This is a genomic window from Terribacillus sp. JSM ZJ617 (assembly GCF_044383785.1).
GTDB lineage: Bacteria > Bacillota > Bacilli > Bacillales > Amphibacillaceae > Terribacillus.
In genome coordinates this window covers 57,672-173,014 of the sequence record NZ_JBISEQ010000006.1, presented here as the reverse complement: position 1 = coordinate 173,014, position 115,343 = coordinate 57,672, and the positions used below count along the sequence as shown (strand labels likewise).

105 protein-coding genes and 12 pseudogenes (2 of these 117 cut by a window edge) are annotated in these 115,343 nt (G+C 36.8%); 88 read left to right on the top strand and 29 right to left on the bottom strand.

The window, feature by feature from the left end:
* The 13 genes from ACH6C1_RS17430 to ACH6C1_RS17370 all read left to right on the top strand — a co-directional run.
* Positions 1 to 623, top strand: partial view of a DEAD/DEAH box helicase family protein gene (locus ACH6C1_RS17430; RefSeq protein WP_374079344.1) — the 3' end only. The gene continues 1,960 nt to the left of window position 1, outside the view; the window shows 623 of its 2,583 coding nt (coding positions 1,961-2,583); the start codon falls outside the window, past its left edge; the stop codon is at positions 621 to 623.
* 574 nt (positions 624 to 1,197) lie between these two features.
* Positions 1,198 to 3,012, top strand: a complete 1,815-nt coding sequence (ltrA, locus tag ACH6C1_RS17425; protein WP_374079342.1) for a group II intron reverse transcriptase/maturase — start codon at positions 1,198 to 1,200, stop codon at positions 3,010 to 3,012.
* 245 nt (positions 3,013 to 3,257) lie between these two features.
* The gene (locus tag ACH6C1_RS17420; protein WP_374079340.1) at positions 3,258 to 3,833 is read left to right on the top strand and encodes a hypothetical protein; all 576 of its coding nucleotides are present in this window, start codon (positions 3,258 to 3,260) and stop codon (positions 3,831 to 3,833) included.
* An 85-nt stretch (positions 3,834 to 3,918) separates the two neighbouring features.
* A complete protein-coding gene (locus ACH6C1_RS17415) occupies positions 3,919 to 4,500 on the top strand; it encodes a hypothetical protein (RefSeq protein WP_374079337.1) in 582 nt (193 codons plus the stop codon).
* Positions 4,501 to 4,779: 279 nt separating this feature from the next.
* Positions 4,780 to 5,460, top strand: coding sequence for a hypothetical protein (locus tag ACH6C1_RS17410; protein ID WP_374079335.1), 681 nt, complete (start codon positions 4,780 to 4,782; stop codon positions 5,458 to 5,460).
* Positions 5,450 to 6,037 carry a hypothetical protein gene (locus ACH6C1_RS17405; protein ID WP_374079333.1) on the top strand — a complete coding sequence of 196 codons (588 nt, stop codon included), beginning with the start codon at positions 5,450 to 5,452 and terminating at the stop codon, positions 6,035 to 6,037. The genes ACH6C1_RS17410 and ACH6C1_RS17405 overlap by 11 nt, the downstream gene beginning before the upstream one ends.
* An 18-nt stretch (positions 6,038 to 6,055) precedes the next feature.
* Positions 6,056 to 6,646 (top strand): hypothetical protein, encoded by a 591-nt coding sequence (locus ACH6C1_RS17400; protein WP_374079332.1) that lies wholly within the window; start codon positions 6,056 to 6,058, stop codon positions 6,644 to 6,646.
* Positions 6,647 to 6,714: 68 nt separating this feature from the next.
* Positions 6,715 to 7,143, top strand: coding sequence for a hypothetical protein (locus ACH6C1_RS17395; RefSeq protein WP_374079329.1), 429 nt, complete (start codon positions 6,715 to 6,717; stop codon positions 7,141 to 7,143).
* 43 nt (positions 7,144 to 7,186) lie between these two features.
* Entirely contained in the window at positions 7,187 to 7,483 is a 297-nt protein-coding gene (locus ACH6C1_RS17390) for a DUF2325 domain-containing protein (protein WP_374079327.1), read from the top strand.
* Between the two features lie 12 nt (positions 7,484 to 7,495).
* On the top strand, positions 7,496 to 8,332 hold the full coding sequence (locus ACH6C1_RS17385) for a hypothetical protein (RefSeq protein WP_374079325.1): 837 nt from the start codon (positions 7,496 to 7,498) through the stop codon (positions 8,330 to 8,332).
* 59 nt (positions 8,333 to 8,391) lie between these two features.
* On the top strand, positions 8,392 to 9,042 hold the full coding sequence (locus tag ACH6C1_RS17380; protein ID WP_374079322.1) for a DnaB-like helicase N-terminal domain-containing protein: 651 nt from the start codon (positions 8,392 to 8,394) through the stop codon (positions 9,040 to 9,042).
* A gap of 76 nt (positions 9,043 to 9,118) precedes the next feature.
* Positions 9,119 to 9,523, top strand: a complete 405-nt coding sequence (locus ACH6C1_RS17375) for a hypothetical protein (protein ID WP_374079320.1) — start codon at positions 9,119 to 9,121, stop codon at positions 9,521 to 9,523.
* Between the two features lie 229 nt (positions 9,524 to 9,752).
* Entirely contained in the window at positions 9,753 to 10,142 is a 390-nt protein-coding gene (locus ACH6C1_RS17370) for a hypothetical protein (protein WP_374079318.1), read from the top strand.
* A 144-nt stretch (positions 10,143 to 10,286) separates the two neighbouring features.
* Here the strand turns inward: ACH6C1_RS17370 and ACH6C1_RS17365 are convergent, their stop codons facing one another.
* Together ACH6C1_RS17365 and ACH6C1_RS17360 are read right to left on the bottom strand one after the other, a co-directional pair.
* Complete coding sequence (locus tag ACH6C1_RS17365; protein WP_374079315.1) at positions 10,287 to 10,562, bottom strand: hypothetical protein; 276 nt, start codon at positions 10,560 to 10,562, stop codon at positions 10,287 to 10,289.
* A gap of 85 nt (positions 10,563 to 10,647) precedes the next feature.
* A complete protein-coding gene (locus ACH6C1_RS17360) occupies positions 10,648 to 11,133 on the bottom strand; it encodes a hypothetical protein (protein ID WP_374079313.1) in 486 nt (161 codons plus the stop codon).
* A 334-nt stretch (positions 11,134 to 11,467) separates the two neighbouring features.
* Here ACH6C1_RS17360 and ACH6C1_RS17355 point away from each other — a divergent pair, with 334 nt between their 5' ends.
* From ACH6C1_RS17355 to ACH6C1_RS17345, 3 genes are read left to right on the top strand one after another with little or no spacing between them, the layout of a single operon-like run.
* Positions 11,468 to 12,175: an oxidoreductase gene (locus ACH6C1_RS17355; RefSeq protein WP_374079311.1), complete on the top strand. Its 708-nt coding sequence runs from the start codon at positions 11,468 to 11,470 to the stop codon at positions 12,173 to 12,175.
* Positions 12,176 to 12,403, top strand: coding sequence for a hypothetical protein (locus ACH6C1_RS17350; protein WP_374079309.1), 228 nt, complete (start codon positions 12,176 to 12,178; stop codon positions 12,401 to 12,403).
* 11 nt (positions 12,404 to 12,414) lie between these two features.
* On the top strand, positions 12,415 to 12,681 hold the full coding sequence (locus tag ACH6C1_RS17345) for a hypothetical protein (RefSeq protein WP_374079306.1): 267 nt from the start codon (positions 12,415 to 12,417) through the stop codon (positions 12,679 to 12,681).
* Positions 12,682 to 13,650: 969 nt separating this feature from the next.
* On the opposite strand, the gene ACH6C1_RS17340 is transcribed toward ACH6C1_RS17345, so the two are convergent.
* Entirely contained in the window at positions 13,651 to 14,484 is an 834-nt protein-coding gene (locus ACH6C1_RS17340; protein WP_374079303.1) for a manganese catalase, read from the bottom strand.
* Between the two features lie 699 nt (positions 14,485 to 15,183).
* Here ACH6C1_RS17340 and ACH6C1_RS17335 point away from each other — a divergent pair.
* Positions 15,184 to 15,447, top strand: a complete 264-nt coding sequence (locus tag ACH6C1_RS17335) for a DUF2619 domain-containing protein (RefSeq protein WP_374079300.1) — start codon at positions 15,184 to 15,186, stop codon at positions 15,445 to 15,447.
* 787 nt (positions 15,448 to 16,234) lie between these two features.
* Positions 16,235 to 16,372: a hypothetical protein gene (locus tag ACH6C1_RS17330; RefSeq protein ID WP_374079297.1), complete on the top strand. Its 138-nt coding sequence runs from the start codon at positions 16,235 to 16,237 to the stop codon at positions 16,370 to 16,372.
* 54 nt (positions 16,373 to 16,426) lie between these two features.
* On the opposite strand, the gene ACH6C1_RS17325 is transcribed toward ACH6C1_RS17330, so the two are convergent.
* The 4 genes and pseudogenes from ACH6C1_RS17325 to ACH6C1_RS17310 form a co-directional block, all read right to left on the bottom strand.
* Positions 16,427 to 16,657: a YczF family membrane protein gene (locus ACH6C1_RS17325; RefSeq protein WP_374079295.1), complete on the bottom strand. Its 231-nt coding sequence runs from the start codon at positions 16,655 to 16,657 to the stop codon at positions 16,427 to 16,429.
* Between the two features lie 33 nt (positions 16,658 to 16,690).
* On the bottom strand, positions 16,691 to 17,791 hold the full coding sequence (locus ACH6C1_RS17320) for a GerAB/ArcD/ProY family transporter (RefSeq protein ID WP_374079293.1): 1,101 nt from the start codon (positions 17,789 to 17,791) through the stop codon (positions 16,691 to 16,693).
* Between the two features lie 26 nt (positions 17,792 to 17,817).
* Complete coding sequence (locus ACH6C1_RS17315) at positions 17,818 to 19,035, bottom strand: Ger(x)C family spore germination protein (protein WP_374079290.1); 1,218 nt, start codon at positions 19,033 to 19,035, stop codon at positions 17,818 to 17,820.
* A pseudogene (locus ACH6C1_RS17310) lies at positions 19,028 to 20,639 on the bottom strand (spore germination protein). The gene ACH6C1_RS17315 and the pseudogene ACH6C1_RS17310 overlap by 8 nt, the downstream one beginning before the upstream one ends.
* A gap of 211 nt (positions 20,640 to 20,850) precedes the next feature.
* Here ACH6C1_RS17310 and ACH6C1_RS17305 point away from each other — a divergent pair.
* Both ACH6C1_RS17305 and ACH6C1_RS19580 read left to right on the top strand, forming a co-directional pair.
* A complete protein-coding gene (locus ACH6C1_RS17305) occupies positions 20,851 to 21,219 on the top strand; it encodes a DUF4046 domain-containing protein (RefSeq protein WP_374079287.1) in 369 nt (122 codons plus the stop codon).
* Positions 21,213 to 21,629 carry a DUF4046 domain-containing protein gene (locus ACH6C1_RS19580; RefSeq protein WP_483887694.1) on the top strand — a complete coding sequence of 139 codons (417 nt, stop codon included), beginning with the start codon at positions 21,213 to 21,215 and terminating at the stop codon, positions 21,627 to 21,629. Before ACH6C1_RS17305 ends, ACH6C1_RS19580 begins: the two co-directional genes overlap by 7 nt.
* A 230-nt stretch (positions 21,630 to 21,859) precedes the next feature.
* Here the strand turns inward: ACH6C1_RS19580 and ACH6C1_RS17300 are convergent, their stop codons facing one another.
* Positions 21,860 to 22,759 (bottom strand): glycine betaine ABC transporter substrate-binding protein, encoded by a 900-nt coding sequence (locus ACH6C1_RS17300; protein WP_374079285.1) that lies wholly within the window; start codon positions 22,757 to 22,759, stop codon positions 21,860 to 21,862.
* Positions 22,760 to 22,778: 19 nt separating this feature from the next.
* Positions 22,779 to 23,060, bottom strand: coding sequence for an ABC transporter permease subunit (locus ACH6C1_RS17295; RefSeq protein ID WP_374079283.1), 282 nt, complete (start codon positions 23,058 to 23,060; stop codon positions 22,779 to 22,781).
* Between the two features lie 420 nt (positions 23,061 to 23,480).
* On the opposite strand from ACH6C1_RS17295, the gene folE reads away from it, so the two are divergent.
* The 16 genes from folE (at position 23,481) to ACH6C1_RS17215 (ending at position 39,478) form a co-directional block, all read left to right on the top strand.
* Complete coding sequence (gene folE, locus ACH6C1_RS17290; RefSeq protein ID WP_374079280.1) at positions 23,481 to 24,056, top strand: GTP cyclohydrolase I FolE; 576 nt, start codon at positions 23,481 to 23,483, stop codon at positions 24,054 to 24,056.
* A gap of 16 nt (positions 24,057 to 24,072) precedes the next feature.
* Positions 24,073 to 24,888 carry a 6-carboxytetrahydropterin synthase gene (locus ACH6C1_RS17285; protein ID WP_374079278.1) on the top strand — a complete coding sequence of 272 codons (816 nt, stop codon included), beginning with the start codon at positions 24,073 to 24,075 and terminating at the stop codon, positions 24,886 to 24,888.
* 4 nt (positions 24,889 to 24,892) lie between these two features.
* Complete coding sequence (locus ACH6C1_RS17280; protein ID WP_374079275.1) at positions 24,893 to 25,606, top strand: SDR family oxidoreductase; 714 nt, start codon at positions 24,893 to 24,895, stop codon at positions 25,604 to 25,606.
* 8 nt (positions 25,607 to 25,614) lie between these two features.
* The gene (locus ACH6C1_RS17275) at positions 25,615 to 26,538 is read left to right on the top strand and encodes an ATP-binding protein (RefSeq protein WP_374079274.1); all 924 of its coding nucleotides are present in this window, start codon (positions 25,615 to 25,617) and stop codon (positions 26,536 to 26,538) included.
* Positions 26,539 to 26,542: 4 nt separating this feature from the next.
* The gene (locus ACH6C1_RS17270; RefSeq protein WP_374079271.1) at positions 26,543 to 27,592 is read left to right on the top strand and encodes an alpha/beta hydrolase family protein; all 1,050 of its coding nucleotides are present in this window, start codon (positions 26,543 to 26,545) and stop codon (positions 27,590 to 27,592) included.
* 6 nt (positions 27,593 to 27,598) lie between these two features.
* A complete protein-coding gene (locus ACH6C1_RS17265; RefSeq protein ID WP_374079268.1) occupies positions 27,599 to 27,835 on the top strand; it encodes an acyl carrier protein in 237 nt (78 codons plus the stop codon).
* Positions 27,832 to 29,286 carry a class I adenylate-forming enzyme family protein gene (locus tag ACH6C1_RS17260; RefSeq protein WP_374079265.1) on the top strand — a complete coding sequence of 485 codons (1,455 nt, stop codon included), beginning with the start codon at positions 27,832 to 27,834 and terminating at the stop codon, positions 29,284 to 29,286. The genes ACH6C1_RS17265 and ACH6C1_RS17260 overlap by 4 nt, the downstream gene beginning before the upstream one ends.
* Positions 29,287 to 29,290: 4 nt before the next feature.
* A complete protein-coding gene (locus ACH6C1_RS17255; protein WP_374079263.1) occupies positions 29,291 to 30,889 on the top strand; it encodes a HAMP domain-containing protein in 1,599 nt (532 codons plus the stop codon).
* On the top strand, positions 30,886 to 31,212 hold the full coding sequence (locus tag ACH6C1_RS17250) for an STAS domain-containing protein (protein WP_374079261.1): 327 nt from the start codon (positions 30,886 to 30,888) through the stop codon (positions 31,210 to 31,212). The genes ACH6C1_RS17255 and ACH6C1_RS17250 overlap by 4 nt, the downstream gene beginning before the upstream one ends.
* A 1-nt stretch (position 31,213) precedes the next feature.
* Entirely contained in the window at positions 31,214 to 32,050 is an 837-nt protein-coding gene (locus ACH6C1_RS17245) for a PP2C family protein-serine/threonine phosphatase (protein ID WP_374079259.1), read from the top strand.
* A 15-nt stretch (positions 32,051 to 32,065) separates the two neighbouring features.
* Positions 32,066 to 34,126, top strand: coding sequence for a flagellar assembly protein A (locus tag ACH6C1_RS17240; protein ID WP_374079258.1), 2,061 nt, complete (start codon positions 32,066 to 32,068; stop codon positions 34,124 to 34,126).
* Between the two features lie 24 nt (positions 34,127 to 34,150).
* Entirely contained in the window at positions 34,151 to 34,462 is a 312-nt protein-coding gene (locus tag ACH6C1_RS17235; protein WP_374079255.1) for an STAS domain-containing protein, read from the top strand.
* 892 nt (positions 34,463 to 35,354) lie between these two features.
* A complete protein-coding gene (locus tag ACH6C1_RS17230) occupies positions 35,355 to 35,702 on the top strand; it encodes an ArsR/SmtB family transcription factor (RefSeq protein WP_374079253.1) in 348 nt (115 codons plus the stop codon).
* Between the two features lie 12 nt (positions 35,703 to 35,714).
* A complete protein-coding gene (locus ACH6C1_RS17225) occupies positions 35,715 to 37,013 on the top strand; it encodes an arsenic transporter (protein WP_374079251.1) in 1,299 nt (432 codons plus the stop codon).
* 16 nt (positions 37,014 to 37,029) lie between these two features.
* Positions 37,030 to 38,673: an FAD-dependent oxidoreductase gene (locus ACH6C1_RS17220; RefSeq protein WP_374079249.1), complete on the top strand. Its 1,644-nt coding sequence runs from the start codon at positions 37,030 to 37,032 to the stop codon at positions 38,671 to 38,673.
* Between the two features lie 232 nt (positions 38,674 to 38,905).
* Positions 38,906 to 39,478 carry a YdhK family protein gene (locus ACH6C1_RS17215; protein ID WP_374079246.1) on the top strand — a complete coding sequence of 191 codons (573 nt, stop codon included), beginning with the start codon at positions 38,906 to 38,908 and terminating at the stop codon, positions 39,476 to 39,478.
* Positions 39,479 to 39,555: 77 nt separating this feature from the next.
* On the opposite strand, the gene ACH6C1_RS17210 is transcribed toward ACH6C1_RS17215, so the two are convergent.
* Both ACH6C1_RS17210 and ACH6C1_RS17205 read right to left on the bottom strand, forming a co-directional pair.
* Positions 39,556 to 41,649 carry a heavy metal translocating P-type ATPase gene (locus tag ACH6C1_RS17210; RefSeq protein ID WP_374079405.1) on the bottom strand — a complete coding sequence of 698 codons (2,094 nt, stop codon included), beginning with the start codon at positions 41,647 to 41,649 and terminating at the stop codon, positions 39,556 to 39,558.
* Between the two features lie 28 nt (positions 41,650 to 41,677).
* Positions 41,678 to 42,046 (bottom strand): ArsR/SmtB family transcription factor, encoded by a 369-nt coding sequence (locus ACH6C1_RS17205; RefSeq protein ID WP_374079243.1) that lies wholly within the window; start codon positions 42,044 to 42,046, stop codon positions 41,678 to 41,680.
* A 191-nt stretch (positions 42,047 to 42,237) separates the two neighbouring features.
* Between ACH6C1_RS17205 and ACH6C1_RS17200 the strand changes: the two genes are divergently transcribed.
* The 3 genes and pseudogenes from ACH6C1_RS17200 to ACH6C1_RS17190 form a co-directional block, all read left to right on the top strand.
* Complete coding sequence (locus ACH6C1_RS17200; RefSeq protein ID WP_374079241.1) at positions 42,238 to 42,570, top strand: ArsR/SmtB family transcription factor; 333 nt, start codon at positions 42,238 to 42,240, stop codon at positions 42,568 to 42,570.
* A gap of 19 nt (positions 42,571 to 42,589) precedes the next feature.
* A complete protein-coding gene (locus tag ACH6C1_RS17195) occupies positions 42,590 to 43,858 on the top strand; it encodes an NAD(P)-binding domain-containing protein (RefSeq protein WP_374079239.1) in 1,269 nt (422 codons plus the stop codon).
* Between the two features lie 140 nt (positions 43,859 to 43,998).
* Positions 43,999 to 44,355 (top strand): annotated as a pseudogene (locus tag ACH6C1_RS17190) (rhodanese-like domain-containing protein); the annotation flags it as partial.
* Positions 44,356 to 45,053: 698 nt separating this feature from the next.
* Here ACH6C1_RS17190 and ACH6C1_RS17185 read toward each other — a convergent pair.
* Positions 45,054 to 45,956: a C39 family peptidase gene (locus ACH6C1_RS17185; protein ID WP_374079237.1), complete on the bottom strand. Its 903-nt coding sequence runs from the start codon at positions 45,954 to 45,956 to the stop codon at positions 45,054 to 45,056.
* A gap of 558 nt (positions 45,957 to 46,514) precedes the next feature.
* A complete protein-coding gene (locus ACH6C1_RS17180) occupies positions 46,515 to 46,844 on the bottom strand; it encodes a four-helix bundle copper-binding protein (RefSeq protein ID WP_374079234.1) in 330 nt (109 codons plus the stop codon).
* 233 nt (positions 46,845 to 47,077) lie between these two features.
* On the opposite strand from ACH6C1_RS17180, the gene ACH6C1_RS17175 reads away from it, so the two are divergent.
* The 4 genes from ACH6C1_RS17175 (at position 47,078) to ACH6C1_RS17160 (ending at position 51,606) form a co-directional block, all read left to right on the top strand.
* Complete coding sequence (locus tag ACH6C1_RS17175; protein ID WP_374079231.1) at positions 47,078 to 48,457, top strand: sensor histidine kinase; 1,380 nt, start codon at positions 47,078 to 47,080, stop codon at positions 48,455 to 48,457.
* Positions 48,454 to 49,131 carry a response regulator transcription factor gene (locus ACH6C1_RS17170; protein WP_374079228.1) on the top strand — a complete coding sequence of 226 codons (678 nt, stop codon included), beginning with the start codon at positions 48,454 to 48,456 and terminating at the stop codon, positions 49,129 to 49,131. The genes ACH6C1_RS17175 and ACH6C1_RS17170 overlap by 4 nt, the downstream gene beginning before the upstream one ends.
* Positions 49,132 to 49,249: 118 nt before the next feature.
* Complete coding sequence (locus ACH6C1_RS17165) at positions 49,250 to 49,831, top strand: YdhK family protein (RefSeq protein WP_374079226.1); 582 nt, start codon at positions 49,250 to 49,252, stop codon at positions 49,829 to 49,831.
* A gap of 257 nt (positions 49,832 to 50,088) precedes the next feature.
* Positions 50,089 to 51,606 carry a multicopper oxidase family protein gene (locus tag ACH6C1_RS17160; RefSeq protein WP_374079224.1) on the top strand — a complete coding sequence of 506 codons (1,518 nt, stop codon included), beginning with the start codon at positions 50,089 to 50,091 and terminating at the stop codon, positions 51,604 to 51,606.
* A 123-nt stretch (positions 51,607 to 51,729) separates the two neighbouring features.
* Here ACH6C1_RS17160 and ACH6C1_RS17155 read toward each other — a convergent pair whose 3' ends face one another.
* From ACH6C1_RS17155 to ACH6C1_RS17135, 5 genes are all read right to left on the bottom strand, one after another.
* Positions 51,730 to 52,365 (bottom strand): nitrite reductase, encoded by a 636-nt coding sequence (locus tag ACH6C1_RS17155; RefSeq protein WP_374079221.1) that lies wholly within the window; start codon positions 52,363 to 52,365, stop codon positions 51,730 to 51,732.
* A gap of 15 nt (positions 52,366 to 52,380) precedes the next feature.
* Entirely contained in the window at positions 52,381 to 52,560 is a 180-nt protein-coding gene (locus ACH6C1_RS17150) for a hypothetical protein (RefSeq protein ID WP_374079219.1), read from the bottom strand.
* A gap of 19 nt (positions 52,561 to 52,579) precedes the next feature.
* Positions 52,580 to 54,997: a heavy metal translocating P-type ATPase gene (locus tag ACH6C1_RS17145; RefSeq protein ID WP_374079217.1), complete on the bottom strand. Its 2,418-nt coding sequence runs from the start codon at positions 54,995 to 54,997 to the stop codon at positions 52,580 to 52,582.
* Between the two features lie 235 nt (positions 54,998 to 55,232).
* Positions 55,233 to 58,184 carry a Tn3 family transposase gene (locus tag ACH6C1_RS17140; protein WP_374079214.1) on the bottom strand — a complete coding sequence of 984 codons (2,952 nt, stop codon included), beginning with the start codon at positions 58,182 to 58,184 and terminating at the stop codon, positions 55,233 to 55,235.
* Positions 58,185 to 58,198: 14 nt separating this feature from the next.
* Positions 58,199 to 58,756, bottom strand: a complete 558-nt coding sequence (locus tag ACH6C1_RS17135; RefSeq protein WP_029343401.1) for a recombinase family protein — start codon at positions 58,754 to 58,756, stop codon at positions 58,199 to 58,201.
* A 432-nt stretch (positions 58,757 to 59,188) separates the two neighbouring features.
* Between ACH6C1_RS17135 and ACH6C1_RS17130 the strand changes: the two genes are divergently transcribed.
* From ACH6C1_RS17130 to ACH6C1_RS17080, 12 genes and pseudogenes are all read left to right on the top strand, one after another.
* On the top strand, positions 59,189 to 59,917 hold the full coding sequence (locus ACH6C1_RS17130; RefSeq protein WP_001073002.1) for an organomercurial lyase MerB3: 729 nt from the start codon (positions 59,189 to 59,191) through the stop codon (positions 59,915 to 59,917).
* 77 nt (positions 59,918 to 59,994) lie between these two features.
* Positions 59,995 to 60,393 carry a mercury resistance transcriptional regulator MerR1 gene (gene merR1, locus ACH6C1_RS17125; RefSeq protein ID WP_029343398.1) on the top strand — a complete coding sequence of 133 codons (399 nt, stop codon included), beginning with the start codon at positions 59,995 to 59,997 and terminating at the stop codon, positions 60,391 to 60,393.
* A complete protein-coding gene (merE, locus tag ACH6C1_RS17120) occupies positions 60,390 to 60,677 on the top strand; it encodes a mercury resistance MerE (RefSeq protein WP_254912385.1) in 288 nt (95 codons plus the stop codon). The genes merR1 and merE overlap by 4 nt, the downstream gene beginning before the upstream one ends.
* On the top strand, positions 60,674 to 60,970 hold the full coding sequence (merT, locus tag ACH6C1_RS17115; RefSeq protein WP_000660891.1) for a mercuric transport protein MerT: 297 nt from the start codon (positions 60,674 to 60,676) through the stop codon (positions 60,968 to 60,970). The genes merE and merT overlap by 4 nt, the downstream gene beginning before the upstream one ends.
* A 14-nt stretch (positions 60,971 to 60,984) precedes the next feature.
* Entirely contained in the window at positions 60,985 to 61,368 is a 384-nt protein-coding gene (merP, locus tag ACH6C1_RS17110; RefSeq protein WP_374079402.1) for a mercury resistance system substrate-binding protein MerP, read from the top strand.
* Between the two features lie 18 nt (positions 61,369 to 61,386).
* Positions 61,387 to 61,566 (top strand): annotated as a pseudogene (locus ACH6C1_RS19575) (heavy-metal-associated domain-containing protein); the annotation flags it as partial.
* Positions 61,567 to 61,623: 57 nt separating this feature from the next.
* Complete coding sequence (gene merA, locus ACH6C1_RS17105) at positions 61,624 to 63,282, top strand: mercury(II) reductase (RefSeq protein WP_029343397.1); 1,659 nt, start codon at positions 61,624 to 61,626, stop codon at positions 63,280 to 63,282.
* A 900-nt stretch (positions 63,283 to 64,182) separates the two neighbouring features.
* Entirely contained in the window at positions 64,183 to 64,572 is a 390-nt protein-coding gene (merR2, locus tag ACH6C1_RS17100; protein WP_000389892.1) for a mercury resistance transcriptional regulator MerR2, read from the top strand.
* Positions 64,569 to 65,198 carry an organomercurial lyase MerB2 gene (gene merB2 / locus ACH6C1_RS17095; RefSeq protein ID WP_000792368.1) on the top strand — a complete coding sequence of 210 codons (630 nt, stop codon included), beginning with the start codon at positions 64,569 to 64,571 and terminating at the stop codon, positions 65,196 to 65,198. Before merR2 ends, merB2 begins: the two co-directional genes overlap by 4 nt.
* 149 nt (positions 65,199 to 65,347) lie before the next feature.
* Positions 65,348 to 66,004: an organomercurial lyase MerB1 gene (locus tag ACH6C1_RS17090; RefSeq protein ID WP_000845541.1), complete on the top strand. Its 657-nt coding sequence runs from the start codon at positions 65,348 to 65,350 to the stop codon at positions 66,002 to 66,004.
* 326 nt (positions 66,005 to 66,330) lie between these two features.
* Positions 66,331 to 66,471 carry a hypothetical protein gene (locus ACH6C1_RS17085; RefSeq protein WP_162493026.1) on the top strand — a complete coding sequence of 47 codons (141 nt, stop codon included), beginning with the start codon at positions 66,331 to 66,333 and terminating at the stop codon, positions 66,469 to 66,471.
* A pseudogene (locus ACH6C1_RS17080) lies at positions 66,419 to 66,544 on the top strand (hypothetical protein); the annotation flags it as partial. The gene ACH6C1_RS17085 and the pseudogene ACH6C1_RS17080, both read left to right, overlap by 53 nt.
* A gap of 91 nt (positions 66,545 to 66,635) precedes the next feature.
* Here ACH6C1_RS17080 and ACH6C1_RS17075 read toward each other — a convergent pair.
* A pseudogene (locus tag ACH6C1_RS17075) lies at positions 66,636 to 66,803 on the bottom strand (copper ion binding protein); the annotation flags it as partial.
* 194 nt (positions 66,804 to 66,997) lie between these two features.
* Here ACH6C1_RS17075 and ACH6C1_RS17070 point away from each other — a divergent pair.
* Both ACH6C1_RS17070 and ACH6C1_RS17065 read left to right on the top strand, forming a co-directional pair.
* On the top strand, positions 66,998 to 69,169 hold the full coding sequence (locus tag ACH6C1_RS17070) for a heavy metal translocating P-type ATPase (protein WP_374079207.1): 2,172 nt from the start codon (positions 66,998 to 67,000) through the stop codon (positions 69,167 to 69,169).
* Positions 69,170 to 69,338: 169 nt separating this feature from the next.
* Positions 69,339 to 70,802, top strand: a complete 1,464-nt coding sequence (locus ACH6C1_RS17065) for a UDP-N-acetylmuramoyl-L-alanyl-D-glutamate--2,6-diaminopimelate ligase (RefSeq protein ID WP_374079205.1) — start codon at positions 69,339 to 69,341, stop codon at positions 70,800 to 70,802.
* Positions 70,803 to 70,888: 86 nt separating this feature from the next.
* Here the strand turns inward: ACH6C1_RS17065 and ACH6C1_RS17060 are convergent, their stop codons facing one another.
* The 3 genes from ACH6C1_RS17060 to ACH6C1_RS17050 form a co-directional block, all read right to left on the bottom strand.
* Positions 70,889 to 71,191, bottom strand: coding sequence for a metal-sensing transcriptional repressor (locus ACH6C1_RS17060; protein WP_374079203.1), 303 nt, complete (start codon positions 71,189 to 71,191; stop codon positions 70,889 to 70,891).
* 496 nt (positions 71,192 to 71,687) lie between these two features.
* Positions 71,688 to 72,197 (bottom strand): hypothetical protein, encoded by a 510-nt coding sequence (locus tag ACH6C1_RS17055; RefSeq protein WP_374079200.1) that lies wholly within the window; start codon positions 72,195 to 72,197, stop codon positions 71,688 to 71,690.
* A 225-nt stretch (positions 72,198 to 72,422) separates the two neighbouring features.
* Positions 72,423 to 72,872: a DUF305 domain-containing protein gene (locus tag ACH6C1_RS17050; protein WP_374079198.1), complete on the bottom strand. Its 450-nt coding sequence runs from the start codon at positions 72,870 to 72,872 to the stop codon at positions 72,423 to 72,425.
* Between the two features lie 466 nt (positions 72,873 to 73,338).
* On the opposite strand from ACH6C1_RS17050, the gene ACH6C1_RS17045 reads away from it, so the two are divergent.
* Both ACH6C1_RS17045 and ACH6C1_RS17040 read left to right on the top strand, forming a co-directional pair.
* Positions 73,339 to 73,947 carry a recombinase family protein gene (locus ACH6C1_RS17045; protein ID WP_374079195.1) on the top strand — a complete coding sequence of 203 codons (609 nt, stop codon included), beginning with the start codon at positions 73,339 to 73,341 and terminating at the stop codon, positions 73,945 to 73,947.
* A gap of 127 nt (positions 73,948 to 74,074) precedes the next feature.
* Positions 74,075 to 74,743: a competence protein CoiA family protein gene (locus ACH6C1_RS17040; protein ID WP_374079193.1), complete on the top strand. Its 669-nt coding sequence runs from the start codon at positions 74,075 to 74,077 to the stop codon at positions 74,741 to 74,743.
* Between the two features lie 167 nt (positions 74,744 to 74,910).
* On the opposite strand, the gene ACH6C1_RS17035 is transcribed toward ACH6C1_RS17040, so the two are convergent.
* From ACH6C1_RS17035 to ACH6C1_RS17025, 3 genes and pseudogenes are all read right to left on the bottom strand, one after another.
* A complete protein-coding gene (locus tag ACH6C1_RS17035; protein WP_483887693.1) occupies positions 74,911 to 75,375 on the bottom strand; it encodes a Pycsar system effector family protein in 465 nt (154 codons plus the stop codon).
* A gap of 298 nt (positions 75,376 to 75,673) precedes the next feature.
* The gene (locus ACH6C1_RS17030) at positions 75,674 to 75,916 is read right to left on the bottom strand and encodes a helix-turn-helix domain-containing protein (RefSeq protein ID WP_374079188.1); all 243 of its coding nucleotides are present in this window, start codon (positions 75,914 to 75,916) and stop codon (positions 75,674 to 75,676) included.
* 82 nt (positions 75,917 to 75,998) lie between these two features.
* Positions 75,999 to 76,127, bottom strand: a pseudogene (locus tag ACH6C1_RS17025) (Ada metal-binding domain-containing protein); the annotation flags it as partial.
* Between the two features lie 61 nt (positions 76,128 to 76,188).
* Between ACH6C1_RS17025 and cypC the strand changes: the two are divergent.
* From cypC to ACH6C1_RS16980, 9 genes and pseudogenes are all read left to right on the top strand, one after another.
* A pseudogene (gene cypC / locus ACH6C1_RS17020) lies at positions 76,189 to 77,358 on the top strand (CYP152 family fatty-acid peroxygenase CypC); the annotation flags it as partial.
* Positions 77,359 to 77,755: 397 nt separating this feature from the next.
* A complete protein-coding gene (locus ACH6C1_RS17015) occupies positions 77,756 to 78,121 on the top strand; it encodes an ArsR/SmtB family transcription factor (protein ID WP_374079186.1) in 366 nt (121 codons plus the stop codon).
* Complete coding sequence (locus ACH6C1_RS17010; RefSeq protein WP_374079184.1) at positions 78,108 to 80,279, top strand: heavy metal translocating P-type ATPase; 2,172 nt, start codon at positions 78,108 to 78,110, stop codon at positions 80,277 to 80,279. Before ACH6C1_RS17015 ends, ACH6C1_RS17010 begins: the two co-directional genes overlap by 14 nt.
* Positions 80,280 to 80,479: 200 nt before the next feature.
* Complete coding sequence (gene lpdA / locus ACH6C1_RS17005; protein WP_374079182.1) at positions 80,480 to 81,907, top strand: dihydrolipoyl dehydrogenase; 1,428 nt, start codon at positions 80,480 to 80,482, stop codon at positions 81,905 to 81,907.
* A 64-nt stretch (positions 81,908 to 81,971) separates the two neighbouring features.
* Entirely contained in the window at positions 81,972 to 82,724 is a 753-nt protein-coding gene (locus ACH6C1_RS17000; protein ID WP_374079180.1) for a ZIP family metal transporter, read from the top strand.
* Between the two features lie 99 nt (positions 82,725 to 82,823).
* The gene (locus ACH6C1_RS16995; RefSeq protein ID WP_374079178.1) at positions 82,824 to 83,483 is read left to right on the top strand and encodes a CadD family cadmium resistance transporter; all 660 of its coding nucleotides are present in this window, start codon (positions 82,824 to 82,826) and stop codon (positions 83,481 to 83,483) included.
* A gap of 399 nt (positions 83,484 to 83,882) precedes the next feature.
* Positions 83,883 to 84,205 (top strand): annotated as a pseudogene (locus tag ACH6C1_RS16990) (heavy metal translocating P-type ATPase); the annotation flags it as partial.
* 74 nt (positions 84,206 to 84,279) lie between these two features.
* On the top strand, positions 84,280 to 85,323 hold the full coding sequence (locus tag ACH6C1_RS16985) for a flavin-containing monooxygenase (protein ID WP_374079176.1): 1,044 nt from the start codon (positions 84,280 to 84,282) through the stop codon (positions 85,321 to 85,323).
* Between the two features lie 240 nt (positions 85,324 to 85,563).
* Positions 85,564 to 88,522: pseudogene (locus ACH6C1_RS16980) on the top strand (Tn3 family transposase).
* A gap of 84 nt (positions 88,523 to 88,606) precedes the next feature.
* Here the strand turns inward: ACH6C1_RS16980 and ACH6C1_RS16975 are convergent.
* Positions 88,607 to 89,658: pseudogene (locus ACH6C1_RS16975) on the bottom strand (flavin-containing monooxygenase).
* Between the two features lie 205 nt (positions 89,659 to 89,863).
* Here ACH6C1_RS16975 and ACH6C1_RS16970 point away from each other — a divergent pair.
* Positions 89,864 to 90,238, top strand: a complete 375-nt coding sequence (locus ACH6C1_RS16970) for an ArsR/SmtB family transcription factor (RefSeq protein WP_374079173.1) — start codon at positions 89,864 to 89,866, stop codon at positions 90,236 to 90,238.
* Positions 90,239 to 90,300: 62 nt separating this feature from the next.
* Positions 90,301 to 92,397: a heavy metal translocating P-type ATPase gene (locus ACH6C1_RS16965; protein ID WP_374079399.1), complete on the top strand. Its 2,097-nt coding sequence runs from the start codon at positions 90,301 to 90,303 to the stop codon at positions 92,395 to 92,397.
* 84 nt (positions 92,398 to 92,481) lie between these two features.
* Here the strand turns inward: ACH6C1_RS16965 and ACH6C1_RS16960 are convergent, their stop codons facing one another.
* Positions 92,482 to 92,886, bottom strand: coding sequence for a hypothetical protein (locus ACH6C1_RS16960; protein WP_374079171.1), 405 nt, complete (start codon positions 92,884 to 92,886; stop codon positions 92,482 to 92,484).
* A 354-nt stretch (positions 92,887 to 93,240) separates the two neighbouring features.
* Between ACH6C1_RS16960 and ACH6C1_RS16955 the strand changes: the two genes are divergently transcribed.
* The 14 genes and pseudogenes from ACH6C1_RS16955 to ACH6C1_RS16890 all read left to right on the top strand — a co-directional run.
* Positions 93,241 to 93,951, top strand: coding sequence for a YwmB family TATA-box binding protein (locus tag ACH6C1_RS16955; RefSeq protein WP_374079169.1), 711 nt, complete (start codon positions 93,241 to 93,243; stop codon positions 93,949 to 93,951).
* Positions 93,952 to 94,159: 208 nt separating this feature from the next.
* Positions 94,160 to 95,221: pseudogene (locus ACH6C1_RS16950) on the top strand (Nramp family divalent metal transporter).
* A 242-nt stretch (positions 95,222 to 95,463) separates the two neighbouring features.
* Positions 95,464 to 96,138 (top strand): DsbA family protein, encoded by a 675-nt coding sequence (locus ACH6C1_RS16945; RefSeq protein WP_374079167.1) that lies wholly within the window; start codon positions 95,464 to 95,466, stop codon positions 96,136 to 96,138.
* Positions 96,139 to 96,558, top strand: coding sequence for a disulfide oxidoreductase (locus tag ACH6C1_RS16940; RefSeq protein ID WP_374079164.1), 420 nt, complete (start codon positions 96,139 to 96,141; stop codon positions 96,556 to 96,558).
* Positions 96,559 to 96,666: 108 nt separating this feature from the next.
* The gene (locus ACH6C1_RS16935) at positions 96,667 to 97,581 is read left to right on the top strand and encodes a cation diffusion facilitator family transporter (RefSeq protein ID WP_374079162.1); all 915 of its coding nucleotides are present in this window, start codon (positions 96,667 to 96,669) and stop codon (positions 97,579 to 97,581) included.
* Positions 97,582 to 97,869: 288 nt separating this feature from the next.
* A complete protein-coding gene (locus tag ACH6C1_RS16930) occupies positions 97,870 to 99,228 on the top strand; it encodes a murein hydrolase activator EnvC family protein (protein WP_374079160.1) in 1,359 nt (452 codons plus the stop codon).
* 260 nt (positions 99,229 to 99,488) lie between these two features.
* A complete protein-coding gene (locus ACH6C1_RS16925; RefSeq protein ID WP_374079158.1) occupies positions 99,489 to 99,824 on the top strand; it encodes an ArsR/SmtB family transcription factor in 336 nt (111 codons plus the stop codon).
* A 17-nt stretch (positions 99,825 to 99,841) separates the two neighbouring features.
* Positions 99,842 to 100,795, top strand: a complete 954-nt coding sequence (locus ACH6C1_RS16920; RefSeq protein WP_374079155.1) for a cation diffusion facilitator family transporter — start codon at positions 99,842 to 99,844, stop codon at positions 100,793 to 100,795.
* Between the two features lie 637 nt (positions 100,796 to 101,432).
* The gene (locus ACH6C1_RS16915) at positions 101,433 to 102,785 is read left to right on the top strand and encodes a cytochrome ubiquinol oxidase subunit I (RefSeq protein WP_374079153.1); all 1,353 of its coding nucleotides are present in this window, start codon (positions 101,433 to 101,435) and stop codon (positions 102,783 to 102,785) included.
* A gap of 2 nt (positions 102,786 to 102,787) precedes the next feature.
* Positions 102,788 to 103,801 carry a cytochrome d ubiquinol oxidase subunit II gene (locus ACH6C1_RS16910; protein WP_374079150.1) on the top strand — a complete coding sequence of 338 codons (1,014 nt, stop codon included), beginning with the start codon at positions 102,788 to 102,790 and terminating at the stop codon, positions 103,799 to 103,801.
* Between the two features lie 38 nt (positions 103,802 to 103,839).
* Positions 103,840 to 105,573, top strand: coding sequence for a thiol reductant ABC exporter subunit CydD (cydD, locus tag ACH6C1_RS16905; RefSeq protein WP_374079148.1), 1,734 nt, complete (start codon positions 103,840 to 103,842; stop codon positions 105,571 to 105,573).
* Positions 105,570 to 107,285, top strand: a complete 1,716-nt coding sequence (cydC, locus tag ACH6C1_RS16900; protein WP_374079145.1) for a thiol reductant ABC exporter subunit CydC — start codon at positions 105,570 to 105,572, stop codon at positions 107,283 to 107,285. Before cydD ends, cydC begins: the two co-directional genes overlap by 4 nt.
* 175 nt (positions 107,286 to 107,460) lie before the next feature.
* A complete protein-coding gene (locus ACH6C1_RS16895) occupies positions 107,461 to 107,634 on the top strand; it encodes a hypothetical protein (RefSeq protein ID WP_374079143.1) in 174 nt (57 codons plus the stop codon).
* Between the two features lie 94 nt (positions 107,635 to 107,728).
* Positions 107,729 to 108,241: pseudogene (locus tag ACH6C1_RS16890) on the top strand (rhodanese-like domain-containing protein); the annotation flags it as partial.
* 67 nt (positions 108,242 to 108,308) lie between these two features.
* Here the strand turns inward: ACH6C1_RS16890 and ACH6C1_RS16885 are convergent.
* Positions 108,309 to 108,878: a bifunctional transcriptional activator/DNA repair enzyme AdaA gene (locus ACH6C1_RS16885; RefSeq protein WP_374079141.1), complete on the bottom strand. Its 570-nt coding sequence runs from the start codon at positions 108,876 to 108,878 to the stop codon at positions 108,309 to 108,311.
* A 112-nt stretch (positions 108,879 to 108,990) separates the two neighbouring features.
* Between ACH6C1_RS16885 and ACH6C1_RS16880 the strand changes: the two genes are divergently transcribed.
* The 3 genes from ACH6C1_RS16880 to ACH6C1_RS16870 all read left to right on the top strand — a co-directional run bounded on the left by ACH6C1_RS16880 (position 108,991) and on the right by ACH6C1_RS16870 (position 111,537).
* Positions 108,991 to 109,971 (top strand): arsenic resistance protein, encoded by a 981-nt coding sequence (locus ACH6C1_RS16880; RefSeq protein WP_374079139.1) that lies wholly within the window; start codon positions 108,991 to 108,993, stop codon positions 109,969 to 109,971.
* A gap of 312 nt (positions 109,972 to 110,283) precedes the next feature.
* Positions 110,284 to 110,766 carry a hypothetical protein gene (locus tag ACH6C1_RS16875; protein ID WP_374079137.1) on the top strand — a complete coding sequence of 161 codons (483 nt, stop codon included), beginning with the start codon at positions 110,284 to 110,286 and terminating at the stop codon, positions 110,764 to 110,766.
* Between the two features lie 102 nt (positions 110,767 to 110,868).
* Entirely contained in the window at positions 110,869 to 111,537 is a 669-nt protein-coding gene (locus tag ACH6C1_RS16870) for a response regulator transcription factor (RefSeq protein ID WP_374079134.1), read from the top strand.
* A 247-nt stretch (positions 111,538 to 111,784) separates the two neighbouring features.
* Here the strand turns inward: ACH6C1_RS16870 and ACH6C1_RS16865 are convergent, their stop codons facing one another.
* Positions 111,785 to 112,447 carry a hypothetical protein gene (locus tag ACH6C1_RS16865; RefSeq protein ID WP_374079132.1) on the bottom strand — a complete coding sequence of 221 codons (663 nt, stop codon included), beginning with the start codon at positions 112,445 to 112,447 and terminating at the stop codon, positions 111,785 to 111,787.
* Between the two features lie 472 nt (positions 112,448 to 112,919).
* Here ACH6C1_RS16865 and ACH6C1_RS16860 point away from each other — a divergent pair, with 472 nt between their 5' ends.
* Positions 112,920 to 115,343, top strand: the 5' portion of a protein-coding gene (locus ACH6C1_RS16860) for a serine/threonine-protein kinase (protein ID WP_374079129.1). The gene runs 723 nt beyond the window's last position; only the first 2,424 of its 3,147 coding nucleotides appear in the window; it begins with the start codon at positions 112,920 to 112,922; its stop codon lies off the right edge, out of view.

Genomic DNA, 115,343 nt, shown 5'->3' with positions numbered 1-115,343 from the left:
TTCTCTTTGGTAAATTCCTTGTTCAAAATAGTGCTCTTGTCAGATTAGTTGATGTGTGGCCTGATCCGGTAGAGTTGGTGAATGTTCCAACAATACTTGTTGAGATGGACCCACCGCTAGCCGAAAACTACAATGCTATGACTTCTCATTTTGAGAACCTAATTCATTCAAGACAAGACGGGAAAAAACTATATCTTCCACTTACGAACACTGGTATTTCTTATCCGGATAATCCCTTCACTTATCCAGACGTTTTATATAAAAACGATTTAGGCGAAAGGGAAATTATATGGCAGCCTCTTCACATTCCAGAGAACTTGACTCTAAACAAAGAGAAAAAGTTACAAGAACTGGTACAAGGTGAGATGGAACAAGGCAGAAAATCCATAATATATGTTCGCGATACCGGTTCCTCAGTTGAAGGAAGAGATGTGAGACCACGATTGAAGACGATTCTCCAAAAAATTGGCGCCAAGGTCGACATACTTGATACTAGCTCAACCTCAACCAATAACCGAAGTGAATGGTTAAAAAATAAGGTTGAGAATGAGGATCATGATTGTATAATCGTTTCACAAGAACTAGTTAAAGTAGGATTAGATTGTGCGACAAGAAGTTGCTAATTAATAGTGCTTCAATAAGAAGTCACCTTAGTCATTAAAGGTGTTCCCGCCCGAAACTGCTTTCCGAGTAATCGGATCGTTGGGTTGCATGAGGGTTAAATGCTTAATGGAGGAATTTACGCAGAATTCCAAAAGAGCTAGGGAAAGTTAGGAAGGTATAAGCGAAAGCTGAATCTTTGTAGTCTTCGTTACCTACAACAAGCGTACTGTGGTTGTTAAAGCTTGTAGATGTGGATAAGAAAAGTTCTACAGTCGAGGAACTGTGCAATGACCTATAAATCCACCGGAGTAAAGAAGGATGCCTAACTTAACGTATCTATTATTAGTGAAACTTGGTAAGCCCTATACATTCCTCTCATCAGAGGTAGGGGGACCGTAAGGAAACTACAATATGTAGAGGGTAGAGGAACGTGGAAAAAGCGAATGCCGACATAACGAAAGTTAAGGTGAAAGCTCATTAGTATAAGCCGTCGGATAGGACAATACCCAAATCGAAAGATTGCTGACTTCCATGTGGTCATCAACATGTATAGAAAGCGGAAAGAATAATCCTTAAAAGAGAGGGAGATATGTTATGAAAACCAACAATCATGTTGCGTCGGCTGTTTCCCCACTAGTGGATAACTGGCACTCAATTAATTGGGTCCAAGTTAATCGCTACGTAAGGAAACTTCAACAACGAATCTATCGTGCCGAACAACTTAAACAAACAAGAAAAGTAAGGAAATTACAAAGACTTCTTCTTAGAAGCAAGGCGAATTTACTACTTAGTATTAGACGAGTAACGCAAGAAAATAAAGGCAAAACCACTGCTGGAATTGATGGATATATTTCGAACACTCCAATAGAGCGAGTTGAACTATTTAACAAACTTAAAGGATACAGTGTAAGAAATATTAAAGTCAAACCTGCAAGAAGAGTATATATTCCCAAAAAGAATGGAAAGAAACGTCCGTTAGGCATTCCTGTAATCATTGACAGGGTGTATCAAAATGTATTCAAAAATGCTTTAGAACCACAATGGGAAGCTAAATTTGAAATGACATCATACGGATTCCGAGCTAAACGTGGCGCACATGATGCTATAGCAGACCTCTACAATAAGTTGAATAGAGGAAGCTTAAAAGGATGGATATTCGAAGGTGATTTTGAAGGATGCTTTGACAATCTCAACCACGATTTCATTATGAAGCGAATTAATAATTTCCCTGACAATGAAATAGTGAAGAAATGGTTAGAAAGTGGATACGTTGATAATGATGCATTCCATTCAACAAATATAGGAACACCACAAGGCGGCATAATCTCACCGTTATTAGCAAATATAGCATTACATGGAATGGAAAAAGAAATTGGAGTGAGATACTTCAATACAACTAGACAAGGTTACACATTGTATCCCGATTCGGTTGGTGTTGTCAGATATGCAGATGATTTTGTTGTTGTATGCCCTACGGAAGAACAAGCCCGTGGCATGTACGAGAAATTACAACCATATCTAGATAAACGTGGTCTGAAACTAGCACAAGAGAAAACAAGAGTTGTTCATATTAGTGAAGGATTCGACTTCCTTGGATTTAATCTTAGAAAATACCCAACTAAAGAAGGAAATCAATTATTCATCAAACCATCTAATGAAAGTGTTAAAAACGCTAAGCGGAAAATCAAAGAAGTATTTGACTGGGGTAAAGGCATAGAAACAGTAAAACTGATTGAAAAGCTTAATCGAGTGATACAGGGAATTGCAAACTATTGGTCGCCAACGGTAGCCAAAGTGATCTTCAGAGACATTGATACTTATGTCAATGAAAGAGTGCTAATTTACTTGAGACACAGACACAATAGAACTTCAATCAAAAAACTGATGGAAATGTACCTTAAACCAGACCAGACAGGTGTAAGCAAAGATAAATGGCTATTAACGTGTCCAAATGACAATTCCAAACAGCTCATTCGTATGAGTTGGACTAAAATTGAAAGACACATAAAGATTAAGCAGCACAACAGCCCATTCGATGCTTCACTTAAAGCTTACTTTGAAAAACGAGATGAAAAGATATTCGACAGGGAAAATACTAATTCAAGAAGAAAACTTGCGAAAAAGTGTAATTACAAATGCAGGGTTTGCGGAGAGTCCTTACAAGGAGACGAACCTATTGAAACTAATCATACTGTGCCTGTAGTAATCGGAGGGAAAGATTCTTATGATAACTTTGAATTATTACACAAATCATGTCACAAATCACATCATGTACTTCTAGAAAAATACGGTGGCGGTAAAACTTTACCAAAAGTTGTAGAGTATCTGAAAAGCAATGGGATTAAAAACGTGAATTCTAAAAAGGCAATCAATCTTATGAAAAAGGCTTTCAAGAAGTTTAAGTATTAAGTTGTTTTGGGCGAAAGGTGGCTTGAGCCGTATGTGCTGAAAGGTACAAGTACGGTTCTTAGGGGGGAAAGAGGTGGTAACACCTCCGACCTACCCGACTACTTTGTACACCTACTATTATCTTTTATCAGTTCAGTTGGTCCTTATTTACTGTCAATCAAGCTTCTCGAAGAGCATGGAGAATTGGACAATCAGAAGAATGCCGGCTTTATTACTTAGCTTATGAGCATTGTTATCAAGAACAAATGGCACAGCTTATAGCCATGAAAAATAAAGCAGCTGGAGCCATCAATGGTGAAGTTTCCTCTGATGGACTCAATGCAATGCTTGGTGATGATGGTGATCTTCAAAGCATGCTTATTAAATCGATTAAAGATGGACGGAATCTTAAAGGATCTACTGAAGAATGGGTTGAGCAATCTTCAGAGAGAGCAAGAGAAATCTTATCCGGAATCGGAAAGAAGCCATCGGTGAAGCAACAATTCATCCAATGGACAAGACGGACCATAAAGACTGAATCAACGAGAAATGTACTTATTAAACGAGTGAATCAAATAGTAACAAGTATCGAGAGTGGGGAATTAGATGGTTTCAGTGTTCATAAAGAGGTTCTATCGGTGGATCTAATCCATGCATTCGGTTTCAGAAATGTACCAGATGCTACCGTACTTTCTCATCTGGTTGAACCAGAGAGAAAATTGCCTGCAGCTGTGAAGCATGAATCAAACACTACCTTAAAAGTCTCGAGCAAGAAAAGTAAAGGTAAGAAGAAAAACAGAATAGCGGATGGACAATATGAATTGGACTTGTTCGCTTTATGATGGAGGTAAATAAATGTATGTTCCTTTGCAAGAATTAATGATAGTCCTCTATTTATTAGTAGAACATTACGTGTATGAGCGTAGAATGACACTAATGTTCTATAGTGACAGCAAGTTCTTTGAGGCGGTTAACGCTCTAGAGGTAACTGAAGAGAGTATCGAACCAGAAGAGCTGACGTTGGAGTTAAATAATCGTGTTGAAGTACCTCCAGTAGAAGTTTCTAAATTGGACGATAATGCCAATGACTTACTGAGGGAGATCGCAGAAGAAGTATCTGGTTATGACGAAGAACATATGCCTCCTTACAATATATATGAAGAGGATGGACAGATGTACATTGAAGAAGAAGTACTTGAGCCGCAAGAAATAAGTAACCATATAGATTCTGCTAAGAACATACCTACTCCAGTTATGGAACAATGGACTGTCAGGTTAACCAGTATAGATGGTTCATCGATTCAAGTCTACGATGGTAACTATCATTGGTTAAACATCACAGCTAAGAAAGCGCGTAGGTTAGAGGAAGATTCAATTCTGCTTCTATTTGTCACAAAGGAAGAAGAAGAAATACTTGTGCACCAAATAATGGTGTTAGAGCAATCTATCAATGAAGACTACGCTATTCCTGATGAAGATATAAGGTACAGCAGCGGAGAAGCAATTTAATTATGGGAGGCATTTCGCCTCCTTTTCATAGGTATCATCGCTACAATATGTACTTATGAAAAGGACAGCGCGAAATGCATCGAGACTTTTGGACTATTATTGTAAAAAATGTATCCATTCCATTACATTTTAACTAATAATATGGAATAATAGTGTATTGTAACTTAGATAAATAGACCATAATATACACCTCATGTCCATACATAGTCCTTAATGCTCAATCTCAAACCTAATTCTTTAAACCTATAATCCAACTACATATACGAGGTGATCTTACTTATGCTTTTAAACGAACAAGGCATCGACAACTTAATTAATGAGATAGAACAAAAATCAATGAACCTGGAATCTATTGATTTTACTTACAACCCGAATCCAGAAAAAACCTTCACTAAAATCTCTGGTATGGGCTTTTCCGGAATTGCTCAAGATGAAGACTATTACGAGAACATTAAAGAGAATATTATTGCTGCGGAGACAAGTTGGTTTGAGCCGATGTGCTCGCACTTAAATGCAAAATTAGATGCTACAGTCGCAGTAATGCCAGAGGGGGACTTTGACAGCAACAAAGTTACAATAACAGCTAATCTACAAGTTCCTAAATATAAATTGAGTATTTACGAATTCTTATATAAGCATTTAACTCGATACGCTATTTTTCATCAGAGTATTAGCAAAGTAGAGGTCCTAGGCTACAAAAGTGAATTAGCAAATATTATCTTCACTATCACTATCGATTCAAGAAATGTAATTCAGACACTTAAGAATCGGGTTGTAAACAAACAAATAATTGAACAGTGGATACACGTTATAACTTCTGTTGCAAAGGAAAACGAGGAACAACATTCATATAGGAATCATTTTGATGTTGTCAACGGAAAGATGAATACCCAAACTAAGACTGAGCTAATCTCAGGTTACTTCGTCGTTAAAAAGAAGGGATTCAGCGGTGCGAACTAAGATATTAATGCTCTCTCTACTGCTTCTGCTTTTAGTACCAACGTTGGCAACAGCTGCCGATTCATCAGTTCCGTCTTACTTTAATAACAATGCCGCATTTCAACAGGGTTTAAATCATGATGATGATAAATTTTTAGGTTTAACAACTAACTCCGCAGATAAATATGTTCCAACAGCTGCTTTTATCTTTAATGCAATCTTTACTATAATGACGCTGCTTGGAATCATACAGCTTGGTTATTCTTTAGTAACCAAAACAGGTTTTAATCTGAAGGGTGCAACAGGGATCTTAATCTACACTCCTTTAGTTGTGGTTATAGTCCGGATATTTTTCATTTTCGTATTTACAACAGTTCTACCGAATGTTACACTGATTATCAACGATATAATCAGTTTAATTCTCGCTATATGCTTATCAGTTTCAGTTGGAATGGTTCTGATTGGACTTATAATGAAGCTCTTTCACCATTTCTTAAGGCATCCAGAATATTCTAGATGGTCCAAGCGCTTATTTGTAGGTGCAGCTGGATTAACAGTTCTTTCAACGATTACTCCTATAGTGATGTACAGCATATAGCCATTCGAGGTGTATATAATGGTACTTAAATTAGTTGTAGACAATACGAAACAAGAACAGATTTCATGCAGAAACAGCTGCGAGTTATTTGATCCGGTGACCGCTTCTTGTGGGTTAGGCAAGGATGCTAACCCGTTCAACGATGATGCTTCCAGATGCAGAGATATCTTCTGGTCCAAATCTAATAACCCTAATAGCCAACGAAAGGCTATTAATATTAGGGGGAGATTAATCGAAGATGACTTTGAAGTAGATATCGATCATATTGGTGATCTTAAAGAAATGACTAATCCCGCTAATGTCTCAGAAAGCGATTATCCTTTCGTTCCAGGAACTAAGCCAGAACTACCTGGAGCATATTGGTTTATTTCTAATGATAGAGAATATGGTTGTTGGATTATTAATAATTCTAAGCAGCGGCTTAGTCTGGTACAAGATATTGAAAGTCCGTCTGGAAAGACTGTCTACAAGAGTCCTGTACCATTACATAACCATAATGCATCTAAAGCAATACTTAACAGGATGGCTTGGATTGTAGATGCTGATGGTTATGGCCAATATGGTTTGTTAATCAACGGTAACATCTCATTCTTAAATACAAATGACTAGGGACACCCCGAAAGAGAGTGCATTGCACTTTCTTTTGGGGTTTTTATGTTTAAAGGGGCTAAGTAATATTGAATATTTATCACCTGGATTCTCAATCTAGTTATAGAGAAGGAATCAAGAACATTTTGGAAATACACTTTACAGGAATTAAGGTAAAATCATACGACTTTTATAATTATAAGGAGCAGGAACCCACCAGCTCTGACTTGTTAATAGTGGAGCCCTTCGGAAATCCAGAAATAGCTCAAATTGTGATTGATCGACATTTGAATAGAGATGGTAAAGTGTTTATCTTATCGACGGAACTTCATAAAAAGACAGCACTAGAATATTTAAAGATGGATGTAAAAGGCTATGCAACTAAAAACATCCTTACAATGGATCTAGTCCGAGCAGTTCAAGATATCATTGAGGGAAAAAGATTCTATGTCTCATCTGTAGCTAGTTACCTCCATGAGCAATATTTAGAAAATTCTCCAATAATTACTTGCAATTAGTTCTTTTTATGATATATTTGTTTTATGAATAGGAGGTTTTCTTATGAATAAAACAATTGCAGTTTTCGGCGGATCTCATGAATCTACACTTAAGAAACTAGCTAAGCAGCATGGATGTAGTGTCCTTTTCCATAATGGTAAGACGAGAAATGGAGGTAATAAGAAGGAATTTAAGAACATCATTAAAAAATCCGACATTGTTGTCTGCCTCTATGGAGCTTGCGGTCATGTAAGTATGGATTGTGTAAAAGAGGTTTGTAAGAGATTAGAAAAAAAGCTTCTCTTTCATAAGATGGGGGCATCTGGAGCTATAAGCTTATGTATTGAAGAATTGAGTTAGGAGATGAAAAGTTTGAAAACCGCGTACCTAAATAATGGTGAAGTAATAGATGCTCTAGAATACATAGAAAGCATACACGGCAGCGAAGTATATTGTATTGATCAATCTTGTAAAGCACCGGTGATTTACGTATCCGGAACAGACACCAAATCCCCTTATTTTAAGACATCAGGAAAACATAATTCAAAGCATAGCCATGATTGCGGTTTTTTTAGAACACTAGATTTTAAGGAGTCCCTTCAAAAGATAGAGGACTATCAAAAAGAACTCATAGGCACCGGTTTTAAAGAATACATCATAAAATTAAACTTCAATAAGATGGATCCTGAGTACATTAGTAAATCAACTGAACGAGCTGCAGAGGATAAGAGTAAAACAGAAGAAAGAGTAAAAGTTAAACCTGATAGCAGCACACCTCAAACAGTTACTTCTTTAAAATCAGTATATAAATTATTCATCTCTAATGACCTAGACATTCTGAGCTCCATTATACTTAGTGTTAAGGGATTTAAGATTCCAATATCTGAACTGATACTTGGTCAAAAGTCTATACACGACAAACTTTGGAATGATGAGTTGATACCCCGCATGCCATATTTCGTTTATGGAAAGATAGAATTTGCTGTAAAAAGAGAAAAGGTAATGTACATTAATTTCGAGAAGATAGATGATACTAAATTGACCGTTGTCTTATTCGATAAATATTTCAAGTATTTCTCCTATGAGCCAGAATCATTAATTGGAAAAGAAGTCATTGTCTGGGGGGATGTTAGGAAAAACAATTACAAAAACGTAAATTCTACAGAAGTAGTAATTAAATCCGATAAGTATATTGAGATAATAAACTAAACAATGTTGCTAAGGAGATATAAGGTAGTTGTATAACATATTTAGAGGAGAATGAGCTATTGTACTTTAAAAGTGACACACACAAATTTTTGTATAAAAAAATCTTACAGCGACTTAGCTTAAGAAAGCCTAACAATAGATGTGCATCATTTACTTACCTGGTCGCATCTACAGAAAAACTCGATATTATAAATGCCTTTTCACCTTATGAAATTGATACGGAAATGATAAATAATTTATCCCAAAAATGGACATCAAAAAACAAACAATTGCTTGAGTATGGTTTTCAGATTTTGGAAGGTTCTAAACTTAATCACTTATCCGAGGCAGAGCAGGCTCTGATTTGTTGCATTTTACTAGAACCGGAAAAGCTCCCAAGCGTGTCAGATAAAGTTTTATCTGATGATTTTTATCGCACAAACCATCAGCAGATTTTTGATACAATAATCAGTATGTCAAATAGTGGAGATACAGTAGATCTTATAAGCGTCACATTCGCACTTCACGATGCAGGGATATTGGAGGAAATAGGCGGGATTCCATATTTGAACGATTTGGCTAGCACCGTTACCACAACTGTAAACATAGATAACTATGCTAAGATAGTAGTAGAAAAAGCACCCCTGCGTAGGATTATACAATCTGCAACGGAAATTTTGACCTCAAGCTTCTCTAGTGAAGCAACTATTATTATGTCACCTCGTCCCTGATTAAAAAGGTTCACATCCTAATTAGCATCATATGTTTACATACGTTCTACAACTAGACTAAAAGGAGCGAAAGCTAATGTATTATAAGAGTGATATTCATGAGTCTTTATATAAGAAAATACTTCAACAACTTAGCTTAACAAAGCCTAATAGGGAGTATGAAGCGTTTGCTTACCTGGCTGCATCTACTGAAAAGACAGATCTTGTACAAGCCTTTTCTTCATACGAGGTTGATACGGAAATAATTTATGATCTATCCCTAAAATGGTCAGAATCAGAAAAATATATGCTTGAGATCGGATTTCAACTGTTTAATAGTTCCAACCTTTTCTACGATGAAGTTGATGGTCAAACTGATCACTATGGAGATCCTGTCTATAACGCCAAATATCCAACCTGGGGTAAGATGTTAAGTTCAATGGATAAGGAAAATATAACTGTTGTTCTTTCTGCAATTGATTTTCGTTACACGGGAAGATAAATAGGTGCACATGCCAAGAGTTGCATGTAGTTCAAGAATTACAACACAAAGCGGATTCCCTATCTCATGATAGAGGAGTCTTTTTTATTGGTATGGCTACTTAGGGAAAAGTGTATTTTCTCCGGCGAATAAGTTTAAGATAATTATATAAACCACAAATACCTATACATTCTTTGGTTTTTAAGAACATACATTCGCGTTATACTTACGAATGAGAGGAGGGATCCAGATGGCAGATGAAGTGCAAAAGGCAGTTTTAACTTATATTTCGATGCAACTTTCTTATAAAAATTGCCAGCTTGACTTAATAGAATCAAAACCACGAGTTATAGAGAAATTTGATAAGATAAACCTACAAGCAGGCTTTATAACTACTAGATACACAGAGGCGGTAATGCAGTTACTTAAAGCAGATATGAAAGCCCTACATAATAAGTACAATTTATTTGTCGAAGTTACAAAGAAAGGATCTGGATGGCGTACCTATGAGTATCGAACAAGATATGGAAGCGGCAGCTTCCGAATTAACAATGAAAGATTACTGCATTTAATTAAATCGACTAGTGCTGCCTATTTTTCAGATGAGCGTGTGAAGTTACAGCCGAAGCCTTGGTACTGAGCTCCAAATTGTATAATATCGCTTAATCACTACTAAAATCTAAATAAAAAAGGACTTCCCTTGTTGCTAGGAGGCCCTGTGATGCATCATTTATATCTACTTTTAATATAATGACTCATACCACATACCACATACCACATACCACTACTGTAGAATATTATCGAGATCATCCAGAATAATCTTTCCACTTCTATTTGTATCTAAGTACTTCACTTTTGCTGATAAAATACCATTGTGTTTGTCAGATTCAATTCCTTTTAGAGTTACATAACGACCGCGATGCTTCTTTTTTTGTTTATTCAATGGATTAACAACATATTGATTCCCAGGCTTGAAATCAATAGCTCTAATAATTTCACCATTTCTTGTTACTTTTAAAACAGTTTTGTCTTCATAAAGTTTATAGTTAAAAAAATTCATCAAATTCCCCCTATACTTCTGTCATTATTTATAAATTTTCTCATAGGCAATAAGGAGCCGCAAGTAGCAGCTCCATATCTATTTATTAATTAATGAGTTCTGATATAGATATCTTTATTTCGTCGTCATCCGTATACGAATCACTGTTATCATCTGTGATGTTAATTAAATATTGCTTTTCATCGTAATTGAAAGTTGCCCTCTTCTCAAGTCCAGCCTCTACTTCCTGTAATTCATACCCTGGAGCATCCACAACAAAATCAGCATCATCCATGTTATACGCCCTTTTAACTTTAATAGATACTTGCCCCTCTATCACTGTAAACGTGTCTCCTACTTTATGCCAGGTTTCCTCATAGACAACTAGTTTACCAAGTTCCACTTGTTCTTCATATTCCTCTATCTTTTTTTCTAACTCAACAATTTTTTCTTTCCTTTGAACTAAATCGCTTTGTATAGGATTAACTCTAATATTCTCAGAGACTAACCAGGTGGCTACAATCACAGTAGCAGCTACTCCACCAATTATTTTTATTGGATGTCTATCTAATATCTCTCCAATATTACCCAATTCTTACACCATCGCCTTCTTCTATATATTTGCCATGTATTATTCTAAACGAAATTAATATCTAATATATTTAAATTGCATAAAAATCCTTTGGTTTTTTATATAAACATAATGAAGCTCAAAAATTGACGTTCATTAAAGTACACTTTAAAGAATAGAGAAGTACTAATAATACAAACTTATCCAGAAACCACGTCTTAAAATAGTCTTGATAGTCCTTAATCCAGGCCATATAGAGATAACGATACTTTAAATGCATGCGCGTGCATGTGAATGCATTTAAAAGTATGAATGCGCAAAGGTTCTCAATAATTTAATAAGGAGTGATGTAATAATGACAGCTCTAAATGATACAATGACGTTTCGCAGAGGTCTGACGTTAAAGAATCGCGTTTTAATGGCACCAATGACTACGAAAATGAGTGATGATGATGGTGTAGTAACACCGGATGAACTTAAATATTATCAGTTAAGAAGTGGAGAAGTTGCAGCAGTTATTACTGCAGCAGCTAATGTTCAAGATAATGGAAAAGGTTGGGAGGGTGAGTTAAACGTAGCATCTGACAAATTTATTCCTAGTTTGACTAGTCTAGCTTCCACAATTAAAAGAAACCAAGATTACCGTCTTCCGGATAACTTAGAGGAGTTAAAGATCCCTGCAGAGGGTGTAAAGCCCATCCCCATGTATCTGGATGATACAACCAATGACCGATTGGACGAGCTAGTGTCCATTGCTAAAAACTTAGGAGTTGCAAAGGTCAATCGTTCTTCTATGATGCGTCATATCTTAAATAATTTAATCCGAGATATAAAGAATGGTCATGAGTTCTCAGGGGAGCGAGAAACAAAAGGAATTAATCTCTACCTGGAATCCGGAACTATGATACTCCTGCAAGAGTTTATACCATTCCGAGATAGAAACGCTGCAATAGAGTTATTCATTATGAAGGACTACAAGCTTACGGATAATTTGTCCAAGCTTCGCTTTAAGCCGGTTAATACCGAGCAGGGATATGTTGCACTAGAAAAAGAAGCTATTTAGTTGCTGGACGGTTATGTGAGCCAAATAGGAGACAGGGATATTTCCAGAATGTCGATTCTTCGGGATGTTATCGAAAAGATTGTAGAGAAATTCAGTAAGCAGAGTTTCCAAACCCTTGTAGCAGATCGTCAGTTATATAGAGCTATGCAATCATATGAGCAAGTATTTAGTCGGAGCGAATTGGAGAAAAGAATCAACACGTATCTTAATAAAGAACAGGATAAATAAGGAGAGATTTTATGAGAAATATAAATATATCATCATTTAAATATACTCCTTATCAGTTTGTCTATAAAATGCTAAATGAACCATCAGACGGAAAAATGGAACTATCAATTGATGCAATCATTCTTCATGAAGAGGGAACACGAGATGATATCCAGATAGACATAGAAGCCTATAAAATAAGCTTTACAGACTTTGTAACGTTACGTGTAGCTGAGGAAGAAACTTATTATGAAGAATCTGTAGGATGTGACTTTTCTAATTACCTGACGTTCAGATAGTTGAGCGTTATTGAGCTTCCGTTAGCGTATGCATGTGAATTTATCTCCTCCGGCTATAGTATAAAAGGCAATCGCTATAATTCAAATACTGATACTTACGGTACTTTAACGGGAAATTGTGATTATAATGTTTACTTTCTTTATGTTTTGCCTAAATAGCAAGATAATTCATATGGCACTTCGAGTTGAAATGAAATTACAGTTAGCTTATCGAGGGAGTAACGGATATCAAGGATTAATGGCAGACAATAATATTTTTGAAATTGAATCTTTGGCTTACAGTTATGAAATTCGTTATCAGGGAGAAGAGAGATATGTACTGGATAATGGTCTGAGGCAAAAAAAGAGACGGCTTTAGGCAGCCATCTCTTTTTTTGCTGTGAGTTTTATCCAACATCTAGTTAGAGCAGATAATCCGTTTCGTGTTTTGGTGTGTTGGCGTGGAAGAACATGAATCGAATTATCTGTTTTAGGTTTGCCATTTTGCTAAAAATTTATTCCACAATGATTTCAAGTGAGCCGGGAAAAAAGACAAAGTTTATTAAACGCTATGTTATATCGGTGTAGATGCCCCCATATTCGACATAAATGAAAAGAAAGACAATGCCGGTAATTTTGGCAGTCTAAACTTCATGATTCCTTAGATTTTGTCGGTTACGAATTTGATGGAAATGGAATCTAGTTGCGAGAAATCCTTGTTCCAGATGGATATAAGTAATAAAACTGGAGAAATAACGTTTTACGTAGCTTATAGCAAGAATTCTGATGTGACTGGGGATTTCGATACGGCCAAGCTCTATAAAGATATTCTACAAGCTTAAAAGAGAATGGTGGGGGGAATGGTGGGGTATGATACTGACTGCGCTTGCTCTAAAGCATACAACTGTATTTTAAATGGATTATAGAAATAATTGCTGAGGATAAACCCTATAGAAAAAGCGCACAAGCTGCACCCATGCGCCTAATGTATTACATCATGGATTTCGGAGGCGTATCGTGATAGAGGAATGGAGCTGGCTTCAGTTTAGGCGCTCCTGCAAATGGCTCTGGCTTCGCAACATAATTGAACTGTCCTCTGCCATCCATACTTGGTCCGTTCGCCCAACGCCCCTTGGAGCTGGCATCGCCTCTAGAGAAATTGAACAATGTATAAGCAACCTCTTGTTTTTCCAAACTTCTAGGAAATGTTGTTGGTACAACAATATCCCCTTCCCGCTCTTCCAATTCCCTTATTGCAGCTACCCACTGATTCTGGTGCATCGTATCCCTTGCAATAAGGAAAGACAACATATCCCGCACACCCGGGTCATCCGTCATCCCGTATAGACGCGTTACTTGCAGACGCCCTTGCGATTCAGCATTGAGATTGGCACGGAAATCAGCAAGCAAGTTCCCGCTGGCAATGATATATTTAGCGTTCCAGGGGTATCCTTCTGCATCAGCAGGCAGTGCCCCCAACCCGGAGACAATTGCATGCTGCGGGTTAGTGCCACCCATTACTGCAGCCAATACCGGATTAGTATCATAAGCGTTCTTTTGATCTTCGAAAGGGGCATCATCCAGCAGTCTGGCAATCATGGTAGCAAGCATCTCAACATGCGCTATTTCTTCCGTACCGGTATCGAAGAGCAAATCCCGGTATTTATCATCCGCTCTTGCATTCCATCCCTGCATTAAATATTGCATCATGACACTTATCTCACCAAACTGCCCGCCCAATACTTCCTGAAGCTGCCTTGCAAAAACCGGATCTGGCTTAGCTGGCTTAGCGTGGTATTGGAGCTCTTTGATGTGATAAAACATCTTCGTCCACCTCTTTCGTCTTTATCCTACGCCGAATTATATGAGATTCTGAACGAAAATATCCATAAAATCCATCGCAAAAGCAACAATAAGAAATGATACTGCTTATTATCCTTAGGGATTCTTGTTGGATTCTGGATTAATTTAATTTTCCAATTTAATGATATAGCCAACTCAATAAGTAAAATCAGAAAATAACTTGAGTAGTGAACTGTCTTCGGTTAATTATTTATTATGAGACGTCTTAATAGAAAGCTCTAGTTGCTACTAATGCCCTCCGTTAATACAATCTTGACTTGATGAAGTCTACTTAAATCAGAGGATCGGATTTGCGGATTTTAATTATAACCGCGGTAAAGCCGCTTTAGTATATTCGGGTATTCTGTGACTGAGGGGGGGAACATAATAAATATATAAATTAATGTGCATAGTAAAAAAGAAAGATTGTTAAAGGAAGGGTTCAATATGAAAGTTAAAATAGTACTTACTCTATTGATTTTGGGAAGTCTGATATTTTTGGTCGCCTATTACTTTTTTTTGATACGAGAACTTAAGGACCCTTTAAGTTTTTATTAGAGGAAGGAGATATATGTCGGTCAGAAGAACTTATTCGTAAGGAGAGTATCTGGCAGCAGTTAGTCCTATACGCAGTGTTCCTTGAGGAGATAATGAGTAACTCAGTGCATTTAGGAGGAGTTTATGCACCCTTTATTCGAAAAAGCACTTATTGAAATGGTTGTGTTGAGACTGTTTTCAGGTGGGATTGAGATAACTGCAGCAATGCTAATGCTGAAGATTAATGATTTAGAGAAAGAATTGGTGATCAATAGTTCCCTAGCAATCGTCGAATCATTGGTTTTGATAGTTACCACGGCAATCGGAGTGGCGGTATGGCGGAAAGTATCTCTTTCAACAAGGTACTGTGGATTCTACTGGGAGTCGGAATCATCTTTTATGGGATGAGGCAAAAAATTAATATGGAAAACCCACCTAAAGTCAGACATGAACTCTTCATGTGGTTTTGCTTTATTGGTATTTAAAAAAGAGATGGTTGTAGGCCCATCTCCTTTTGATTACCAGAGCAGAATAATCCGATTCGTTTTGGTACAACAGTGTGGAAAGAACATGAATCGGATTATCTGTTTAAAGTTTGCCACTTTACTTGAAAATTATTCGAGCATTTTTATTTTATGCCCACATATAGGCTCGATTTAATGAACAGGGAAAAAGAGCAAGGTTTGTTTATATGGTATGATGTTACCTCACGTTGGACTACATAATGCCTTAACTAGCGCTCATGTCGTAAATCCTGTTTAGGACGAGAGGTCCCTATGATAAGCTGTGGGTAGATTTCCCCAAATAAGATAAAGACTTAGCAGTAAGAGCCCGTCGTCAACAAAATAAAAAGAAAGCGATCCCAAAACACAAAAAAAGCTAGGCAGGTAGCCTAGCTTTGTGGATAGGTTTCCTATCGTTCTCATAGGATTTAATCCATTATATTCAGGTCGATAAAATATGTTACTCTTCCTGTGTCTTGGTTCGAAAGACTGGTCTATTGATCAATATTTTGTTGCTGCAGGGTGAAAATCATCTAAGACCGTCCATCTGAAAATGGCTGTGTCCTTATTAATGTAAGCATGTAGCTCGGTAAAGTGTATAAGTGCTCATGGACTATTGATTTATCGATTGTTTTTTTAGAAATCAGGTGTATTACTTTTGAAATAGGGAATTTATTTCAGGGGGGGATCATGTGCAAGATTTTGAAAGAGAGTTGTTTCAAAGAGAAGTAGAGCGACTTAAAAATGATTATTTAAGGTGTCCTGAGGATTCTCTCAAAAATTACATTCAAATTGAAATTAAACTATTAAAAGAAATAATTCGAAAATAAAGAATCCACTATAAACTAGTGGATTCTGGTTCCTAAAACGAGTTAATTGTACAACTAGCGGCGTTCTCTGGCCTTTTTTTGCTTGATAACATATATTAATAGGTAAATTCCTAACAGCGTTAAAGTGAAGTAAAATATCAGTGTTTCGATTGGGTCCATTACTAAATAAGGATTAAATATACCTTGCAAAGATGCTATTGCAGTTTTGCCTTGGAAGATATCTATTATAACAATCCAAGCACCTAATGTCACAAATAATAACAATGAAACCCCCACAACCTTCATACGGAAACCCCTTCTATGTTTTTTTCTTTGTATTTATTTTCTAATTGGATTTTTCCGATTTCTAATATAAGCTACAACCAGTAACAGAAACGGGAGGATTATTTGGAATGGAAGATGGAGATACATGGGAACAACCCTAAATCCTTCATGAAGATGCTCAGAAATACTACTTGCTATAGAGATTGATAATAGTAAGACAATGAACCCTACAGGATATACAAGAGCTGCAGAATCTTTGATTTTGAACAAATTGGCTGTACCCATAATGGCTACGTAGAAAAAAACACTTATTTTAATGAATCCGCCAATTATGACACCAATAATAAAAAATACATCAAGCCTTTCGAGAAATTCAGCTATATCAATTGTTTCTATGGTGGAAAGGAGCGGAAATTGTGACCGGGATACTAATTGAGGTCCAAGGACACTTATATTAATGAACATAGTCACTGAAAGTATCAATCCTGCAACTACTACTGCTAGTATGCCTGCGATCTTTCCTTTTTTTATATTGTTTAAATAGGGAAAGATCATCGCAAACACCACAAGTTCACCAAATGGAAGGAAGGTAGTTTCTAATATCGATCTTAAGAATTTCGCGACGCCTTTTTCCAATACAGGCCTTAAATTATTCATGTCAATATCCCCGTTGAATACAACAAGTATAAAGGAAGTTGCAGCCAGTAAAAATACTAAAACGACGAGTAATTCAGCTACCCTGGACAGGCTTTCAATTCCTTTTCTGACTGTATAAACAATCAGTATCATCCATAACAAATTAATAACAAATAACGGGGTTGTGGTATAAGAAATGGTGACTAGCATTTCTCCAAAATCCCGAAGTATTCGAGCCGAAAGATAACAAAAATAAATTACATATAAGAAACCAAGAATCTTTCCTAGAAAAGTTCCAAAGATTCTTTGGCCATATTCTGTGGCTGGTATGTCTGGGTAATAGGAGTGAAGTTTGTAGTATATTAAAAACAAAACTGTGCCAGCTACTGTACCACCTAGAATTGCCAGCCAGGCATCCTGTGCCGCGCTTATTCCAGAAGGGAGAATTAAAGAACTCCCTAGTTGAAACAAAAGCATGAGCACAAAGAGTTGCCTCGAATTAATTTGAGCAGGTTCCATCGTGTCGCACTTCCTTCCCATTACTTCTATTTTATCTCAGATAGAAATGAGTTATTTCGCAGTTCGGTTCCTCGAATAAAGGTATCTACTTTAACTTCCACATCTAGATTTGGAAAGATAACACTTTCCCAATCCTTTCTAACCGTTTTCCATAATTTTAAATCCGTTCGATGTATAGTATCTCCAAATCCAAATATATCAGCCTTGTGTTTTTGACCTTGATGAATTGCCTTTTCAATTTCTTTCTTGATTTCTTTTTCGATTACATTTTCCATATCATTAAGTATATCTGGGTCTTTGAGGTCAATAGGCGTTTTTATTTCACTAATTTCTCCTTCTGCCCTTACATTCACTGTAATATGTGGTTTCCCATTTCTATTATCTACATTTATTCTTGTTTTTTGACGAACCACTTGGAAGGAAATTACTTGTTTTTTTTGCTCCCAATCAACGGCCATGGTTGTATTTTTAATCTTATTTAATGTCCACACAGCCCCTCTTGCAGATTCACTACTGAGCCAGTCGATAAGTTTTCCATTTTTAAATATAGCGAGTCCATCTGCTTCAATAATGGTACTCTGATTAGTCTCCTGGAGGTTTTCCTGTTTTTTTCCTTCTTCGGGATTCCCTTTGACAGTGAAACCGCTAATTAAAGGATCTATTCCTTCCGTTATAAGCTGGTTGATTACATCACTCAAATTAACATCTACGCTTTCACCCCAATGCTCTTGAGTAGATATTATATTCTTCATGATTTTTTCGGCGGGGACATTTTCAATGGTTGTTAATATCTTAAGCATATTTGATGCAAGTGTATCACGAGCTATTATTATTCTTGTTGTAGTTCGAAATTGATTGCCTCGATCAAAAGCATCTAGAAATGACGCTATTCCCTCCTCCCTTGCTAATTCCTCACTAAAAATTAACAGATTGGCGTGAGAATAGTATGGCTCTCGTGAGATTTTTTCGGATATTTTACCACTAATTTCTAAGAAGGTATCACCAGTTGCTGAATAGACAGATACCGGTGGACTTTGGCCTCCTCCACCTCCCTGCAGGCTGTTGGCTATGTTTCCAGGAATAAAAAACTGATATGTTCCTAAATATCTTCCTTCTTCGTTTTTATCAATTGCAATAGCGGCAACTATTGCAATATCCGTCACTTCTTTCTTATCCCAACAACCCGACAAAAAAATAGAAAAACTGATTAGGATTAATAAAAGAAAGTATTTATTTTTATTCATTATTTTTGTCCCTATCTATCTTTTGATTTTTCATTACTCTTGCTTGAGGAGGGATCGGCCTTTGATTTTCTCCTTCGCGTATTGAGTTGTTTGGGTTGATAAAGTCTGGCCGCTTTTTAAGAACATAAAGGTGCACGGAACACAGTATCCTTCAGGTCCGCCGGGTTTGAAGGAGCAAGTGGCGACATATAAGGTACACCAAATGAACGTAAACTACATAAGTGGACTAGTAGCATGATAAATGCCAGCATTACACCAAAAAAGCCAAAAGTAGAAGCACTTATCATAAAAATAAATCGCAGAAGTCGCGCGGAAATAGCAATGGCAAATGACGGAGTGGCAAAACTGGCTATTGCTGTAAGTGCTACTACAATGACAATAGGTGATGATACAATACCTGCTTGCACAGCTGCTTGGCCAATAACAAGCCCTCCAACAATTGATACTGTTGAACCAATGGGATTAGGGAGACGTATTCCTGCCTCCCTCAGAACTTCAAAAGTTATTTCCATAAACAATGCTTCCAGAACAGCTGGAAAAGGAACGGTCTCACGCTGAGCAGTGATAACTAGCATTAACTGTGTAGGTATCATCTCAACATGATAAGTAGCTGCTGCTATATAAATAGCTGGTCCGAAAAGAGAGATGAAAAATATGAAAAAACGCATGAAACGAATAGCGGAAGAGATATCAAATCGGAAAAAGTAATCGTCTGGAGACTGGAAAAATTGCACAAATACAACAGGTACTAGTAAAACAAAAGGCGTACCATTTACAAAGATAGCGACTCGACCTTCAAGCAGGTTTCCAGCAGTTATATCAGGTCTTTCTGTGTTATACACTTGTGGAAAAAAGCTAAAAGGTTGATCTTCTATGAGTTGTTCCACGTAGCCGGATTCCAAAATACTATCTATTTTTATTTTTTTTAGCCTTTTCCGTACCTCTTCGACTACACCGTGATCAGCTATGTTATTCATATACATGATGGAAACATCTGTATTAGTTTGAGTACCTATTTTCATGGATTCAACCCACAGATTCGGACTTTTAATTATCCTACGTACCAATGCAATATTGGTTGTTATGGATTCTGTAAATCCTTCCTTTGATCCACGGATAACTTTCTGGGTGGTAGGCTCTTGGATAGCTCGTTTTTCACCGCCGATTGTACTAGTTACGGTAAGCGCTTGATTTATCCCATCGATTAATATGAGTGTTCCGCCAGCCATCAATGTTTCAAATAGCTCATCCCAATCTTGTTCTTTTTTTATGCCGCTTAACGGAATGACATCCTTTGATAGCTTGTCTAAGATTTGTTTCAAATCAGATTGTCTTTCGTAAGAGTTCGTATTTTTCATTAGTGATTCAATTAAAAAATCTCTTATTGATTGATCATCAACTAATCCACCTATAAAAATCACTGCAGCCTTCAATTTTGTAGATCCGATTGTTAATTGAGTGACAAAAATATCAGGGCTTCCGCCAGTTTTCTCCTTGAGTATGGAAAGGTTGTGGTCTAGACTTTCTGATACTGAGTAGGAGATGTTTTCATCAGTCTCTTCTTTTTTATATTCCTTTTTTTTTTGCTTGAAAAAAAGGGGCATGTTCTTCCACCGTCCTTTCTTTTTTCTTTTAGACTGAGCGTCAGACCAATTTTTATACATTCTTCTTAATGTTTTCTTGGATCAATTAACTAGATAACGCTCCTACCAGTGTTTTCAAATGAAGTGACAGTGATCTAAATAAAATAAGTTATAGAATAAATATAAATTGATGTGGTTATAATTTTTAAAAAAAGTACAAGGGGTGACCTTTATGGGAGATAAAGAACTGGCCATTAGTTTGTATCAAGATGTGCTAAATGGAAAAAGAAAAAGATTTCCTAATTACTTCTTTACAGGAGCACAAGGAAAAATCTATCTCGCTTATATGACACGTTACCTTATAGAAGAATACTTAAAAATACCTATGGAAAGGATACCAAAAGAAGTAAAGGCAGAAACTCTTTGGAATCATCGTTTGCGTCCTGCTGCACATACATTGGGGTGGAGAGATTTTATGAAAGTAATAGATAATGCTTATCCAGGAAAATATCATATATTAGAATTTAATCAAGTTCCGTGGAGGTATTGGTATGGCGAAGAGGGTAGAGAAAGAGCAGTCAAAGTCAAACAGATATTATAGAAAACAAATGTAAAATACCCCATCATGAAATTCCTACAAAGGTTAATCATCATTTTTTCAAAAAGAACCATCTCGGTGGAATTTTCAATGCATTTAATGATTCTCCTTACCAAGTAATTGAAGCAGTATATCCCGGTAAATTCAAACCATGGGAACTCGGTAACGTTCCTTCAAATTTTTGGGGAAATGTAGAAAACATCAATAAAACATTAGATTGGTTCCTATTCGATAAATTAGGCTTCGCTAGTTATGAAGAGGCGAATGAGAAGATAAGGAAGGAGGATTTTATCGAACATCAGTTCTCTGGTTTCTTTCAGAGAGCTTTCAATTCTCGGGTTAGCAATGTTAGAAAATTAGTGATGGAATTATGTACTTCGCCTCCCTTAAGAAAAAATGGACATGAATATTAAAAGACATAAATTTAAATATTATCTTCCTCACGTTCTATGACATTTTTGTTATTATTGCTTATAAGACTGGATAGGGTATCGCTAATAAAAAGATAGCTGGCTATATGTACTACAGGCACATTGTCACCTGCACTGATTCTAGTGGACATACTCTAAGCAGATAGTCTTTTAATAATTCATACATAGTCTCTGTAGAACAGAAAAACGACCCTCCACAGGGTCGTTTTTGGTCAGTCTTTGAGCAAATCATTCGCCTCAAGGAAGTCCTTGGCAACACGTTCTACACTCTTTTGTTCGATATCCACTTGATAGTTCAATTCTCTTAAGGAATCCTCAGTCAGAGCGTTCTGGAGCGGTTTCAGAAGTTCTGTTATCTCTGGGTGCTCATCCAAGGTATCTTGGTTGATAGAAGCTGCCAGGTTATAGGATGGGAAGAATTCCTCGTCATCCTCAAGAATTTTCAATCCTAGAGATTTGATTTGTGGATCAGTAGAGAACCCTTCTGTCACATCGATTTCTCCATTTTCTAAAGCGGAATAATAGAGACCGATTTCCATTTCACGAATACTGCCATCCTGAACATCGAAGCCATAATGCTCCTCCAGACCAGGTAACCCATCTTTACGGTTAGCGAATTCAGTTTCCATACCGAAACGGAGTTCGTCAGGATTATCCTTTACATAGGCAGCTAAATCACTTATTGTATCAATGCCCAGCTCATCAGCTTTCTCTTGCTTCATCGCCAGTACATAGGTATTGTTAGCATCGGTTAGATTAGTCCATGCTATGCCATTTTGCTTATCCAGTTCCTGAATTGTCTTCATCGCTTCATTTTTATCAACGATTGGATCCTCATTCAAGTATGTTACAAGTGCAGTACCTACATATTCCCAAGTCATGTCAACTTGCTGTGTTTCAATCGCTTGGCGCATAGCGGAAGAACCGAGATTTTGGATTTCTTCCACATTATAGCCGTTATCCTCTAATACAAAGGCAGTCATCTTTGTAAGTAAAAGCTGTTCGGTAAAGCTCTTAGCTCCAACAGTGATATTTTTACCGCCAGGGCTACATGAGCTTAATACAAGTAGTAGAGAAGCTAATAAGGCTAATAGACATAATTTTTTTCTCATGACATCTGGTATCCTTTCTTTACTCATGATGTGCTTTTCTGGCTAGACGGAGTCCCTTAGGCACTAGTGCGAACTGCAGCCACTTGAATAGATAGTCAATCAAGATTGCGAGTAGCGTGACAGGGACGGCTCCTGACATCAAGAAAGCATTATCGAAGAGTCGAATACCGGTGGAAATCCAAACTCCCAGACCGCCAGCACCGACTAGATAAGCAAGTGCAGCGGTTCCGATATTAATGACCAATGCAGTTCTCACTCCGGCAATGATAGAGGTGAGGGCATTCGGAAACTCAATTTCCATAAAATCTGAGCATTTGTAAGTCCCATCCCTTTCGCAGCATTAATCATATTGTCATCTACTGAATCAAGACCTGCTATTGTATTCTGCAAAATAGGAAGTAGGAGGAAAATTGATGATGACTAATAATAATCAAGGATCTAATTATCCCTCTAGAAAACAATGATAAGCTTGAGAAAAAAGTTTATTTACATTTATTCTTAAAAAAGTTTACTTTTTATAAAATTAACTATAAATATTTTAAAGATTGAACCGATATATCTAATGAGATTTTAAAAACGATATAATTCCACAGGAATTAGCCTTATTAGGAAAGGACGCTGGTATTAGCACGTGGTTTGATGCAGTGATTGCCGATAAAAGGCATCCTTTAAGTCGCCATTCTATTGGGGGCTATTTTTTTGGGAAAAAGGGGGATTAAAAATGGCAAGGGAACTATTGCACAAAGACATCTTGGAAAGCCATATTAATGAGTTGTTGATTTTAATTGGAGAGAATCCAGACCGTGAGGGGTTAAAGGAAACACCCAAGCGTGTGGCAAAGATGTACAAGGAAGTATTTGCTGGTATAGGGGTGGAACCTAAAACTGCGTTAACTACCACATTTGATTCCGAAGGTTATGACGGCATGATTGTTGTAAGAGATATTGACTACTATACCTTTTGTGAACATCACTTAATTCCTTTTTTCGGGAAAGCCCATATTGGATATATTCCGGATGAACAAATTGTAGGGTTGAGTAAGTTTGCGCGACTAGTAGAGTTAGTAGCAAAGAGACCACAGGTTCAAGAACGAATGACAGATCAGATTGCTGCAGCAATCGATTGTGTATTAAACCCTAAAGGAGTAATGGTGACGCTTGAGGGACAGCATTTATGTATGTGCGCGCGTGGTGTAAAGAAGCCAGGTTCATCAACCATTACAACAGTAAAGAAAGGAATCTTTAAAAAGCAGGAATCACTTGTTAGTGAGTTTGAACGAAACATTACAACTAGATAAGAAAGGAGTGGCACATATGCTATACCTATCACGGAGAGTGGATTTCTCAGCGATGCACAGTTATTCTGTTTCAACTTGGAGTGATGAAAAGAACCTTGCGATTTTCGGGTTGTGCAGTAATGTCAATGGTCACGGTCATGACTATCAACTAGAAGTGATGGTTCGAGGAAGATTGAATGAATGTTCTGGAATCGTCGTAAATACTGTGGATATCAAACGTATAGTCGAGGATATTGTGTTCAAGGAATTTGATGGGAAGTATTTGAATAAAGAACATGTTTATTTCCAATCGTATATTCCGACGACAGAAAATATTGTGTCTTATCTATGGGATTCGATAGGACCCAAGCTAGCGGACTGTGAACTGTATCGACTAAGGTTACATGAGAATCCATATTTATATTCGGAAAAGGGTGAGGGAAATTTGATTAGTTTAACAAGGAAATATCACTTTAGTGCTGCGCACCGCCTGCACAGCAATCATCTGTCTGACGAAGAAAATATAGCTCTATTCGGCAAATGCAACAATCCTCACGGTCATGGTCATAATTATTACCTTGATGTAACTGTTAAAGGAGAACCGGATTCTGTTACAGGTATGATTACAGACTTGAACTTTCTGGACGATACGGTCGACTCACTCGTTTTGAAAAGATTCGATCATAAGCACTTGAATTTGGATACGGATGAATTCAAAGGTCTAAATCCAACCTCGGAAGTTGTGGCAAAAGTGATTTATGAAATGCTAGATCCGCATATTCCGAATCTTCATAAGATAGGACTTTGGGAGACAGAAAAAAATTACTTTGAATACTTTGGTCCAGGTGTGTGAAGGTATGATCGATTTGAATTCATTACAAGGGAAAGTTGTCGTAATCACTGGAGCTAGTAAGGGAATTGGTAGGTCTACTGCTAACCTATTATATAAATCTGGTATTAAACTTGCTCTCGGTGCCAGAAGCATAGCACAGTTATCGATTGATTTTAATAATGAGAATACATTTCTTTTTCCACTAGATGTAAGAGAAGAGGATTCGGTTCGAGAATTTGTAAGCGGTACGATAGATCGTTTTGGGAGAATAGATTGCTTGATTAACGCAGCAGGAGTCGGGTCATTTGACAGTATTCTAAATTCGCAAACTAATGAATTTGATGAAATGATTGCTGTTAACCTACGTGGCACATATTTAACCTGTAAGTATGTCGCAAGGATAATGAAGGAGCAACAAGAGGGACAAATTATCAATTTAATTTCTATAGCAGGTGCTGTTGCTTTGCCGGGAAATGGGGGCTATTCTTCGTCAAAGTTTGGTGTCTATGGCTTTACGAAAGTGTTGCAGGCTGAATTACGGCATGAAGGGATTAGAACCACTGCAGTTCTTCCTGGTTCAATCGACAATTCATTCTGGGATAATAAGAATTTTGAACTTGATAAATCCAAAATGATTCCAGAGGATTCCATTGTAGAACATATTGCTTACTTATTATGTCAGCCTAAAAATTCTGTTGTAGATGACATTACAATAATGCCCCCATTAGGAATCCTGTAAGAGGGAGAGTGATAATAATTATGAGGGGATTTTTTCATAAAATATTTCACGAAAATCCGAACCGTAATGAAGACGCCACACCATACTACCAAACACAACTTACGCAATTATCATCTTACGAACATTTTAGAAAAAGAGCTTTAATTGGTTGGATTGTCTCCCGTTTTACGGAAGCTATAGGGTTTGAGGAACGTGAACGAGAAGAACTGATCATGATGGTCCTCACCAACGAATCTTTTAATCAGGTTGAAGAAGGAATAAAAAAGGAGCTAATAGATTTAGCAAATTCTGCGGTTGATTGGATTGGAGCCAACGCTGTCATCGAAGAGGAAATGAAGACCCTACCCCCCTTATTCTCATCTAGTAAGATATTGGAGAGGGTACTATTTGAGATTCTAAGCGAAGTTAGAAATAGTGAAAAAACACTCAAATCACAAAAGACTTGGCAGATATACCGGGATGTAATTTATGCGGCTACTCAAGGGAAATTTTTGTTGATCCCCAAGAGTGATGTTGCACGTTACAGAAGTGAAAAACTGTTATGTGAAGTGAACATAATGGAAAGACAGGACCTCCCCAAAGCTAGGGATATAGCAAAAGAAGCCTTTATAAAAAAAGGATTGAAATCCTCAAAAATATCTAGTTACAACCTAATAATCTCTGAAGCTGTAACAAACATCCTAAAGCACGCGGAGTATGGGAAGATGATGATTTTTCAAAACGAGGATAACTTCAACGTAATAATTGAAGACAAAGGGCCTGGATTTCCAATGTCATTACTTCCCAAAACAACATTGATGTCTGGATTTTCCACAAAAGAATCGTTAGGTCAAGGATTCACCTTAATGATGAAGTTGGCAAACCAAGTCATTCTCGAAACATCGGAACAAGGTTCTACTTTAATTTTAGCATTAGAAGTTGGAAAGGACTAACTGCATGATTGATAAGGAAATGAATGAATTAAAGACGATGGAGAAGACACTGATGACAGCGCGTCTTTTTGAGGGTTTCTGGGATCGCTGGGTATCACATGGAATCAATCTCTTGGAAGTTTCTGCTGTCAAAAATAACTTGCTAACCCCTGAGGATTGGATCAACGCTTTTAGCAAACTTGGCAAGAAACATCAAAACGAAGCAATTGCGAAACAAGAAAACAACCAAAGGGTAGAAGCCGAAACATCATATCGCTTAGCCGCACTTTATTATAACCTTGTCTATTGGATTTTCCCTAATAGATGCAGCGAAAAGTTGGATTGGTATAAAAAATCCACTGAGATTACTTTAAAAGCGGATTTGCTTTCATCAGTATCAGTGGTCAGGGATACCATTAAGATATGTGGCTCATCGTATGCAGGTAGGGTGCGAGCTCCGGAAAAACCAAAAGGGTGTATTATCATACTTAACCCAATCGACTCTTCTAAAGAGGAACTTTATTCATACGAAAAGCATTTTGTAGAGGCTGGGTTTATTACAATTAGTTTTGATGGTCCTGGACAGGGAGAAACCTTTTTAATAAATGGAACTGCGATTTCAAAAAACAGTTGGAAGGTATTTGTAGATAAGGTAATCGATTATACAGCCAGCAAGTTTCCTTCCCAATCTATAAATTTATTTGGTACCAGTTCTGGAGCAGCATGGGCTATTTATGGAAGTGCTAATCCAAAAGTTAACAAAGTTGCTGCTGTAAGTCCTCCACTTGATAATAGTTTTTCCATACCAAATTATTTTGGGGAGAGAGTCACCTATATTGCTGAAGACCAACAATATGTCTTACCAGATTACATTGATAAAAATCGTATTTCCTCTGTGATTATTTTCCATGGGAATAAGGATGTTATGGTGGCTGATGAAGACGTGTATAACTTTTACAAAAATATGCCCTCACCAAAGCGATTGATTGAATATCCAAATGAAGGACATTGCTGCAATTTTGAGCTGCATAACGTACGTGAACTTTCCATAACATGGTTTCTTAGTAAAGGATGAAAGATTATGACATTGGATGAATTTATGAAATTAATATCAAATATAGCAAATATACCGGTTGAACGTATCGTACCTGAATCTACATTCAAAGATGATTTAGGAATTGACTCGTTGAATATGGTGAATTTATTTGTACAAATTGGAGAAGACACTGGCATAGGTTTCAACAAATTTATTATAGCAGAGAACTTACTTACTGTTGCAGGTGCATATGAAATCCTTGAGAAGGAGTATACAGCATGAATGCAATAATAAATAAGCTGTTTAATTCGGAAGACAAGAAGGTCATTTTATCTACATTTTATAATGATTATACGGTGAAGGATATAATCAACCAAGTGGATTATTACATTGATAAATTGAATAGTAAGCATCTTAAACAGAAAAGGATTGCTCTAATCGTTCCAGATATTTACGAATTTGTAGCGCTAGTCTTAGCTGCAAACAAGCTTGGTGCCATTGTTATACCTATTAGCTGGCAATTACGAAAAGATGATTTGAAGACAATACTTGATCACTTAGATCCACATATTTTTTTTACAATCAAACAGTTCAATGGTTTTACATTCGGAGAGGAAATTCTAGAGTGGGCAAAAGATAGAAAGGCTGAAACAATCATATATGAAGGTGATTCAAATGAGGATTGGAAGGAAACTCTAATCAAGGGAAGTATGAAGCCTTTAGAAACTAGTAATATAGAATTGATTTGCTGTTCTTCAGGTAGTACAGGTGTGCCAAAAGGTATGATTTATAGTCCGGGTATATTAGAGACTGCATATCGAACGCTTCCTGACTATATGGACTTAAAAGAAACGGATAATGTTATTTTGAATGCTCCTCCGACAGGCTTTTATGGAATTACCGCATTATTTTATGGAATATACAGTGGATCTACAGTTATCTATCCGGAATCTTTTGATCTAATCAAAATGATCGATCTAATGAATAAAAAGAGGTGCAACAAGGTAATTAGTACACCTTCGATTTTTAAAACGATCTACCAAGTGGCTAAAGAAGTTAACCCGAATGTTGTCCGTCGACTACAGTTAGTGCACCTATCTGGTGAAGTGATTACTAGTGAATATATGAAGCAATTCGTACTGATGGAAGACTGCAAATTTGTAGGGATGTACGGAAGCTCAGAGGGTGGTGCGATGGGCTACTGTGATTTAAGAGAGAAAGTGGTCTTTACAATCCCGGAGGATAATAAATACAAAATTGTTGATGGAGAGCTACTGATAAGAACTCCCACTTCGTTTATTGAGTATTACAATAACTCGGATTTAAATGAAAAAACTTTAAGCCAAGAAGGATTAATTTATATGGGGGATATTGTAAAAGAGGTAGAGAAGGGGAAAATTGAGATAGTGGGACGAAAAAAAGACATGATTAAAAAAGGCGGCCAACAAGTACTCCCCGGTGAAATTGAACAGTTGTTAAATAATAATGTTGCAGTTAAGCAGTCAGTTGTTTTAGGTGCTCCCCATTCTATCTATGGAGAACAAGTTGTTGCGTTTATCGTTCCTGAGAAGGATGTTAATTTTAAAGAGTTGACATATTATTGTGCTCAGCACATTGCCGGTTATAAAGTGCCAGACCGAATAATTACTGTTGATGCCTTTCCTCTTACAAATGGAAAGGTTGATAAAATGACTTTGAGATCAGCATACTTAGAAAATGTACAGAAGGTATGAAGCCATGATAAAGAAAAAAAATAGGACATTGCGGCAGCAATTCTTCCTCACACTATTAATAATTTTGGCTAGTATAACGTTGCTATCTGGAATTTTACAATATTATTTCATTAATAATCAAGTGAAAAATAGTATAGAATTCGAAGCGCGAAATATCGGTAAAAGTATAGAGCAAGGAATCAATGAGACAGATTTTGCTTCACGTGCGATAGAACAGCAAATAGATTATCGTATAGAACTTATTTCAAAAGAAATTAGCGAACAGTTGCCAAAAGATACAGAGGATATAACCACAGATAAGTTAGAGGAATTAAAAAATAAAATGGATATATCGGGAATAGATATCTTTGCATTCGATGAGAATGATGTTGTTTCTGTCGTAATGTCAACAGAGCCTGACGAATTAGGTTTTACATTAAAAGATATTAGCGACGATGGACTTAAAGATCAGGAAAATCTATTAAGTGGAAAGAAGTTTGATTTATTGACTCCTGCGAGTTATTCGAATGACAATATTGTCGTTTTGTACACAGCCCAGTCAGGCTCTAGAGAAGAGCCAGAATTCTTTAAATATGCATATTATCACGAACCAGGAACAAATTATATTATAAGTCCCTTTATTGAAGCGAGTGAAGTATATCAGTTCACTCAAAAAGTTGGTACGGAAACTTGGATAGACAAAATAAATGAGGAACATAGCTATACAAAGGAAATTGCCGTATTAGATCCAAGAGTTTTCGCTGATCCGAGTCTGTCAGAAAAAATGTATCCTCCATTGGAAAAGGTAGTATACGGAGATTACAAATATAATACAGATAATAAGATACTGGTTGATATGGCCCAAAATCCTAAGCTAGTCACTAAGATAGAGAAGAATGATGGGAAAAAAATATATAAAATGTTCATTCCTTACGATGACGGTCGGGTTATATATGTAGCTTTAGATTACGATAAAATGAGTGCTCCGTTTAAGAGTTATTCCTACATCCTAATTGGGTTCGGATTTGTATCATTAATCATTCTTTTCCTAACTACAACGCGGTTTTTCAACCAAATATATAAAAATATCTCGAAAATTATTTCACAAATCAAATCACTTGAAACTGGCGATTTTACAGTTCGTAGTAAAGTCAGTGATAAGGGAGACCTCGGAAAGTTGTCTCAAAGTATAAATATGATGGCGGGTAGTTTAAATGGCGTTTTATCCCAGACCCGGGAACAAGCTATACTCACGGAGAGGCATGCATTTTTATTAGAATCAGAAGCAAATAACACTGTTGATAAGGTATATTCTATGTCGATCGATGCTACAGCTGAAATCAGAGGTAAAACGGAAGATATCAATTATATAATTCAAGAGATAGAGACTCACTTATCCAAGGAGGTTAAAGATGACCAAGAGTCACGGATGTATCTTGCTAAGCTTAGAGAGTTGGTACAAACTCAATCCAACTCAACAACAGAAATGACCATAACATTATCGGACCTCTTAAAATCCTTGCACAATCAATCATCTTCATTATCTGAGATATCTAAGAAACTGCTAAAGAGTTTGGAAGAATTTCATTTGGATGAACGTAGCAATGAGGGGGTTTCAAAATGAAAGATATGATTGATGTCAATATGGTAGTTAAGGAAAAAACATGCAATATTTCTGTTGCAGGTACTTTAGATTATACCACGATGGATTTATTTAACGAACATCTAGCTATCATTGAGGAAAAAGTAGAAAGAGTAATTATTGACTTCAATGGATTGGAATTTATCGATTCAACTGGCATCGGTTCAATCATTAACCTTGTATATGAAGCTAAATCTAAACACTTCGGGATAGAGCTTAAGGGGATAAATGAAGAAATACAATTACTTTTCGAGACAATCGGCGTTTTTCAAATTATTGAATCTTTGCATAGGGAGGGAAAATAGATTGTTCGGTCAAAATGTTGCATCGAACAAAAATAAGATGAATGACATGAACGGAACTCTTGTAAGAGAGATAAAAATGGCTCAAAACATACAGATGAAGTTGTTGAACGGTCCCCAACCTGAGGTTGAGAAAGGAGAGGTCTCTGGCATTTCTATTCCTGCTAGGTTAATAGGTGGAGATTATTTTGATTTCTACCTCCTTCCCAACAATAAACTGCGTATTGTAATCGGAGACGTGATGGGCAAGGGGATTCCTGCAGCAATGCTCATGATCTTAACTCGTGGAGCATTTCGGAGTGCTTCAGAGAGCACAGAAGGTCCTGGAGAGACTCTGACAGCTATGAACAAAGCATTGTATGCAGATCTTCGTACTCTTGGATCCTTTGTAACAGTTCTATGTGCGGAATGGGATATGGAGACAAATATTTTCACCTATGCAAGTGCGGGGCATAATGTACCGCTTGTAATCAACTTTAATGGACAAGTGACAGAAGTACCAGAGGTAAAAAATGTAATGTTAGGAGGTCTGCCGGATACTGAATACAAAGTTAATTCCATCTTCATAGAAGAGGGTAATCTCGTTTTCTTCTATACAGATGGAATTACAGAAGCAAAAAATGAAAATGGAGAAATGTACCGCATTGAACGATTAAAAGAAGCATTATATCGTAATTGTTCTCTACAAGTGAAGGAAGTGCAAAAGAACATAATCAATTCTATAGAAAAATTTGTAGACGGAGCTAAGCAGAAAGATGATATTACAATGGTGTTGTTAAAGTTAAATAATGATGGAGACGTTGATTTAACTGGTTACAATTCTCCGTTATTAAATCCATAAGGAAGGTAACATTCAATGAAGAGTATCATTTCAAGGGGCAGAAATGTAAGAGAAGCAATAGAACTGGGACTAGAGTTATTGAGTGTTTCTAAAAAAGAAGTGGACATAGAGATTATTCAGCAGGAAGAAAATGGTTTTATGGGAATTGGGAAGAAGAAAGCTGTAGTCAAACTAACCTTTGTTAATAAAAACGTTAATAACAATAAAGAAAACTCTTCTGTCAAGCACTTGGTTGATAAAGTATTGCAGACAGACCAGTTAGAACAAAGTAATTATCAGAAGAAATTAAAGGAAATTGAATCTCCGTCTTTGGATGAGGAAGATCTAGCAGGAAAAGCCTGGATTGAAGATGGGGATTTATATGTTAAGGATTCTGCTTTAGGTTATGCGACTGTTGATATTGAAGATGATATTCAACTTTTCAAAAACAATATACTAGTTACGACAAGTACAACGGTAATAACTGAAACGGATCTTCTAGAAATAAAATATATTGGTGATAAGAAAAAGGAAACTCGGTGGAAAGTAAAAGTCAGCGATGAAAAGTTAAGTGTATTACTGGAAATAGAGCCTGGTTATATTATCAAGCATAAATTAAAAGATGTTAGACCCAATCATAATATAAGGCTTGAAGCTGAAAAAATCAAAACAACAAATAACACTTTAAATTACGATGATGTTATAAAGAAATTAGAAGAGCACAGAGTCATATATGGAATAAACCATCGTGAGATTATTTCTGCAATCGAGACCTCTGAACCAGGTACATATGAGATAGCAAGGGGGAAAAGTGCGGACCCTGGAAAAGATGGTTGGCTCGAATTAATGGTAGATATTGATCTTAAAAGCGGTCTTGTGGAAGATGAAAACGGAAAAATAAATTTTCGTGAGATTTACTCTATCCCGACAGTAGATCTCGGCAAAGTTATTGGTGTTGTACATGCCCCGATTCCGGGAAAACCTGGTGTGACAGTTACGAATGAACCACTTCCTGCAAAGCAAACAAATCTATTACAACTAAACTTAAAAGGGATAGTGGAAGTTGACAATAAGCTGGTAGCTGTTGAGTCTGGTAGACCAGCCATTGAACAGCGAGGTACACTAGTAATAGCATCCATAAAACCTAAACTTTTTCACCGCAAAGATGTAAATCTTTCTTCAGGTAATATTCGTTTTAATGGAGATATAGAAATATTAGGTGATGTAGAAGAGAGTATGGTTGTAGAGGCAGGCGGCAATATATTTGTCCATAAATCCATTGTTAGGGCAAACATGGTAACGACAAAATCAATTGCCGTAAAGGGGAATGTAATAAGTGCAGAGCTAACAGCAGGAAAACATAACATGTTAATTGCAGAATTAGGACAATTGTTAGGTAAGATGCATGTTCAATTGGACACGATGATTGCACTGATTAGACAATTACAGCAAGAACCGGCTTTTAAGTCATCAGATTTTGAAACGAAAGGTCTCTATCCTTTACTTTCGATTTTTCTAGAAAAGCGATTTAAAAGCTTTATCCCTTATGCAAAGAACTATCAGGAAGTTGTCAAGAATGGGAGAGAGTACTTGGAAGGTGCAGGATGGCACCAGGTTGCTGAAATGATAAATGAGGTATTCTTAACATTGTCCAACCGAATAATAACCATTGAGCGTTTACTGCACTTATCAAAAAAAATGAAGGAATTAGTGAAGTTTAGTGAAGTTCCAATTGAACCCAATTCATTCATAACAGTATCCGATACTATTAATAGCAACCTTTACTGCAGTGGTGACATCACTATTATTGGAAAAGGCAGCATCAATACAAAAATTCATGCTGGAGGCAAGGTAAGAGTAAATGGAATTCTTCGAGGCGGTGAGGTGTACGGACAAGAGGGGGTAATCATTAATGAACTTGGTTCCGATAGTGGAACCAAGACGATTGTAACAGTTCCCGCTGAACAAACCATAGAAGTTAACAAAGCTCATGAAGGTACAGTATTAAGTATTGGAAATGCTGTACACAAACTTGAGTATGCGAAGAGTAACTTTACAGCTCGTAAAAACAGTAATGATATTATTATATTCGATTGAGGGAGATTGGAGAATTACAAGTATATGCTAAAATATAATGTTTTAAAAGAGGGTAAAATTTATCAAGTCATTCTAACTGGCGATTTCGATATTGAAAGCACAGAAGTAATAAATGAAGCATTAATTCCGGAGCTAATGGTAGCTGATAAAGTGAATATTAACTTTGAAGAGGTGCCATTTGTTGACTCATCTGGAATGGGTTTATTGATAACTTTAGTGAATAAACTAAAAGAAAATCGAACAAAAGTAACTATTTCTAATGTAAATGATGAAGTTTATGGTATATTTGATCTTTTACAACTTCCTGAAATCCTAGGGAAAGAAGTCTTTCATTAATACTATCTGTTCTTAAGTTTATCGGATTGTTTCAATATGTAGCAGTGACGATGGTTAAATTAACGGTCGTCTATATTTAAGTCCGTTATTCGTTTCCAGGCGTACCGACTTTGGTAACTGCTTTCGCATTGCTTATCTTGATTACTGTATCAGCCTCTTAAGTGTTAAACTATTTGGCGAATTCTAGTTATTGTGAGCTTCATTCCGGATTATGGTCCTTGCTCTTTATATATTTCCTAAATGATACTTGTTATAGGACATAATCTAAGAAAAAATGAAAAACGCGTGTCCATTATAGGGACACGCGTTTTCTTTGATTGAATTTACTGCACTCCAACCGAAGATGAAAAATGCAGTTCCAGGAAAATACAATGAGAATATAATAGGAGTGAGGCAGACGCAGACTACGTAAGCCTGACAATAGTATTCAAAATGTCCTCGATGATAGCTGATATAACCTGAGATAACAGAGCAGTGTACTCCATTGAAAGAATTGATGTTGAAGTTATGACAGGAGTATTTCTGGGGCCCGTTAATTTGGAAACGGCCTTGATGGTAGATTTACATAGACTATATAATTCTCAATTCTACTCGCAAAAAGCATACGAAAGCAACAGATTAACAGGAAAGAACCTCATTTGCGGAGGTTCTTTTCTTGTCCATCGTAGTTAGTCAGTTCGTGGATCACATAGCAAATCTCTGTATATTCAAATAGATTTTAAAGAGACTTTTAACCAGCTCATAAATTATGAATTTGTTTATTCTACAAATATGAATATAAGAACATGTGTCAATAAATTACTTTTTATATAAGTAAAATCTTATATAATCATTGACTTATATAATTGAATATTTATATAATGGTCGCATCTAGTAAAGGAAGGTGACCTATATGCACTTACGATGGAAATCGGACGTGAAAAGTACAACTACTTGTCTAAAGTTACTTAGTGATCCTACTCGACTTATGATATTAAAGCTCGTCAAAGAACAAGCATATTGCGTATGTCAGTTTGTCGAGATGTTTGACACTAGCCAGCCTGCAATTAGTCAGCATTTGCGCAAGCTTAAAAATACTGGAATGCTTCACGAAGAAAAAAGAGGGCAGTGGAGATTCTTTTCTATAAGTGATGAGTTCGATGGGAAGGATTTAGTCCTTAGTATTTTAGATCAGGTTGATGAAAACGATCCAGTCTTTCAAACCATCAAGAAAAAGGATTGTCCGGTGGATTGTAATTAGGAGGGTAAATAAATGGTTTCAGTTATCTTAGCATCTTTGATTTTCCTGGTAACATTAGCTTTCGTAATATGGCAGCCTAAAAATTTATCTATAGGTTGGTCAGCTTGTGGTGGTGCGGTCTTGGCCCTGCTTGTTGGTGTAGTTGATTTTAAAGATGTTTTGGATGTTACGTCCATTGTGTGGAATGCAACGCTAGCGTTTGTAGCTATTATTATAATCTCATTAATCCTAGATGAAATAGGTTTTTTTGAATGGGCAGCATTACATATGGCTAAAGCGGCTAAAGGCAATGGACTTCGTATGTTCATTTATGTCTCCATTCTCGGAGCGATTGTGGCAGCGTTCTTTGCGAATGACGGGGCCGCGTTAATTCTGACTCCAATTGTGCTAGCTATGGTAAGGGCATTGAAGTTTGATGATAAGATAATCTTTCCTTACATTATTGCTAGTGGATTCTTGGCTGACACAACTTCGTTACCTCTAGTAGTGAGTAACTTGGTTAATATTGTATCAGCGGATTACTTTGGGATTACCTTCTTAGAATATGCTTCACGGATGATTATTCCAAACTTTTTCTCTTTAGGAGCAAGTATTTTAGTTTTGTATCTATTTTTCCGAAAAAGCATTCCAAAGACTTATGATTTAAAGTTACTTAAGGATCCAGCTTCTGCTATTAAAGACAAGAAGATGTTCAAGCTTTCTTGGTTTGTACTAGGTATCTTGTTAATTGGATATCTTGTGAGTGAATTCATTAATGTTCCTGTTTCTATCATTGCAGGTATTGTTGCGATAATCTTCTTGATTACGGCAAGAAGAAGTTCGGCTGTTCCAATTAAATCAGTAGTAAAAGGTGCACCTTGGGCAATTGTATTCTTCTCAATAGGAATGTACGTGGTTGTTTACGGTCTCCGCAATGTAGGACTCACTGATATTTTAGCTGACGGCATACAAGTTATGGCAGACCAAGGTCTATTCATCGGTACGATTGGGATGGGATTTGTAGCTGCAATTCTGTCATCTATTATGAACAATATGCCGACAGTTATGATTGACGCTATTGCTATCGGTAACACTGAAACCGTTGGTGTTATGCGAGAAGCACTTATATATGCAAACGTAATAGGGTCTGATTTAGGTCCGAAAATTACACCTATTGGGTCGTTAGCTACTCTGTTGTGGCTTCATGTCTTATCTCAGAAAGGCGTTAAGATTTCCTGGGGTACTTACTTTAAGACCGGAATAATATTAACCATTCCAACTCTATTTATTACACTAGTCGGCCTATATATATGGCTATTAATTATTCACTAAAAGGAGATAGTACATTATGAAAATCATCATCATAGGATCTGTAGCAGCTGGTACATCTGTAGCCGCAAAAGCACGCCGTAACGACGAGAGTGCGGAGATTACTCTTTATAACGCTGATTACGATATCTCTTACTCCATTTGTGGAATTCCTTATTTCTTGGGCGGTGAGGTCGATGAAGTGGATACACTAACTCCACGGAGTGCGCAGTGGTTTAAGAAGCGTTATAACGTAGACATTTTCACTCGTCACGAAGTCATAAATATTGATCATGAACGAAAGACAGTAACGGTTAAGAATCTGGATACTGAAGAAGAGAAAGAAGATAAGTACGACACATTGGTTTTTGCTACAGGCGCAACACCTCTAGTTCCAGAGATTCCAGGAGTAGACCAAGAACACGTGTTTAATGTTCGTACAATTCAAGATGCAACCGCTATTGATCGGTATATGGTACAAAAGAATCCGAACAAAGCTACAATTGTCGGAGCTGGCTATATCGGTTTAGAGTTGGCTGAACAGCTAACGCATAAAGGTATAGAAGTAACAATTGTACAACGTAGTAACCAAGTAATGCCTCATTTTGATAAAGATATGGCGGCGAGAGTGGAGAAAGTCTTGCGTGATAACGGAGTAAATCTACTATTAAATGAGGAAGCAAGTGAAATCAAGCCTAGCGGTGTAGTAACAGCATCGGGCAACGAAATCGAGTCTGATATTGTATTCCTTGCGATTGGTGTTCGTCCTAATACGAAGCTTGCAAAAAAAATCGGTGTAGAGATCGGAAAGACCGGAGCTATTGCTGTAAATAAACAAATGCAAACGAATCTACCGGATGTATATGCAGTGGGAGATGTAGCGGAGAGCTATTCTCTAATAACAGAAGAACCTATCTATCGTCCATTAGGTTCTACAGCTAATAAAATGGGACGGATTGCTGGAGATGTTATAACTGGTGGGAAATTAGAACACCGCGGTATCTTAGGTACTGGTATACTACGCGTATTTAACTTAGCAGTTGGCCAAACAGGTTTAAGTGAAAAAGAAGCGTTAGAGTTGGGTTATGACATCGAAGTTCTTCATAATATTAAGCCTGCCAGTGCAGAATACCTTGGTGGAAAAGAGATGGTCATTAAGGCGCTAGCCAATCGTAATACCGGGCACATTTTGGGCGTACAAGCAGTTGGGCAAAGTGGTGTTGATAAACGCATAGATGTCTTTGCAACTGCAATCACATTTAAAGCAAAAGCTGAGGATTTATTCCATTTAGATCTAGCTTATGCACCACCGTTTAGTACTACAAAAGATCCTGTTATGTATACTGGAATGGCCTTACAGAATGCAATTGAACAGAAGAACCGACTTATCACACCAGAACAGTTAGAAGTCCGTATTGCTAATGATGATAAGATACAAGTTATAGATACACGAGCAGCCAAACAGTATGAAGATTCTAGTGTAACAGGGGCAGTTAATATTCCTTTGGCAGAACTTAGAGAAAAAGCTAAAGACTTAGACCCTAACCTACCAACTGTTACTTACTGTAATAGTGGAGTTACAGGAAATGCTGCTCAAAATGTATTGAGAAACCAAGGATTCAAAGAAGTATACAACTTGTCCGGTGGTAATAAGAACTATCAACACTATAGAGCAAGCAAGTAACAAAAATTAGAGCCCCTACCTGAGAAGATAGGGGCTCTTTTAGTGACTTCGATTCTAAACCCTACCTGAACTGCTCCAATTACTATAGTGTAATAATGCATGGAATTCTTAAGATGTAATGGTGAGGACATTCCAACCTAATCGTGTATGATTTTTCCAAGAATTTAGTTACTAAGTGTAGTTTAATATAATACCCCCTTGGGGTATAATTTATTTAAAAGGAGGTATGGAAATGAAAAATAAAAAGATCATTTTCCCGTTTTTAATGGTTCTATTTGTAGTCGGGCTAGTTGCTTGCTCCAGTGAGCAAGATGACAACAGTGGTTCAAGCAACACAGAAGATCATTCAGAAATGGATCACTCCAGTATGAATCACTCTAGTTCTGGAGAAGTTCCAGAAGGACTACAAGAGTCTGAAGATCCTACATACCCTGTAGGAAGTAAGGTAATTATTAACGCGAGCCATATGGAAGGTATGGAAGGTGCAGAGGCTACTGTCTCCGGGGCATATGATACTACTGCATATGTAATCTCCTATAAACCTACCAAAGGAGGCAATGAGGTTACAAACCATAAATGGGTCATTCAAGAAGAGGTTGAAGATGCAAGTTCAGAACCTCTTGAGCCTGGTACTGAAGTTACGCTTAATGCAGAGCATATGGAAGGTATGGATGGGGCAAAGGCTACCATTGAATCAGCTGAACAAACTACTGTTTATATGTTAGATTACACTCCTACTACTGGTGGGGAAGAAGTGAAAAATCACAAATGGGTAACCGAAGAGGAATTGTCTTCAGCAGAATAATCAATTGTCAGAGGGACTTAAATTGATGTTTTAAAAAACGAGGTTAATCAAAAAGAAGAGCTGCATAGGCAGCTCTTCTATTTTATTTTAAGTAGGCGCAAACTATTTAATGTAACTAATAATGTTGCTCCCATATCTGCAAAAATTGCTATCCAAAGCGTTAACCAGCCTGGTACTACTAATAGTAATGCAAGCAATTTGATAGCTAGAGAGAAAGTGATGTTCTGCTTAATAATGTGTAATGCTTTTCGGCTTAAATTAATGGTGTATGGTAACTTACTTAAATCATCTGACATCAAAGCAATATCAGCAGTCTCAAGCGCTGTATCCGTTCCAGCGCCGCCCATTGCTACTCCAACTGTAGAAGCAGCTAATGCAGGTGCATCATTTACGCCATCTCCGACCATAGCCACACTGTTGTGATTGTTACGAAGCTTCTTAATGAAATTCAGCTTATCCTCTGGTAGCAGATTTGCTTCAATGTTAGATACACCGACTTGCTTACCTATTGTACTGGCAGTCATTTTATTATCACCAGTAAGCATCACGGTATCTATACCAAGGTTATTCAAGCTACTAATAACCTCTTTTGAAGACTCTCTTATTTCATCGGTTACAGCAATTAATAATTGTATTTGTTTTACTGTTCCTAAAAACATTACGGTCTTTCCTTCATTTTGCAGCTGCTCAATCTGGCTGTTGAGATTCTTATCAATCGTTTGATGCAGTTCTGAGAAGAGAGTGGGACTTCCTACATAATAAGTTTCATTATTAACAACTGCTTTAACACCTTTACCAGTAATGGATTGAAAGTCATCGACTTGAATTGAGCCGAAATTTACATCCTTTGTTTCTGCTTCTCTTACAATTGAGGAAGCAAGGGGATGCTGCGATCCATTTTCAATTGCTGCTGTTATAGCTAATAACTCATCCTCTTTACCGCCAAAGGTCACTAGATTTGTGACAGTTGGAACACCTTTGGTTAAAGTTCCTGTCTTATCAAAGGCTATAGCTTTTAAGGACCCAGCTTCTTCTAAATGGATACCGCCTTTAATCAATACACCTTTTCTTGCTGCATTACCTATAGCAGTAACTATAGCAACTGGTGTGGAGACGACCAAAGCACAAGGACAACCTACTACCAATACTGCTAAGCCCTCGTAAACCCATTTACTCCAGTCTGCATTAAACAGAAGAGGTGGAATGATGGCAATTAGAAGTGCGATAATTAGGATTGCTGGGGTATAGTACTTTGCAAACTTATCAACGAAAGCTTGAGAAGGCGCTCTTTCTGCTTGGGCTTCTTCCACAAGGTGAATGATTTTCGATAGGGTAGTATCTTCTACGCTTTTGGTAATTTTAACTTCAAGTAAACCTTCTTCGTTCAGAGTTCCTGCAAACACTTCATCTTCAACTGCTTTAGTCACAGGGACACTTTCGCCAGTAATCGCTGCTTGGTTAAGGGTTGAGATACCTTTTGTAACAACGCCATCCATCGCTAACTTTTGTCCCGGTTTGACAATCATCGTATCGCCGATTTGTATATCTTCCACACTAACCATAAGTTCTTTACCGCTTCGGCGGACTAATGCTTCATTAGGAGCAATGTCCATTAATGATTCAATGGATTGGCGAGCCTTATCCATTGAATATCGTTCCAATGCCTCACTAATAGCAAATAGGATTACTACCGTTGCACCTTCGCCCCATTCGCCAATAATGGCGGCACCAATGATTGCGATGGTCATAAGCGTGTTCATATCAAAACTTAATCGGCTTAGGTTCTTAAGCCCTTTTATAAAGAGAGAATAACCACCAATTAAAATAGCTGCTGCATAACCAACTGTCGGTATAATATGTTCTTCGCCGTATTGTGTACTCAAGCCCCAACTTAGTAGGACGAGAAAAGCTGAAATATAAACTTTAATGTTTTCTTTTTGCTTCCAAAAGGGGGAGCGTTCAACTTTCTTTTCTCTCTCTTCTCGAATCTTTAGGTTTTCAAAAGCACCGGCCTTTTCTAAATCTTCAATTGTTGTATCGCCGTTAACATAGATCTTTGCAGCACCAAAATTTATTTTTGCATCCTGGACTCCTGGCAATTCTTTAACGTTACGTTCGAATTTAGCTGCACAGTTAGAGCAGGAGAGTCCTTGTACACGGTATGCTTTCATTTCTTCCTCGGTTAATCCTATATTCTTGCTAGACACTGACCTTCACCTCGTTTTGATGAGCCAGAGCAATTTCCATTATCTGTTTAATATGATTATTGTCCAAAGAATAAAAAGCCAGTTTACCTTCTTTTCTATACTTAACAATCCCTTGCTTATGAAGAGTCCGTAAATGATGGGATGCATTAGCAACAGTAATACCCAAGACATTGGCAATGTCACAGACGCAGAGTTCGTCATCTTGGCATAATATATAAGTGATTTTAGCTCTATTTTCGTCGGCAATTGCTTTCAACATTTGAGCAACACTTAGGATATTGACTGACTGCAAATCCTCTTGTATACGGTTTACCTTCTTCTCGTCATAACAATATATCTCACAGGTATCCTTCTTGCTCACAATAATCACTCCATATCATTCAAATATCTATTTGAATATAGTTTAACTTAATTTGTATATTATTCAAGTGGATACTTGAATGTTACAGATGAACTTTCAGATAAATTGAACATTTGGGTTGTATATCAAAAAAAGTTGATGTATTATTCATTTACAAACATCAAAAATATTTGATGTAAGGAGATGGCGTTATGGAAACGAAGGAGCTTGTGCTAAGTGATTATCAGGGAATATTCAAAGCTTTAGCTGATACGAAACGTTTAGAGCTATTACAGTTATTATCTGAATCACCAGAGGAACCTATTTGTGTTTGTGACCTTACTGAATCGATGGAAATGGCGCAGTCTAAGCTTTCTTACCATTTGAAGATTCTTCTCGATGCTGACTTAATTACGAAAGAAAAGCGTGGTACGTGGAATTATTATGGGTTAAATCCATCTATGTTGAACCACATACTTTCTGAAGAACTTTGCTGCTTATTCAGGGGTCCAGCGGTAAAAGCTGATAAATGCTGTACTAACTAAATCAAAGGGGTGGAGTAATATGAGTAATCAATTACCTGTACTAATTATTGGGGCAGGTCCTATAGGCTTAGCGGCTGCGGCACATTTAGTGGAATATGATTTGGCTTTTGTGATTTTGGAAAAAGGGGAAAGCGTAGGAAGCAACATTCTAGAATGGGGTCACGTTCAACTATTTTCTCCTTGGGAGTACAACACGAATCAAGCAGCAACGAAGCTATTATCTGAAACGGAATGGCAACATCCGGATAAGGATAAGTTGCCAACTGGTCAAGAGTTAGTAAATGGATATCTAAAACCACTTTCACAGCTACAAGTATTGCAAGAGAATATACGCTTTAATTCCGAGGTTATTGCTGTAACTAAAGATGGTGCGGATAAATTAAAGTCTGATAACAGAAATGAACGAGCATTCGTTGTCCATTATAAAAATGGATCTAAACTAGAGAAGGTAAGAGCTTCAGCAATCATAGATGTAAGCGGAACTTGGCAAAATCCAAATCCACCTTATGCTGACGGTGTATGGCTTGATTCGTCTATAAAAGATTCAGTACATACAAATATTCCAGCAGTGCAACAGAAACCGGAAGTGTTTAAAAATAAGCATACGGTTGTGATTGGTTCAGGACACTCTGCATTGAATACCTTGCTGAACCTAGCGGAGCTGAAAGCAGATCATCCGTTAACGAAGATATCTTGGATACTTAGAAGAGCATCACCGGTGTCTGCATTTGGTGGAGAAGAACAAGATCAACTTGCAGCTCGAGGTGCATTAGGATCAAGCGCTCATAAGCTTGTGGAACAAGGGGTTATAGATGTATTCGCTCCGTATAATGTAGAAGAGATTGATTATGACGGATCCAAATATACATTGAGCAGTAAGGAAGGAAATGTTATCTCTTCCGTTGATGAAATTGTAGTTAATACAGGTGCGCGGCCAGATTATAGCTTCCTTCGAGAAGTTCGGTACGTAATTGATCCGATTGTAGAGAGTACACCAGCATTAGCACCGCTTATTGATCCAAACTTGCATAGCTGCGGAACAGTTCGTCCACACGGCGAGGAAGAATTGAAACACCCAGAAAAAAACTTCTACTTTGCTGGAGTTAAGAGCTACGGCAGAGCTCCTACATTCTTACTGGCTACAGGATACGAGCAGGTAAGATCCATTGTCGCTTCTATTGCAGGTGACGTTGAATCGGCTAAACAAGTACAGTTGAAACTTCCAGAAACAGGTGTATGTAAGACTAATGTCGTTACTGCAAAACAACAAAGTTGCTGCGGGTGCTAAGGTAATGAAATCAGTACTAGTACGAGATTTAGATAAAAACGATTGGGAGCGCGTTAGGGACATTTACAAGATCGGTATAGATAGTGGAACAAAAGCACGTTATTGTTTGGCAGACTGGTTGCAGAAATTGAGGGAAAGACAGCACGAAGGATCCTGTTATGTGTACTGGGATGGCATTGCAGAATGCAATTGAACAGAAGAACCGTCTTATCACACCGGAACAGTTAGAAGTCCGCATTGCTAATGGTGATAAGATACAAGTTATAGATACATGAGCAGCCAAACAGTATGAAGCTTCTAGTGTAACAGGGGCAGTTAATATTCCTTTGGCAGAACTTAGAGAGAAAGCTTAAGACTTTGACCCTAACCTACCAACTGTTACGTACTGCAATAGTGGAGTTAAAGGAAATACTGTTCAAAATGTATTGAGAAACCAAGGATTCAAAGAAGTATACAACTTGTCTGGTGGTAATAAGAACTATCAACACTATAGATAGAGCAAGCAAGTAACAAAAATTAGAGCCCCTACCTGAACTGCTCCAATTCTATAGTGTAATAATGCATGGAATTCTTATGATGTAATGGTGAGGACATTCCAACCTAATCGGGTATGATTTTTCCAACCAATATAGTTACTAAGTATAGTTTAATAAAATACCCATCCGGGGTATAATTCATTAAAAAGGAGGTTTGAAAATGAAAAATAAAAAGACCCATTTTTATGGTTCTATTTGTAGTCGGGCTAGTTGCTTGCTCCAATGAGCAAGATGATAACAGTGGTTCAAGCAACACAGAAAATCATTCAGAAATGGATCCTCCAGTATGAATCACTCCAGTTTTGGAGAACTCCCCGAAGGATTACAAGAGTCGAAAGATCCTATTACATATCCTGTAGTCTACTTTCGAGCCGCTACGGTTTCTGAAAGACGCTTGAGCAGAAAGAATCAATATATGTACTAGCAGCTGATAGTCATCCGCAAGCAGAGTTTCCAATTGCTTGTTGCGGATCGGTAGCTGTTCATAGCTATGCAATCGTATCAACAAGTCTATAGTAGGGATGCATTAAGGGTAAGAATTGAGGCTTATTTTAGTATTAAGAATAAGTCACGATATAGCACCGGCAAAGCTGCTTGTCTTTTTTTGTAAGTAGAAAATAACGGATTATATTTTCAAATTACCAATTCTACATAAAGATTTATTTGTCATTAATCGTTATAGCCTGCTTTCCCATTTGAATCCAAGCTGCTCTAAAATCTTTAATGGTTGCATACCCTTTTTCCCCAGTGATAGGATCATTAAAGTATACAAACTTATTATCGTATCCTGTGACTACAACAGAGTGTTCCTTCATTGTTATTTTAATTTCACCTTTTTCCGTGTGCCACGTTTCAAAATAAGCTTCAGGAAGTTCTTTAAAAGTAGTATTAGTTATTACCCACACTGGTCTACCGTTACTTATCTGTAAAATTACCTTTTCAAAATTTTGTCCAGTTAAATTAACTACTTTAGTAGAAGCGTATCGCTTTGCAAGTTCTTCGATTGGACCATTATAAACACCATAGCCTTTTTCATTATACGTGTACATGTTCCCGACATATCCAGTATTAGGATTTCCAAAATGAACCTTCCCGTTTATCTCTTGATATTTAGTTTCGTCCTTTATTATTTCTTGTGCTAATGTAAGTTTGTCAGTCTTGTAACCGTAATATTTTAATAACATTGCCAAACTTGTTACCTCGCACCCTCTAGGAAGTTCAGGAAACTGACCGATAAGGGGAACATCCAAGGAGACATTACCTTTAATCCTTAGAGGATCTTTTACCTTTTTTTCATTGTCTAATTGTTTTTCCTGATGCAAAGTAATATTTTTGCTCATTACTTTTTCACTTATTTTTTTGCCGTGTACAAATACATTTTCAACTGTAGGAACCCAGTAGCTTCTACTATCGTAAATGTTATAAGTGCTCAGTGATAAAGTGCCAATACTGTACAATATGGTATATGTAGTTATCAATTTTCTATGTGAACTTTCTGTCTTACTCAAATAAATTAATATAACCAACAAAAGAGCTAAACATCCATTAAGCCATAATAACAATGTTTCACCTCTTTATTGTTAATCTATAATTGCTTTTATTATAGTGGGTTAATAAATATAGATTCTTTTTCTTTAGATACTTTAATTTCTAATAAGGTTTCAGCTGTAATTCTTAGGATTCTACGTATCTCGGTAGGTATCGAAATTCTATTGTTATTAAACACGCATTGGTTCAATGTAGTATTAGTGTGATGTTTGCTGATCACAATATATTTATTACTTATATAGATATATAAATAATCTCCAAATTCATAGTCTAAAAGGGTCTGCAAATTCCTGGGGATTGTTAGTTGTCCGTTCTTTAATAGTGTTCTTTGATAAACAGACTCAAATTTTACTGCGTGGATGTCCATTGTTTCTTGAAGTGAAGTCATGCTGATTTCCCCTTAAGAAGATATTTAATATTCAATACTATACAATGTATTTGTGTAGAAATTATGCAGAATCCTTATAATTAAGTTGCCAGTTTTATGAAGTGGAAGTGCAAAGGAACTATATTAGAGTTGTTACTTCGAAAAAAAGAGTATGCATAAAATGCATACTCTTTTTTTGATAAGGTCAATTGTGCACCATCTGACGGCAAGCTTCTGCACATTTAAAACATGCATCAGCACATTTCTGACAATGTTCCATGTCATGTTTCTTACATTCATTGCCGCAAGCTTCGCATATCTCTGCACATAGGTTACAAATTTGAGGTGCGAATGGACTGTTTGTTTGTATAGCTTTGGCTGCTAAAGCACAGATATCTGCACACTCTCTATCCATTCTAATGCACGTCACCATCATTTTGATATCATCTTCTTGTAGGCAAGCATCATAACAAGTATTACATGCTCTCATACACTCTAAACAAGCAGCTAAACACTCTTCATAACTTTCAGGCATTGTTCTTCCCCCTCTTGAATTAATTTTCTCTGATAGTATACCCAAGCAAGGTTGGGTAAAACAGAAACAATAAAATTCCTTTAAAACTGCACAACATCTCCAAATTTATTTGGTAGAGCATAAATAAAGAGGGTAAGAAAAAAATAAGCAATACTAAGCAAGGTAAGATCAATGCATACTTTCTTCATACTTTTTATGTAAGATATGATTAGAATGAGTGGTGAAAAATTTATATGAATAGAATTTCATTTAAGCTAAGTTTATGGTTCCTCCTAGCAATGGTATTATTGCAAGTTATTCTTTTTTATATACTACATACCGGTATTGTTGACAGTAGGATAGAAGAGGAATTATATGCGCTCCAAAGTAGAGGTAACAGCCATAGAGATGTCTTAGAAGATACTTACGATGAACAAACACTGCATCATATTGCAGTAATGGAACAAAGTGCAGAAACAGAAGTAATCATTACAGATCAAAACCATAACATTTTGGCATCCTCTACAGAAAGAGATAATGAGATCACAACTGTTTTGAACAGAGAACTTTCTGTTGTGCCCCGCATTGGCAAGGTTTTAGAAGATAATTGGAAAAGCGAAAAATATTTATCAACAGTAACACCATATATCACAAATGATAATGGTTCAGGCTATGTATATATGTTCAGGAGCACTGCCCAAGTACAGGACTTGATTAGCAGATTAAATCATCACTTCATCATAGCAGCAGTTATAACATTTATTTTGTTGATTGTTACAGCAATATTTTTAACTCGGGCACTTACAAATCCATTGATTAGAATGAAAAAAGCAACAGAGAAGTTAATTATGGGTGATTTCACTGCGGAGCTACCCAAAATGGGAGAGGACGAGCTTGGTGATTTAGGAAGATCCATTAAGACACTGACACGAGAACTGCAGCATTTAAAAAAAGAACGTAACGAATTCTTAGCTAGTATATCGCACGAACTCCGAACACCACTTACTTATATTAAAGGGTATGCGGACGTTGCAAGAAGGCAAACACTTAGCGGAACGGAGAGAAATAAATACTTATCAATTATATTTGAAGAATCCGAAAAGCTAAATGAAATGCTGAAAGACTTATTTGATCTAGCACGTATAGACAGAAATATATTTGAAATCGAAACTAGGCCTGTAGAACTTCAACCCTATCTGTATGATATATATGAACGTGTTCTCCCAGTATTTAAGGAAAGAAACAAATCATTAGAGATACAATGTAAAGATAATTACATTGTTTATATCGATCCTATCCGATTCGAACAGATTATCCGAAATCTGTTAGATAACGCCTTAAAATATTCTGAGGAAAACACTAGGACTATTATCAAGGCACAGAGAGAGCGGAATAATATTGTAGTAGATGTAATAGATCAAGGATATGGTATTCCAAAAGCAGAAATCCCTTATATATTTGAACGCTTTTACCGAGTTGAAAAGTCACGTTCAAGAGACTCTGGTGGTACGGGTCTTGGATTATCAATAGCAAAAGAATTGGCAGAAGCACATCATGCCAAACTGACTGTTAAAAGTAAAGTGGGGACAGGGACAACGTTTAGCATTACCCTTGAGGAGAGTGAAACACCTTGAAGACGATATTATTAGTAGATGATGAAGAGAGAATGCTCGATTTGTTGACTATATATCTTTCCAGATTTTATATCACAATAAAAGCTAAATCTGGTATAGAAGCAATAGCTCTCATGAAGCAAAAAAGACCCGATTTAATTTTACTGGATATAATGATGCCGGATTTAGATGGATGGGAAACATGTAAACAAATTAAATCTTTTTCAGAGGTACCAATTATCATGCTGACAGCCAGAAATGAAAAGATTGATGTGGTAAAAGGATTAAAAATTGGGGCAGATGATTATGTAACAAAACCTTTTGATGAAGAAGAATTGTTAGCACGTATTGATGCTGTATTAAGAAGGGCAGTCGTATTGAATAGTGATCGAATAAACTTTGAAGGATTGATATGGGATGAAGACTCCCATGAATTAACTTATAACAATCAATATATCCAAGTTACACCAAAGGAGTTTTCATTACTTGGGTTATTAATAAAAAATAAAAACAAAGTATTCTCCCGTGATCATTTATTAGAAATAATATGGGGGAACACCTCTTTTACAGAATACCGAACTATCGATTCTCATATGCGAAATATCCGTGAAAAGCTTAGACAGGCTGATTTCCCTGTAGATTTGTATCTTGAAACAGTTTGGGGAGTAGGCTATAAGTGGACTGACAAGCAATGAGAGTTATCCATGATGTATAAATCAATATTCAATTACACAATATATTAAAAATTAAAAGGCTGATGCATAATTTCTGCAAAATTTATTGATAGAGTTTAATAAAAGGAGGAAATTGCAAATGATTAAAAGAAAAAAACTATTAATGGCAGCCGCTTCATTATTAACGGTGTTCACATTAGCTGCTTGTGGCAATGGTGAAGACAGTCAAGATAACAGTATGGAGAATATGGACCATTCATCTAGTTCTGAAGATAGCATGGAGGGTATGAACCATTCCACTTCTGGTGAAATCCCTGAGGGATTACAGGAAGCTGATAATCCTACATATGAAGTCGGAAGCAAAGCGATTATCTCAGCTGATCACATGGAAGGCATGGATGGAGCGGAAGCAACTATTGTAGGTGCTTATGATACCACAGCATATTCTATTTCCTATACTAGAACAGATAACGGAGAAGAAGTTAAAGACCATAAATGGATTATACAAGAAGAAATTGAAGGAGCAGGTAACGAACCGTATGAGCCAGGAGAAGAAGTTACTGTTAATGCTGAACATATGGAAGGCATGAATGGGGCTGCTGCAGTAATTGACTCAGCAATAGACACTACAGTCTATATGGTTGATTACACTTCTACAACCGATGGAGAAGAAGTAACAAACCACAAATGGTTAACAGAAAGTGAATTGTCAGCTGAATAAAATAACACGTAACAGGCTAGCCGTATAGGATAGCCTGTTTTTGTTTATTTCTGGTCAAATCATTGAATAAATAGAGAAAGACATAGCCTGCTATTTTAGGGATAATTTGTTGTAGCAATACGTTATCGAGAAATTTTATAGATATTAATATCTCTAGAAGCTTTTTATTCCTAAATCCTTTTTTCCTTTATATTAAATCATCAGATTCTGCAAAACTGTTTGTTAGAGTTTAATTGTTTATGAATGGAGGAAGGATAATGAAACTTAAGATAGCAGGGTTTTTACTCTTATTTTTGTTTATATTAGGTGCATGCTCATCAGCAGAAAGCACAGATTCCGAACAAACAGAAAGCAGCCGGAAGGAAACAGAAAAAACGGAAGTGCTAACAGGAAATACTTTTGATTTGGTTGCTGAAGAAGCCGCACATTCTTTGAACAGTGAAGTCCACGTGGAAGCGTGGACCTTTAACAATTCTGTTCCAGGTCCAGAGCTCAGAGTAAAAGAAGGAGAAGAGATAAAGATAAATTTAAAAAATAAACTCCCTGATCCGGTCACCATTCATTGGCATGGAGTGCCTCTGGAGAATAATATGGACGGGATACCCGGAGTAACCCAAAATGCTGTTCAACCGGGTGATTCCTATACTTATAATTTTACCGCTTCTGTACCCGGCACATATATGTATCATACACATCAAGATGGTGTAAACCAGGTAGATAAAGGATTGTATGGTTCTCTGATCGTGGAGCCGGATGAGGTATCTTATGATCAAGATTATGTAATGATGTTAGATGAGTGGATGAGCAATCCGGTGACTATGGATATGGCTAATATGAATCACGAGAACATGAGCGGTATGGAAGATAGCGAAGAGTCAGCTGAAGAGAAAAGCATGGCAGATGATATGAGTAATTATGATATTTTCACTATAAACGGCAAAAGTGGAGATGAAGTTGAAACTTTAACGGTTAAAGAAGGAGAGAAGGTCAGATTACGTCTTGCGAATATTGGATTTATGTCTCATCAGATTCACTTACATGGTCATGATTTCAAAGTTGTTGCAATAGACGGACAAGAAATTAAAAATCCTGATGACATCAAAGATCAATTACTCTCCATTGCGCCTGGCGAGCGCTATGATATTGAATTCACCGCTGATAATCCTGGGGAGTGGTATTTAGAATGCCATGGAGAAATTGAAGGTACGAAAGGGATGAAGGCAAGAATACAATATGAAAATCAGGAAAATGAATCTACAGATAAACCAAATGATACAATAGATTTACCGAAATTTGATTTTATGACTTATGGCGAAGATAAGAAAGCTGCTTTTACACTAGATCAAATATATGACGTGGAATATACCATGAATTTGAATACAGAAGCAAAAAATAATGCTACTGTGTATACAATTAACAGAAAAACATATCCTGATACTGATAATATACAAGTAGAAAAGGGTGATCTGGTTAAAGTGAAATTAGTTAACAAATCCGATTCAGAAGATCATCCTATGCATCTACACGGACATTTCTTCCAGGTTTTAAGTAAAAATGGCAAGCCCGCAGAAGGGGCGCCGATTTTAAAAGATACTATTAACGTAAAACCGGGAGATGAATACATTGTGGCTTTTAAAGCAGATAATCCTGGTAACTGGCTATTCCATTGTCATGATTTACACCATGCATCTGCCGGGATGGTTAGTTTAGTTTCATATAAAGATTACATTGTTGACTTTTCACCAGATCCAGATGTAAATAATAAGCCGGAATAACGTTCCTAACTAATAACTCATGAGGTCCTGATGTCCCTATAAAAAACACCTTCAAGTTTCGGATAGCAACAATCCTAAAACTTGAAGGTGTTTTTATTTCGCTCATATACAGCTATTTTATATTTATGATATAGCTGCAATTTCTTCTTTAATCGTATCAAATCCATAACGATTAACAAAACGGTAAAACTGTTCTCTTTTCCTTCCATTATCGCTATAAAGTCGGATAAGGTTGTTCACGTATATATACAATGTGTTTTCATCTAACTTACCGAAAAGGAGTTTGCCTGTTTGTGCTTTGGTACCTTTTGTATAACCACCTATATAAAGATCAAATTTTTCCTTTACTTTCATAATCCCTATATCATTTACAAGAGGTTCTCCACAACCAATCGGGCATCCTGTATATGCCGGTCGAAGAGTAAAGGGAACCGGCTGTCCGGCGATAAGCTCATTTAATTTAATGGCCACTGGCATTCCTTCTTCGTCAGCACCTTTGCAAAAATTACAAGTTCTTAAACTTTTCACGGTGTTTCCTACCGGGTAACAGGATAAACCCACTTCTTCAAACTCTGCTTTTATCTGTTCCATTTGTTTTTCTGGGACCGTCAGATAAAGTTGCTGGAAAGTCGTTAACTCTAACTCTTCATCGTCTTTCAGGTACTTTATGATCGTTTGTAATTGCTTAGCGTTTAACTTGGAACCAAAAGAAATCCCTCCATTGACTGCTAATTTTACAGTCGGTTCATTAATCATCATTTTCCCCCTTCTCTTTTAGCCCATTAACACATTGCTAGTCTCTACATTAACAGACTCCATTTGCATACTATGCTGGTCATGGTTTTTCTCTTTTTCTGAACCCTGAACCGTATCATAAATACTGTATGCTGCTATTACAAGAACTAGATAAACAACTGCTGATAACGCCCAAATGAGGATCCTTTTATTTTTCATAACCATTCCTCCGGCAGATTTATTTATTTAACTTGACTCGTTGCAATCTTAAGGCATTCAGCACAACACTAACAGAACTAAATGCCATTGCTGCACCTGCTAACCAAGGGGCTAAGAATCCAACTGCTGCAATTGGAACTCCTAATGAGTTATAGCCAAAAGCCCAAAACAAATTTTGTTTAATGTTTCGTATTGTTAGTTTGCTTATAGTTATTGCATCAGCAATACTAATGAGGTCACCGCGTATTAACGTAATATCAGCAGCCTCCATAGCAATGTCTGTTCCTGTACCAATGGCCATCCCAATATCTGCATTTGCTAGAGCAGGTGCATCATTAATCCCATCTCCAACCATTGCTACTTTCCTGCCTTGTGACTGCAGTTTTTTCACTTCTTCTGCTTTACCTTCAGGCAATACTTCTGCAATTACATGAGCAATTCCAACTTGTTCAGCTATCGCATTTGCAGTCTGCTTGTTGTCTCCTGTAATCATTATTACATCAAGCCCCAGATTTTTTAGTTTCATAATTGCATCTTTCGAAGATTCTTTCACTGTATCTGCAACGGCCACAATTCCTGCAAAACGCTTATCGACAGCAACTAGCATAGCTGTTTTACCCTGTTTCTCAAGTTCAAGCATGGTTGACAGTTCGCCTTCAACTGTTATTTGTTCTCGGTTCATTAAACGGCGTGTTCCAATAAAAATTTCCTTGCCATTCACAACAGCTTTTATTCCATATCCCGGAATTGCTTCAAAGCTCTCTGATGCCGACAATTCTATACCTCGTGATTTGACTGCATCCGTGATAGCCTTAGCAAGCGGGTGCTCCGAGTTGGTTTCAGCAGTTCCGACTAGTTGCAAAAATTGATCCTCTTCTACTCCATCCACAACATAAACATCTGTAAGTACTGGCTGTCCGTTAGTTACTGTACCAGTTTTATCAAGTATGATTGTATCAAGCTTATGAGTGGTTTCGAGATGTTCTCCACCTTTGAATAGAATACCGAATTCAGCTGCCCGGCCCGATCCAGCCATGATTGAAGTAGGAGTTGCAAGTCCTAACGCACAAGGACAAGCAATAACTAAGACAGCTATTAATTTTTCAAGAGCTACTGCAAATTCTCCAGGTGACACAACAAAATACCATATAAGGAAGGTAATAAAAGCAATTGCTACTACAATAGGGACGAAAATACCAGAAATTTTATCAGCAAGACGCTGAATAGGGGCTTTAGAGCCTTGGGCTTCTTCTACAACTTTAATGATCTGAGAAAGAGCAGTGTCTTTTCCGACTTTTGTTGCTGATATTTTTAAGAAACCATTTTTATTAATAGTAGACCCTATAACGTTATCTCCAATTGATTTATCAACGGGGATACTTTCGCCTGTAATCATACTCTCATCAAGCGCAGAATGTCCTTCAATAATTTCTCCGTCCACGGGGACCTTTTCACCAGGTTTTACATAAACAACATCGCCGGTTACCACTTCCTCAATCGGTATGTTAATGTCTTCACCATCACGGTAAACTAAAGCTGTTTTTGCCTGCAGTCCCATGAGCTTTTTAATTGCCTCTGATGAACGTCCTTTAGCGCGTGCTTCAAACAGTTTTCCTAATATAATTAACGTAATAAGAATTGCGCTGGTTTCAAAGTATAGTTCAACCATATGAGTGTTGGTTCCAATACTTTTTATGCTCAAATAAATGCTGTAAAAATAGGCGGCTGATGTTCCTAACGCAATAAGAACATCCATATTGGCGCTTTTATTACGTAATGCTTTATAGGCACCAATATAAAACTGACCGCCAACCACAAATTGGACTGGGGTAGCTAATGCCAACTGCACCCAAGGATTTAAGAACATATCAGGAACAGGAATAAAATTTGTAAATTCAAAATGACTTACCATTGCCCACAGAAGTGGCAGAGAAAGGAGTATAGAAAATATAAATTTTCCTGTTTGTTTTTGAATTTCCCGTTCTCGGTGGTTCTCTTTACCTTCTACGTGGCCCTGTTTGTCTTCCAATGCATAACCTATTTTTTTAATCGCTTCTTTCATTGCTGGTATTTCTACTGCTTCAGGATTATACGTAACACTTGCAGTTTCCAGAGCAAAGTTCACGGTAGCTTGTGATATTCCTTCTATCTTGTTCAATCTTTTTTCAACCTTATTGGCACAGGCTGCACACGTCATACCGGTTACATCAAACTCAATTTTGTCATTAACAACTTTATACCCTAGAGATTCAACCTTTTTTTCAAACTCTTTGGGATCTGTTCTTGAAGGATCATAAGTGATTCTTGATTTCTCCAGTGCGAAATTAACGTTAGCATCTTGTACACCCTCAACTTTTTTTAAGCCTTTTTCTATTCTTGTAGCACAGGCTGCACATGTCATACCAGTGATCTGCAGACTTGTTTGTTTGCTCTCCATCTTGATCTCACTCCTTACCTTTTATAGTAGCTAGGTGAAAAAGAAAATCGTGCTGTGTTCAGCACGATTTATAGTGGAAATGCTTGTTTATACGACATCGTATCCTTGTTCTTCAATCGTATCTGAAATTTCTTTTAGGGGTCCTACCAACAAAACGCGGAAAACATACGCTAAGCAAATTTCGACATAAAGAAAGCCGATTTTTCCTACGCTAAGGAATCATCGGCTTTTAGTATTATTGAATAAGAGGGCGTAGTGAATGTAGACTTGCTACTTTACTTGCATCAAAGTTGTATTCACCAAGAAAATTAATGTGTTCCCATCCTAACGGAGAAACATGTTTAAGTAAATCTTCTCTCAAATTCCCCTTTTCCTTCAATAATTTTGTTGCTTCTGTAAGATAAACGGTATTCCATACGCTAATAGCATTTATTAGAATATTTAAAGCACTTGCACGTTGTAGTTGGTCTTGTATTCCTCGTTCTCGTAACTCACCTCGTTTTCCAAAGAATAAGGCTCTTGCTAACCCATTCATGGCTTCCCCTTTATTTAGTCCTCGCTGAATTCGACGGCGTAGTGTTTCGTTAGATATGTAATCCAAAATAAAAATGGTCTTTTCGATTCTCCCCATTTCTCGCAAAGTAGTTGCAAGTTTATTTTGTCTCGCATATGACCCTAATTTCCCCATAATAAGTGAACCAGACACTTTTCCTTCTCGAATAGAATGAGCTACACGTAATACGTCATCAAAATTCTCTTGAATAATTTTAGTATTAATACGACCACGGAGTATATTTTCTAGTTTTGGGAATTCATTCGGCGTTTGGATGGTGAATAGCTTAGAGTCAGCTAAATCACGTAGCCTTGGTGCAAAACGAAATCCTAGTAAATGACTCAATCCAAATACTGAGTCGGCGTAGCCAGCTGTATCTGTAAAATGCTCTTCAATATTTAAATCTGTCTCATGATGAAGTAATCCATCGATAACGTGTACAGCATCACGAGCATTGGTATTAATGACTTTCGTATAAAAACTTGAAAATTGATCACTGGTAAATCGATAAATGGTTGCCCCTTTTCCAGACCCATAGTGTGGATTGGCATCGGCATGTAACGATGAAACACCAACCTGTACGCGCATTCCATCAGAGGAAGAGGTACTTCCATCTCCCCAATAGGAAGCTAGTTTAAGCTTATGTTGAAAATTTACTAATGTCGCTTGTGCACGACTTATAGCATCATCGAATAAACGCCATTGCGCTGCATTAGCCATTTGATGATAGGTAACTCCTGGTGTCGCTTCTGCCATTTTAGTAAGACCTATGTTAGTTCCCATCGCCATGAGAGCAGCCATGAGAACTACTTTTTCCTCTCCCTTTGGTGGGCGATTGGTTGAGGCATGTATCAACATTTCATCAAATCCTGTCCAGTGTGCTACCTCCATTAAAAGATCAGTGAGCTTTATTCTTGGCAACATATTATATAAAGACAGGCTAAAAGCTCTCGCTTCTTCGGGTGTATTCTTCTCCAAACGGTCCACTCGGATCTTAGCCTTTTCGATATTTACTCCTTCTAGAGAATCAAGATTATTTGAAACCCATGTAAGGCGTTGAGCTAGTGACTTTCTTCTTTCCTCAATATATTCATCTGCCGATGAACGAACGGCTAGTTTAGTTTTCGTAAGACGAGTTGTTGTCCAATCTTTTTTAGGAACAAGATACTCTTCAAAATCTTTATGAAGTCTACTACCGACTACGGATATGTCGCCTGAACGAATATGATTTTTCAACTCTGTTAGTGCAGCCATCTCATAATAGTGCCGGTTAATTATTCCATCATCACCATAAACATGCTTCTTCCAACGTTTAGGAATAAAATCTACCGGGGCATCATTTGGAATTTTTCTTTTACCAGATTCATTTATTTCATTTAGCGTTTTTAGGGCTTGCAATAATGGCTCTGTACCTTGTGTAGAACGAAATTCAAGAGATTTAAGAAAAGTAGGAGTATATTTTCTTAGATAAGAAAACCGATTTTCTAACAAATCTAGATAATCGTAATCCATCGGTCGGGCTAATTTTTGGGCTTCTTCAACGGAAGAAACAATTTTATCCCACGGCATAATCATTTCAATAGCATTAAATGGATCAAGCCCTTCATTTCGTGCTTGAATAAGTGCAGCACCAATATCTGCAAAATGCACGACTTTTTCATTCACTGCTTTTCCATTTTCTTTTTGCATTTCCTCTTGTGTTTTACGACCCTTTGATTGTAAAATCATCATTTGTCTATCATGAATTTCAATTGCTTGGTCAATTAGATCTTGGCTTAGTGTTACTAGATAGGCAACAAGAATTGCATATTTCTTCATTTCTTTAAATCTTCGAAATGAGTGTGGTTCATACCGTGCTCCAATACGAGATAATTGAAGTAACCGATTGGGATGGATTTGTTCTGTATTTATTTCTAATTTTAATTCTCGAATATATTCTAAGCGCTTTATGACTTTTAAAAAGGCTTCAGGTGAAGATTGGCCGGGAAGCTCCCTCAGCCATGCTAAAGGGGTTTTTCTATTGTCTACAAATGGATCTATAAGTTTATCTAACTTTTGTTTTTGCCATTTGGAAAGAGTACAAGTTAATGATTTAAAAATCCTTTCCTCTGCTCGTTGACGAGTTTCCCAAACAAGCCTTTCTATAGTAGTCATGCCAGGGAGAATAATTTTCTGATTACGTAGTTCTTCTTGTGCTGTACGAAGAAGATACATTGAATTTCCATTTTGAAGGGCATGATTCAAAAGAAACTGAGCTGCCTTGCGATAGTTCCCTAAGGAAAAATTTTGATAACCATAAACTTGACGGATTTCTTCCATATGCTCATGTTTAGTTGGCTCTCGTTGGGCATATAAAGAAAATGAATTAGGATTAACATCTATTTGGCTAGCTATGTATTCGATTATGTAATCTGGAATAGGTCCAACATCTGAAAGGGACCATCCAGGATAGCGTAGAACACATAATTGAACAGCAAAGCCTAATCGATTATGATCTCTTCTGTGTCGTTTAATAATTTCAAGGTCATATTGTGAAAAAGTATAATAAGTTTCTAGTTCACTTTCGCTCATATCAGCTGGAATTCGTACAAATTCCGTTCTTTGATCTTCTGTTAGTAATTCTTTCCCTCTCATGCTACAACTCCTTGCTAGATATCTTTTTTCTTTTCTAGATAACGATATAAGGTTGTCGCTCCAATGCCTGTTGCCGTCTTAATTTGAGATAAAGAGTAATCTTTGCTTTCATACATTTTTATAGCAAGTTCTATTTTCTTTAAATCAACCTTCGGTCTGCCTCCGTTTCTTCCCCTAGCTCTAGCAGCCGTCAATCCATCCTTCGTTCGTTCACTAATAATATCTCGTTCTAATTCTGCTATGCTGGCTAACATTCTGAAAAAGAACCGTCCCATAGCAGTTGTGGTATCGATCTTGTCTTGTATGGAAACAAAATGAATTTCCTTTGATTCGAAATATTCCATAAGCTCAATTAAATGTTTGGTACTACGACTGATACGATCTAATTTATAAACAATGACCGTGTCATCTTTACGTAAAACTTTAAGTAGTTCATCTAATTGAGGTCGATTTTTCATTTTTCCTGATTCTTTTTCTTCAAAAATCTGATCCACTCCGTAGTGAGCTAATGCATCGAGTTGTAATGATAATGATTGATCTTGTGTACTTACGCGTGCATATCCAAATTTCAACACAAATCTCCCCTTTTCTAATATGTTAACTATACCAAAAAGGGGTTTTAAATAGATATATTGGTCTTTTGATTTTGGTTATATTTTTGGTTATGTATTTAAGTAGTTTTTAAGGTTTTTAGAGAAGTTCTCTATTCATAACCAAAAACGGTCGTTTATGGTGATTTGTCCATGAACTAATGAATTAAATGGCTTTTTTAATTTTGTTCAATAATCGGGCCAGATTGTGGAACAACACTTTTAAAGAAAATTGGATATCTATGTTAAATTTCAGAATAGATGGTAAGGTTATACTTAACTAATGGGATAGTTTAGTTTTAGAAGATAAAATAATAAATCATACTTGACCCTGTACTATGGTACAGGGTTTATTCTGTACTAGGAAGAAAAATTCCTGTAAATAATTGCAGATCAAATAGAGGAGGCAGCAACATGAATCAAAATCATTTGAATACTTCGTTAAAGGACAAGGTGTTACAATCACTTGGTTTGCCAGAAGAAGGATTTGAGGGAAAAATCCGTTTATTGTCTCCTTCAGAAAATAGTATCCGTTTAGACATTCTTCTTTTCATGGCTGAGGGAAAAATCGTCAACATCAATGATTTAACTGCAACAGAGGAACAAATTGATGTCCAATCTGCTCTTCAACGTTTAAGGGAATTGGATTTAATTCACTGGGACCAAAACTCTGGGGATGTGAACGTGGCGTATCCTTTTTCAGGAGTTCCGACTCCACACCGTGTTACATTGGCTGGAATGTTGCCAGCTTATTCCATGTGTGCGATTGATGCCCTTGGCATTCCATCGATGTTTACAGATGCCGTTATTGAATCGGAATGTGCATTTTGCGGTGAAAAGATTACCATCGATGTGAAAAACAACATGCCCGTTGCCAATCCTGATACCGTGGTTGTAGGCTTGGGAACAACGGATGCTGCCGATACCAACGCATGCTGCGATTCTTCTTGCGAATCGAATGAGCCAACGTCCATTTCTACCAGCTGTTGCCCAGCCATTCAATTTTATTGTTCTGAGGAACATTGGCAAAAAGCGAATGAAAAGAATTCAACAACGGCGAAGGACAAGCTGACTCTTGCGGAAGCCTTTGAGGTTGGGGCTGCTGTTTTTGGCGGCACGTTATCTGGCTCTAAGGGTAAGTAAAATCTCATGAATGAAGTAAACTATATATTTACCCTGTACTAAGGTACGTGGTTTATGCTGTAAGTGAGGTGAGACGTATGAAATTTCGTATCGGAGAACTGGCTGACAAGTGCGGTGTTAACAAGGAGACCATTCGATATTATGAGCGTTTAGGCTTAATTCCAGAGCCTGAACGTACGGAAAAAGGATACCGAATGTATTCCCAACAAACGGTCGATCGATTGCATTTCATAAAACGAATGCAGGAATTAGGATTTACCTTAAATGAAATTGATAAATTGCTAGGGGTTGTCGATCGCGATGAAGCGAAGTGTCGTGATATGTATGATTTCACTATTTTGAAGATAGAGGACATTCAACGTAAAATTGAAGATCTTAAAAGGATTGAACGAATGCTGATGGATCTTAAAGAAAGATGTCCCGAAAACAAAGATATTTACGAATGCTCCATTATTGAAACACTGATGAAGAAATAAGAGGTGAAACAGAAATGAAAAACATAATAAAAAGTTCAGGTTGGTTTCTTGTCGCACTCATCACATGCCCGTGTCATCTGTTTTTACTACTTCCGTTGATTGCAGGAACAGCACTGGGATCATACTTCACGGAATTTAAAAATGTTATTTTCATCATGATGGGTCTGTTATTCGTTTTCGCTCTTTTCAAGGGCTGGAGAAAACTTGATCCAGAAACAAAAGAGGAAACAAAGAAAGATACAACCACACATGATTGTTGCAGCATGGAGAAGTTCAAGTCATGAAAGAAAAAGTTTCACAAGTAGCCACTGTATTTTCAGCTTTTGTTATGGCGGGTTGTTGCCTGGGTCCACTAATCTTGATTCCCCTTGGACTCACTGGGTTTGCAGGCGCAATCGCATTCTACTCGTTGAAGTATCGGTTATTGTTCAGCATCGTTACCATTGTCCTTCTTGCGTACTCCTTTTATATGGTTTATGGAAGAAAGGGTAAAAGGAAAAGTTCTGTCATTGGCTTATGGATTACAACGTTCCTTGTTTTTACCATGTTTCTTTTCTTATTTTCAGTTGAAAGTTGACTATAAAAAATGGGGTGTATTATGTGAAAGTACAAATAATCAGGATTATGATGTTGCTATCCCTTATGCTAGTGGTTAGTGCATGCAGTAACGAACAAGAAGTCCAAAAAACTGAAGTATCTAAGAGTGAAGTGAAAACAACTGCTATGAATTCAGAGAAGGATGTAAAAGCTATTACTGAAGCTGAGAAGACGGGGACATTCATGGTTATAGCAGGGATGGATTGCTGCCCGCCATCAGTTGTGGAAGATGCCATTGCACAGGTTGAAGGTGCTAGCAAAACAGCCATTAAAGTTAATGGAAGCACCGCGGAAGTAACGGTTTCTTTTGATGATACGAAAACCAATTTAGATGCAATTAAGACGGAGGTTTCAGACTTGGGTCTCCCCGTCGAATAAAAGGAGGATATTTTTACCATGAAAAAATATCGAGTGAACGTGCAAGGAATGACATGTTCGGGTTGTGAACAGCATGTAGCTGTCGCTCTTGAAAACATGGGTGCAAAAGCGATTGAAGTAGATTTTCGCCGTGGAGAAGCTGTATTTGAGCTTCCTGATGACGTGAAAGTTGAAGACGCGAAAAATGCGATTGCTGACGCAAACTATCACCCGGGCGAAGCAGAAGAATTTCAATCGGAACAAAAGACGAATTTATTGAAAAAATATCGGCTAAACGTTGAAGGAATGACCTGCACTGGTTGTGAAGAACATATTGCGGTTGCTCTTGAAAATGCAGGTGCAAAAGGGATTGAAGTAGACTTTCGTCGCGGAGAAGCACTGTTTGAACTACCGTATGATGTAGACATTGATATCGCGAAAACAGCGATTACTGACGCACAATATCAACCGGGCGAAGCAGAAGAAATACAAGTGCAATCGGAAAAAAGGACAGATGTAAGTTTAAATGATGAAGGTAACTATGATTATGATTACATCATCATCGGTTCTGGTGGAGCTGCCTTTTCATCTGCCATTGAAGCCGTTGCTTTGAACGCAAAAGTGGCTATGATTGAGCGTGGAACGGTGGGTGGAACTTGCGTTAATGTCGGATGCGTTCCTTCTAAGACCTTATTAAGAGCAGGGGAAATCAATCATCTAGCAAAAAATAATCCATTTGTGGGATTACACACTTCGGCTTCAAATGTTGATTTAGCGCCATTAGTAAAACAAAAGAATGATTTAGTAACCGAGATGCGAAATGAAAAATATGTGAATTTAATTGATGATTATGGTTTTGAATTAATAAAAGGTGAAGCAAAATTCGTAAATGAAAATACAGTTGAAGTAAATGGCAATCAAATCACAGCCAAAAGATTTTTAATAGCTACAGGTGCTTCTTCAACTGCACCTAATATTCCCGGATTAGATGAAGTAGATTATTTAACAAGCACTAGCTTATTGGAATTAAAGAAGGTTCCAAATCGTCTTACCGTAATTGGTTCAGGATATATCGGCATGGAATTAGGACAACTATTTCATAACCTCGGGTCAGAAGTCACTTTGATTCAAAGAAGCGAGCGTCTATTAAAAGAATACGATCCTGAAATTTCAGAAGCCATTACTAAGGCCTTAACAGAACAGGGAATTAATTTAGTAACAGGTGCAACCTATGAACGAGTTGAGCAAGATGGAGACATTAAAAAAGTTCATGTTGAGATAAATGGTAAAAAGCGAATTATTGAAGCAGAACAATTGCTAATTGCCACTGGAAGAAAACCAAATACAGAATCATTAAACTTACATGCAGCAGGCGTTGAAGTTGGTTCCCGTGGTGAAATTGTCATTGATGATTATCTTAAAACGACCAATTCCCGAATTTATTCAGCTGGAGATGTCACTCTCGGTCCCCAATTTGTTTATGTAGCTGCTTATGAAGGTGGACTTGCTGCTCGTAATGCAATCGGAGGACTAAATCAAAAGGTCAATTTAGAAGTGGTTCCAGGCGTTACGTTTACTTCTCCATCGATTGCAACGGTTGGTTTAACGGAGCAACAGGCAAAAGAAAAAGGATATGAAGTGAAAACATCGGTATTGCCGTTGGATGCTGTTCCAAGAGCGCTCGTTAATCGGGAAACAACAGGTGTTTTCAAATTAGTGGCAGACGCGAAAACATTGAAAGTGTTAGGGGCGCATGTAGTGGCAGAAAACGCAGGAGACGTAATTTATGCAGCAACATTAGCTGTGAAATTCGGTTTAACTGTTGGAGATCTGAGAGAAACGATGGCTCCATATCTAACAATGGCAGAAGGATTGAAGCTGGCTGTCCTAACTTTTGATAAAGATGTTTCGAAATTATCTTGCTGTGCTGGATAAGTTAGAAAAAAGATTCCTGATTATTGCTCAGGAATCTTTTTTCTGTTTTATGAATAAGGTTTTCCGTACTTTGCCAAATTAACTTTAAACTGTTTAAGGAAATGAAATATTTATATAGCATATTTGTTTTACACGGTTTATTATGTCAACAATCTGTGCACTTTGGTTAAGTCTTCTTGCTATTGAAATCTATAAAACTTACTTAATAAAAAGGATTGAGTTTCTCTACAAATTATCGAGGAATGACTAATGGTGGCAGAGGAATAAATCCCTTTTTAACAGCCATTGAGTCAGTGGCTAGGTGCAACGATTTGCACGATGATAATTACGAATAAATGCATCACTTACGTCTGCTCGATGGCTCGAAATTGCCCCAGTATTCCAAAGTCCATAAATCCCTGTACGGCGAAATAATGTCCAATGAGTATCTTCTGGTCATCTATAAACAGGCGTTTGAATATCTCCTAGTTCCTTAACTGTTTTTGATTCCGAAATAGCATTATATGGAGCTGGAACAGTGTAACCAAGACGAATTAAAATTTGATATAACTCTGTTAGATTGGGTTCGCATACATCCCGACGATAGATTTCCATAAGTTGTTTTAATTGAAGATTCTTTAAAATCTGAATGTATAAATTACATTACCCCAAGCAAACCCATTCGCGAAGGTAGCCTTGGGTTACCATATAATACTCGCTAGTATCAAGGAAACGGTTTTCATGTCGAGTTTATTATAGAAATGTTGCAATAACACCATTTTAAAGATGATGTTACTTCTATCTCCTGATTAAACTTTGTATTTAAATTATAAAATTGCACTTGACCTTCCCCTAAGGTGAACGTTGTAAACTCTAGTTAATTCAGTGATGGTCTTCCAGTTAACGAAAAGGGGGGAGATAATGGAGGATTTAACGATTGGTCAACTAGCCCAACAAACAGGAGTCAGTCGAAAAGCCATTCGACTGTATGAAGAAAAGGAATTGATACTGCCTTCTATAAAGCGTAGCGAAGGTAATTACCGCGTTTATAACCAAGAGCATGTGTTTTGTATCAATGGTATTAAACAACTCCGATCATTAGGCGTATCACTGGAGGAAATGAAAGATTTAATAGTGATTTTCGAAAAAAATACGGTGGAGATAGAACCGCATCTACAACATTTGTTAAAAGATAAACTGACCAAGATAGACGAACAAATCAACGAACTACAAAAGTTGCGTAAACACATTGAATCGTACCTTGATTCCCCGAAAGAGGCATTCAATCAAATGGAGGGATTTAAACAATGAAGAATAAAACAGAACTCAAAAAATTTTATGAACTATTGTTAGCTAAGCTGCCTAAAGAATCAGTGCCTATTCTTCGGACAATTTTTTTCTCCATTCGTGATGGGCAGGCAGTTACAGAAAGTTCTTTAATAAATCAAACGGGAATTAATACAAAAACAGTTCAGTCAGTAGTGAAGATATTAGCCCAACGGCAGATGATCGTTCGGGAGGCGGATCAAAAAATAGTAGGGGCATTGGGCTTATCGATTATACCGACTACTAACCAGATTCATTTAGGAGGACGAACTTTATTTGCCTGGTGTGCAATATCGACATTGGAGCTGTCAACTGCTCTGGTTGCTGATGTCGATATACATTCCCGTTGTGCGTACACAGGTGAACCGATTGAGGTAACTGTCCGAAATGGAAAATTAGCAAAAACAACTCCTGATTCAACAGTAATCTGGACAGTGCCGTTTGATTCTGAGGCTCCATGGGCCGGAGGAACATGTAAACAAATTCACTATTTTAGCTCAGTTGAGCATGCAAACAAGTGGAAAGAAGAACATCCAAAATTGCAAGGGGAAATTATGACTTTGGAACAAGCTCTCTCTTTTGGAAACGAATTGAAAAAATTTTTATCATAGGGTAGAGCCCATGAAGTTTCAAAAATCAGACAAGCTATGAAAAGGATGCTTTTATCGGTCAATTAGTCCAACAAATGGAGTTTTTAGGTAATGAAAAGTAATATCGAAAATAATAATAGGAACAAAAAATAACAAAGGAGGAAAAAGACATGAAAACTGAAATTCAGGAAATCGTAACCCGACTTGACCAACAGTCGAACAAGGGAGAGGGAGGAGAATCCATGAAGTGGCTGTTTCGCCCGTTGTTACAAATGCTAGCAGGGGGGGAGTCTGTCACCATTGAAGATATGGCGACAACGACCGGAAAACCTGTTGAAGAGGTGAAGAAAGTTCTCCAGTCTCTGCCAAGCGTGGAAATCGACGAACAAGGCCGTGTCGTTGGTTTAGGTCTTACCCTTATCCCTACCCCTCACCACTTTACGGTTGATGGGAAGCAACTATATGCCTGGTGCGCCCTTGACACACTTATATTTCCAGCACTCATCGGTCGTTCGGTCAACATCGAGTCACCCTGTCACAGCACCGGAGAACCTATACGGTTGAATGTGGAACCGGACCACATTGTAAGCGTGGAACCTTCCACTGCCGTTGTCTCAATCGTGACGCCAGATGATATGTCCTCGATTCGTACGGCATTCTGCAACGAAGTCCATTTCTTCAGCTCACCGAATGCAGCCGAAGACTGGCTTGACCAACATCCAGGGGGAAAAGTGTTATCTGTAGAAGATGCCTTTGAACTGGGTCGCCTAATGGGGACGCGTTACGAGGAATCTAGACCTGCCAATGGGTCATGCTGTGACATTTAGTCGCAAGTAACCACGATACCAGAAGGAGCCACAGGTCTGAAAGATGAAACCCAGGGCCAGCTCAGGACAGGTTTCCCTCTTTTATACCTGATTTCTTATATCTCTGACCGCTAACTACGCGAAGTATGCAAAGGTGGTAAAACCTACAAAAATACCCGGTATTTCTGTACTAAGGAGCCGATCCGTATATGCCATGGTACCGGAGTATTTATTCGATGCTACGATTGAAGGCTTTAAAGACGGAAAAACAGTACAAAAATACAGTTAAAATCCATAAATCATGGAGGTATTGAATAAAAAAATTCATCATTCTAGGAGGGAAAAATATGCAAACATTAATCTGTCCTGCTTGCGGATGTTCCCTCGTACGACTAGGGATTGAAAAAGATAGGGCAGCTGTGTACAAATATAAGTTTACGAGAAGACCTGCTAAAACATATTTCTCCATTGGGATGGGAACATATTAATTTTCTTGGCGAATACACATTTGATATGAAGAAAGTAGCAAGTTTATATTCACTACGCCCTCTTATTCAATAATACTAAAGGCCGATGATTCCTTAGGTAGGGAAAATCGGCTTTTTTCCTCCCAAAATTCTCTTAGCGTATGTTTTCCGCGTTTTGTTGGTAAGACCCCTTTTAAGCTTACTTTATCTGAATCATAAGAAACATTGACTTTGTTCGCACTAAGTGAGACTTCTACTGATTTAACACCTTCTAGTTGACCAACTGAACTCTCAATAGAATTAACGCAATGAGCACATGACATCCCTTGTACATTTAATATTGTTTGTTCCATATCTAAAACCTCCATATTGTTATAAGTTAAGAACACTCTTATATTAACATACCCCCATGGGGTATGCAATGGTTATGTGTTTATATTTCTTTTGAGCCTAAAGTTATGCTGTTTATTTCAGAAATAATATTTGTTTAATTATACCCATGTTGGGTATTTTAAAGATAAGTAGTTCAAACGAAAGGTTGAGAAGGATGGCAAACCAAAACGACAAATTTAATCATGGACATAAAAATCAGGAAAATCATCATTTACAAAATGAACAATATCATGATAGTCCCCATCACAGTAATAATATGCATCATGAACATGCTTCTTATGATAAAGATAATGAAGATAAATCGTACCAAAATAATACAACTCATGTACATCACAAAGAGATGAATCATGACGACCATAGTGATCATAGCGGTAGCGGTCATGGAGCACATCATGGCCATATGGTGGAAGATTTTAAGAGACGCTTTTTTATATCCCTATTAGTTTCTATACCAGTATTTTTCCTTTCTCATATGATTCAATCTCTGCTCGGTTTTGAATTTACTTTTCCTTTTGACTCGTACGTTTTATTCCTATTAGCTTCTTTTGTATTTTTCTATGGCGGATATCCTTTTTTAACAGGTGCAATAAATGAATTAAAAGAGAAAAACCCAGGTATGATGACACTTATTGCACTAGCTATACTGGTTGCGTACGTGTACAGTACGCTAACAGTTTTTGGATTGAATGGAATGGACTATTACTGGGAACTGGTAACATTAATTGATATTATGCTCCTTGGACATTGGCTTGAGATGAAATCTGTTATGGGGGCTTCTAATGCATTGGAAAAGTTAGTTAAATTAATGCCTTCTGAAGCACACAAGGTAACTGATAATGGTACCCAGGACGTAAAAGTTAGTGATCTAAAGGCAGGAGATAATGTATTAGTAAAACCAGGCGAACGCATACCTGTCGATGGCATTATAAAGAAAGGTACATCTACAATCGATGAAAGTATGCTGACCGGTGAAAGTGTACCTGTAGAAAAAAGTCCAAATAATGAAGTGACTGGAGGATCTGTAAACGGAGATGGTGCTCTAACTGTTGAAGTGAAAAATACTGGGGAAGAAAGTTACTTGTCACAGGTTATAAAAATGGTTCAAGAAGCACAGGAATCAAAATCCAGAACACAAGATTTATCAAATCGGGCAGCAAAATGGCTGTTTTATATCGCGCTTATTGCCGGGATACTTACTTTAATCGGATGGCTTGTAGCTGGAGCTAGTTTTAACTATAGTTTAGAACGAATGGTTACAGTTATGATCATTGCATGTCCTCATGCTTTAGGGTTGGCGGTGCCATTAGTAGTAGCAACTTCAACTGCAATATCAGCAAGAAAAGGGTTGTTGATTCGCAATCGTACACAATTTGAAGAGGCTCGAGGGATTAATGCTATTGTATTTGATAAAACCGGGACTCTTACAAAAGGAGAATTTGGAATTACTGACCAAATCACAGCTGAAGGATTTGATCAATCAAAAGTATTAAGGGTGGTTGCAGCATTAGAGAGTCAATCAGAACATCCGATTGCGAGAGGGATCTTAAACAGTGCAAAAGATTTAGATATAAGGATTCCAGAACCTGAAACATTTGAATATATGCAAGGCAAAGGATTAAAAGGGACAGTAGAGGGAAAAGAAGTCCTTGCTGTTAGTCCAGGCTATATTAATGAGTTGAAAATAACATATCCAAAAGATAAGTACCAAGCTTTATCAGCTCAAGGGAAGACGGTAATATTTGCTGTTGTAGACGGAGCTTTTGCAGGTATGATAGCTTTGGCAGATGTTATTAGAGATAGCGCAAAAAAAGCTATTAAGGAACTAAAAGAGATGGATATAGAGTCCATTATGATTACCGGTGATAATAAACAAGTTGCAGATTATGTTGGTAAACAGATTGGAATTGATAAGGTGTATGCAGAAGTATTGCCGCATGAAAAAGCCCAAAAAATTAACGAGATAAAACAACAAAATAAACGAGTAGCGATGACGGGGGATGGAGTAAATGATGCCCCTGCTCTCGCAAATGCTGACCTTGGAATAGCTGTTGGTGCAGGTACAGATGTAGCTATTGAAACAGCTGATGTTATTCTGGTCAACAGTAATCCTGAAGATGTGGTACAGATTATAGAAATATCCCGAAAGACCTACCGAAAAATGATACAAAATTTATGGTGGGGAGCTGGATATAATATCATCGCTATCCCTTTAGCAGCGGGTATTTTATATAAGTTAGGATTCGTTCTCAGTCCAGCAGTGGGTGCCGTACTAATGTCACTTAGTACTATTATTGTTGCAGTTAATGCTAAACTGTTAAGAGCATAACTAAAAACAGCCGTCATGGCTGTTTTTTTAATACCCCTAATAAATGGATGTATCTTTAAGATGCTATTACAAAAGATAATTAAGAGTGGCTTTGCACAAATTCTTCACATTTTATCCTTATAGTGGTTTGTAATACTAAGTTTATTAGCCAGAGGAGTACATGCAGCTTATGAAGGTTAGCGAATTATTACAAGGCTTAATTAAAAAAGAAAACCTAACTATGTATGAGTATCTTGATGTGAGCGGAATAACAGACAGTTCCTTGGAAGTTAAACGAGGAGATATGTTTATTGCTATTAAAGGAAATACTTCTGACGGACATTTTTTTATTGATGATGCTGTAGCTAAAGGAGCGTCCATCATCATTGGTGAAGAACAGCTAGATAATTTACCAATACCTTATGTTCAGATTTCTAATACACGGAAAGCTTTGGGGATAATTAGCAAGAGATTCTTTAAAGAGCCTGCAAAAAATAAAATTCTGATTGGTATAACTGGAACTAACGGAAAAACAACCACCAGTTATCTGGTGAAGCACATACTTGAAAATAATGGATATTCATGTTCGCTTATAGGTACCATTAAAAATATTATAAATGGAAGAACAGTGCCTTCTGTTAATACTACTCCAAGTTCACTTCTCTTAAATAAAATTCTTTCAGAAAGTGATGATCAAGTAGTAGTGATGGAAGTCTCATCCCACGGCTTAGCACAGGACAGAGTAGAGGGAATTGAATTTGATTTTTGTTTGTTTACCAATTTAACACACGAGCATTTAGATTATCATGGCACTATGGAACAGTATTTTGAAACAAAAGCACTTCTATTCGAGAAATTAAAACCGGGTGGAACTGCTATTATCAACGTTGATAATTTCTATGGAGAGAAACTCCGCGACAGATTAAAGGCTCAAGGGAAAAGAGTTATAACAATTGGTGCTGACCAGACTGCTGATCTTGTTATTGCTAAAGAGTCCTTTGGACAATACGCCCTGATTATAGAAAGTAATATCAGTTTTGAATTACAAAGCAGTATACCGGGATTGCATAACATATATAACGGCCTAATGGCTTATGCGGTAGCATTTCAATTTTGTTCTAATAGAAATGATATTTTAAGTTCAATAAAACATTTCAGTGGCGTTCCAGGGAGATTTAAGACGTTTCATACACAAGAAGGAGTCACAGTTGTTGTAGATTATGCTCACACAGCGGATGCATTTTTCTACTGTCTAACAGCAGCAAAAAAGCGCGGTGCTAAGAGAGTAACTCATGTTTTTGGCTTTAGGGGAGGAAGGGATGAAAGCAAGAGGGCAGAAATGATGAGTGTTTCAGCTGAGTTAAGCGATCTCTTTGTTCTGACATTAGATGATTTAAACGGTGTATCTGAAGATAAGATGCTTCACACACTGCATCACTTAAATCACTCTATTGGAAATGGAAAGGGGTTAGTCATTTCTGATCGTACAGCAGCAATACGAATAGCCTTAGAAAACAGCAGAAGAGGGGATTGGCTATTGATTACTGGAAAAGGACATGAAGATTATGAGGAAATACACAATTTTGCACTTGGTACTAGTTCAGATATTGAATCTGTACAGACACTACTGAAATTACACGAGTCCTATGGTTAATGGAACGGAAATAGAAAATAGTAAATAAAAAATAGCATCCTATTAAGGTGCTATTTTTTATTTTAGTGATTGAGTATATTATTTAATTAGGACTTTGTGAACCTTTCAAATACATCCATTAATTCACGAATTGCCTCTTGCCCGTCCCCATCTTTAATAGCGTCAGAGACGCAATGATGAGTATGGTTCTCCAACAACTGTAGACCGACTCGTTTCATTGCTGCATTTATAGCAGATATTTGAGTAAGTATATCTACGCAGTAACGATCATCTTCTACCATCTTTTGGATACCGCGAACCTGTCCTTCTATTCGTTTTAACCTATTTAAAAGTTTTTCTTTATCATTATTAGATCTATGTGTAGTTTTATGTTCAATTGAGTTAGTCAAAATCTTCACCGTCTCTTTTAGAGAATTTTGTGCACGTATATTCTTCAATATAATGGCCAAGGCCGTTATACGCTACAGGGGTATATACAATTGTACCATAAACATAATTTAAACGGATATACGAGCAAGCTATCTATATAAATGTTTCGGAATAGCTGGGCTGGTTAGGACCGGGTAACATTTTAACTCTTAGATTGATACCTTAGGTATTAATATAGCAGGTGGTCATCTTGTGGAATTTTATAAAAAATTAAGGTCCTAACTAAAGAATGTGCAAATTAGTTTGAGCCTTGTATATATTAAAAGTGATACTATTTCTTCGTTCTAATAAATATAAAGACAATAAACGAGCGTGACGCCATAAGTTATGGTCTCACGCTCGTTTATTATAGTTCACATAAATTATATGTTACAAATTAATATCTATTATCAACATTCAACTTCATGAGAGACCACAAGTAATTTGTTTAATATTCAAAAGGGCATACTAATAAGTTTACTCATTTTGAACGTGATAATACTTTTTAAAGGTCAACCTCTGTAATTCTGCATCTGAATAGGGTATGAATTCTCCATATATGTCTTCTATCTTGTTATACAAAGATTGCATTGTTACATTTTGATAGGCCATCATAATATGAATATTTTTGACTTTATTATTCTTCATCATTAGTGCAGAATTAAAATTCTCCATTCCCATCCACTTAGCAGTTGATCGTAGTTCAAGAGTGATATCTTTTTCATTTTCATTTAAGTGTACAATAGGAGAGAATAGAGTATCTATATTTGGTAACTCGGGAAGATGAACTTCTCGACTTTGATCCGGATTAATCAGCTGTAGCATAGTTACTACATGGTTTCGTAACATATTGATATTTACTTGAATCAGTCTTTTTATTCTTGGTTCATTTACTAATTCATAATACACTTTTAGCTTATTTATTAAACCTTCGTGCGTAGAGAGATGCTCAGCCATGATTCCTAAATCAATAGCAGGTAATTGCACGGATTCATCATCCTTTCCTTCCCTTATAATATGAAGAAAATTTAAAAGGTTACATTGTCTTGTGAATAATTATAAACATCTCACCCATAAAGAAATGTATATGTTGTATCCGTGAAAACTATACAGCTGAACAGTTCGAAACATGTAAAACAAAATCTTTTGTAATACGCCAGGATTTTGTTTTACAACACATTATTGAACTCTACTCAAGATTGTCTTATCTTATTACTTATTATCAAGCTCTTCTATTAACGTTTTCATCTCATCGATTTCTCTAACTTGCGCTTTTATAATCTCATCAGCTAGTTTTCTTACTCTTGGATCCTCTATTTCAGCGCGCTCACTTGTTAAAATAGCAATAGAATGGTGTGGTATCATCGCTTCCATATAATCTACATCATCTACTAAAGTTTGACTACGAACAAGATAAAGTGATAAGAAAAATACCAACACACTTCCCAATAAAATTCCAATATTCAATTTGCGATTATTCAACATTTTTCTCATGAAAAATAACATTATGACTGCCATAGTAGCACCCATTAGTAAAGCCATGTAAGCCCTTGTTTCACTAAAGAAAATATGTCCTACTTTATAAACACTCCAATATTTAAATAAAAACATCGCAATGGTGGAGGTTAGCACCATCCATCCAAATTTAATATAAGGTTTCATATTTCTCTCTCCTCCATAATATATATAATATTGATTCCTCAAACTCTAAGATGATTCTTTTGTATTATTTTCCCTCCTCTTTTATGCCTCTTCATCTCTTGACTTCTCATTTTAATTACCTTCTTAAACGGTTTGGGTAAAAATCCTTAGAAAGTGCACATTTATAAAGGCGCAACCCAGAACCTAATAGACAGTATAGATATCCTTTTATTTACAAGATATTACAATCATTTAATGTTTACATGCTAGTTCATTATATAAATATGTGAACAACAAAATAACCTTAATATAATTTGTGTTGTTCTAAAAAGTACACTTTTACGAACACTCTCAATTCAATTGAATAATAACCAATTAACCGTTCAAAAACATACGAAAATAGTTTTTGAACGTTCTTCTTTTTGTATATACTTTTACGAACGCTTTTGGTAGAATCAAGATAGAAAATGTATCGAGGTGTAATAATATGGAAGTGAGAAAGTTTGGATACATACGAGTGAGCAGCAAAGATCAAAATGAAGGTCGGCAGATGGAGTCAATGAAAAACCAAGGCTTGGATGAACGAGACATCTTCATCGATAAGCAAAGTGGGAAAGATTTTAACCGCGTCAATTATCAGCTGTTAAAACGAATCATAAGAAAAGGCGATATTTTATATATTCATTCTTTGGACCGTTTCGGAAGAAATAAGGAAGAGATACTTCAAGAGTGGAATGACATCACGAAAAATATCCAAGCAGATATTATTGTAATGGATATGCCTTTACTAGATACAACGCAATACAAAGATAGTATGGGAACTTTTATTGCAGATTTGGTATTACAGATACTTTCCTGGATGGCACAAGAGGAACGTGATCGAATAAGAAAAAGGCAGCGTGAAGGAATAGATGTTGCATTGCAGAATGGTGTAAAGTTTGGAAGACCAAGGATCGAGACGACAGAAAAGTTTAAGCATATATATAATCTCTGGAAATCTGGAGAGATAACGGCTGTTACTGCAATGAAGGAACTAGATTTAAAAAAGACCACTTTTTATCGATTAGTTAAAGAATACGAAAACTATAGCACATAAATAATAGAAGAAACTCGTCATTTTTTTCTATAATTCTCATAAGAGTTGCAATCAATCTATAATAATCCCTAAATAAATCCGATATATAATAAGAATATTTAAAATTAAATTCGGAAGGAATTTCACATTGAGTTTATTCAATTGGCATGATGGTTCAGGAAGGAATGTTACAGCCGATCAATGGCAAATATATTTCAAGCATGAAACACCCTATTGTAAAATTTGTAAATCTGAATTAGATATTAGAGCATATGCAAGTACAAAAACAACAACCCATTTTGCACATCCCCAAAATAGTAATTGTCCAACCTTAGAAGCTAATAGTAGTAGATACCTTCATTTAAAACCTATTAGCTTTGATTATGAGAACGCTAAAAGACTAAAGAGCTACATCCAGAAATATGCTTACGAAACTTACTTGTTTCTATGTGAGTTAGTAGGGGGAAAGGGAGCGTTAAAATACTCCGAGTTTACAATGATACTGAAATATGCAACACAGAGGAAGATTTGGTTCTATAAAGGATTGACGCCAGAGTTACTACCTTATGTTTTACTTGTTAACTATGGTGATTTAAAGCAGCAATCTGAAAGAAACGGTAGAGATGAGTTAAAGTATTATGCTTTCAATACAGAAATAAAAGAATACTATGACTTATGGATACATTCTGGAAAGGATACTAGCTACATCTATGAAATAACTCCCAAAAAAGTAATTCAAATGAAGCCGAGTTATTTAAAGGGAACTTCCAAAATAGAAGCACCGTCATATTTTAAAAATTATGTACCACACATATAGATGTCCTGGTGTTCTAGGTATGTTGGCTTTATTGGTCCTTTTAATCGTTAGATCAAAAGACAAGTCATATGAAGACACCATGGGGGACTTAAAGTAGAGATGGAGCGCGGGCTGGTACAAAAAAGAAAATAGACAAACTAAAAGACCTAAGAGATTCTCTTGGGTCTTTATAAGAATAGAAACATTATATTTAACATAATAAATGCAATTGTTGATGCGATTAGCCAGTTTACCCCTTTATTATATAATTTGAATTTTCTACTGCATATTTTTGAATTGATGTAAACTTGAGATAGGTAATCATTAACCAGCTGGTCTTTCTTAATTCCAGTTACATTATTTTTAAATTTGATAAATGATTTATTCTCAATGGTGCCAAAGAAGAGAATAGAATCTTTCGTCAAGTCCGCCTCATTATAAACGTTTGTGTCAATGGAACCTTTTTTCCCTCTAAAAAGGTAGGTCAGGCTAACAATCATTAATATTATGAAAACCACTAGCACAACAGTTGTTATCTCCAAGTATTGAATCTTCAAATAAGGCGTATCCTTGTCAATCTCCTTAAGTCCTTTTATAAGCTTGTTCAATGAACCGGTGATAATGCCACTAGAAAAAAATCCGCCGAGAAGTATACCTGCAAAAGCTAACGAAAAGGATATTTTAGTGTCACAGTTTGATATCCCAAAAATTTATTCTTTCTAAGTTTTGAACCGCTTCCTCTTTTATTTCACTTTCATTTAACTTGGTTTCTTCTGACATAATTGCTCTCCCTGGGGTAGAGTCAGGAAAATGCGGATTTACAACGTTAAGGACAATCTAATATAAAAGCCCAATTTCTCAAAGGTAATTATGAAATTTGGGCTTTTTCGCTATTCTAAAAAAAACATCTTGAAAGATCTTTTTAAAGATATAATTCAAGTAAACTACCTATTACTTCAATATTTGTTTGCGAAATTCTTTTGGCGTCATGCCCTCTTGTTCTTTAAATTTTGTAGAAAAATGTGCGCTATCATTGTAGCCCACTTCTAATCCGATTGTTGTAATTGAATAAGTATGCTTTTTTAGTAGTAATTCTTTGGATTTATTGATTCTAACTTGATGCAAATAGCGTAAGGGAGTAATCCCCAATACTTCTTTAAATGAACGTTGAATATAATACTGATTCTTTTGCAATACTTCATTTAAAATTTTTAAGGTAACATTCTTCTCGTAATGAAGATCAATGTAATGCTTTGCTTTTTCTACAAGTTCTTTTTTATATCCATTCCAATTGGTCAGGTTTACACCGATTACAAGGGCGAAACCCTTGGTCTATAGCTTCGTCAACAGTACTAAAGATAGACACATTTTTGGGATTAGGCGTACGAGATGTACAAGAAGGTCTACATACGGTTTTAGTTGTTGAAAGTGCATAATAGAATTCCCCATCATAAGTACGATCATTACGTCATAGTTTTAATTCTAATGTTTTTGAGACCCGATTGCTTGGAAAGAAAGCTATCTGCATGGTAGGAAAGGAAGCTGCTGAAGTTTTTTATGATACAGAGAAATTCAAAAGGAAGGATGCGGCACCGAACCGGGCGGTTCAAACATTATTCGGGAAGAATGGTGTTCAGGCGTTGGATGGAAAAGAGCACAAACATCGGAAGGAAATGTTTATGTCCATCATGTCTCCTGAGGGACTTCAAAGTCTAACAGACATTACAAAAAAACAGTGGCAGACAGCACTAAATAAATGGGAACAGATGGACAAAGTTATTCTTTATGAAGAAGGAAAGGAAGTCATGTGCAGAACAGCATGCCAGTGGGCAGGTGTCCCGTTGGAAGAAGATTATGTTAAGGAAATTACAAAAGACTTAACGTCAATGTTCGAGTCTCCGGCTGCAATTGGCCCAAACCATTGGCTAGGGAGAAATGCACGGAATAAAGTAGAAAATTGGATTGGTGAGTTGGTTGATAAGGTGCGTAATGGGGAAGTAAATCCTCAAGAAGATACAGCCTTACATAGATTTTCCTGGCATCGCGACTTAGAAGGGAATCTTCTGGATACCGAGACTGCTGCTGTGGAAGTGATCAATATCTTGAGACCTATTGTGGCGATCGCTATATTCATCAATTTCACTTTGCTAGCAGTGCATCATCATCCGGTAGAAAGGGAGAAAATTGAATCCCGTGATGAAAAATATGCTCAAATGTTTGTACAGGAAGTTCGCCGTTTTTATCCGTTTTTTCCGTTTGTCGTAGCATTGGTAAAAAAAGATTTCAACTGGAACGGTTATAAATTTGAAGAAGGCACGTTAACCTTGCTGGATCTTTATGGCACAAATCATGACCCTGCAATTTGGAAAAATCCTGATGTGTTCAATCCGGATCGGTTTGCCCAGTGGGAAGGAAGCCCTTTTAGCTTCATTCCGCAGGGTGGTGGTGATTACTTTATGGGACATCGCTGCCCTGGAGAGTGGGTGACCATTGAAGTCATGAAAGTAAGTCTTGATTATCTGGTCAACCGAATGGAATATGAAGTTCCTGACCAGGATTTAAGTTACAGCATGGTGAGTATACCAAGTATTCCCCAAAGCAAAGTAGTGCTAAAGAATGTTAAACGAAAGTTATAATTACAGATAATTAGTTTATTAAGTTCGTCTTTAGACGAACAAGCTAAATGAAAAAACCTGATTCCTTAATATTCACGGAAATCGGTTTTATAAGTAGATCTCCAATATTAATGAAGAGTTGAAAAAGAAATGCCCGATTTTCTCTAACAAAGAGAGAAATTGGGCTTTTTATGGAGTAAAACTTTGAATGTTTTTAAACTGCATCCTGACGATATTCCCGCTAGTGTATCCAACATAACAAGGAAATTAAATTCAGTTATAAGAATAATTAATTACTGCAAACTAAAGAAAAATTGCTTTTTATGTAAATTACATTCAAACATATACTTGACTATTTGTTTTATGTTAACTTATAATGATAATCAAACATACATTTGATTGATAAGAGGTGAAAATTTTGCAAAATGATGCATGTGAAGTTACGTGTATAGATGAAGAAAAGGTCAAAAGAGGTAAAAATGAACTACTCCAACAAAATCCTTTGGAAGTAGCCAAAGTTTTTAAAGCTTTATCGGATGATACTAGGATTAAGATTGCGTATGCTCTCTCTTTAGAAGATGAATTGTGTGTATGTGATGCAGCGAATATTGTTGGTGCCACAACTGCCACAACATCTCATCATTTAAGGTTACTTAAAAATCTTGGATTAGCCAGATATCGAAAAGAAGGTAAGTTAGTCTACTATTCATTAGATGATGATCATGTAAAGCAACTAATACAGGTTGCATTTGCACATCAGAAGGAGGTTGTTGAAATTGTCTGAAGCAAAAGCATTAGAGACTGAAAAAAATGTTTACCGCGTTCGGGGTTTTACATGTGCAAATTGTGCTGGGAAGTTTGAAAATAATGTTAAAAAAATCCCAGGAGTTCAGGATGCAAAAGTAAATTTTGGTGCATCTAAGATATCTGTTTACGGTGATGCAACAATTGAAGAACTAGAAAAAGCCGGTGCATTTGAAAATCTTAAAGTGGCTCCTGAAAAAACTAAAGGGCAAGCTCCACAAGAGGTAAAAGAAGAAACGAAAGAAGAAAAAGTTCCTTTCTATAAAAAACATAGTACTTTACTCTATTCAGCCTTGTTTTTTGTCTTTGGTTACCTTTCCGCAAATGTAAATGGGGATGGGAACATCGTAACTGCATTATTATTTGTAGCATCCATGTTAGTCGGAGGATTATCGCTCTTTAAAGTAGGATTACAAAACTTATTACGCTTTGAATTTGACATGAAAACCCTTATGACAATAGCTGTTATAGGTGGTGCCATTATTGGAGAATGGGCAGAAGTTGCCATTGTTGTTATTCTCTTTGCCATTAGTGAAGCACTTGAGCGATTCTCTATGGATAGAGCAAGACAATCCATTCGCTCATTAATGGATATCGCTCCTAAAGAGGCACTCGTTAGACGTAATGGACAAGAGATAATGATTCATGTGGATGATATTGCTGTTGGGGATATCATGATTGTAAAACCTGGTCAAAAGATTGCGATGGATGGTGTAGTAGTGAGTGGCTACTCTGCCGTCAACCAAGCAGCTATTACAGGTGAATCAGTCCCTGTTGAGAAAACGGTTGATGATGAAGTATTTGCAGGTACCTTAAATGAAGAAGGATTACTTGAAGTAAAAATAACGAAACTCGTAGAAGATACAACGATTTCTAAAATTATTCATCTTGTAGAGGAAGCACAGGGAGAACGCGCTCCTTCGCAAGCATTTGTCGATAAATTCGCGAAATATTACACACCGATCATTATGGTTATTGCAGCATTAGTTGCTATAGTCCCTCCTTTATTCTTTGGTGGCGGTTGGGAAACATGGGTTTATCAAGGATTAGCTGTTCTTGTTGTTGGTTGTCCTTGTGCGTTGGTCATATCGACTCCTATTTCTATTGTTTCAGCGATTGGGAATGCTGCAAAAAAAGGGGTCCTTGTAAAAGGCGGAGTATATTTAGAAGAAATGGGTGCCTTAAAGGCTATTGCATTTGATAAAACAGGTACCTTAACAAAAGGGGTCCCAGCTGTAACTGATTATAATGTGTTGAACAAACAAATAAATGGAAAAGAATTACTATCCATCATTACTGCATTGGAGTATCGTTCCCAGCATCCTCTTGCTTCAGCCATCATGAAAAAAGCAGAAGAAGAAAACATTACTTATTCTGACATACAGGTAGAGGATTTCTCTTCTATTACAGGTAAGGGTATAAAAGGTATTGTAAACGGAATAACTTATTATATCGGTAGCCCGAAACTCTTTAAGGAATTATTGACTACTGGCTTCGATAAAGACTTAGAGAAAAATGTTGCTACTCTTCAAAATCAAGGTAAAACAGCCATGATTATTGGAACCGAAAAAGAAATACTTGGAGTTATTGCAGTTGCTGATGAGGTTCGTGAATCAAGTAAAGAAATTATTCAAAAGTTACATCAACTTGGAATCAAAAAAACCATCATGCTTACAGGTGATAACAAAGGTACTGCGAATGCAATCGGTCAGCATGTCGGAGTATCAGATATTCAAGCTGAACTGATGCCTCAGGACAAATTAGACTATATTAAACAATTAAGATCCGAGTTCGGAAACGTAGCCATGGTTGGAGATGGTGTCAATGATGCTCCTGCGTTAGCAGCTTCAACAGTTGGAATTGCTATGGGTGGAGCTGGTACAGATACAGCCCTAGAAACGGCAGACGTAGCTTTAATGGGAGACGATTTAAGAAAACTTCCATTCACTGTAAAACTTAGCCGAAAAGCTCTAAATATAATCAAAGCTAACATTACTTTTGCGATTGCAATTAAATTTATAGCCTTACTATTGGTTATCCCAGGTTGGTTAACGCTCTGGATTGCCATCCTTTCAGATATGGGCGCAACCCTTCTGGTAGCATTAAATAGTTTGCGACTTATGAAAGTCAAAGAATAATGGGAAAAGGGCTTTCCAGACAGATTGGGAAGCCCTTTTCTAAAGTAATTTCATTATAGTATAAGTTCTCAGTCTAATTAAAAATGAAAAGATTGGGTATATATTACATATAAGTCTCCATATTAGAAAAAAACCATTTTATTCATAATTATTAAAAAATATTTTCATTCAACTTGAAATCATCGAAGGAGGAAATCTAAATGACTATTGAAGCAAAAAAGGATCTAGACTTATTAGTTATCGGCGCAGGATCAGGAGGTTATGTGGCTGCCATACGTGCTGCTCAGTTAGGGAAAAAAGTGGTGTTGGTTGATAAAGCAGAGTTAGGAGGGGTCTGCCTTAACCGTGGATGTATACCTTCAAAGGCTCTTATCAGCGCTTCTGAACGGGTAAAACACATAAAACATGCCAACTCAATGGGAATAAAGGTTTCTGGTGAAGTTGAAGTAGATATGCCAGAAGTAGTGAAGTGGAAGGAAAGTATAGTGAATAAACTAACGAATGGGATTCGGACTTTGCTGAAAGGTAATGGAGTGGAGGTTATTAGTGGTGAAGCTTATCTCACTGATTCCAATACTGTAAAAATCAGAACCGAAAATGAAGAACAATTTTATTCCTACAAAGATTTAATCCTTGCGATAGGATCCTTACCTACAGAGTTAAAAAGTATGCCATTTGATAAAAAAAGAATCATCTCTTCGACTGAGGCATTGATGCTTCAAGAAGTACCCAAACATTTAGTTGTCGTAGGGGGTGGTTATATTGGTTTGGAATTGGGGACTGCTTATGCCAAATTCGGGGCTAAAGTGACCATCCTTGAGGGATCAGATACAGTTCTTCCAGGTACGGACCCTATGCTTACAAATGTAGTAAAACGTCATTTAAAGGAACTTGGAATCACAGTTATAAAGAATGCTTTAGTCCAAGGCGGAGAAAATACAGGCGATGAAGTAAATGTGCATGTACAGGTAAATGGAAAGGAAGAGATCATTAAAGGAGATTATTGCTTAGTTTCCATTGGAAGAAAACCGAACACAGGGAAAATTGGATTGGAAAATATCGGGGTTGAATTAGACCAACGCGGTTTTATTAAGATAAATGATAAATGTCAAACAAACGTTGAACATGTATATGCGATTGGAGACTGTGCTGGTGGTTATCTTCTTGCACATAAAGCGAGTTATGAAGGTAAGATAGTTGCAGAAGTAATAAGTGGGCTAAAAAGTGTGATTGATTTTCAGGCAATGCCTTTTGTTATTTTCAGCGATCCTGAAGTAGCCTACACAGGTTTAACGGAGAAGGAAGCAAAGGAAGAAGGATATGAAACGATTTCTAGTCGTTTTCCATTCCAAGCTAACGGTAGAGCTTTATCTGTTTCGGATGCCGATGGTTTTGTACAAGTTGTTGCGGATAAGGAAACTAATCGAGTGTTAGGGGTACAAATGGTAGGACCAGAAGTATCATCTCTTATTGCTGAAGCAGTTTTTGCAATTGAGTCAGGAGCAACTGCAGAGGATCTTAGCCTTACAATTCATGCACACCCAACTTTACCCGAACCACTCATGGAAGCAGCTGAAGGGGTTATGGGACATGCTATTCACATGCTCAATAAAAAAACAATAATGTGAAGGCAGGCAAACCTGCACTTATGATAAGTGCAGGTTGAACTTTTTATTAATGGAGTGGGAATCAATGGACGTTTTGTTTTATGTTTTAACCGCAGCTTTCGCAAATGTCTTGGGTGGTCTTGTGATCTTTCTTAAAAAAAATTGGTCTAGAAGAGGCTTGAATGGCTTAATGGCCCTGAGTGCGGGAATACTTTTCACCATTGCAATTATGGATTTAATACCAGAAGCATTAGAAATGCATGAATCAAGTGCTGTATATATTGTTCTTGGATTTGGGTTGATTTTTCTATTTCAACATTTTCTTGCTCCGCATTTTCATTTCGGAGAAGAAACCCATAAACATTCTCACTCTAAAAGTGCAACACTTGGTGCCTTATTAGGAATGTTGATTCACACGTTTTTTGATGGATTATCGATTGTGGCCAGTTTTAAAATAGATGAAAGAATCGGATTTGTTGTATTGATTGGTGTTTTGCTACATAAAATCCCAGATGGTTTAACGATTTCTTCTATCGTATTTACAAGCTTGGGAAGCAAGAAGAAGGCAATCGGGGCAGCTTTCTTTTTGGCAATATCAACGCTATTGGGCGCGATTGTAGCCTTGTCTTTAACTCAATTTTTTACTGTAAATAACAACCTCCTTTCTATTGCTCTATCCATTACAGCAGGTATTTTTCTCTATATAGCTACGGCTGATTTGTTACCTGTTGTAAGTGCGACTGAAGATCGACCAATTATTCTTTTCTTTTTTGTTGGTATTTTAATATATTTTGTTCTTCATTGGATATTGGAGCTAATTGCCCCAGTCGTACATTAGAGTTTTAAAAATAATTTAACTAAAACAGATAAATATAACCGATGGAAATATATTCAACCGTTTGTTTGATTTTTATAATATATGAAGGGGTTGACACCAATGAATTTAATTTTAATTATTCTCTCTGCTTTAGGATCTTTTATAGCAACCAATGTCGATGATATTTTTGTGCTGATGTTACTGTTCTCTCAGGCCAAGGCCCAAAATCAACCGAGTGATGGATTTACTCCTAACATGGAGATGACGGGAAATCGCATTTACAATCGAGACATAGTCATTGGACAATATCTTGGTTTTGGGATTTTAGTTTTAATCAGTCTATTAGCAACATTTGGTGTAACACTCATTCCGGACCAGTGGGTAGGCTTACTGGGGTTAATCCCAATCTATCTAGGAGTTAAGCTATTTATAAAAGGTGAAGATGAAGATGAAGGAAATATTCTTTCTAATTTAAGTAAATTTAATAAGTTTTATTTAAGTGTAGCTTTTATCACATTTGCGAATGGTGGAGACAATATTGGCATTTATGTTCCTTTCTTTTCCACTTTAAGTTTTAACCAACTGGTTATTACAGTTGTTACTTTCTTTATCATGGTTGCTGTCTGGTGTTTTATTGGCTATCGCTTAGCAAAATTTAGATATGTTTCTGAAACACTTGAAAAATACGGCCGATGGATCATTCCAATTGTGTTTGTAGGATTAGGTATATATATTATGCTGGAAAATGAAACATTCAGCGCACTGTTAAATTTATTTTAAATAAAATCAAATTCGGTTAACCCTAAAAAGATTCATAAGTATTGAAGCAATTACAACATAAACAAAGAAGCCAACTTATCAAATCTTGAAAGAATGGTATTAGTATTCAGCTTAAAATAATCAGATATCCGTATGCTAAATTTCGTCTAATTAATAAGTTACTAATATAAGGGGTCCTACCAACAAAACGCGGAAAACATACGCAAGCAAATTTCGACATAAAGAAAGCTGATTTTTCCTACGCTAAGGAATCATCGGCTTTTAGTATTATTGAATAAGAGGGCGTCTTATAGATCCATTTGTAGACAATAGAAAAACCCCTTTAGCATGGCAAGCACGAAATGAAGGGCTTGATCCATTTAATGCTATTGAAATGATTATGCCGTGGGATAAAGACGCTTAAACGATGCACCTGCACTTGCAACTGCAGAGCAGATTTAGGGATTGCAATGGGTGGCGCAGGAACGGATACGGCAATGGAGACTGCCGATATTGTTCTAATGGCGGATAATCTGGAGAAATTACCACATACCATTAAACTAAGCAGAAAAGCTTTAGCGATTATCAAGCAAAATATCTGGTTTTCCTTAATTGTAAAATTTATAGCATTAGTTCTTATATTCCCGGGGTGGCTGACACTTTGGATGGCTGTGCTTAGCGATACCGGGGCTGCTATTATTGTAATTTTAAATGCACTAAGACTTTTAAGGGTGAAAGAATAATTTTAGGTAAGCTGTTCAATGATGGGTGAACAGCTTTCCATACATATAAGCCTTTACCGATAGGATGTGAAGAAATGTACAATACGATTGTTATTGGCGCTGGACAAGCAGGTCTTGCAATAGGTTATTGCTTAAAACAATTTAATCATTCTTTCCTCATATTAGATAGAGGTCAAGAAGTAGGAGAGGTATGGAATAAGAGGTACGATTCCTTGGTTTTGTTTACTCCAAGATCATTCAGTTCTTTGCCGGGACTCGAACTCAATGGGGATCCCAATGGCTTTCCCTCAAAAGACGAAATATCACAATATCTGAAAGACTATGCATTGTCATTTAATCTACCGATTAAACATAACACTAATGTAACGAATGTTCAAAAAAAGAAAAATATCTATTACGTTTCGACAGAGCATATGGAATATAAAGCTGAAAATATCATAATAGCAACTGGGCCTTTTCAGAAGCCGAGAACACCTGATTTTTCAAACAATTTATCGAAAGAGATTGTTCAGTTGCATTCCTCGGAATATCAAAACCCTTCTCAATTAAAAGAAGGAAATGTGTTAGTTGTGGGCGGGGGAAATAGTGGATCGCAGATAGCTGTTGAAATTTCACGAGAGAAGAAGACTTATCTATCAACTAGTAAACGTTTAACATTACTGCCTTTGACAATTAGAAGTAAAAGTATATTTTGGTGGTTTGATAAGGTTGGAGTGTTAAAGGCACCTTTCAATTCATTCTTAGGAAAACTAATACAAAAAAGAGGGGACCCGATCTTTGGTCTTGAATTAAAGTATGCTATTCGAAATGGATCTGTTTTTATTAAAAACAGATCCATGGATGGCAAGGAAAATAAGGTTATATTCCAAGATAACACGTTTCTTGATGTCAATAACATAATATGGGCTACCGGTTTTATACCTGACTATTCATGGTTAAATGTATCAGGCGTATTAGACGAGAAAGGAAATCCTAAACATAATAGAGGTATTACTAATATAGAGGGTTTATATTTTTTAGGTTTACCTTGGCAATATAGACGTGGTTCTGCGTTATTACAAGGTGTCGGATATGATGCAAAATATATCGTCGACCAAATAGTGAGAAATTCTTATTGAGGTGAAAGATGCTTAATTCAACAATCCAACAAAAAAAGTCGATTGCTTAGTTTACAGGGATTCGGCTTTTTTAGGTTAAGAGGGTATCCTTATTGCGCAAAATAACTCTTAAAAAAGGTGCAAAATAATTCCTAAATTGACACTATGATTTTATCCGTCTACTACACTTGTATCAATAGAGTACACTCTATTGATATATAATTGTAATAAATTGAAAATACAGAAACGGGATGATACTGAATGAAATTTGCAAGAGGTAGAGAATTGCTTACACCGGAACAGAGACAGGATTTTATGCAAATCCCTGAAGATGAATGGATACTGGGGACCTACTTCACTTTTTCCAAACGGGATTTAGAAATAAGCGAAGGAGGGAAGAAAACCGTTTAGGATTTGCTGTTCAATTAGCTGTTCTTCGGTATCCCGGTTGGCCATACACTCATATCAAAAACATCCCAGATTCAGTCTTAAAATATATATCGAAACAGATCAGTGCCAGTCCATCCTCGCTTAGTCATTATCCTCAAAGGGAAAATACACTTTGGGATCATTTGAAAGAAATTCGAAGTGAATACGACTTTGTAACTTTTACCCTGAGAGAATATCGAATGACATTTAAGCACCTTCATCAATTAGCTTTGGAAAATGGTGATGCCATTCATCTACTGCATGAATGCATAGATTTTCTAGAAAAAACAAAATCATACTACCTGCTATCACTACACTTGAAAGAATGGTGTGGGAAGCGAGAGCAATGGCTGAAAAGAAGCTATTTAATACGGTTAGTCAGTCTTTAACAAATGAGCAAAAAGAAAAACTTGAAGAGATCATAACTTCGCAGCTTCCATCCGAATCCAATAAAACAATATTGGGTTGGTTAAAGGAACCACCGGGTCATCCTTCACCCGAAACATTTCTAAAAGTAATAGAACGGCTGGAATACATACGGGAAATAGAATTGGAGACGGTAAAAATTAGTCATTTGCATCGCAATCGCCTGTTACAGCTATCTCGCTTAGGTTCAAGATATGAGCCTTATGCATTCCGTGACTTTCAGGAAAATAAACGCTATTCAATATTAACCGTCTATTTATTAAATCTTACTCAGGAGTTAACGGATAAAGCTTTTGAAATTCATGACAGACAAATACTCAGTCTGTTATCAAAAGGCCGTAAGGCTCAAGAGGAAATTCAGAAACAAAACGGTAAAAAGCTGAATGAGAAAGTTATACACTATACGAACATCGGACAAGCTTTGATCAAAGCAAAACAGGAAAAATTAGACGTTTTTGAGGTTTTAGAATCCGTTATCGAATGGAATTCTTTTGTTTCTTCAGTCAAAGAAGCTCAGGAGCTTGCACGTCCTGCCGACTATGATTATTTAGACTTACTGCAAAAACGGTTTTATTCACTAAGAAAATATACACCAACACTATTAAGAGTATTGGAATTTCATTCCACAAAGGCAAATGAGCCACTTTTAAAAGCTGTTGAGATTATCCGAGGAATGAACGAATCCGGAAAACGAAAAGTGCCTAATGACTCACCTGTGGATTTTATTTCAAAACGATGGAAAAAACATTTATACGAGGATGATGGTACAACAATAAATCGGCATTACTATGAAATGGCTGTTTTATCAGAACTTCGGGAGCATGTTCGGGCAGGAGATGTTTCCATTATTGGTAGCAAACAATATAGAGATTTTGAGGAATATTTGTTTTCGGAAGATACATGGAATCAAACGAGGGAGAATACGAGATTATCAGTTAGTTTAGCATTCGAGGATTATATAAAGGAGAGAATCAGCAGCCTTAATGAAAGGTTAAAGTGGTTAGCTTCCAATTACAACAAGTTGGATGGGGTTTCTCTTGAAAAAGGAAAGCTGTCACTCGCACGCTTAGAAAAAGATGTTCCAGAAGAGGCAAAAAAGTTTAGTGCAAGCCTTTATCAGATGCTACCAAGAATAAAATTAACCGACCTACTAATGGATGTTGCCCATATAACAGAATTTCATGAGCAATTCACGCATGCTTCCAATAATCGAAAGCCAAATAAAGAAGAAACGATTATTATCATGGCTGCCCTTTTAGGTATGGGAATGAATATTGGATTGAGTAAGATGGCTGAAGCCACACCGGGACTTACATATAAGCAACTAGCCAATGTGTCTCAATGGCGCATGTATGAAGACGCAATGAATAAAGCTCAAGCTGTATTAGTAAATTTCCATCACAAGCTACAATTGTCATCTTATTGGGGTGATGGAACAACATCCTCATCGGATGGGATGAGAATGCAGCTAGGAGTTTCATCACTACATGCAGATGCAAATCCCCATTATGGAACCGGTAAAGGAGCCACTATTTATCGATTTACAAGTGATCAATTCACATCTTACTACACAAAGATTATTCATACTAACTCAAGGGATGCCATTCATGTTTTGGATGGTTTATTGCACCATGAAACAGATTTAAACATAGAAGAGCATTATACAGACACAGCCGGTTATACTGATCAAATTTTTGGATTGACTCATCTATTAGGTTTTAAATTCGCTCCAAGAATAAGAGATTTATCGGATTCTAAATTATTTACAATATATAATGCAAGTGAGTATCCAAAATTAGAAACCATTTTACGTGGACAAATAAATACAAAGGTTATTAAAGAAAATTATGAGGATGTTTTGCGATTAGCCCATTCAATAAGAGAAGGAACCGTCTCAGCATCCCTTATTATGGGGAAATTAGGTTCTTATTCAAGACAAAACAGCTTAGCTACAGCCTTACGTGAAATGGGTCGAATAGAAAAAACAATCTTTATTCTGAATTACATTTCAGATGAATCTCTAAGAAGAAAAATACAACGAGGATTGAATAAAGGAGAAGCTATGAATGGACTGGCAAGAGCTATTTTCTTTGGAAAACAAGGAGAACTTAGGGAACGAACAATACAGCACCAACTTCAAAGAGCCAGTGCTTTAAATATAATTATCAATGCCATTAGTATTTGGAATACTTTACATCTAACAAAAGCAGTTGAATATCAAAAACGGTCAGGTAGTTTTAATGAAGAATTATTGCACCATATGTCACCTCTAGGTTGGGAACATATTAATTTACTTGGAGAATACCATTTTAAATCGGAGAAAATGGTCTCGCTAGATTCATTAAGACCCTTGAAACTTTCTTAACGTTGTTAAAAATAGGGGAATCGTCTCGGAAATGTGCTTAGCGTTAATAAATCCGCATTTTCCTGACGAGACCCCTACTAGGTATCATCTAGTGCTGTTCTTCATTATTGCTCTATATATAAAGTGAGCATCATTGCCAACGCCTTGCAGTAGGGCAGAACCACGTGTATGCTGCCAAGGTAAACCGAGGAAATAAAGACCCTTACAAGATGTAATTCCACGGGTATGTTGTGGGTAGCCTGTTTGATCTTTAATGTCTTGTAAATCAATCCAATCATAATCATGCCTAAAACCTGTTGCCCAAATAACATTACGTGGTTGAATAGAAGTCTGATTTTCAAATCCAATTGCAATACCATCTGTATTTGATACTCGTGGATGTAGTGTTATATGTCCTTGTTTAATAAGATCTTTGCTTTCAAATCCGAATATTGGGTCCCCTCTTTTTTGAATTTTCTTCGCTATAAAATTTTCCCGACTAACATTAAGGATTCCAAATCTCTTAAACCACCAAAAGATACTTTTTCCGGCTATGGAAAGAGGTAAGTATGTTAGGCTGCTAGAGCTAATAGCTAAGTGAACTTTTCTCTCCTTTGCTATATCAACTGCAATCTGCACCCCGGAATTACCGCCGCCAACAACTAGGACATCACCTTCTTGCAACTGAGCGGTATTCTTATATTGTGTAGAATGCATCTGTAATATAGTTGAGTCCAGATTGGATGCAACTATAGGTATGTTGGGTGTTGAGAAAGGGCCGGTTGCGACAACAACGTTTCGAGATATGTACTGTCCTTGATTTGTTTGGATGGAGAATAAGTCATCTACTTTTTTAGAGATTTAACTTCTGTTTCTAATTGAATACCGGAAACGTATGCTTGGGCATAATCTTTGAGGTAGGTTATGACTTCATTTTTTGTAGGATAGGAATGCGGACTTTCATTCCATGGTTTCCCTGGGAGTGCGTTATATAGTCTTGGTGTGAACAAAACAAGGGAATCATAACGTTCCTGCCACGTTTGTCCGATCTCTTTTCGTTTATCTAAGACTAAATAAGTCAGTTTTTCTTTTTCTAAGTAATAGCCCATCGAAAGACCGGCCTGCCCAGCTCCAATAACAATTACATCATAAATCATTTTGGACACCCCTCCTATATGCTTACACGTTCATATATAAATTAAACGTAAAATAATGTCAATAAACACTCAAAAGTATTTTTGAATATCTTGCTGTAAATCCAAACGTTTTTGAATTAGATGTGTACAATAATCAAAAGTTTACTTGATTAATGATTATGTGTATACTATATTCAAATAATAATTTGATTAAGAGGTGATTCCTATGAACAAAAAGATGGATGTATGTGAAATAACTTGTATACATGAGGATAAAGTAAATCGTGTAAGGGGTGAACTTGAGCAACAGAATATCCAATCTGTTACAACACTTTTCAAAGCGTTAGCTGATGAGACGCGAGCTCAGATTGCATTTGCACTTTCAATTGAAGAGGAATTATGTGTATGTGATGTGGCTAATATCGTCAACTGCACCATGGCATCCACCTCTCACCATCTTCGAACACTGAATAAAGCTGGATTAACTAAAACGCGTAAGGCCGGTAAAATCGTTTATTATTCCTTTGGTGATCCCTTTGTAAAAGAACTTGTGCGAAATACATTTGCAGATCGAGCTGCTGTTTTATCTACTAAAGATTGAAATACTACCGATAGAGGTGAGTCAAAGTGGATTCAAGTAAAACAAATTTAACTGAGGAAGAAATGAAGGCATACCGAGTACAAGGAATGAGCTGTACGAATTGCGCGGCTAAATTTGAACGTAATGTTAAAGAATTACCAGGTGTCCAAGATGCGAAAGTAAACTTCGGAGCAGCTAAGATTTACGTGAATGGTGACACTACAATAGAAGACTTAGAAAAAGCTGGGGCCTTTGAGAACATAAAGGTTCGGGAAGAAAAAGAGCGGAGAGTAGAACGCCAACCTTTCTGGAAAGAAAAAGAAAATATTAAAGTATATATATCAGCTTTACTTGTCCTAATAAGTTGGCTATTAAGTACACAATATGGAGAAGACCACTTTATTCCAACGGTTGGTTATGCAGTAGCTATTCTGATTGGTGGATACACACTCTTTATAAAGGGGCTTAAAAATCTAAGCAGGTTAAGCTTCGATATGAATACCCTGATGACCATCGCTATCATTGGTGCTGCAATAATCGGGGAATGGGGCGAAGGTGCGACAGTTGTAATATTGTTTGCAATCAGTGAGGCCCTGGAACGATACTCAATGGATAAAGCAAGACAATCAATTGAGTCATTGATGGATATTGCGCCGAATGAAGCTTTAATACGCCGGAATGGCAAAGAGTTTTTGATCAGCGTGGAAGATATTCAAATCGGTGATACTATGATCGTCAAACCTGGACAAAAGCTCGCTATGGATGGAGTAGTGACTAAAGGTATCTCAACGCTTAACCAGGCAGCAATTACTGGCGAGAGTGTACCTGTGACGAAAACTGTGAAAGATGAAGTATTTGCAGGAACTCTGAACGAAGAAGGATTATTGGAAGTTTTAGTAACAAAGAAAGTAGAAGACACTACACTTTCTAAAATCATACATCTTGTGGAAGAAGCACAAGCAGAAAGAGCCCCTTCTCAGGCTTTCGTTGATAAATTTGCAAAGTACTATACACCCGCAATAGTCATTATTGCATTACTTATTGCTATCGTTCCGCCACTGCTGTTTAACGGTGATTGGAGTAAATGGGTCTACGAGGGCTTAGCAGTGCTAGTAGTCGGATGTCCTTGTGCTTTGGTGGTCTCTACACCTGTGGCGATTGTAACTGCTATAGGAAATGCAGCACGTAAAGGTGTGTTGATTAAAGGCGGTATCCATTTAGAAGAAGCAGGAGCTTTAAAAGCAGTAGCCTTCGATAAGACAGGAACACTGACCAAAGGGGTTCCAACAGTTACAGAAGCTGTGGCCTATGGAAGAAATGAAAGCGAATTGTTGACAATTACCGCAGCAATCGAAAAAGGTTCACAGCATCCTCTAGCTTCTTCAATTATGAGAAAAGCAGAAGCACACAACTTAAATTTTGATGCAATCCAAGTCCAAGACTTTCAATCAATTACTGGTAAGGGTGTAAAAGCTACCGTTAACAATGAAATTTATTATGTTGGGAGCCCTACTCTTTTTAAAGAATTGCATCAAACTATAGATAATAGTATCGATAGCCAGATTACTCAGCTACAAAAAGAAGGTAAAACCGTGATGATCTTGGGTACATCAAAGGAAATACTTCTTTTAATTGCTGTAGCTGACGAAGTTAGAGAGTCTTCAAAAGAGGTTGTCAGTAAATTAAATAGTATGGGTATAAATACTGTAATGCTCACCGGTGATAATCAATTAACTGCCGATACAATTGGTAAGCAAGTGGGCGTAGCTAGTATCAAAGCTAATTTATTACCAGAGTATAAGCTGAATTACATTAAAAAGCTTCGTAGCGATCATACTAGTGTAGCAATGGTCGGCGATGGTGTTAATGATGCACCTGCACTTGCAGCATCAACAGTAGGCGTAGCAATGGGTGGCGCCGGCACAGATACAGCCTTAGAGACAGCCGACATTGCTTTGATGTCAGATGATTTAAGTAAGTTGCCATATACAATTAAATTGAGCCGCAAAGCATTACAAATTATTAAGCAAAACATCACTTTCTCACTAGTGATAAAACTAATAGCTTTGTTATTAGTGGTACCTGGATGGTTAACGCTTTGGATAGCGATTTTTGCGGATATGGGAGCAACTCTACTGGTTACATTAAATAGCCTGCGACTCTTGAAAATTAAGCAATAAGAAATCTTAAAGTTTGTATGAGGGTGATGATCCCCTAAAAGGCAACAGCACTAGGCATTTTCTAGTGCTGTTGCCTTTTATATTTTATTCAGGTTCTAATAGATCTTGCTTAATGCTCGTTTCGATAAGGTTGTCATCAAGTAATAGAGACACTTCATCTTCATTTTGGCCTACAACAGCTATCTTATATTCTTTGTCTGCTTGGACAATCATAGAGATTCCAGTATCTTCAAAACTCATAACGACGGCATTTTTACGATTACATTGATTGATATCAGTAAGAACATCTTTTATTTCTGTTTCATTTGTTAGCGTGCTGACTGTAGTGCCATTATTAACAACCTCAATACTTTCTGCTTCTTTTACAGGTATCAAGTCAGACTTTAAAAAGTTACTACAAGAGTTTAGAAAACTAAATGAGAATATGGTAATAGAAACTATTAATAATAGAATAACAACAGCAAAGATATTTCTACGCATTTTATTCACAACACCCCATCCTTTCTCTATAACTAATATAATTTAAATAAAATGGAAAAGATGGTATTTGCATAAAATTAATGTTTGTTTTTACATTTTCTTCAACTTAAAAAATAATTTTAATGTAATAATATCCCTTAAATTAAAAGAGGATGCTTGTTTAAAGCATAAAGGTGAGATTGTTCTTCTGTAGATAATAAATAACTAATTGCTAACCCAGCCTGTCCTGCACCAATTACAGCAACGTTGTAAGTCATCTTGTACGCCAGGTATATTTTTTATTTAAGTTAAATCTTTGTTTTAAATAATCTAATTGTATGAAAGAAAGATTTAATGGTAATGCTTCCTTTAGGAGGTGTGCTTATGAATAAACTTACTGCACTATTAGTATGTATCTTTGTATTTTGCAATTATGCTAGTGTATATGAAGCTGAGTATGAAGCTGGATTAAATATGATTGTAGAAAAAACTACTGAACCAGAGTTGTTAAATCCTACTAGTTACAGCCTTATTTATAAGAAGAATATAACTCTAGACAATAAAAAAGCCGTCAAAAGCCGTGTAAATAAAATACGAGATGAAACGGAAGATTATCAGTGGACAGAAGAATTGATAGAAAATAAGTATCATAGATTAGTAGGAACCAAAACGATTAAAGATAAGGCGATTAAATTGCTGCTTATATATTACAAAGTTAACGATTCTTATCAGTTAGAGATGGCTAAGGAGATAAAAGGCCAAGAAATCAAGTCTAACGATACTCTACAGCTAAATGAAGTAGACAACAAAATGAAAAAAGAAGGTTATACACCTTATTATGCGATTAAAGGAACTGTCAACAAAACCATAGATCGCACAAAGATTTCTGAGGCTTTACAAGATGCCTTCGGAGCTAAAACTATTGATACAGCAAGTGATGAAGGTTTTTATACGGTTAGTGCTGCATCCCCATATCTGGGTAAGGGGATTAAAGTTAAGGGAGAAGATATGAATCTTAATATAACTATAAGAAATTCAGCTGACGGCAAAGCAGATGTTACAGTTGGTTATCCAATAATCTTAATCGAACACTAATATAAACTAAAAAATAAAGATATTGATGACGGCGGTACGCTTTAGTTAAATGCACCATATTCCAAAAAAAGGTTAGAAAGAGATAATACAATTTATAAGGGGGTGCAAATTGCACTCTTTTCTTATGAGATACATTATATTTAGGTTGTGCATATAAATTTCTCTAAGTAAACTTTTTAGCATTTATCTAATGTGAGGTGACAACAACATGAAAGAACAGACTACCAAGAGAAAGAAATCACGTTTTCGAAAGCTTTTACCGTATTTCTGTCCTGCATTCATTGCATCTAAGGCATATATAGATTCTGGAAACTTTGCTACCACATATCTTCGGGTTCCCAATTGGCTACTTATTATTATGGGTGGTACTTGCATCCAATTTAATCGCGATCTTTATTCAGTCGATGTCTGCTAAATTAGGAATTGCAACTGAGAAGAATTAGCGAGACAAAGATTCCTTAAGTCTGTATCGTATGGTCTGTGGATTCAAAAGCGAGTTAGTAGGAATGTCAACCAGAATTTATCAGTGCAGCACTAGACTTATACCTACTTTTTGTATACCCCTCTTACCGTCTACAATCATGGCGGCAATTGGTTCATTTGCCATTCTTGAGTTACAGCAGCGAGGAGTAAGAATACTAGAGGCTAGTGGTAATTGTCGTTATACAGGTGTTTTATGCCAAGCCAGACGTATAATCATACGGGTTTATTTGTATAACAATTTGAAGGTGTAGAAAGTATATTGCTTGCTGCCGGCATACTTGGTGCTATTGTTATGCCACATGCAATTTATTTGTATTCTGCATTTCACTACACAGAATAATTGGCAAGAATGATAAAGAAAGAGGATATTTCGTTATGAATTCATTGATATCCTTATCGCAATGTCTATTGCTGGTGTATTTAATGTAAGCATGTTAATTATGGGGGCATCTTTAGCAACTGGATGGTTAAAGAAGATCTAGATGTTGCTTTCGTATGTAATCATGGAAGGATTCATCCAAAGACGGATTCCCATATATCTCTGGAGACTGATTACTGTTACACCTCCAATCATCATTATTGCGATGGGAGTAAACCCGACTAATGCCTTGGTGATGAGCCAAGTGATTCTTTCGTTCGGTATAGCTTTTGCTCTAATTCCACTTGTGATTTTTACCAGTAATAAGAAGTTGATGGGTAGGCTAGTAAATAAGAAGTTCACAACTATACAGCCTGGATAATTTCAGTTATCATTATCCTGTTAAATATTTTTCTTTCTGCTGAATAAAACAATTTAGAAGATCTTGCGCTTTATGTTCTGAAGAGTTCCTTTTTGAAATTTGAGATTCGGACTCTTATTTAACTTACGTCTCTTCAGACTAAAATGACAATTACATGGCCCTGTTTGGCGATTTTACACAAACTGGGCTATATTTTTGATGATTTTGATTTGCAAGAAATAAGCTACTTATAAAGGAAAAATTGGACAAGTATGCAGTCAAATAAATTAAAGTTAGGAGTGAACTAAACATGAAATGCAAATATTCTGGATTTAAAATCCCGGTGATTGTTACAATTCTCGTTTTAGCACTTGTGACAGTGTTAGTTGTAATCAACGACATAAAATCGACATCAAAACCTACTAACACTGATAAACAACTTTCTATTGAAGGCCAACCCACAATAGGACAGTCTGATGCTCCTGTGGAAATAGTGGAATTTGGTGACTTTAAGTGTCCTGCTTGTAAGAAATGGGGAGAAACTATATATCCGCAGTTGGTGGCCGATTATGTGGAAACTGGTAAGGCAAAATTCTCTTATATAAATGTCTTGTTCCACGGTGAGGAATCTAGACTGGCTTCACTGGCAGCAGAATCTGTTTATATGCAAAGACCTGAAAGTTATTGGGAGTTCCATAAAGCGTTATTTGCTGAACAACCTGATCAAGATCATGACGGTTTATGGATTACAAACGAGAAAATCAATGAAGTAGCGGAGACTGTCCCAGGTATTGACGTAAAACAATTAGAAAATGATTTAGATGAACCTTCAGTAATGGAGGAAGTCGACCGAGATGAATCCTTGGTAAAAGAGTTTGGTATCGAGCAAACTCCTTCCGTAATTGTAAATGGCCAGATGCTGGAAAATCCATTTGACTATGAAGAAATACAAAGTCTAATAGAAGAAGAGATAGAGGGTGAATAGATGATGGCCGCCATAAAAAAGATCGCCCTATATTTAGCTTGGTTAGTTTCTATAGTAGCGACCTTAGGGAGCCTTTATTTCAGTGAAATCCGTGGATTTACTCCCTGTGAATTATGCTGGTACCAGCGTATTTTGATGTACCCTTTAGCGGTAATTCTTGGGATAGCCACCTATCGCAATGATCGATCGGTCAAAAGTTTCGTGCTGCCGTTATCTATAATCGGATGGTGCGTTTCACTATATCATTACTTATTACAAAAAGTTCCTGCTTTTGCAGCTTTGGAGACATTTACAAGTGGTGTTCCTTGTAGTGGTTCTTATGTTGAATGGTTTGGATTTATTACGATTCCTTTCCTAGCCTTCATTGCATTTAGTTTGATTACGATTCTTATGTTATTAACTAAATCACATAATAGATAAATTTTGTGTTTATTAATATAAATTCCCCATATTTTAATGATCTTCTGATTGATTTCTAAGACTTTTGGGAAGCATAATTTATATTTTAGAAAAAGAAGGTATTTCAAATTGGGAAATGGTCACGATCATAATCACGGTGCAAATAAAAAAGCACTTTTGTTTAGTTTTATCATTACCACAGTTTATATGATATCTGAGGCAGTTGGGGGTTTTGTGACCAACAGCCTTGCGTTGCTTTCTGATGCTGGTCATATGCTTAGTGATGCGATATCACTTGGAGTCGGAGTATTAGCTTTTTCTATCGGAGAAAAAACTGCAAATTATAGTAAAACATATGGATACAAAAGGTTTGAAATACTAGCAGCTGCGTTCAACGGAATCTCCCTTCTGGTAGTCGCAATTTATATTTTTTACGAGGCTTTTGGACGTTTTCGGAACCCGCCAGAGGTAGCCTCTGGTGGTATGCTGATTATTGCGGCAATTGGATTGGTTGTTAATATCTTTGTTGCGTGGCTATTAATGCGCGGAGATACTAAGGAAAATTTAAATTTGAGGGCTGCGTTTTTGCATGTATTAGGGGATCTTCTTGGTTCTATTGGTGCAATAGTTGCTTCTCTGCTCATCATATTTTTTAATTGGGGATTAGCTGACCCACTTGCAAGTGTAATTGTAGCCGTTTTAGTTTTAATTAGTGGGTGGAGAGTTACAAAAGATGCGGTGCATGTGTTAATGGAAGGTACTCCGCAAAATTTAAATGTGGATGAAATCATCAATACTATCACAAGCAGACCACAAATCATCAGCGTGCACGATTTACATTTGTGGGCAATTACAAGCGGCCAAAATGCACTTTCATGTCATGCTGTAGTAAGTAGTGACTTAACTCTTAAAGAAATACAAAACATATTAGATGAATTAGAGCGTGCTTTATCTAAAGAAGGCATCGATCATATAACGATACAAGTTGAAAACCCGCATAATTCTCACAACGAAAGTTTACTGTGCAATACTCTTAATGACTAAAAATATTATGTGGATATACACGAAGTAATCGAAGCGTAGATGAATTTTTTCTACGCTTTTTTGTTGTTCAAGAAAAGTTCGAAATTATGTTTTTGATTATAAACACATTTATAAAGACTTATATAATAGGATTTGTATCTACTTTATCTCTTAATTATTTCAAATTATGTCGCCCTGAAACATAATTGTAATGTAGAAAATGGGAGTGTTTATATTATAATTCTGGCGAAAGAAGTATTTATATATATAAATTTGTCTGTATCTGCAGAACAACCAGGGGGAAATACGTTGAAGAAGAAACTCTTATGTTTTAGTTTGGCCACTGTGATAGGAACGGCAGCTTTAGCAACTCCGATGTCTGAAAGCTTTGTTTATGCATATGAAGATTTAGAGGATGAAAAGAGAACTGTAGAGAAGAAAAAAGCAGAAAATGAAAATAAACAGTCTGAAAAATCAGCGGAACAAAAAGACCTCAAGGAAGCAGAGGAAGAACTACGTAAAGATCTGGAAGAGATCGATAATAAAATAAGCGAGAATAATGATTCTATAAACCAAAAACAAAAAGAAGTAGATACGCTAAATAAAGAGATACAAACTTTAAAATCTGAAATTAAAGAAATTAGTAAACGGATTGAGGAGAGGAGTGAACTTATAAAGAATCGCTTAAAATCTATTCAGGATAACGGAGGATACATAGATTATTTAGATGTTCTTTTGGGTGCTAAGAGTTTTTCGGATTTTATCAATCGTATGGGAGCAGTCACAACTATAATCGACGCTGACAAAGAATTAATGAATGAACATGAAGCTGATCTTAAGTTAGTTGAGAGGAAAGAAGCAACGCAACAGGAAAAACTTAAGAAAGTAAAAAGTAATCTAGCTGATTTGGAATATATAAAAGCAGAGTTAAAGGTGCAGCAAAGTGAAAAGGACAGCTTAATAGAAGAAGTTTTAGAGAAGTATGATATAGCTGCGGAGGAATTAGAATCTCTTGAAAATGAGGCTGCCCTGTTGGCTTCTCAAGAATCAGCAATCTCCGCTGAAGAAGAATATAGAAAGAAGCAGGAGGAAGAAGAAGCTGCTCGATTGGAGGAACAACGCAAAAAAGCAAAACAGGAAGAAAAGGATCAAGTAAGTGAGCGACAAAAGGAAGAAAAAGCAACACCTTCAGTCAATCAAAGCTCACAAGATGTCAAAATATCTGAAGCACCTAAAGTTCAAGAGAAAGTGGCATCTTCCGATTCTAATACATCTGGTTTTATTAAACCAGCTCCAGGTGTATTAACATCAAATTATGGAGCAAGATGGGGATCAACCCATTTTGGAGCAGATATGGCTCAATCCGGCTCAAATGTACCTGTATATGCAGCAGCCTCGGGTACTGTATATCGAGCGAACTATTCATCCAGTTATGGGAATGTCGTATTTATCACACACTCTATAAATGGTCAAACATATCAAACTGTTTATGCTCACATGTCCTCTTTAAAAGTGAGCGCCGGACAACGGGTTGAACAAGGACAACAAATAGGTGTTATGGGAAATACAGGACAATCAACGGGGCAACATTTGCACTTTGAAATCCATAAAGGACTATGGAATGGTTCAAAATCGAACGCTGTGAATCCAGTTCCTTATATTCAATAAAAAGATACGAGATATAAGTGCTAAGTAAATAGGAATGGTGTAAAAGGAACTGTATAACTTTGAATGCACCTCCAAATTTTAGACACCATCTAAATTTGGAGGTGCTTTTATTATGACTAAATATACGAATGTAGATAAATTGTGAAACGTTTATATATTATAATTGACAATCCTTAACGAGTATAATAACTTATATATGAGAATATATTCATATAATCATAAAATAAAATAAAATAAAGTAAAGTAAAGGGATGAGTCTAATGATTGAAGACCCAAGTAATAAAGAGATGTTTCATGAAGGGAAGCAGCACCTAGATGAAGAGACATTGTTTGTCGTTTCTCAAACTTTCAAAGCACTTAGTGATCCCACCAGAATTCGTATTTTGAATTTACTATGTACAGAGGAACATTCCGTAAATGCCATTGCGGATTCTTTGAATTTAAGACAGTCAAGCGTATCTCATCAATTGCGCTTCCTGAAAAATTTACGATTAGTCAAATTTAGAAGAGAAGGTACCACTTTGTATTATTCAGCAGACGATAGTCACATCATGAATTTATTGAAGCAGGCGATTGAGCATGCGACTCATCATTAAAAGAGAGGACGATTAATATGGGACACGATCATGGACATGATCATACACATGGTGCAAATAAAAAGACATTACTAATAAGTTTTATCATCATTACAACCTATATGGTAGTGGAAGCAATCGGCGGGTTCATTACAAATAGTCTTGCGTTATTATCTGATGCGGGACATATGTTAAGTGACTCCATATCTCTTGGAATCGCAGTATTGGCTTTTACACTTGGGGAGAAAGTCGCTAATTACGGGAAAACATTCGGTTATAAACGATTCGAGATATTAGCTGCTGTTCTTAACGGCGTGACGCTGGTATTAATTGCTGTTTATATTTTTTATGAAGCAATTCAACGATTTGTAAATCCACCTGAAGTTGCCTCAACCGGCATGTTAGTCATCGCTACAATTGGTCTACTGGTCAATATTCTTGTAGCATGGCTAATGATGCGCGGCGGAGATGTAGAAGAGAACCTAAATATGCGAGGAGCATACTTGCACGTTATTAGCGATATGCTCGGATCTATTGGCGCTATTGTTGCTGCTTTGCTTATCATGTTTTTTGGTTGGGGATGGGCAGATCCATTAGCTAGTGTCATTGTTGCAGCACTCGTTTTACGAAGTGGCTACTATGTCACTAAATCAGGACTTCATGTTCTAATGGAAGGTACACCAGAAAATGTAGATATGGATGATGTGATTCGTACAATCCAAAATACTAATGGCATTCAAAGTGTTCACGATTTACACGTATGGTCAATTACAAGTGGATTAAATGCACTTTCCTGCCATGCAGTTGTAGATGATGAAATGACTGTAGTAGAAACAGAACAATTACTTCATCAAATTGAACATGACCTTGAACATAAGAATATACACCATATGACAATTCAATTAGAACCCTCCACCCACCAACATGATAATTCGATTTTGTGTCAGGTAAAAGCTGAAACATCTTCACATCATCACCACCATCATCACTGATGGGAATTGGAAACCAGCTTTAATTTAACGATGCTTAATGCGAGATACAGGTAGAATGAGTATAAATAAATCGATTACCATAATGTCAGATTTAACACTGTACCATTCTCTTAAAATGGGAAGAAGAACTGCAATATGCAGCTCTTCTTCCCATTTTTCTTCGGCAATGCTTACATATTCCTTACAGTGCTTTTGCACTCGCTTTTACATACCTTACAATTCTTTGCACAAAAGTGAAAATGCTCTATTTTACTTCTACTTACTTTAAATATTCATCTGCGCATATATTCTATATTACACCCAATACGATATTTTTAACATTTGGTTCATTTGTGATTACTTAGCTGGAGAAATCCATTAGTTCGAATCGAAGTTTCTATATTAAACTGTTTTTTAACTTATTTTATATTTGGCACCCTCCATGTGTTTCATATGATATGTATTCGGATTGACCTCAACTCCTATCCATCAATTAAAATAAAGTAACAAAAACATAGCTTACCTTCACAAAAACCTCACAAAATGGTCATGTAACCGTCACCAAATAATCATGTAATCGACACCGCTTTTTCCATAGATTTATTATATGCTTTATTAGTTAAATCTAACTTTAGTAGACAACGATGAGGAGGACAAAATGGAGTTTTTTGATACGGTTACATTAAGTAGATTAATTACTGCAATGACTTTAATCTTTCATATAATCTTCGCTACCTTAGGTGTCGGAGTACCGTTATTCATTTCAATCGCACATTTTATCGGTATTAGAAAGAACGACAAGCATTACGAGTTATTGGCCAAACGATGGGCTAGGGGCTTTATTATCACAGTGGCAATCGGTGTGGTTACGGGTACAGCCATAGGGCTTCAGCTTTCGTTAGCGTGGCCTAATTTTATGGAACTGGCAGGGAATGTAATTGCACTACCATTGTTCATGGAAGTTTTTGCTTTTTTCTTTGAAGCGATATTCCTAGGAATCTACTTGTATACATGGGACCGTTTTAAAGGCAAATATACACACTGGCTCTTATCCATTCCTGTTGTTATCGGTGCAGGAATGTCAGCTATATTCATTACGACAGTTAACTCGTTTATGAATTCACCTTCTGGCTTTACGATGGAAAACGGAGAATTTACGGCGGTTAATCCGTTGGCGGCGATGTTCAATCCATCAGCTCCGGTTCGAATCATTCATGTTTTAGGTGGATCGTATTTAACGGTTGCGGCTATCTTAGCAACCATTGCAGCCATTGCATTATTACGCAAAAAAGGTGCTGCAGCATATCACAAAAAAGCAATGAAGATGACAGTTACCGCAATGTTTGTCTTCTCTGTTTTCACCGCTGTAGCAGGTGACCTTTCTGCGAAGTATCTAGCAAACCATCAGCCAGAAAAACTGGCAGCAGCAGAATGGCATTTTGAAACAGAAGAAAATGCCGACCTGATTCTGTTTGGATGGCTTAATGAAGATAATGAACCTGTCGGTGAAATCCGACTCCCTGGCTTTCTGAGCTTCTTGGCGCATGGTGATTTTGGGAGCGAAGTAACAGGACTGGATGAAACTCCTGAAGGTGAACGCCCGCCATTGATCATTCACTACTTCTTTGATCTTATGGTATCGATTGGCTTATTCCTGACTGCAATTTCGTTCTTCTACCTTGTCTTAAGCAGATTTAAACGCTTTAATGTCCACAGCAAATTCATGCTTTGGATGCTTGTGCTAAGTGGACCGCTAGCTATGCTGGCAGTTGAATTTGGCTGGGTTTTCGCAGAGCTAGGCAGACAGCCTTGGATATTACGAGGCTATATGACAGTGGAAGAGGCAGCGACCTCCTCGCCATATATTCTGCACATGTTCTTCCTGTTCTTAGCTTTGTATATCGTGCTTGGAACGCTATGTGTTCGAACCTTACGAAAGTTGTTCAAGGATAACCCTGCCGAACTGGAATTAGAGAAAAAGTACCCTGAACTTAACAAGGGGGATGAATAGTCATGAGTTATGAAGTGATAGGTATAACCGTATTGTGGTTATTTTTATATGGATACTTGATTGTCGCGTCGATCGACTTTGGTGCTGGTTTTTATGCCTATTTTGCCAAGATTACGAAGCGAGATCATATTACCAATAAGTTGATTTCCCGCTATCTATCTCCTGTATGGGAGGTAACCAATGTATTTCTCGTCTTCTTTTTTGTTGGGATCATCGGATTCTTCCCATCAACAGCGTACTACTTCGGATCGGCCTTGCTGGTACCAGCAAGTATCGCTATCGTACTGCTGGCCATCCGTGGTTCGTTTTACGCGTTTGAAAACTATGGGTCCAAAAAGAGTAATACCTATATGTTCCTTTACGGTGCAACTGGGTTACTTATACCCGCTTCCCTATCGGTTGCTTTAATCATTAGCGAGGGCGGTTTTATAACAGAAGAAAATGGTGTTGTTTCTCTGCTGTATAAGGAATTGTTCACCAGTCCTTTAGCTTGGAGTATCGTCGCTTTGGCGATGGTCGCTGTGTTATATATTAGCGCGAGCTTCTTGGCATATTATGCATCACGAGCCAACGATAAGCCTGCACTGCAATTAGTACGAAAATGGGCGCTGTTTTGGTCTACTCCAACGATTATTATGGCACTGACAACGATGATCGCATTAAGTCAGCACAATGCACGACATTTTGAAAACATGCTGGATTTATGGTGGGTATTCGGATTGTCAGTAGGTGCTTTCTTGATTTCCATCGGGCTGCTTTATAAAGGCAGAAATTATGGAACAGCATTCATTGCCGTCATGCTGCAGTTCTTCTTTGCCTTCTTCGGCTACGGAATGGCGCAGTACCCGTACCTGCTGTATCCATTTATCAATATACAAGACAGTGTGACGAACCCTGCTATGGCAATAGCTTTGATCATCGCCTTTATAGGCGGGCTGCTGCTGCTCGTACCTTCGTTAATTTTCCTAATGCGCTTGTTCTTATTTAATGCGGATTATGTGAAAGGGAAAAAGTGAATGTCGATTCAAATCTTTATTAAAAGGCGGAATCGTTCATGCAAAATTTAAAAAATACCGTGCTGATGCATAAGAAAAGCATCATTATGTTACTAGCTTTAACTTTGTTTCTTGGCTTCGCAATCATTGCGCAAGCATTTGTCATGACAGATATAATCGATGGTGTCTTCTTAAAGAATCAATCCTTCGAAGCTGTGATACCCCTGTTAGCCTGGTTATTGGTTATATTATTCGTTAGAGCCTGTTCGGACTATTTCAGCAAGCGCATCGGGGTATCGCTTGCGAGCAGTGTGAAACGGGATGTGCGTAAAAACCTTCTATCGAAGTATGCCAATCAATCTGTTTTTCTAGCAGAAAAAGGACAGACCGGAAAGAAGGTCAGTATGCTGCTTGATGGTGTGGATGAGATGGACAGTTTTTATAGCCAATTCATCCCGCAAGTGATGCAAAGTGCTTTTGTACCTCTCTTAGCATTGATTGTCATCTTCACACAGCATGTAAACTCCGGTCTTATTCTATTGGTTTCTGCTCCGTTCATTCCGATATATATGATTGTTATTGGGATCAAGACGCAGAAAAAAGCAGAAGAAAAGCTTGAGAAATTAGCTTCCTTTTCAGGTACCTTCCTGGATACGATGAAGGGCCTTGTGTCGTTAAAACTGTTTTCTAAAACAAAGCAGCAAAAAGATGAAATAGAAAAAAGCAGTAATAGCTTTCGCGATACGACAATGGATATCTTAAGAATAGCCTTCACGCAATCGTTTGCGCTTGAGCTCATCTCCATGCTTAGCATTGGTCTGGTCGCGCTTGAGCTAGCGATTCAGTTGATAATATATGAAAGCATCTCCTTCTTTACCGCTTTTATGATTTTGATTTTAGTACCAGAATTTTATACGGCGCTAAAGGAACTTGGGACAACGTTTCATAATGGCAGAAGCAGTATGGGTGCAGCCAAGAAAGTATTAGAGGAATTTGATGAAGCAGACACTTTAAGTCAATGGGGACAGAAAGAATGGTCCAAGCAAGATGCTCCTCCTACGATAAAGCTGGACAGCTTACAATTTTCCTATCCAGACAGTACATTTAGATTACAAGTTTCACAGGCGGATCTGTTACCAAAGCAAAAGATTGCCATTGTTGGGGCAAGCGGATCTGGGAAAACCACCCTGCTTAACGTGTTGGCTGGTATGATCACTCCTGAACAAGGATTCATCACTGTGAATGGAGAAAAGCTCTCTTCCTATTCCGAAGCCTCCTGGCTGAGCCAGCTTGCTTACATTTCTCAAAATCCTTATATCTTCTCTGGTACCATTGCTGAGAATATAACGATGGGAAATTCCGAAGCAGTGGAGACGACAGCCATACAGAAGGCTGCAACTTTAGCAGGGGTTGCCCCGCTAATTGAATCGTTGGAGAGTGCGTACCAAACTAGAATCGGAGAAGCTGGGCGGGGACTTTCCAGCGGTGAGAAGCAAAGGATTTCCATTTCCCGTGCATTCCTTAAAGATCCGAAAGTTGTCTTACTTGATGAACCAACACGCGGACTCGATTTGGCTACGGAAAAAATACTGCAGCAGTCGATTAAGAAATTAAATGAGACGGCTACTGTTATTGTAGTGGCCCATCGTCTGCACACGATTAAAACAGCCGACCAAATTCTATTTATGGAAAATGGTCTGTTAAAGGCGGTCGGTACACATGATGCATTACTGGAAAGCTTACCAGCTTACCGACGAATGGTTACAATTCAGCAAGGAGGTGTAGACGTATGAGCGCTCTGCTGAAAGTAATACAGATGATGCTAATTGAAAAGAAAGAAATAACCCTTTCGATTATTTTTGGCTTCATTGCTGGCATTAGCAGTGTCGGCCTGTTTGCAGCAAGTGGCTATCTCATTTCAAAAGCATCTTTAATGCCTCCCTTTTATGCATTGATCATTTTGACTTCGACAGTAAAGCTCCTAGGCTTTATTAAAGCCGGTGCAAAGTTCGGAGAGCGATTTTATTCACACCGTGCTACCTTTGGCATTTTAAGTCACTTGCGCATCTCGTTTTTTGAGAAATTGTCCGATCTTGTGCCGAATGTATTTCATAAATACAGAAGCGGTGATTTGCTAGGTCGTGTCGTTGGTGATGTAGAAAGCTTGCAAAATTTCTTTCTGCGCGTTTTCTACCCGCCACTCGTATTATTACTCGTGTTTGTCAGTACGATCTTCTTTACGAGCTTCTATTCCCTTGCGATTGCGGTTATCCTGTTCGTTGGCTTCCTTCTGACAACAATTGTCGTCCCTGCCCTGTTCTCGCTAAGACAGGTTAAGATTAAGGGAAGCGTAGGACAGGAGCGCGGCAATCTATCTACAGAAATTACTGAAGTGATGTATGGTTTTCGAGAACTAAAGCTGTTTCAGCAGCTAGAGACAAAACGCTCGCAACTTTTGAGCCAATCGGAAGCTTATATAAAAGAACAAAGAAAAGAAAACACTAATAAAGTGTACACGCAATCGGTCAACGGATTCGTTACGTTTATTGTTAGCTGGCTTGTATTGGCTGTCGGTGCTTATCTTGTCACAGAAGGCACGTTAGATGGCATCTTTCTCGCGATGCTTGTGATGATTTCCCTTACTGTCTTTGAACCTGCCGCCCCAATGGCAGTCTTTCCGATATACTTACAGGAAAGCCGCGATGCTTCTAAACGTTTATACGATGTGATGGAGGATCCAGACATTCAAGTGAGCAAGGAAACATCCATTGATACCTTACCTGGCACTGCGCCTAAAATTGTTTTTGATACTATCAGCTTCTCCTATATGGAAGAATGGCGGCCGACAATCCTTAATCTGTCCCTCACGATACCTGCTGGGTCTAAAACGGCAATTGTTGGAGCGAGCGGATCTGGTAAGTCAACGCTACTGCAGCTAATTCTCAAGCTGCAAGAAGTACAAAACGGTACTTGTTATTGGAATCAGCATGATACGTCAGCTGTTGCGAATGAAGCAATCTGGCAACAGGCAAGAGTTGTTTTGCAAGAAAATGACATGTTCTACGGTACGATCCGGGATAATCTGCTGCTAGCTGATGAAAATCTTACGGACGACCAAATGACAGCTGCGTTAGAAGGTGTGAAACTTGGGCATTTTTCCCTCGATGATAATGTGCTGGAAAATGGAGAAAATCTTTCAGGTGGGGAAAAACAACGCTTGGCCATAGCTCGCGCATTGTTAAAAAAAGGCCATCTATGGGTATTAGATGAGCCTACATCATCATTAGATGCAGAAACCGAGAAGAATATCTATCAGCGGATTTTTGATCATGCTATACAAGATACATTATTACTAGTTAGTCATCGCTTGAAAGGCTTAGAATTAATGGATCAAATCATCGTGATGGATCACGGCAATATTGTAGAGTGGGGTTCCTATCACGATTTAATGAACAAAAGAGGATATTTCTATGGGATGAGATCGATAGAAGGAAGTTTACTCTAATATAGCGTTTAATTTAACTTTACTCCTAATTTATAGATTGAACAGAAGAAGTAACAAGTGATGAAAATCATTTAAGGAAATATCAGGGAGCGCTTGGAATACATGTGGTAATTACTATACGCTGCGCAAGATTATAAACTCTATACTTGTAAATTAGTTTATTGGAGGTCGAGAGATGAAAATTAATAAAAATAGAAAATTTATATATATTACGATAAGCGTAATCTTGTGTGCATTCACAGGAATTATTTTGGCACTGGTGGGTAGTCAGCTTTGGATTATATTTAACGTCTTAGCTATTATTTTAGGAGGCGTTAACGTAATTAGTGCTATGAAGCATTACAAATAATATATGTATTTTATACACAAGTAAAAGTGAATTCCAATTAATAATTAAGTGCAGCTAAGGTTGGAATAACTTATTTCCTATGTTGCATAATGATTTAGCGGATCGCAATACCGGTCGCACTTTGGGAGTACAAGTAGTTAAACAAAATGAAGTAGATAAACGCATAGATGTCTTTGCAACTGCAATTACATTTAAAGCGAAATCTGAGGATTTATTCCACTTAGATCTAGCTTATACACCACCATTTAGCACAACGAAGGATCCTGTAATGTACACAGGTATGGTATTGCAGAATGCAATTGAACAGAAAAACCCTATCACACCGGAACAAACCCGCATTGCAAATGGTGATAATATACAAGTTATAGATACACGAGCTGCTAAACAATTTGTAGCTTCTAGTGTAACGGGGGCAGTTAATATTCCTTTGGCAGAACTTAGAGAGAAAGCTAAAGACTTTAATCCTAACCTACCAACTGTTAGTTACTGTAATAGTGGAGTTACAGGAAATGCTACTCAGAACGTATTGAGAAACCAAGGTTTCAAGGAAGTATACAATCTGTCCGGCGGTAATAAGAACTATCAACACTTTAAAACGAACAAGTAATGATAAGGACTAACATTGTAGAAGCCCTCTATCCGAGATGGAAGGGGCTTTTTTTAGGGAGTGTTGTTTAACTTGGTATACCCCTCGATAAGTGGGAGTGCTTTTTCCGGTAGGAGGAGGGAGACATATGTAACTTATCTTTAAAAACTTTAGAGAAATGAGAAAGGCTTGTGTAACCTACCAAAAAACTAATATCTGTTGCTGACAGAGAACTTGTTAGTAATAGCTTGTTAGCCTGATTGATACGGGTTTGATGCAGAAATTGTAATGGTGTAAAACCGGATACCAGCTTAAAAGTTCGTTGAAGATGGTAAGGATCAAATGATAGCACTTTAGCTATTCGGTGTAATGTCAATTTCTCATTGTAATGTTGAAGAATATAATTTTTAACTTGTAACTCTAATTCTACTCTAGTACCTTTCCAATCCATATAGTCCGGTTTGCATCGTTTACAAGCTCTATACCCCTGTTCTACCGCATTTTCTGCATCGTAAAATATTTCGACATTTTTGGGGTTAGGCAATCTAGAGGAACAGGATGGACGACAAAATGTACCTGTGCTTTTTAATGCATAAAAGAATATACCATCATAGTTCTTGTCGTTTGATTGAATAGCTTCCCATTGATAAGCCTCCATAAGATATTCACCTCGGCATTTCTGAATTAGATGTCAAGATTATAGAAGCAAAGCCTCAGTCACTTGTACATAATAAAGTTAGAAATTAATTGATAAAGGAGATCGTTATAAAATGTTCACGAGAGAGAAACTAGAACAGAACCAAGTTTGGCTTTATGTGGCTGTATTAATACTAGCGGTGGGGCTTGGCTTATTTGCTCCTAACCTTATGAAAATATTAGATAATCATTTACTTATCTCTTTTATAATAGCCGTTTTAATGTATGGAATGTTTTCGCAGATACCTTTTACCTCTATAAAAGAATCATTTGGTAATAGACGGTTTGTTTTGGCTATTCTAACAGCTAATTATGTTGCAGTACCAATTGTTGTCTGGTGCTTATCGCAGTTTCTACCCCAACAGTCACCTGTAATTTTAGGGGTTTACCTTGTTTTACTGACACCTTGTATTGACTATGTCATTGTATTTACTCATTTAGGTCGAGGAAATGAAAAATTGATGCTTTTATCAACACCAATCCTTTTTGTCACGCAAATGCTATTGTTACCTGTTTACCTTTATCTATTTATGGGATCAGAAGCAGCTGAAGTTGTAAGCGCAGGGACCTTCATTGAAGCTTTTTTAATCATTATCGTAGTACCGCTTCTTTTGGCTATAGCGATACAACTATTTTCTAATAAGAACCGTAGAGGAAAACTATTGATAGATGCATCTGCTTGGTTACCTGTCCCGCTAATGGCTCTCACCCTTTTTGTTGTCGTTTCATCACAAATAGATAAATTATCCGTCCATATGGATTTAATTATTAAAGTAATCCCGATTTATATCGCATTTATGATTGTTATGCCGTTTATATCAAGATTAATTGTTAATTGGTTTGGATTAGATATAGAGGCAGGACGAGCTGTTATCTTTAGTGCAGGTACACGCAACTCTCTGGTTGTTCTTCCACTTGCGTTAGCTCTACCAGGGGACTTGAGTACATTAGTATCAGCAATTATTGTAACACAGACCATTATTGAGCTTGCTGGGGAATTGATATTCATTCGTATCATTCCTGACTTGATTTTACGTGACAAATCAATAGGATAAAAAGCCATTGGATTATAATATCATATTATAGGTTTAGCGATAAGGACAACCCTCCTTTTAAAATCAATTTTATTCCGGATAATTGAAAATGAATGACACTTTTTCCTCCTAGACTTCTATTATTAGAGTAAAAGGAGAAATAATATAGGAGTGAAGGAATTCTCTGTATTATTTCTTTTTTTAAAAATACATACAATACCAAATCAAAATATAGTATAATACTAGTAAAACATACGTTAGGGAAAAGCCCGATTATTGCATTTTTACTTAATGCATTAATCGGGCTTTTTTCTATCTGTTAGGAGAGAAATAATGAAAAGGCTGAAAGTTATAGTTATGATTCTGATGGCAAGTGTCCTATGTGTAGCCTGTTCTTCTAAAGAAAAGGAGGAACAAACTGCAGAAGCAGCTGCCGGCAAAGCAGAGGTTGAATACGGAAAACACTTAGGACAAGTATTTACAAGCTCAGAGAAGCTGTTATCTTCTCTAAATAGTGCTTTGGATGGTCTTTATAAGGGAACGACTTCGGAAGCGCAGCTAAAGAAGATATTATCCGATAATGTAATTGATGAATCTAGGGAACTTGTAAAAACCGTTGAGTCTTTCAATGTCGATCCAAGTTTCTACCCGGTGGATCAGCTTGTAAGTGAATATATCAACATGCAGCATTATTTATTCCAGGATGCGATGGAAATGGTCAATCAAGAGAAACTGGATAAGGATAAAATACGTAAGAGTGTAGAGGAACTTAAAGCGATGCAATCAGAAATCAATAAGCAGTGGCAACAATTATAATCCATAAATCACCCATAATTGGGTGATTTTTCATTACTACTATCTTACAAATAAGAGTTAATATTTAGTAAAATTAAGCTAGCGTTAGAGAGGGGAACATTAGTGAATAGGGACACAATAGAGATATGTATAATTGATCCGCAGCCATTATATAGAGAGGGAATAAAATTAATCTTATCTAATTGCAAGAACATAGTCATTAAAGCTGAGGGAGGGAGTATAAGGGACGTAGAAGAGATATTAGATTATAGCGGCTCTCCCATACTTTTATTTGCTATAAACCATCCACGAGATCTCCAGGATATTGAAATTATTAAGAGGTATAAACCTCACTTAAGGATAATTTCACTTTCTGAGTATATTGATAAAAGTATAGTTACAGATGCAATTAAGAGTGGAGCGGATGGATTTATTGTTAAAGATAAAGCTGGTTCTGAAGAACTTTTAACAGCAATCCATTCATTACATAACGAAGGATGTTATTTGCATCCTTGTATAACAAAGTATGTTATTGAAGAATATAAGAGGTTATTATTCGACTCCTCCCCAGAACATCTCAATAATAGTTTTTGGTCGAAGACTAGTTTAACAGTAAGAGAAAAAGAGACATTAGAACTCATTGCTGAAGGGCTCTCAAACAAAGATATCGGTGAGCGGTTAACGATAAGCGAGAAGACAGTAAAAAATCACGTGAGCAATCTCATGAGAAAATTAAATGTTAATGATCGTACTCAAGCGGTAGTATTAGCAATTAAGCAAGGTTGGGTTTAAGAAGTTTGCCTAATAATTATAAGAGCAGAAGCAGTTCTATTTTATCTTGTATTATTTAAATTAGTGAATGAAGAGAATAATGTAAAACTGTTTAATTGAAAGAAATTGGTAATTATTAGAACTTCTTTATTTAACAGATTTTTTTTGGAAGAGTAGACAAAAAACATCGTCAAACGACTAAACACATGGTTTGGTTTCTTGACGATGTTTTACACTTATTCTCACTTAAATACGGCCTTCCCCTGAATTAAAAACCGTTTCTTCTAACTTGCTTAAGCTTCTTCTTAGTAGCGTCAATTATAATTAAAATTAGTGGTGTACTTATAATTAACAGAAAAATCACAACAACACGTAATAATGGATCACTGATTGAAATTGCTGCTGTTAACATCCAAAGCAATACAAAATATATCACAACTGTAGAAATAAAGGGCATGATTAAAAATCCTACTTTATCTTTTATTAATTTTAAATAACCGTCGAAGTTTGATTCATAATCATGCCACTCTTGTTCACTACGTTTAATAATATAGAATTCATTGCAAATTCTATCTGTTATCTGTTTGATTTTGTTATTTTCAGTAAGGGTAATGTTGTTTAACAACTCATTAACCTTAATGTATGAATTATAGTTCATAGAACTCATCCCACTATAAACACTGTTAAAAAACTCTCTTGCTGGACCCCCGTAGTTAAGATAATCATTTCCATGCTTCATTATTTCGGAATAATATCTTAACATATTATTTTTTGCCTCCTTCTTCGTTAACTGTTCTTGATTGAATTGGCCTTTTATTTCTTTAAATAACCAAAAAAATAAAATCACAAGAACCAAATAGACTAATAGACTTAATGGATCTATCTCTAAATGTTTGGATAATTCTTTGTATAACTTAAATGTATCGGTCATAATCTTCTCTCTCCTAAATCTTTAGATAAAATACTTAAAATATACCACAGAGAATAAAGAGTAACTTGATGGTGCCAATATAGAATTGGACTCCTCTTTTAGATGAGTTTTTTCATCCAGTCCCTCTAATTTGTGAATGCAATATTAAAAGTCTTCTGTGCCAACTCTTTTCCAAATAGATAAAAATAATAAAGGCAGTGTACGTTAACTGTCACAACTCGAAATAGAACGATAAAGTCAGCTGCAACGAACGCGAATACTTGAGGGCCAAAAATCTCAAAGTCTAGTGGCAGAGAAAACATCAGGATGGTTGTTTGAGTTCCTCGTAACTGTCTACCTCTATTTCAGAACGAAAATAAGGTGACAATTATTACTTAAAACTTTGTGTATAGTAATTACCAAATTAGGAAATTTAGTCTATTATTTAATAGAGCTATCAATTCTAAATCATATAGGCAAGGGGTAATGCAGATTGCAGATTATAGACAATAAGTATGAAATTATTAATAAAGTAGCTTCTACAGAAAAAAGTACAGTTTATAAAGGACATATTATCAAAAGCCAGAGGAAAGTTACAATAAAACTGCTAAGTCACAGATATAACGACACAAATTCTAAAGATTTAAATGAAATCTTTTACAGAGATTCTAGAGCTCTTTCAATGATTAGTCATGCAAATATTATTGAATATATAGATTCTGGAGTAAATGGGGATAGCTTTTATATAGTAATGGAAGACTTTAATAGCCAAACTCTTAAGGCTGTTGTAGAAATGAGTTCGCTTTCTTTCGAAGAGAAGATGGAGATAATGATTCAGATATCAAAAGGAGTCCAAGCTGCTCACGATAAACGAATAATTCATAGAGACCTGAAGCCAACAAATATATTGGTTAATTCGGAATTAAAGGTAAAAGTAATTGATTTTGGGATAAGTAAGATTATGGACATATATGCTAATAGAACTGGTCATACATTGAAGGATTATATAAGTAAAAGATATGCATCTCCAGAATATTTACTAGGTGAGCAACTTGATTTTAGCAGTGACGTATATTCGCTAGGTTCTATCTTTTACTATCTCATAACTGAATCTGAACCTCCAGAAGACAAAAAGGCTCTTTATAACGATATAGAAGCATTGTTCGTATCGGATAACGTGAAGAGTATCCTAAAGAAGTCCCTTGCTTTTGATAAGAATAATCGCTATAGGAGCGTTATATCTTTTACTGAAGAACTACATAAAGAAATAGAACAAAATACAGTACAAGGAAACCTGAAGTTGGTTATCCCACGGGTTATTAATAGGAATTTACAAGATATCGGAAAAGTTTCAAATCCCCGATTTAACACTGTAAAGAACTTTATTGAGAATAGTTTAGTAGAAGCTAATATATATAAAACTGAAAAAAATTACTATTTAATCGGTGAAGGTATTAAATACCAAGTAATACCTGATTTAAAGAACGGATTTATTAGCGTATTTAAGGTCTTTACTATTGATAAGTATCATGAAAATGAATTTGAAAGAGGAAAGGGCATAGAAGTACAATTAAATTTAGACATTGTTGATAAGAGAACTGAAAGTGCTAATGACATTAGTGAATTAGTAAAATTCATATCAAAAATCAATGAGAATTTCGAAATGCATAAACAAAAGAAATCGAACAACGAGAAAACAAACAAATTACTCGCGGAATGGATGGATGTAATTAGCATTCAAAAAAGATTCAATTTCAACAGGGAACGCATAGGAAATTATAGCAACGTTGAATACGATAACTCTAATAACTTTCTCACCGTTAATATGGACTCTAATTCTGATTTATCAATGCTCCAAGATGGAGATCATCTCAGATTACAGGGGAAGAATTCTAACCTTATCAAAGTCGGTCCTATCAAAAATGTAAATAATAATATAATAAGTGTTGCATTATTGCCTGACGTTGAGTTTCAGGAAGTTAGTATGCGTGGAGAAGCTAGGGTAGATACTTCAGTGAGTAATCAAATGCTTAAGAGATACAGTAATGCACTTAGATCCTTAATAAATAATGAATCAGTAAATCGAAATCTATTAGACTATCTGATTTCTCCTGAACAGCTTTCTATGAAAAGTGTTGCACTTAATTTGGAATTTGTAAATAAAAGTATTGATATAGCTAATAAATCTGCAGTAATAAAAGGCCTTCAAACAAACGATATATTTCTGATCCAAGGTCCGCCTGGTACAGGTAAATCTACAGTTATAACCGAGCTCGTAAATCAAATATTTCTAGAGAATTCAAAATCTAAAGTACTAATTACGTCTCCATCACATGTTGCAGTAGATCATCTTTTAAAGAACATAGTTAAAACTCAATCAGATAAAAGAATAGTACGTGTAGGTACAAGTGAGAAAATATCAAAAGATGCTACAAACCTACTAGCAACGGAACAACTAAAACAGTGGGCAATGGATGTAAATACAAAATCAATTAGTCAAACAGTCACTTATCTCGAAAATAATAATCCCAATGACAAAACTCTTAGAAAATATATACAACATCGTTTGATTAAAAATCCACATATAAAGACAAAAGATATAGACATGGATGTTCTTGACAAAAACACAGTAGATTTAATAAATGTTATTAGAGATTGGAATAATAGATTAGAGCTGCTGGACGAGTTTGACGACATTTTTGCGAGAGAGGCTTCTATTGTAGCAGCTACATGTGTTGGAATAGCATCTCGCCATACACTTCGAAACTTAACTTATGATTGGGTGATAATAGACGAAGCTGCTCGGGCTACGGCACCAGAACTTATCTTACCCATGTTATTAGGTAAGAAAATTATCTTAGTTGGTGATCACAAGCAATTACCACCTATAGTAAATATAGTAAAAGATAAAGGGTTG

Excerpts from the sequence above, each read along its gene's own strand:
- ACH6C1_RS17220 (WP_374079249.1), top strand. The coding sequence starts at position 37,030 with ATGAAAATCATCATCATAGGATCTGTAGCAGCTGGTACATCTGTAGCC.
- ACH6C1_RS17230 (WP_374079253.1), top strand. The coding sequence starts at position 35,355 with ATGCACTTACGATGGAAATCGGACGTGAAAAGTACAACTACTTGTCTA.
- ACH6C1_RS17090 (WP_000845541.1), top strand. The coding sequence starts at position 65,348 with ATGAAAACTGAAATTCAGGAAATCGTAACCCGACTTGACCAACAGTCG.
- ACH6C1_RS17085 (WP_162493026.1), top strand. The coding sequence starts at position 66,331 with ATGCAAACATTAATCTGTCCTGCTTGCGGATGTTCCCTCGTACGACTA.
- ACH6C1_RS17270 (WP_374079271.1), top strand. The coding sequence starts at position 26,543 with ATGATTGATAAGGAAATGAATGAATTAAAGACGATGGAGAAGACACTG.
- ACH6C1_RS17355 (WP_374079311.1), top strand. The coding sequence starts at position 11,468 with ATGACAGCTCTAAATGATACAATGACGTTTCGCAGAGGTCTGACGTTA.
- ACH6C1_RS16925 (WP_374079158.1), top strand. The coding sequence starts at position 99,489 with ATGATTGAAGACCCAAGTAATAAAGAGATGTTTCATGAAGGGAAGCAG.
- ACH6C1_RS17210 (WP_374079405.1), bottom strand. The coding sequence starts at position 41,649 with ATGAAAGCATACCGTGTACAAGGACTCTCCTGCTCTAACTGTGCAGCT.
- ACH6C1_RS16970 (WP_374079173.1), top strand. The coding sequence starts at position 89,864 with ATGAACAAAAAGATGGATGTATGTGAAATAACTTGTATACATGAGGAT.
- ltrA (WP_374079342.1), top strand. The coding sequence starts at position 1,198 with ATGAAAACCAACAATCATGTTGCGTCGGCTGTTTCCCCACTAGTGGAT.
- ACH6C1_RS17390 (WP_374079327.1), top strand. The coding sequence starts at position 7,187 with ATGAATAAAACAATTGCAGTTTTCGGCGGATCTCATGAATCTACACTT.
- ACH6C1_RS16995 (WP_374079178.1), top strand. The coding sequence starts at position 82,824 with ATGAATTTAATTTTAATTATTCTCTCTGCTTTAGGATCTTTTATAGCA.
- ACH6C1_RS17415 (WP_374079337.1), top strand. The coding sequence starts at position 3,919 with ATGACACTAATGTTCTATAGTGACAGCAAGTTCTTTGAGGCGGTTAAC.
- lpdA (WP_374079182.1), top strand. The coding sequence starts at position 80,480 with ATGACTATTGAAGCAAAAAAGGATCTAGACTTATTAGTTATCGGCGCA.
- ACH6C1_RS17140 (WP_374079214.1), bottom strand. The coding sequence starts at position 58,184 with ATGAGAGGGAAAGAATTACTAACAGAAGATCAAAGAACGGAATTTGTA.
- ACH6C1_RS16885 (WP_374079141.1), bottom strand. The coding sequence starts at position 108,878 with ATGGAGGCTTATCAATGGGAAGCTATTCAATCAAACGACAAGAACTAT.
- ACH6C1_RS17335 (WP_374079300.1), top strand. The coding sequence starts at position 15,184 with ATGCACCCTTTATTCGAAAAAGCACTTATTGAAATGGTTGTGTTGAGA.
- ACH6C1_RS17295 (WP_374079283.1), bottom strand. The coding sequence starts at position 23,060 with ATGGAAATTGAGTTTCCGAATGCCCTCACCTCTATCATTGCCGGAGTG.
- ACH6C1_RS16910 (WP_374079150.1), top strand. The coding sequence starts at position 102,788 with ATGAGTTATGAAGTGATAGGTATAACCGTATTGTGGTTATTTTTATAT.
- merR1 (WP_029343398.1), top strand. The coding sequence starts at position 59,995 with ATGAAATTTCGTATCGGAGAACTGGCTGACAAGTGCGGTGTTAACAAG.
- ACH6C1_RS17160 (WP_374079224.1), top strand. The coding sequence starts at position 50,089 with ATGAAACTTAAGATAGCAGGGTTTTTACTCTTATTTTTGTTTATATTA.
- ACH6C1_RS16895 (WP_374079143.1), top strand. The coding sequence starts at position 107,461 with ATGAAAATTAATAAAAATAGAAAATTTATATATATTACGATAAGCGTA.
- merT (WP_000660891.1), top strand. The coding sequence starts at position 60,674 with ATGAAAGAAAAAGTTTCACAAGTAGCCACTGTATTTTCAGCTTTTGTT.
- ACH6C1_RS17000 (WP_374079180.1), top strand. The coding sequence starts at position 81,972 with ATGGACGTTTTGTTTTATGTTTTAACCGCAGCTTTCGCAAATGTCTTG.
- ACH6C1_RS17045 (WP_374079195.1), top strand. The coding sequence starts at position 73,339 with ATGGAAGTGAGAAAGTTTGGATACATACGAGTGAGCAGCAAAGATCAA.
- ACH6C1_RS17265 (WP_374079268.1), top strand. The coding sequence starts at position 27,599 with ATGACATTGGATGAATTTATGAAATTAATATCAAATATAGCAAATATA.
- ACH6C1_RS16880 (WP_374079139.1), top strand. The coding sequence starts at position 108,991 with ATGTTCACGAGAGAGAAACTAGAACAGAACCAAGTTTGGCTTTATGTG.
- ACH6C1_RS17320 (WP_374079293.1), bottom strand. The coding sequence starts at position 17,791 with ATGGAACCTGCTCAAATTAATTCGAGGCAACTCTTTGTGCTCATGCTT.
- merR2 (WP_000389892.1), top strand. The coding sequence starts at position 64,183 with ATGGAGGATTTAACGATTGGTCAACTAGCCCAACAAACAGGAGTCAGT.
- ACH6C1_RS17260 (WP_374079265.1), top strand. The coding sequence starts at position 27,832 with ATGAATGCAATAATAAATAAGCTGTTTAATTCGGAAGACAAGAAGGTC.
- ACH6C1_RS17400 (WP_374079332.1), top strand. The coding sequence starts at position 6,056 with ATGGTACTTAAATTAGTTGTAGACAATACGAAACAAGAACAGATTTCA.
- ACH6C1_RS17420 (WP_374079340.1), top strand. The coding sequence starts at position 3,258 with ATGGCACAGCTTATAGCCATGAAAAATAAAGCAGCTGGAGCCATCAAT.
- ACH6C1_RS17145 (WP_374079217.1), bottom strand. The coding sequence starts at position 54,997 with ATGGAGAGCAAACAAACAAGTCTGCAGATCACTGGTATGACATGTGCA.
- ACH6C1_RS17235 (WP_374079255.1), top strand. The coding sequence starts at position 34,151 with ATGCTAAAATATAATGTTTTAAAAGAGGGTAAAATTTATCAAGTCATT.
- ACH6C1_RS16985 (WP_374079176.1), top strand. The coding sequence starts at position 84,280 with ATGTACAATACGATTGTTATTGGCGCTGGACAAGCAGGTCTTGCAATA.
- ACH6C1_RS17225 (WP_374079251.1), top strand. The coding sequence starts at position 35,715 with ATGGTTTCAGTTATCTTAGCATCTTTGATTTTCCTGGTAACATTAGCT.
- ACH6C1_RS17180 (WP_374079234.1), bottom strand. The coding sequence starts at position 46,844 with ATGCCTGAAAGTTATGAAGAGTGTTTAGCTGCTTGTTTAGAGTGTATG.
- ACH6C1_RS17300 (WP_374079285.1), bottom strand. The coding sequence starts at position 22,759 with ATGAGAAAAAAATTATGTCTATTAGCCTTATTAGCTTCTCTACTACTT.
- ACH6C1_RS17365 (WP_374079315.1), bottom strand. The coding sequence starts at position 10,562 with ATGAATTTTTTTAACTATAAACTTTATGAAGACAAAACTGTTTTAAAA.
- ACH6C1_RS16955 (WP_374079169.1), top strand. The coding sequence starts at position 93,241 with ATGAATAAACTTACTGCACTATTAGTATGTATCTTTGTATTTTGCAAT.
- ACH6C1_RS17345 (WP_374079306.1), top strand. The coding sequence starts at position 12,415 with ATGAGAAATATAAATATATCATCATTTAAATATACTCCTTATCAGTTT.
- ACH6C1_RS17375 (WP_374079320.1), top strand. The coding sequence starts at position 9,119 with ATGTATTATAAGAGTGATATTCATGAGTCTTTATATAAGAAAATACTT.
- ACH6C1_RS17240 (WP_374079258.1), top strand. The coding sequence starts at position 32,066 with ATGAAGAGTATCATTTCAAGGGGCAGAAATGTAAGAGAAGCAATAGAA.
- ACH6C1_RS17065 (WP_374079205.1), top strand. The coding sequence starts at position 69,339 with ATGAAGGTTAGCGAATTATTACAAGGCTTAATTAAAAAAGAAAACCTA.
- ACH6C1_RS17155 (WP_374079221.1), bottom strand. The coding sequence starts at position 52,365 with ATGATGATTAATGAACCGACTGTAAAATTAGCAGTCAATGGAGGGATT.
- ACH6C1_RS17315 (WP_374079290.1), bottom strand. The coding sequence starts at position 19,035 with ATGAATAAAAATAAATACTTTCTTTTATTAATCCTAATCAGTTTTTCT.
- cydC (WP_374079145.1), top strand. The coding sequence starts at position 105,570 with ATGAGCGCTCTGCTGAAAGTAATACAGATGATGCTAATTGAAAAGAAA.
- ACH6C1_RS16920 (WP_374079155.1), top strand. The coding sequence starts at position 99,842 with ATGGGACACGATCATGGACATGATCATACACATGGTGCAAATAAAAAG.
- ACH6C1_RS17165 (WP_374079226.1), top strand. The coding sequence starts at position 49,250 with ATGATTAAAAGAAAAAAACTATTAATGGCAGCCGCTTCATTATTAACG.
- ACH6C1_RS17285 (WP_374079278.1), top strand. The coding sequence starts at position 24,073 with ATGCTATACCTATCACGGAGAGTGGATTTCTCAGCGATGCACAGTTAT.
- ACH6C1_RS17410 (WP_374079335.1), top strand. The coding sequence starts at position 4,780 with ATGCTTTTAAACGAACAAGGCATCGACAACTTAATTAATGAGATAGAA.
- ACH6C1_RS16865 (WP_374079132.1), bottom strand. The coding sequence starts at position 112,447 with ATGACCGATACATTTAAGTTATACAAAGAATTATCCAAACATTTAGAG.
- ACH6C1_RS17200 (WP_374079241.1), top strand. The coding sequence starts at position 42,238 with ATGGAAACGAAGGAGCTTGTGCTAAGTGATTATCAGGGAATATTCAAA.
- ACH6C1_RS16915 (WP_374079153.1), top strand. The coding sequence starts at position 101,433 with ATGGAGTTTTTTGATACGGTTACATTAAGTAGATTAATTACTGCAATG.
- ACH6C1_RS17070 (WP_374079207.1), top strand. The coding sequence starts at position 66,998 with ATGGCAAACCAAAACGACAAATTTAATCATGGACATAAAAATCAGGAA.
- ACH6C1_RS17370 (WP_374079318.1), top strand. The coding sequence starts at position 9,753 with ATGGCAGATGAAGTGCAAAAGGCAGTTTTAACTTATATTTCGATGCAA.
- ACH6C1_RS17150 (WP_374079219.1), bottom strand. The coding sequence starts at position 52,560 with ATGAAAAATAAAAGGATCCTCATTTGGGCGTTATCAGCAGTTGTTTAT.
- ACH6C1_RS16965 (WP_374079399.1), top strand. The coding sequence starts at position 90,301 with ATGAAGGCATACCGAGTACAAGGAATGAGCTGTACGAATTGCGCGGCT.
- ACH6C1_RS17250 (WP_374079261.1), top strand. The coding sequence starts at position 30,886 with ATGAAAGATATGATTGATGTCAATATGGTAGTTAAGGAAAAAACATGC.
- ACH6C1_RS16875 (WP_374079137.1), top strand. The coding sequence starts at position 110,284 with ATGAAAAGGCTGAAAGTTATAGTTATGATTCTGATGGCAAGTGTCCTA.
- cydD (WP_374079148.1), top strand. The coding sequence starts at position 103,840 with ATGCAAAATTTAAAAAATACCGTGCTGATGCATAAGAAAAGCATCATT.
- ACH6C1_RS17280 (WP_374079275.1), top strand. The coding sequence starts at position 24,893 with ATGATCGATTTGAATTCATTACAAGGGAAAGTTGTCGTAATCACTGGA.
- ACH6C1_RS17130 (WP_001073002.1), top strand. The coding sequence starts at position 59,189 with ATGAATCAAAATCATTTGAATACTTCGTTAAAGGACAAGGTGTTACAA.
- ACH6C1_RS17305 (WP_374079287.1), top strand. The coding sequence starts at position 20,851 with ATGGGAGATAAAGAACTGGCCATTAGTTTGTATCAAGATGTGCTAAAT.
- ACH6C1_RS16940 (WP_374079164.1), top strand. The coding sequence starts at position 96,139 with ATGATGGCCGCCATAAAAAAGATCGCCCTATATTTAGCTTGGTTAGTT.
- ACH6C1_RS17215 (WP_374079246.1), top strand. The coding sequence starts at position 38,906 with ATGAAAAATAAAAAGATCATTTTCCCGTTTTTAATGGTTCTATTTGTA.
- folE (WP_374079280.1), top strand. The coding sequence starts at position 23,481 with ATGGCAAGGGAACTATTGCACAAAGACATCTTGGAAAGCCATATTAAT.
- ACH6C1_RS16945 (WP_374079167.1), top strand. The coding sequence starts at position 95,464 with ATGAAATGCAAATATTCTGGATTTAAAATCCCGGTGATTGTTACAATT.
- ACH6C1_RS17340 (WP_374079303.1), bottom strand. The coding sequence starts at position 14,484 with ATGTTTTATCACATCAAAGAGCTCCAATACCACGCTAAGCCAGCTAAG.
- ACH6C1_RS17325 (WP_374079295.1), bottom strand. The coding sequence starts at position 16,657 with ATGAAGGTTGTGGGGGTTTCATTGTTATTATTTGTGACATTAGGTGCT.
- ACH6C1_RS17175 (WP_374079231.1), top strand. The coding sequence starts at position 47,078 with ATGAATAGAATTTCATTTAAGCTAAGTTTATGGTTCCTCCTAGCAATG.
- ACH6C1_RS17255 (WP_374079263.1), top strand. The coding sequence starts at position 29,291 with ATGATAAAGAAAAAAAATAGGACATTGCGGCAGCAATTCTTCCTCACA.
- ACH6C1_RS17050 (WP_374079198.1), bottom strand. The coding sequence starts at position 72,872 with ATGAAACCTTATATTAAATTTGGATGGATGGTGCTAACCTCCACCATT.
- merB2 (WP_000792368.1), top strand. The coding sequence starts at position 64,569 with ATGAAGAATAAAACAGAACTCAAAAAATTTTATGAACTATTGTTAGCT.
- ACH6C1_RS17195 (WP_374079239.1), top strand. The coding sequence starts at position 42,590 with ATGAGTAATCAATTACCTGTACTAATTATTGGGGCAGGTCCTATAGGC.